This window comes from Arthrobacter sp. APC 3897 (assembly GCF_030407495.1).
Taxonomy (GTDB): Bacteria; Actinomycetota; Actinomycetes; order Actinomycetales; family Micrococcaceae; genus Arthrobacter_B.
The window spans coordinates 1-81073 of the sequence record NZ_JASDDG010000021.1 but is presented as its reverse complement, the minus strand read 5'-3'; the positions used below and the strand labels follow the sequence as shown (position 1 = coordinate 81073).

The window sequence follows — 81073 nt, the reverse complement described above, 5'->3', positions numbered from 1 at the left end:
GATCTCCGGCTGCAGGCAGCGCGGGCCGCGCTGGACGAGGCCGCCGCCCGGGTTGACGCCGGCGACGCTGAAGGTCGCGCGGGTGCCATCCTGGCGCAGCGGGTAAGAGGCATCGTCGCCGACGCCGCGGAAGAGGTCCTCGCGCTGGCGGACCACGGGCTGGGTCCCGGGCCGCTGGCACTGGATGAGGAGCATGCCCGCCGGACGGCCGACCTGCGCATCTATCTGCGCCAGCACCACGCGGAGCGTGACCATGCAGCACTGGGCCGGTCGCTGCTGCAGGGCGGAGTGTGCCCGTGGTGAGCTTCAATCATCTGGATGACTCCGTTCCCGAGGCTAACTGGGCTCCGGCGCTCCAGGGGCGCAGCCGGCTGGAGCTGGACCGGCTGATTCCACCGGGCAGCGGCCGCCTGGTGGTGCTGTCCGCACACCCCGACGATGAAACCCTGGGCGCCGGCGGCCTCATCGCCCTGCTCGCCGCCCGGGGCACCGCCGTCGACGTGGTGGTGGCAACGGCCGGGGAGGCCTCCCATCCGGAGTCGCCCACCCGTACCCCGGAGCAGCTGGCACATGTGCGTCGGGCGGAACTGCGCGACGCCGTCGCGCACCTTGCGCCCGAGGCCGCCGTGCATTTCCTGGAGCTGCCCGACGGCGGACTGGCCGGGCACCGGACCGAACTGGACGCCGCACTGGCCGCCATTGTGGGGCCCAACCCCAGGGACACCGTCCTGGTTGCTCCCTGGCGCAGCGACGGACACACCGACCATGACACCGCGGGGCAGGCAGCGGCCGCCCTTGCCCGGACCATGGGCCTTCCGCTGCTGGAATATCCGATTTGGCTGTGGCACTGGGGCCGGCCTGAAGACGTTCCGGACAACCTGCTGCTGCTGCCCCTCGGTGACGCTGCCGCCGCCAAGAAACGGGCGATGGAAACGCACGTCACCCAGGTGCGGCCCCTCTCACCGGCGCCGGGAGACGAAGCGCTGCTCAGCGCCGGAGTGCTGGCCCACTTCGAACGCAGCTTTGAGTCATTTGTGCTGTCCAGCCCGCGTCCGCCCCGCGAAGTCTTTGAGGACCTGTATCGCAGCAACTCCGATCCCTGGCACTTTGAAGACAGTTTCTATGAGCACCGCAAACGCGCGCTCTGCCTGGCCATGCTTCCGCGGCCGCATTTCTCCTCGGTCTTTGAGCCCGGATGTTCCATCGGGGTTTTCACCCGGGAACTGGCGGACCGCGCCGATGCCGTGCTGGCGACGGACATCAGCAACCGCGCACTCGAACTGGCCCGGCAGCGGCTGACCTCCGCCGCTCATGTGCGTCTGGAGCAGGGAGCCGTGCCGCAGGACTGGCCCCGGGGCCGCTATGACCTGGTGGTTGTCTCGGAGATCGGGTATTTCCTTCAGCACAGTGAACTGCAGGAACTGGCCGGGCACAGCGAAGCGTCCCTGACGGACGACGGCGTGATCCTGCTGTGCCACTGGCGTCATCCGAACGAGGGCTGGGAGCTGACCGGAGACCAGGTCCATGAGGCCTTCCGGGCACGGAACGGGCTGCGCGTGCTGGCAGAACACCGGGAGAAGGACTTCCGCATTGACGTGCTGGTCCGCACGGAGACGCAGTAGTCCATGCCTGCACCTGAACACCTCGCCGTCGTCATCCCTGCCCGCAACGAAGAGAAGCTGCTTCCGGCGTCCCTGGCCTCAGTGGCCACCGCAGCGCAGACGCTCCGGGAACAATACGGTATCCCCGCCACCGTCACGGTGGTGCTGGACTCCTGCACGGACGGATCGCTGAACGTGGTGACGGGCCTGCAGCCGGCCTGGGCCCCGGAGCTGGAGCTGAGCACCGTTGAAGGATCCTTCGGTCTGGTGGGCGCGGCGCGGGCCGCCGGCATCGACGCCCAGCCGCAGCGGCCCGGGCTCTGGATTGCCACCACCGACGCGGACACCGTGGTTCCCCGGGACTGGCTCGTCCGGCAGTGCCGACTTGCCGGCGCCGGCTACGGCTTGATCCTGGGCACCGTGGTGCCGGACGCAGCCGACCTCTCCGCACGGGAACTGGCCGTCTGGGAGCTCCAGCATGTCCTTGAGGAAGGCCACCCCTATATCCACGGGGCGAATCTGGGGTTTTCCGCGGCCGCCTACCGCCGGGCCGGAGGATTTGCACCACTGGAAGCCCACGAAGACGTGGACCTGGTGGCACGGATCAAAGCGACGGGCACCGCCTGGATTGCCACCGATGAAACCCGGGTCATTACGTCCGGGCGCCGGGACGGGCGGGCTCCGGAAGGCTTCTCCCGGTTTCTGAGCCAGCTCCTGGCGCGCTGAGGCACCTCAACGTCGCGGAGGAACTGGTCACCGGACGGAGGGATGGCTAGCGTTGGTCACATGGACGCTAACGAGATTCAGCACCGAATTTCCGAACTCGTGGAAAAGGAACAGGAGCTGCGGGATTCCCCTGCCGCGGACCATCCCGAAGACCGTCTGGAACAGCTGCGCCGGGTGGAGGAACAGCTGGACCAGTGCTGGGATCTGCTCCGTCAGCGCCGGGCCCGGCTGGACGCCGGCGAAAACCCCGACGATGCGGCAGTGCGGCCGGTAGGGGAAGTGGAAGGCTACCGCCAGTAGCTAGCTGGTGCGGGGCAGGACCTCGCGGGCAAGGGTTGCCATGCCCATGGTCCGGCGGAACGGACTGTTGCCCCGCACCGCCTCCAGCAGGGCCCAAAACGTCAGCGACCCCTTGCTGAGCGTGCCCATGAGTTCCCGGTACTTCGGTGTCAGAGCCATCATGGATGCGGCTCCGAAACCGGCCCACGCGAGAATGGGCAGGTTGGGAACTTCAAAAATTCGGATGCGGCCGTTGCGGTCCCGGAAAAAATTGGTCAGCGCCATGGTCTAAGCACCCTTCCTGGTCTTGGCCGGAGCCTTGCGTGCGGGTTTCTTGTCCGCCGGTTTGTCATCGTCCTTCTGCGTGCGGGAGGAGGAGCGGGTCCCGGAAGCGGAGGATTTTGAGCCGGACCCGGATGCTTTCCTGCCGCGGTTCTTTTCCACGCTTCGCCGCAGGGCTTCCATCAGGTCCAGGACCTTTCCGCCCTCCTCTTCCGTTTCGGTCCCGAAGGTCTCCCCGGTATCCAGGGCCTCGCCCTTTTCCAGCTTTGCTTCGATCAGTGTTTTCAGCTGCTCCTGGTAATCGTCAGTGAACTCGGCCGGGTTGAAGTCCGAGCTGAAGGACTCCACCAGGGTTGACGACATCTCCAGTTCCTTGGCACTGATCCGGACTTTCTCATCCAGTGACGGGAAGGCGGCTTCCCGGACTTCGTCCTCCCACAGCAGGGTTTGCAGGGTCAGCACGTCACCGCGGACCCTCAGCGCACCCAGCCTGCTCTTCTGCCGGAGTGAAAACTGGACAATGGCCGTACGGTCAGTGTCCTCAAGGGTCCGGCGCAGCAGCACGTACGACTTGGTTGACTTCGAATCGGGCTCCAGATAATACGTCTTGTCGAAGAGGATGGGGTCCACCTGGTCGCTGGGCACAAATTCCACGACGTCGATTTCCCGGCTCTTCTCCACCGGCAGGGAGGCCAGTTCCTCATCACTGAGAACCACCGTTTGCTCGCCGTCGTCATACGCCTTGGCAATGTCCTTGTATTCCACTACTTCACCGCAGATTTCACAGCGGCGCTGGTAGCGGATGCGTCCGCCGTCCTTCTCATGGACCTGGTGCAGGCTGACGTCGTGGTTCTCGGTGGCGGCATAAACCTTGACCGGCACGTTGACCAGCCCAAACGCTATGGCACCCTTCCAGATGGCTCTCATGTCCTCCAGTGAACACCAAACCCGGGGGCCCCGGCCAGAGTGCCGCGGAGCGCTCAGCCCAGGTTTAACCGGGTACCGATGGCACGGAATACATCCGAGTTGGCGAAATAGGCACTGTGCGAACCGGGGAACGGCTCTCCGGACTGAACCTCCTGATCGATGATCCGGTCACCGCGTCCGGCAAAGACCCGTTCGCCGCAGAAGGACAGCAGATCACGTTCATCCCAAAAATTCAGCCAGGGTACAGGCAGCGTACCCGCTCCGTCCGGCGCCAAATGCGCAAGTCCGCCCAGCAGATAGAGCCACGGACTTTGGGAACCGGCCGTGACGAGCAGGTCCAGCCGTACGCCTTCAGCTTTCCACCCGGGATCGGAGACCAGATCCACGGCCGCCACCCCGCCGAGGCTGTGGCCGAAGAGGATCACGGGGGCGTCCTGGTTCGCCATCCGCAGGGCGTGCGTGACTGCGGTGCGGGCCTCGGCACCCCGGCGCAGGTAATAGATGATGCTGCGGGAAAAGTCCGATGCTGCATCCGTCAGCGGCACACGGCGCCGGATTGCGACGTCGGTGATCAGGTTCAGGGTCAGCCGCTCCAGGGTGCTGCCCAGCAGGCTTTCTTCCGCCGCGTCCACTGCGGCAACGCCGTTCTCTTCTGTTCCGGCCGGGCCTCCGGCTGCGGCGGTGTCCGGGAGGCGATGCAGCGGCGGAGCATTGAGAAGGTCAAGCCCGGCCAGCGCCAGCCCGCGCTCCGCCTCGGCGAGCTCCGCCGGGGTCTCGTCCGCTGCCGGCCGGTAGCGCGGCGGGAGTGCGGACACCACGCTGATGTCCGGGGCAGCCCCGGCAGCCCACGCCACATCAAGGACCGCGTAACCCTTCAGCGCCGGATCCCGGGCAAGCATCCAGCGAATGGTCTCGGCGGGGACAGGATCAGGGTTGCCCGTGCCCTGCAGGAAAACCAGGGTGCCTGCGGCATCGGGAGCTGCGGGGAACATAGGGGCCTCTCTGGGGCTGGCATTGGCGCATGGTCAGAGCGCCACTCTCACACCTCCGGGTGCGGACCGCCAGAGCCGGGCAAATGCACGGTCCGTCGAAGGGGGAGATCCGGGCCATTAGCTCCATCGAGCGGCGCCTTCATGCGGTCATTCCGGCAGCATTCCGAATGACATGGACACTCGGCGGGCGTGGGTGCACGCAGGTTTGCCAGGACGGATAATGGAACCGGCAACGGAGGGTGGAACTGTGGGCAGCGATGCATCGACCGGCGCGGAAGCACCGAAGCGGTCCGAACTGACGGTGGGCCAGCTGGCCGAGCGCAGCGGCGTGAGTGTTTCCGCGCTGCACTTTTACGAACGTCAGGGGCTGATCAGCAGCCGCCGCACCGCCGGAAACCAGCGTCGCTTCGACCGCTCTGTCCTTCGCCGGGTGGCCGTGATCCGCGCAGCTCAGCGGGCAGGAATTCCGCTGTCCGCCATCGCCCGGGCCCTGGATGAGCTGCCCAGGGACGCCGTGCCGGACCAGAACGACTGGCAGCGGCTTTCCTCTGCCTGGCGTCAGGATTTGGACGCACGGATCCATTCCCTGGAGGCACTGCGGGACCGCCTGGGCGGATGCATCGGATGCGGCTGCCTCTCACTGGCCGAATGCCGGTTCGTCAACCCCGACGACGCCTCTGCGGAGCAGGGAACCGGCGCCCGCGCCTTCGAATTTTAGGGCGGCACGACGGCGCGTGACGGATCCCAATTTGACCTCAACCAATGTTGAGGTTCTAGCGTTGACTCATGCTGACAGACCATTTCAAGGACGCCTTCCGCGCCCATCCGGCCGGAGTTGCCGTTATTACCGCGCGCGGCGAAGCCGGGCCGGTCGGATTGACCGCTTCGTCCGTATCCTCCGTCTCCGCCGATCCGCCGATACTGGTTTTCTCTCTGGCGTCAGCCCAGGGATCCGCCGGTGTCATCGCTGCCGCTGACACCGTGGTGGTACATCTCCTGGGCGCACGCAACGCACCGCTGGCGTCTCTGTTCTCCCGACCCGGAACGGACAGATTCACGCCGGAGCTGGCCTGGGAAAACCTGCCTACCGGAGAGCCGCTGCTCGTGGATGCGCCGCATGCCCTCCGCGCCCGCGTCCTGAGCCGCACCGCCGTCGGATCCTCGGTCCTGGTGACGGCTGAGGTCCTGAACATTCTTGCCTCCGGCGAACCTGATGCCCCGCTGGTCTATCACAACCGCACCTACCACCGTTTGGGGTCCCACTCCGCGCTCTGAGCGGAGAACCGGAACCGGACCGGCCGCAGGAGTGTGCTTCGGGCCGGGAATGGCTTAGAGTCGTGGCAGTGACACGGGGTGCCGGAAGGCTGAGATAACACCCGTTGAACCTGATCTAGTTAGAACTAGCGAAGGGATGTCGCGGATGACTATTCGCCTGACACCGTTAACCGTTTCCACCCATCTTGAGCGCCTGCGCGCCGATCCGCCCCTGGTGCAGTGCCTCACCAACGCTGTGGTCACCAACTTCACCGCCAACGTGCTGCTGGCGCTGGGAGCAGCACCGGCCATGACGGATATTCCCGGCGAGGCCGGTCCGTTTGCCCGGTCCGCCTCCGCCGTGCTCATCAATCTCGGCACCCCGCAGGCGGAACAGCGGACGGCCATGCTGGAAGCGGCCCGGGCAGCGAATGAGGCGGGAACACCCTGGGTCTTGGACCCCGTGGCCGTGGGCAGCCTCCCGGTGCGGACAGCCCTTGCATCGCAGCTGCTGGCCCTGCACCCCACCGCCATCCGCGCCAATGCGTCGGAGATCATCGCTCTCGCCGGTCTGGGCGCCGGTGGCCGCGGCGTCGACGCCACCGACAACCCCGAGGATGCGCTGCCCGCCGCGCTCCTGTTGGCGGAAAAGCATGGATCAGTGGTGGCCGTGTCAGGTCCCATTGACCTGGTGACCGATGGAACCGACACGGTTCGGATCAGTAACGGACATGCCCTGCTGACCAAGGTGACAGGAGGCGGCTGCGCACTGGGAGCCGTAACCGCGGCATTCTTGGCGGCAGCCGACGACGGCGGACCCCTGGCCGCCGTTGCTGCGGCAACCGCCGCCTATACGGTGGCCGCGGAACCTGCAGCCGAGACAGCTGCGGGGCCGGGTTCTTTCGCCGTCGGTTTCCTCGATTCGCTGGCCGCGCTTGGACATCCGGACCTGGAACAGCGGATGGCGGCGGCATGAGGGACTCAGTGACGGACGTGTCCTGTTCCCGGCAGCGCATCCGGACCAGCGGAATCTATCTGGTGACGGATACGGCGCTGTGCGCTCCCCGGGGCGTCGTGGACACCGTACGGGCGGCCGTGGCCGGCGGAGTGACCACCGTCCAGGTTCGTGAAAAGGACGCCTCTGCTGCAGACTTCTATGCCCTGGTACTGGCTGTTTCAGAAGCAGCAGCCAACCGGGCCACCGTGCTGGTGGATGACCGGGTGGACGTATTCCTGGCGGCGAAGTCGGCAGGGGCGGCAGTGCACGGGGTTCATGTGGGGCAGACGGACCTGCCGGCTGACTCGGTGCGCACCATCGTGGGTCCGGACGCCGTCGTCGGCCTGACCGCCAACACACCGGACCATCTGGATCTGCTGGCGGGGCTGCCGCCCGGAACCGTTGACTACCTGGGCGCCGGCGTCATCCGCCCCACCCGCACCAAACCCGACCACCCCGAGCCCCTGGGCATCAACGGATTTGCCGATTTTGCCGCCGGGTCTCCGCTGCCGGTGGTGGCCATCGGCGGGATCCTGCTGGAGGACATTGCTGCACTTCGGACCGCCGGAGCAAGCGGTGCGGCAGTGGTGTCGGCCATCTGCGGTGCCGCCGATCCGCTGCGGGCCGCAACGGACCTGATCCGCGCGTGGAACTCGGGAAGCCCGGCATGAGCGCCGGGGTTCCCCGGATTCTCAGCATCGCCGGCACCGATCCCAGCGGCGGTGCCGGCATCCAGGCAGATCTGAAATCCATCGCGGCAACCGGCGGCTACGGCATGGCAGCAGTTACCGCGCTGGTTGCCCAGAACACCCGCGGCGTGCGCTCGGTACATACGCCGCCGGCCCGTTTCCTGCGCGAGCAGTTGGACGCGGTGAGCGACGACGTCGAAATCGATGCCGTGAAGATTGGCATGCTCGGCAGTGCGGAGGCTACGCAGATGGTGGATGATTGGCTGGTCTCAGCCAGAGTGCCGGCAGTGGTGCTGGATCCGGTCATGATCGCCACCAGCGGGGACCGGCTGCTGGATGCCGGCGCCGAAGCAGCACTGCGGCAGCTGCTGCACCGTGTGGACCTGGTGACGCCGAATCTTCCGGAACTGGCGGTGCTGGTGCAGGAAACACCGGCTGATTCCTGGGACCAGGCGCTGGCTCAGGGCGAACGGCTCTCCGCTGCGTACGGCGTGAAAGTCTTGGTCAAGGGCGGGCATCTGACGGGGGACAGCTGTCCCGACGCGCTGGTGGATGCAGCCGCGGCCAACCCCCTGGTGCTCCAGGTGCGGGCGCTGCGGGCGAATACGGTCAACACGCACGGCACCGGTTGCTCGATGTCGGCGGCCATGGCAACGTTCTACGCCCTGACGGGCCGGTGGGACCACGCGCTAACGGCCACCAAAGAGTGGCTCCAGGAGGCGTTGGAGCACGCGGATGAGCTCGACGTCGGTGCGGGTCACGGACCGGTGCATCACTTCTACGGGGTCTGGAAACGCGGGCTGGTGCCCGCCGGACCGCATAAGCCGGTGGAGCCGGCTGAGGCGGCACCTGTGGTGGAAGCGGCCGGGCCGCACACAGCCGAGTTGTGGGATCTGACAGCTGCGGCACGGGCCGAAATCGATGAGCTGGACTTCGTGCGGAACCTCGGAAACGGGTGCTTGAAACGAAGTGCGTTCGATCTCTACCTCGGCCAGGATGCCCTCTACCTGCGCGGCTATGCCAGGGCACTGGCGCGGGCCAGTGAACTGGCCCCCGCGTTCGAGGAGCAGGTCTTTTGGGCGAAGGCGGCCCACGACGCCCTCGTAACAGAAATGGAGCTGCATGCCTCGTGGCTTCCGTCGGCGGGAGTACCCGGGAGCGAGATTTTACCGTCACCCGTTACCAGCGGGTATCTGACGCATCTGCTGGGGACGGACAAGGGTTCCGTCACCGGCGCAGACTCCCGGGACAGCGAATATGAGCGGCTGGTCGGCGCTGTTCTGCCATGCTTCTGGATCTATGCGGATGTAGGCGCACGGCTCCGGAAGGCCAGTCACCCCGGCCACCCCTACGCCGATTGGCTGGCCACCTACAGCGACCCGGCCTTCACGGAGGCCACGGTTGATGCTGTGCGGATTCTGGAAAACGTGCTCGAACGCAGCACCGACGATGTTCGGGCGGTCATTTTCAGAGCCTTCCGCGAATCGACACACCGGGAGTACGAGTTTTTCGCCGCGGGCACGGAAGAATCGTAATCACACCGGTGTCCGTGGCGGCAGTCTCTCTGCGCGGGCGCCACAAAACAGAAACGGGAGCATCATGGCTACGAAGAAATCCCTCAAGGACCTCACCAGCCGGCAGAAGAAGCTGGTGGGCGTCTCCGCGACCGTGCAGTTTGCCCTCGCCGGCCTGGCACTGGCGGACATCTGGCGCCGTCCGGCAGCTGAAGTCCGCGGTTCCCGGGCACTTTGGTCCGCAGCCTGCGCCGTGAACTTCATCGGCCCGCTCTCCTACTTCATCTTCGGCCGGCGCAAGTAAGCGTGGCTCAGGCAGGCCGGCGCCCGCCCGTCCGCACCTCAGGATCCGGGAAAACCAAGCAACCGGCCCTGGATTCCGTTTCGCTGCAGGGCCTCGAAGAAGCGCAGGCACCGGAAGGTGCCGGTACGTTTGAAGGCCGGCGGTTTGACCGCGCGTCCTTCGACGGCGCTGATCTGCAGGGCAGCACCTTTCTGGAGTGTGAGTTTCAGTCGGCGTCCATGACGGACACCTCGCTGCGCGGCGCCCGGTTCCTGGAGTGCCGGTCCTCCGGCCTGTATGCACCGGTGTTCCGTGCTCCGCGGGCCACCTTCCGCGACGTCGTCCTGGAGGGCAGCCGGCTGGGATCGGCGGAACTTTATGACAACGGCTGGAACTCAGTGCACGTGGACGGCGGCAAACTGGACTACGTAAACCTGCGAAACTCCAGACTCACCGACGTCCTGTTCACCGGCTGCACCATCGAGGAACTGGACCTGGACGGGGTCCACGCCACCCGGGTGGCCTTCCGCGACTGCCGGATCGGTGACCTGAGCCTCACCGGAGCGGTGCTGCAGGACGTGGATCTGCGCACCACTGAACTGCGGTCCATCACACACCTGTCCGGACTGCGCGGCGCCACGATCGATGACGGGCAGCTGATGATGCTGGCCCCGCTCCTGGCCGCCAACCTCGGGCTGCGCGTGGAGGGCTGACTCAGCTTTCCTGGGCGAGCCTGGAAGCGTTCTTGATGATGTTCTTGGCCATGGACGGAAAGATTAGGCCGTGGAACGGGGCGATCAGCCACCAGTACAGTTTCCCGCCGAGCCCCTTGGGGAAATAGATGGCACGCTGCCGGTAGAGGCTGCCGCCGCCGTCGGGATCCACCCGCAGCTCCAGCCAGGCCTTGCCCGGGACCCGCATTTCCGCCCGCAGCCGCAGCAGGCTGCCGCGTTCGAGCGCTTCCACCCGCCACCAGTCCACCACGTCACCGGTGAACAGCGTGGTGGGGTTGCGGCGGCCGCGGGTAAGCCCCGCCCCGCCCACGGTCTTGTCCAGCACGCCGCGGATAGCCCAGGCCATGGGCAGCGAATACCATCCGTTCTTGCCTCCGATGCCCTCAATCACCTTCCACACATGCTCCGGAGCAACGGCTGACCGGCGCTGCCGGGAGTCCACGTACACCGTTTGCCCGGCCCAGTCCGGGTCACTCGGCAGCGGCGACGATGCCTCATCCGCGGACGGCGACGCACCGGCCCATGTGGTTTCCACCTCTCCGCGCGCTTCCTTGCCGAGGGCCCGCTTGACCGCCGCGTGATACCCGGTGCGTCCGCCGTCGGGCTCCGGCACGTACTCGTCAATGTCGTGTTCCTTGGACACGGCGTCGTGCTGCAGCGATTCGACCAGCGGCAGCGACATGGACCGCGGAATCGGGGTCACCAGTGCCACCCACATGCCCGCGAGCCGGGGTGCAGGCAGCGGCAGGGCGTAAATTCGCCGCCGCGGCAGGCCTGCCTCCTCGGCATAGCCGTTCATGATCTCCGCGTAGGTAAGGACCTCCCGGGAACCGATATCGAAGGTGCGGTTCACATCGGCGGGGATATCGACGGCGCGGACCAGGTAGTGCAGCACGTCGCGGATGGCGATGGGCTCAATTTTCCGCCGCACCCAGCTCGGTGCGGGCATCACCGGAAGGGTTTCGGTCAGGTGCCGGATCATTTCAAACGACGCCGATCCGGAGCCGATCACCACGCCGGCCTGGTAAACCACTGCGGGGACCTTGCCCTCAAGCAAGATTCGGCCCACTTCGGTGCGGGAGCGCATGTGCGGGGAAAGTTCACCCTCCGGATGCAGGCCGCCCAGATACACGATCCGCTGCACTCCGGCCTCGGCAGCGGCGTCCGCCACAATGTGTGCAATCCGCTCTTCCTGGTCCGCGAATCCCTTGCCGGAGGCCATGGAATGGACCAGGAAGTAAACGGTGTCAATGCCCTGCATGGCTTTGGCGACGGAATCCTTGTCCGAGAGGTCACCCTGGACAATCTCCACTTCGTGGCTCCACGGAACGTCGTGCAGTTTCTCGGGGGAACGCACCAGGGCCCGCACCTTGTGGCCGTCCTGAAGGAGCAGGGGAACGAGCCGCCCGCCAATGTAGCCCGTGGCGCCTGTTACCAAAACCCGCTGCGAATCAGTCATTTTCCCAACGTACACAGTTCTTCCGCTGCAGTGCAGTGCCTGAGGAACGCCCTTGGCGTAATCTGCTCAGCAGGCTGACAAATACTGGAAATTGCCTGCCCGTCCCGGTAAAACTAGGGACCATGGCGAGCAGCGGAACGGGTCTGAAACAGCAGGAAACCGTGAACGTGGACGGCCACCGGCTCCGGCTGACCAACCTGGACAAGGTGCTGTATCCCGAAACGGGGACCACGAAAGCCGACGTGCTGTCCTATTACGCCGCCGTGGCCGAGGCGTTGCTGCCGCATTCCAGGGACCGTCCCGCCACCCGCAAGCGCTGGGTCCACGGAGTGGGGGTGCCCGGTGATCCGGGGCAGGTCTTCTTTCAGAAAAACATCGACACCTCCGCTCCCACATGGGTAAAGCGGTTTCCGATTGAGCATAAAAGCGGCACGAACATTTATCCGCTGGTCAATGACCTGGCGACACTCACCTGGCTGGCGCAAAGCGCTGCCCTGGAAATCCACGTGCCGCAGTGGCGGTTTGGTCCGCGCGGCAAGATTAACAATCCGGACCGGCTGGTGCTGGACCTGGATCCGGGGGAGGGCGCGGACCTGGCACAGTGCGCCGAAGCGGCCCGCCTGGCCCGGGACATCCTCGCCGACATGGGACTGGACGCACGGCCCGTCACCAGCGGTTCCAAGGGCATCCACCTATATGCAGCGCTGGACGGCAAGCAGACCTCGGACGAGGTAAGCGCCGTCGCGCACGAACTGGCCCGCGCACTGGAAGCGGACCACCCGGACCTGATCGTGTCCGACATGAAAAAGTCACTGCGCGCCGGCAAGGTTTTACTGGACTGGAGCCAGAACAACGGCAACAAAACCACTATCTGCCCCTACTCCCTGCGCGGCAGGTTCACGCCCACAGTGGCGGCGCCGCGCACCTGGGCGGAGCTCGAGGATCCGGATCTCGCCCAGCTGGACTACGAACAGGTGATGCAGCGGCTGGCCGAGGACGGGGATCCGCTGGCCGGCATGGACGCCGGGTCCGGGGAGATGGAAGCGGAGGCGCTGGAGGAGGCCCTGACCGACGGAACCGGCGCCGGACCTGCGGACCGATTGAGCAAATACCGCAGCATGCGCGACGCCGCCAAAACCCCGGAGCCCGTTCCGGCCGAACCCGCCGAGCCCTCCGAGGGCAACAGCTTTGTGATCCAGGAGCACCATGCCCGTCGGCTGCACTGGGATTTCCGGTTGGAGCACGACGGCGTCCTCGTCTCCTGGGCGCTGCCCAAGGGACCGCCGGATTCCCCGGATCAGAACCACCTGGCGGTGCAGACCGAGGACCATCCGCTGGATTACGGCAGCTTTGAGGGCACCATCCCCAAGGGCGAGTACGGTGCCGGCGAGGTCCGCATCTGGGACCACGGAACCTACGAGCCGGAAAAATGGCGCGAGGGCAAGGAAGTCATTGCCGTGCTGCACGGCCAGCCCGACGGCGGCCTGGCCTCCGAAGGCAGCGCGGACCGCCGCTTCGCCCTGATCCACACCGGCGGCAGGGGCGGGGCCAACAACTGGCTCATCCACCTGATGAAGCACCAGCCGGGCTCGAAGGCTGAATCGGAGGCCAAACCGAACGCCAAGCAGAAGACTGAACCGGCTGCCAAACCAAACGCCAAGGAGACAGTGAAGACCGGGCATGCGCCGGCCGGGTCGCCGCAGGAAGCCGTCTCCGCGGCGGCAGAGGCTCCCGCACCTGCCGCCAAAAATCTGCCGGACACCGCAGGGTTGGCCAAAGCCGTGGCCGCCGATGCGAAAGAGCACGGCATGCCGCAGGCGGAACCCATGCTGGCCACCCTGGGAACGCGCGCCGATGTCAATGAAGACGACGGCTGGGCCTTTGAAATGAAGTGGGACGGCGTCCGTGCGGTGGTGGAGGTGACTCCTGAAGGAACCCGTCTGATCAGCCGCAACGGCAATGACATGACGGCCGCCTATCCGGAACTGCAGGAACTGGGGCGGTACTTGAATGGTGAACGCGCAGTCCTTGACGGGGAAATCGTTGCGGTCAACAAGGCCGGCCGGCCGGACTTCGGGCTGCTCCAGCCCCGCATGCACCTGACCAAACGCCGCGACATTGAGGCCGCTGCCGCCCGCACCCCGGTGCACCTGATGCTCTTTGACCTGTTGTGGCTGGACGGAAACCCGCTGACGGACCTGCCGTACTCACAGCGGCGGGAGATCCTGGAATCTGCGGTGGAACCCGCCGGTGAGGATGGTCATGTCCAGGTACCGCCGGCACTGGAGATGTCCATGGACCAGGCCGTGGAGGCTAGCAGGGAACTCGGTTTGGAAGGAGTCATGGCCAAGCGGCTGTCCGCCGCATACTCGCCGGGCCGGCGGTCCAGGAGCTGGATCAAACTCAAGAACTCCTCCACTCAGGAAGTGGTGATTGTGGGATGGCGGCCGGGTAAGGGCAGCCGGGCATCCCGGATCGGTTCGCTGCTGGTGGCTGTGCCGGACGGCCACGAACTGTCGTACATCGGCCGGGTGGGCTCCGGGCTCAGCGAAAAAGACCTGGCACTGGTGGGCGGGAAACTGAAAAAACTCGCCCGCAAAACACCCCCGCTTGAGGGAGTTCCTGCCGCTGATGCCTCCGACGCCCAGTGGGTCCGCCCGGTTCTCGTGGGTGAAGTGACCTACTCGGAGCGCACCGCCACCGGCAAGCTGCGCCACCCCGCCTGGCGCGGACTGCGCCCGGACAAGAAACCCTCCGACGTCGTCGTCGAAACCCCCTGACCAGCCTGCCCTGACCTTCAGCCGTTCCCAACCCCAGGAGGCACACTGCATGACTGCCGCACCCGCCGCACCGGACCAACCGCTCAGCGACACCTTAAAGGATGTGGACACCTGGTGGCGCGCCGCCAACTACCTCTCCGCCGGGCAGATCTATCTGCGGGACAACCCGCTGCTGCGCCGTCCGCTGGAAAAGAAGGACGTGAAAGCCCGGCTGCTGGGCCACTGGGGCACCACGCCCGGACTGAACTTCTTTTACGCCCACCTGAACCGGCTGATCCGCGACCAGCAGCGCCGGGTCCTCTTCATCACCGGTCCCGGCCACGGAGGACCGGCCAACGTGGCCAACGCCTGGCTGGAAGGAACCTACTCGGAGATCTACAGCCATGTGGGACAGGACGAGGCCGGGCTGAAGACACTCTTCAAGCAGTTCTCCTACCCCGGCGGCGTGCCCAGCCACGCAGCGCCGGAGACTCCGGGGTCCATCCATGAGGGCGGAGAGCTCGGGTATTCGCTGGCGCACGCCTACGGTGCGGTGTTCGACAACCCGGACCTGATCGCTGCCACGGTGATCGGCGACGGTGAGGCGGAAACCGGGCCGCTGGCCGCCAGCTGGCACTCCAACAGCTTCCTGGACCCGGCTGTGGACGGTGCTGTGCTGCCCATCCTGCACCTGAACGGGTACAAGATCGCCAACCCCACCATCCTGTCGCGCATGCCGGAGGAACAGCTCGTGAAGCTGATGGAGGGCTACGGGTACCACCCCCACCTGGTCACAGTGGAAGATCCCTCGGCCACCGCGCAGGCACACGCGGATTTCGCCGCCGCGCTGGAAGCCTGCCTGACGGAAATCGATGAAATACAGGCTCCCTACCGCAGCGGGGAACGCATCGCCGTACCGGCTGACGCCCCGGATGCCGCCGCCTCCGAGAAGGCGCGGAATGAACACGCCCCGCGCTGGCCCATGATCATCTTCCGCTCACCCAAGGGCTGGACCGGTCCCGCGGTGGTGGACGGCCTGCAGGTGGAAGGCACCTGGCGCGCCCATCAGGTGCCGCTGTCCGGAATCCACGAGAATCCGGAGCACCTGGCGCAGCTTGAGGAGTGGCTGCGTTCCTACCGGCCGGAAGAACTGTTCGATGACGCCGGCCGGCTGCGGCCCGAAATTGCCGCCCTGTCCCCGGCGGGTGATGCCCGGATGAGCGCCACCCCGTACGCCAACGGCGGACGGCTGCTGCAGGACCTCAAACTTCCGGCCTATGCGGACCATGCCGTGGAGGTGGAACGCCCCGGAACCAAGCGGATCTCGCCGATGATTACCGCCGGTGAATACCTGCGCGACGTGATCTCCCTGAATCCGTCCAACTTCCGGGTTTTCGGCCCGGATGAGACGGCGTCCAACCGGCTGCAGGCCGTCTATGAGGTCACGGACAAGGCCTGGGAACAGCGCATTGCGGAAATCGACGAGCATTTGGCCCGCAGCGGGCGGGTGGCCGAAGTCCTCTCCGAGCACCTGTGCGAAGGATGGTTGGAGGGTTACCTGCTCACCGGCGGGCACGGGGTCTTCAACTGCTACGAGCCTTTGTCCACATTGTGGATTCCATGTTCAACCAGCACGCCAAATGGCTCAAAGTCAGCCGGAACCTGGCCTGGCGGCAGCCGATTGCCTCGCTGAACTATCTGCTGTCGAGCCATGTCTGGCAGCAGGACCACAACGGGTTTTCGCATCAGGATCCGGGCTTCATCGACCACGTGGTGAACAAGAAAGCCGAAGTCATCCGTGTGTACCTTCCCCCGGATGTGAACACGATGCTCGGCGTGACCGGGCACATCCTGACCACCCGGGACCGCGTGAACGTGGTGGTGTCCGGAAAACAGCCCACACCCGCGTGGCTGAATCCGCAGGACGCACTGCTGCATGTTGAACGCGGCGTGGGCATCTGGGACTTCGCCGGGAGCGAAACCGCAGGGCCCGGCGAAAAGACGGATCCCGACGTCGTCATGGCCTGCGCGGGGGACGTGCCCACCCTGGAAACGGTGGCCGCCGCCGCCCTGCTGAAGGAGCACCTGCCGGAGCTGAAAATCCGGGTGGTCAACGTGGTGGACCTGATGCGCCTCCAAGACCCCGGGGAGCACCCGCACGGGCTTTCTGACAGGGATTTTGACACCCTGTTCACCACGGACCGGCCCGTCATTTTCGCCTATCACGGCTACCCGTGGCTGATCCACCGGCTGACGTACCGGCGCACTAACCACGGCAATCTGCACGTGCGCGGATACAAGGAGGAAGGCACCACCACCACGCCGTTCGACATGGCCATGCTGAACCAGATTGACCGTTTCCAGTTGGCCATCGACGTGCTGGACCGGGTAGCGTCGCTGGGATCAACGCAGGCCGGTTTTCGGCAGTGGCTCCAGGACGAACGGGCCCGCTGCCGGCAGTACACCCGGGACGAAGGGCAGGATCCGCCGTACATTACCGGCTGGGAACTGCAGGAAGCCTCGGAACAAACCGCAGACTGAGCCTGCGGGTACGTACGATCCATCTATCGAAGGAGAGTTCATTGACCACTGATCAGACGAGCATTGTTGTCTCGCGAATCATTGACGCTTCCGCCGCAGACATCTTCAACCTGCTGTCCAATCCGGAGCGCCACCATGAGCTGGACGGTTCCGGCATGGTTGTTTCCGATGAGAAGACCGACCGCATCACCGCATCCGGCCAGGTTTTCACCATGAACATGAACAACGAAAAAATGGGCGACTACCAGACGGAAAACCACGTCACAGGGTATGACCACAACAAGCTCCTGGCCTGGCAGACGGCTCCGGCCGGCACCGAGCCCAAGGGCTGGCAGTGGGTTTGGGAGCTTGAGCCCCAGGGTGCGGACTCCACCGAGGTCACGCTGACCTACGACTGGTCCCACGTCACCGACAAGGACACGCTGAAGCAGGTGTCCTTCCCAATGGTGTCCAAGGACGAGCTGGAGCAGTCCCTGAACATGCTGGCCGCCGTCGTTAAATCCGCGTTAAACCCAGTCAGCCGACGTCAGTCGAACCGGACCACCACTTTGTCCGCGGCACCCGGGGTCTTTGCCAGTTCCAGGGCCTCGAGGGACTTCTCGAAGGGCAGCACATCGCTGATGATCAGCTGATACTTCTGCCAGTTCTCGATGATGTCATCGGTGACCTCGAAGATCTCCGTGGGGTAGCCCATCGCGAACACGATGGTGAGTTCCGTGGTGAGGATGGAACCGAAGTCCAGCTCAACCGGCTTCTTGTGTACCGCCACGACGCCCAGCACCGCCCCGGCTTTCGCCACGGCGCCGACCGTCTGGGGAATTACGGGAGCTCCGGCGGCATCGAGGAAGATATCGGTCCCGGAACGGGTTCCGCGCACCATCATGGTGGCCCCGTCCCCGTGCAGTTCGACCAGACGGGCTGCCACATCTTCTTCTGCGGAGTTGATGACGGCATCAGCGCCGATCTCCAGTGCCTTCTGGAGCCGGGAAGGAATGATGTCCACCACCACGATGTGCGAGACGCCGCGGCGGCGGTAGCCGAGCACCGCGCCGAGGCCGATGGGGCCGGCGCCGAAGACCACAACCTTGTCGCCGGGCTTCGGACCGGTGCGGTTCACCGCGTGGTAGGCCACGGCCATCGGCTCGTTGAGCGCGGCCACCTCCCAGGGGATCTCCCGGGGGATAACCCGGAGCTGGCGTCCCGGCTCGGCGTCCTTCACCAGGACATACTCCGAGAGTCCGCCCTGGGCGCCGCCGCTGCCCAGCAGCCCGTCGGTAAACGCCATGGTGTCGATGACCACGTGGTCACCGACGGCGAAGCCCTCAACTTCGGCGCCGACTTCGGCGACCTCGGCGGCCGGTTCATGGCCCAGCGGGGTGGCTCCCTGACGGGGCGGAATGCCGCCCACATGGGTGTACATCGCGTCGGAGCCGCAGATGCCGCAGGCCTTTATCTTCAGCAGGACATCGCGGGCTCCGGTGACAGGCTGCTCAACCTCCACCCACTCGTTGGTGTCCGGGCCGGTGACGTGGACAGACTTCATGTTTCTCCTCGGTTCTCGGTGACTGTTTCCGTGTTTTCCCGCAGCCGTTAGACCGCGGACCAGCCGCCGTCTGAGGGCAGGATGGCGCCGTTGATGTTCACGCCGTCGTCGCTCAGCAGGAAGGTGATGGACGCCGCCAGGTCCTCGGCGGAGGCCAGGCCGGGGATGTTGCCGCGGGCCGGGGAAAGGCGTGCCTCGCCGTACTCGCTGACCTTGCCCCCCATCGGGATGCCGGTGGCCACGCCTCCCGGAGCCACGGCATTAACACGTATTCCTTCACGGGCATACATGAAGGCGGTGCTGCGGGTGATGCCCACGACGGCGTGCTTGGAAGCGGTGTATGCCACGCCGGACGCGGAGCCGCGCAGGCCTGCTTCGGAGGTGATGTTGACGATGGATCCCTTGCCGGCCTCGAGCATGGTTGGCAGCACGGCGCGGGTCAGGCGCATCAGGCCCTCCACGTTCACGGCGAAGATCTTCTGCCACATGGCGTCAGTGACTTCATGCAGGGGAGAGAAGTCATCATTGATGCCGGCCACATTGGCCAGGCCGTCAATCCGTCCGCCGGCGGCGGTAATGATCCGCTCGACGGCGTCGGCGTCCGTCAGATCTGCGGCGACCGGAACAATGGCATCCCCCAGCTCTTCGGCGAGCTCCTTGATCTTCGTTTCAGCCATGTCCACGGCGATGACGCGGCCGCCTTCGCGGGCGATCCGTCCGGCCGTGGCACGGCCGATGCCGGAACCGGCGCCGGTGACAATGACGGTGCGGCCTTCAAAGCGGCCGGCAACCGTGGGCAGCGCGGCGGCTTCGGTTTCGGGCATGACGCCCCCGTTCGCAGCCTTGACGAGTTCATCCACGGCTGCCTGCGGGAACTTGCCCTGGCTCAGATCCACCAGCTGCTGCAGCTTCAGGGTCAGTGCCGGGCCCAGGGTGGACTCATCGCTCCCGGCCTGCGCGAGCATGCCCCGGATGGCGGGCCCGCCCGCCGGGTGGTCGAGCCACTGCTGGACGGTGTTCTGGGCGGTGATGGGCGAGTTGGCCATGAACCGATCCTTTCGTTGCGGAGGCGGCCGGGTTGTGGCGGCCGCGGTTTGCCAGGCGTTCCATGCGGGAAGACTGCTTACACGTGTAAGTTGCCTGTAATGTCAGAGTACCGGAGAAAACCGGCAGGCATAAGGTCGAGATTCTCGGAGGAAAGGACGGCCCGTGGAACGCAGGACCACCTCCAGTGACGTGGCCCGGGAGGCGGGCGTTTCCCGGGCAACAGTGAGCTATGTCCTCAACGGCCGCAGCGGGCAAAGCATCTCCGGCGCCACCCGGGACAGGGTGCTGGCCGCTGCCCGCGATCTTGGCTACATCCCGTCCGCTGCGGCCCGCACGCTGCGCAGCGGCCGCAGCAAACTGGTGCTGATGCTGCTGCCGCCCGAACCTCTGGGCCGCGCCCAGGCCATGGTGATTGATGCCGCCTCGGAATATCTGGAGCAGAATGGCCTGCGCCTGGTGGCCCACCGGCTGCCCCGGAGCGGCGGTGCGGTGTCCCTGGTGCATTCCCTGGTTCCTGCGGCGCTGATCCTCATTACTCCGCTGGACAACGCGGAGCTGGCTGCCCTGCAGGCGACCGGGATTCGGGTGGCCTCGCTGCAGCTGACCCTGAATGATCCCCTTGGTCCGGACCTGGGCATCGGCGAATTGCAGGTCCAATACCTGGCCGAGGCCGGGCACCGGCGGATCGGCGTGGCGGTGCCGGTGGGTTCCGGCTACGGCTGGCGGGTGCGGATGCGGCTGGCTGCCATTGAACAGGAGTGTGCCGTCCGCGGACTGCCGCGTCCCGCCGTCGCGCATCTGCGCCTGGACGCCGCTGACGCAGCGGCCGCCGTCGCGCGCTTGTTGGAGGGCCCGGAGCCGGTGAGTGCGGTGTGCGCATTCGACGACGACCATGCCTTCGCCCTTTTGGCAGGCCTCGCCGCTGCCGGCCTGTCGGCACCTCAGGACCTGGCGGTGATCGGAGCCGAAGACATCCCGCTGGCGTCCCTTGCCGTGCCTCCGCTGACGAGCGTCCGCCTTGATGCTGAACAGCTGGGGAAGCGGTTTGCGCAAATGGCGCTGGGGGAAGCCCACGCGGGCAACGGGCTGCCGCACATCAGCCTGGTGCAGCGGGCTTCAGCCTAACCGTGCGGCCAGGCGGCGGCCGCCTGAGCAATCGCCCGCCGCGCCGCCGCCGGAACCTGTTCCACCAGTTCCACCACCGGTTCCACTGCGGCACGGGAAGAGGTGCGCGGCAGCCTCCACGTGCCCACGGTGATTCCGTCCACCACCACTGTGGGACGGAAAATCCCGTTGCGGCCCGGCACCACGGCCTGGAACATGGCAGGACTGGTGGTCAGCGAGCGGTCCCCGTAGCCGAGGATCCACTCGTCAAACCCGGGCAGCAGCACCGCTCCCCTGGTCCTCGCCGGGCCCGGCTCACCGATCATCCAGTAGGCGGCGCCGCCCACCTCCACCGTGGTGAGGTCCTCCACCGCGGCAGCCGCCCGCCGCAGGACCGTCCGGGGCAGCTTGGTCCACCACGCGAGGTCCCCTTCGGTTACCGGGCCCCGGGCGAGGACAAATCCGCGCACTGTCTCCGCCAGTGCTGCCTCCGGATCGGCGGGCGCATAGACGGGAGAGAAAGTGAGGAGTTGTTCCGGGCGGTCCGGATCGAAGGCGCCCCAGTGCACATGGCCGCCGACCGCCAGATGCAGAAGCAGGTGATACCCGGGGCCGCCCGCCGTGGGGATGCCCGCAGCGTCCCATAGGGCAAGCACTTCCGCCCGGCGCAGCGGGCGCGTCCCGAGAGCTTCCAGCAGCAGGTCCCGGGCGCGGCCAACCGTATGGTCATCCAGCCCGAGCTCCTCCCTGCGTCTCATTGTTGCCCGGTGAATGCGTTCCGCCGTGAACCACAGCAGCGTCCCCAGGTGTTCCGGGGTCGTAGCGAACAGGGTGCCCCGCATGGGCCAGCTGCGGACCAGTGCGCCGCTGTTAAAGGCGGCACGGACATCAGCCGCGGATGTTCCCGGGCGGGAGCGCAGGGCGAGGGCGCGCAGCACAGCGGGCAGATTCTGTCCCTGCAGTGCGACGGCGCGGTTCACGACGTCGGCCGGCCCCAGATCCGAGCCGCCCAACAGCTGGGACTGCCACCGCATCCGCCGTGCGTCCCGGACACTGAGCTGGATCGTCATCCGCTCACCGTAGGCGGCGAAGGGACGTGCTGCAAGGATCAGCGCCGGCGACGGACAGGTCAGAAAACCTCTGTTTTGGGATTTCCCTGCAACTTTGGGAAAGTGCGGCCGGTCCGCCTTGGCAGCGATTTCCCAACCCGTGCGCGAAACCTCAAAGCGGCCGCAGAATCCTAGGCGTTCTCTTCCCGGGCCCGGAACAGCTGCATCTGCCGGTAGCGGCGGCCCAGGGACTCCCGCCGGGGCTTGACCGGGGCGTCCTCCGGCTCTGCGGTGAGGTCAATGTGTTCCTTGCCGAAGCGCCACAGCAGCAGGTCATCGAGCAGCCGGTCCGGTCCGGGGGAGTAGCGGTGGTCCAGGGCCCTGCGGACCTTGGTGATGATGTCCGCCTGCAGCAGTCCGGCCAGGTCCATGGTGGTCTTCATGCCGTGGGCGGCCAGCAGTTCGGCGGCCCACCCCCAGTCATCGCCGGCCTTGCGGTTGACGTGCGGCAGCAGGGTCATCCAGACGTCGCGGATCCGGTTGGGGGTCAGCGGCGCGCTTCCCTGTCCATCCTCGTCCCAGAAACCGGTGACGGTCTCATAGCGCTCGTGCAGTTCGGCAAACGCTGTTTCCACAGTCTCCAGCATGGCCGCCGTTGCGGTGAACTGGCGGTCGAAGTACGGGCTCCAGGCCCGCGGGTCACCGGCCTTGAACCGGATGTCATGCTCGATTTCGGACCAGGCGTGAGCCAGCACGGTGCGGATCTGCACTTCAAACTGGTAGCTGCCGTTGGGCCGCTGGTCCGGGTCCAGGAGCTTGTGGAATTCCCTAACGGTGTCATTCTGAATGGTCCGCAGGACCAGGTGCCGGCTGGAATAGCCGTAGGTTCCGGATTCGATGGATCCGATGTCCTTTTCCCGGTCCCCGCGGCAGTCAAACTCGGAACGCTGGCGCTTGATCAGGTTGGCGGCTTCATCCACCTCGTGCGGCAGGGTCACAATGACCCGCAGGCCCACGAGATCGATCAGGTTCCGCAGCGGATCCGGAAAGAGCAGGGTCGGCAGCTCCGCAGGATCCTCGGACGGCAGGGTCCGGGACGCCTTATCCCGGAAAGATTCCACCGTTTTGGTCCGTGAAGCCACGAACAGCGGGCGGACGGGGCTGTCCGTGAAGGTGGCCCGGAGGCTCTCCTCCATTTCGCGGGTAAGTTTCTCCAGAGCCGGCCGGACCCGTGCGTATTCATCGGTGCTCGCCTGGACCACCGGACGCAGCCGGTCATCGAGGCTGTCCCACGCGCCCATAGAAAAATCCCCGTTCCTTCACCCTTGGTTGTGTCGCCGGCCGTCCGGCGTACCGGACGCTAGGCTCAACTACCAGATTAGGCCAGATGAGGAGGTGGTTATGATGCCGTCGGACCCGCAGCGCCTTGCCTACGGTAAGCACCCGGATCAGTACGCGGAACTAACGCTGCCCGACGGCGGCGGCACTGCGCCTGCCCAGCTCCCCGCAGTGGTGGTCATCATCCACGGCGGGTACTGGCGCTCCCGGTACACGGCGGAGCTCGGCCGGCCGGCCGCGCAGGATCTCGCAGCACGGGGGTATGCCTGCTGGAACCTGGAGTACCGCCGGGCGGGAAGCGGCGGCGGCTGGCCTGAAACGTTCGAGGACATCAGTGCCGGAATCGATGCGCTCGCCCCGGCAGCCCCGGAGTACGGCCTGGACCTCTCGCGGGTTACCGTCCTGGGACACTCCGCCGGCGGACACCTGGCTGTGTGGGCTGCCGGCCGAACCGGAGCCGCCGTGCCCGTCACCGCCGTCGTGAGCCAGGCCGGGGTCCTGAACCTGGCGGAGGCAATGGAGCTGAACCTGAGCGACGGAGCGGTGCGCAATTTCCTGGGGTCCTCCCCGGAAGCAGATCCGGACCGCTACCGCAGCGCGGACCCCCTGCTGTGCCTGCCGCTGTCCGTTCCCGTGGTTGCCCTGCACGGGGATGCTGACCGGCATGTACCGCTGAGCCAATCGGCAGGATTCGTGGAGGCGGCCGTGCAGTCCGGCTCGCCCGCCGAACTGCGGATGGTCCCGGGAGACCACTTTGACCTGATCACCCCGGGAACCGAAGCCTGGGCCGCCGTCATCGAAGCGGTGGCCGCACTGTCTCAGGCGCGGCTAACATAAGGAAACCTGGCCGGCGCTCTGTTAGGTTGAGAAGCGTGCTTACAGTCATCGGCGAAGCCCTCGTGGACGAGGTTCTCAGCGACACCGCTCCCAAACGGTTCCATCCCGGCGGGAGCCCCCTCAACGTGGCTGTCGGCGTTGCCAGGCTCGGCCGGCCGGTGCAGTTCGTGGGCCGCTACGGCACCGATGCCTACGGGCAGCTGATCCATGAACATCTGCGGGGCAACTCCGTCCTGACCCCGCTGCCGCCGGATGACCTGCCCACCAGCGTCGCCACCGCACTGCTGGATCCGGCCGGCGGCGCCCGCTACACCTTTGACCTCGCCTGGCAGCTCCCGTCCCTGGCCGAGGCACTGCCCCGGCTGCTGGACGGCACCACCATGCTGCACACCGGGTCCATTGCCTCCATGCTGCAGCCCGGCGCAGACGCCGTGCTGCGGGCGGTGGAACGCGCCCGCCCCTCGGCAACCATTACCTATGATCCCAACTGCCGGCCCTCGATCATTACCGATGCGGCCTACGCCCGGGACCAGGCGGAGAAATTCGTCGCCCTGGCCGACGTCGTCAAGGCCTCGGACGAGGACCTCGCCTGGCTGTACCCGGAGGAAGACCCCCGCGACACCGCCCGGCGCTGGCTGGCCATGGGCCCCGCGCTCGTCGCCGTCACCGGCGGATCCAAGGGAGCCTGGGCCGTCACCGCCGCCGGGGAGGCCGAGGCCTCCGTTCCGCCGGTTGCCGTGGTGGACACTGTGGGTGCCGGAGACTCCTTCATGTCCGCGCTGCTGGTGTCACTCATGGATCTGGAGCTCGACGGCGGTGCCCGCCGTCCCGAGCTGGTCCGCATTGGCGCCGGGGACCTGAGCACCGTGCTGGGCTTTGCGGTCCGCGCCGCAGCCGTCACCGTCTCACGGGCGGGTGCCAACCCGCCCTCCCGCGAAGATCTTTCCAACCCCTGACGAGCAGTCACGCCAAGGAGAACATGATGCAAATCCATGATCCGTATGAAGCCCTTCCCTCCGTACCGTCCTTTGCCGTCACCAGCGGGGACATCGCCAACATGGAGCCCTTTGGCCCCGCACAGTACAGCGGAAAAATGGGGATTCCGGGCGGGAAGGACGCATCCCCGCAGTTGAGCTGGTCCGGAGCCCCGGAAGGCACCAGGAGTTTTGCGGTCACCATGTATGACCCCGACGCGCCCACTGCCAGCGGCTTCTGGCACTGGGCGGCCTTCAACATTCCCGTGTCCACCACCTCGCTGCCCGCCGATGCCGCCAACAGCGACAACATGCCGCAGGGTACGGTGCAGCTTCGAAACGACGCCGGGTTTGCCGGGTTTGTGGGAGCGGCACCGCCTCCCGGACACGGACCGCACCGCTACTTTGTTGTGGTTCACGCCGTAGACGTCGAAACCCTGGATGTTCCGGCTGATGCCACCCCGGCGTTCCTGGGGTTCAACCTGTTCAGCCACACCCTGGCCCGCGGCGTCCTGGTGGGTCTGGCTGAAGTTTCCGCCGACTGACCCGGGGCGCCTGAGCCCGCATCCGGCCGCATCGGGCTGCCCGGGCCGGATAGGCTGGAGGTCTGCGCAGATGTGCAGAACACAGCGAGTGAACGGGGTGCCCGGTGCGTTTGGTAGCAAGCGACCTGGACGGGACCATTGTGGGGCCCGACAACAGGATCAGCGACCGCACCGTCCGTGCGTTCCGGGACTGCGTGGACGCCGGTGTCGAGATTGTCTTTGTCACGGGCCGGCCCCCGCGCTGGCTGACCCCGCTCACCGATGCCCTGGGGCATACCGGCACCGTCATCTGTTCCAACGGTGCCGTAACCTACGATCTGGGTGCCGGACGGGTGCTCAAGGCGCAGGCCCTGGCGTTGTCGGATCTCTTCACGGCCGCTGAGATCATTCGGAAGCTCTACCCGGCGGTCCGGTTCGCTGCGGAAACCGTGGACGGCTTCCATCTGGCTCCGGGATTCCTCGAACCCGGTTCAAGGGAATTGCCGGGCGCGGCGGCTCCCGCCCCGCTGGAATCCAGCCTCTCCGAGGCGGACACGGTGGTGAAGTTCCTGGCACGCGTGGACGGCACGTCTCCGGATGAGTTCCTGCACCGGGTCCGCCCGGCGGTATCGCACCTGGTGTCCACCACGCACTCCGCGCCTGCGGTTCCGCTGCTGGAGATGTCCCTGCACGGCTTGAACAAGTCGGTCACGCTGGCCGACTACGCCGCATCCCGCGACATTGCTCCGGCGGATGTGGTGGCCTTCGGTGACATGCCCAATGATGTGCAGATGCTGCAGTGGGCCGGGCGCGGCTACGCCATGGCGTCCGGCCACGCCGATGCATTGGCGGCGGCTGACCGGGTAGCCCCGGCCTTCGCTGACGACGGCGTGGCCCAGGTGCTGGAATCCCTCCTGCGCAGGCTCTAACTTACGGTCCGGCGTGCTTACCCTCCGGCGTCGATACCCTGAGCTGCTGCCCGGCGTGAGTGCAGCAGCCGGTGGACGGTGATGACCACCGCCAGCCAGGCCAGTCCCAGCGTCCATGCCACCAGGACGTCGGTGAGCCAGTGGTGTCCCAGGTAGACACGGCTCAGTCCTACGGCAACGGCGAAAGCCGCGGCGGCCGCCGCCGTCAGGAGCTTGGCCCGCCGTGCCTGAAGCCGCAGGATGATCAGGTATGCCACCATGCCGGCAATGACCACCGAATTCAGGGAATGCCCGCTGGGAAACGACGCCGAGTATTCATACGGCGGAACGGCGTCCAACAGCGGAGGCCGGGTCCGGCCGATCAAATCCTTCCCCGCCACCGTCATCAGCAGTGACCCGGCCGCGGCGGACACCATAAGGAGTACCGGGGTCCAGGACTTCCAGCGCCAGGCCAGCACCAGCGTTGCCGTACCTGCCAGGATGGGCATGCCCACCGTGCCGGCCAGATTCGTGAACGCAGTTACAGCCGCATCCGTCCAGGGTGAACGCACCGCCAGTGCCGCATCCAGTGCGGGCTCATCCAGCAGGGCCACGCCCTCGGACTCCGCCACCGCTTCATAAACCTCGGCAGAACCCAGTGTCAGGAGCATCGCGGGAATCAGCCCCAGTGCCAGTGTGATCAGCAGGGCGGCGTGCGGAGATGTCCACTGCGCCAGGCGGTGCAGCAGCGAAGCCGCCCAGGCCCGCGTGCCGGGCCGGGGAGGGCGGCCGCCTTGGTCCCGGGGATCGGAGGGAGGGGTCCCTTCTGGGCTATCGGTCATGAACCCAGTATGCCCAATCGGCGGCAGAGCCAGTCCAGGTTGTTCGCCAGCCCCGCCTTCCACACCTGCCAGGAGTGGCCGCCGGGCAGCACCTGCAGGCTGACATCCATGCCCGCAGCTTTGGCGGCCGCGTAGACCCGGCGGCCTTCGGGTGTGTACACGGAGTCATCGGCGCCGACGGCAAAGATGCCCGCGGAATCCGGAAACGATTTCGCTGCCAGCAGGTCCAGTGCGTTTTGGCTCGTAAACCTCGACTTGTTTCCGCCAAAGTAGGTGTTGATGAGGAAATCCTGGCCCTGTGTCACGGTGGGCGCCGATTCGCCGGCGATGTCAATGAAAGTGGGGTAGGTGTCCGGAAAGTTCGTGGCCAGCTGCAGAGCACAGGTGCCGCCGTAGGAATAGCCGGCCACGGCCCACTGGCTGCCTCCGCTGAGGCCTGCGGCCAGATGCTGCCGCACCCAGGCCGGCAAATCCACGGCCAGATAGGTTGCCGAGGAGCTGATGTCCGAATCGAGGCAGAGGGGCCAGTTGGCGTTATCCGCGTTGGAGGCATCGGGCATGACCACTACCGGCGCCAGCCCGTGGTGTTTGGCCGCGAACGTGTCCACCATAGTCAGCAGCTGCCCGCCCACCAGCCAGTCGCTGGGGTTTCCGGGCTGGCCGTGGATGAGCACCAGAACTGGAAGGTTCACCGCGGCCGGCGAAGCCAGATAAGCGGGAGGAAGGTAAACCAGTGCGGAGTTGGAGGCGTAACCGGAAGTGCTGCCCGGGATCTCCGCCGAGTAGATCCTGCCCTCCGACGGCATGTCCGGGGGTGCAGTCCAGTTCGCCTCCGTTGTGGCCGGCAGGCCGGCGGCCGTTGCGGGATCCCGTTCCGGAAGAGCTTCATCCACCGGCCTTGGCGGGCTGACCAGGGACTCCAGCGTTGGATACTGGGCGTAGGCAGCATTGACGGTGACGGCCACGGCCAGCAGTGCCAGGGATGCAGCGGTCAACGCCAGGATCTTGGGCGGAGCGGACCTTCCGGTCCGCAAACGGACGCCGGCCAGGATCACAGCAAGTATTCCTAATCCGGCATATACGTACAATATCCGCGGAAATGAAGCATCCCACCAATGGAAGACGCCTTCAGCCAAGAGGAACAGGGAAAACGTCAGCGCCGCAGAGGCCAGGGCCGCCGCCGGAACCACCACGAGCAAATGCCGTGCCCCGCCGGAAGCGAGCCAGATCAGGGACATTCCGCCGAGGGCCAGCAGGACAACCGGCACCACCCCCGTCAGCAGGGAGACCGAGTTCATCGGACGCCGTCGACAATCCGACGCACCAAGGTGAGGCTCTGGCTAAGCGAGACGCCGGGCAAATAGGCCCGGGCAACCGCGTTGCCGATCATCGGCAGCGATGCGGGATCGAGGTACGTCATGTACAGCGGGACGTACTGCGGCTGGAACTTCGCCTTGAAGGCCAGCAGGGAACGGAAACCGTACACCGGTTCCAGTGTTGCTCCCAGCAGGTTCAGCACACGGTCCAGGAGCGGAGCTTCGCTTTTCCCGCCCTGCCGGGAACGGGCCAAAGGCGCCCCGGAAAGGCTGATCAGTTCATAGCCTTCATCCTGGAGCAGAGTTGCAGCGGAGGCGATCAAAAAATCCATGCTGGGCCGGAAACCTGAACTGCGCCGCCGCATGAAGTCCAGCGTCCATCCAATCACCCGGCCGTCCCGGTAGATGGGCAGCCAGGACGTCACTCCGTGGACGGTGCCGTCCCTGTCGAGCGCCAGCAGGCACCGCACTTCGGGATCATTGATCTCGTCCAGCCCACCGAGTGTGAACCCCATTTCCGGCATCTTCTTGTCCGCCACCCATTCTTCGGAGATCGCATGAAGCTGGTCAAGGAGTGCCAGCGGCGCCGAGGAATAGTCAATCCATTTGGCCTCAATGCCTGCTTTCCGGGCGTGGTTCATGGCCGTGCGGACATCCTGAAACTTCTTCCCTTTGAACTCCAGCTGCCCCAGCGGCAGGATGGTCTCCTCGGCAACCTGCAGCCGGGAAAAACCCAGGTTCCCGGTGATCTCTTCCACGTCCGCGGTCACCGAATAAAAGCAGGCGGCCAGGCCGTTGGCCGTGCAGTAGGCGGAAAACTCCTCAACGGTGCTGCGCAGTTCACTGCGGGGGCCCACGGGCTCTCCTACGGTCAGGGCAACACCGAGATCCCCGCGGAACGCGACATAGGAGTTCCCGCTCGCCGCAAACCAGTACCTGTTGCCGGGCCAGAGCGTCATCCAGGCCATGGTGCCGCCGCCGTGTGCCTTGAGAAGGCCCCGGGCGCGGTCGCCGTCCCGTGCCTGCCGGCCGTGGGCCGGCTGTACAAACGAGTAGAGCAGAACTATGCAGGTGAGGCCCCAAAACGCCACGCCGACGCCCTCGTACAGCAGCGAAGCGAAAGCCGAGGCGGGCAGCAGGACCGGTGCGGGCGTCGCCAGCACCAGGACAGGCAGGAAGCGTTCGGGGAGGTCCGCCAGCAGGGTGCCGAGGGAAGCCGCGGGGGTGAACCCCCCGGGCAGCAGCAGCCCCGCTGCCACGTACAGGGCGCTGAGGACGACGGCGGCACTGCCCACCCAGACGGCCAGCCTGCGGTAGGTACCCGGCGGAGCGGAAACGGTAAACAGGCTGCGCGTGGCCGCCAGGAGCACCAGCACCGCCAGCGGAACCAGCATCGGCAGCACCAGGGCCAGCGCATTCTGGGCCGTGCCCAGTTCATAGCGGCCGCCGCGGTCCGCGCCGGTAAGGTGACGCAGTATCCGGATGCCGGCCAGGACTGTCATGACTGCCTGCAGGACCAAAGCGGCCCCCCATGCAAAGCGCCGGCCCCGTCTAAGGCCGTCGGAGAAGACCACGAGCAGGATCTGGGGCAGGGTGGCCAAAAAGAAACCGGCCGGACCGGCACGCAGCTGAAGCTTGGCCGCGTGGCACTGTGCGGCCTCGCCGGTATCGGTGCACAGCTCGGCCAGGGCCTGCGGGTCCGTGATATCCACGTAGGTGAAGAGATAGCGGAGAACAGCCAGCGGGCCCACTGCCTGTGAGCTGAGAGCCGAGATTACCGGACCGGCGGCGGAGGCTGCCACGACAAGGGCCACGAGCACGCGTGCCTCCCGGCGGCTGGAGACAAGGCGGCCGGGCCAGCGCGGCAGCCGCCCGAAGAGCAGTGGTCCGCCCACTCCGCCCACGGCTGCGGCGGCCAGGACGGTCACGCTCTGCAGGGAACCTCCGTACAGTGCCAGCAGCATCAGCAGTGTGAACAGCCCGAGCCGAAGCCGGCGGCGCCAGAGAGTGGATAATGTGGCGCTCAGGGCGGCGGCGGCACCGCAGGTAAGGGCCACCGGTCCAACAAAGGATTCCGACTCCAGTGCCCGGGACCAGTCCCCGGCAATGGCTGCATGGGCGAATCCCAGGGCCAGCAGGGAACCCAGTACCTGGGATATCCCGGCAGCAGCGGCGAACCGCACTGATCCCATCCGGCGTTCGGACGGCAGCCCGACGGCCAGGACCAGCAGGGTGCCGGAGACGTATCCGGCCAGGCCTGTTGCCCAGAAGCCGGACAGCAGCAGCGCGGGCCAATGGGCGGGAAAAGACCCGGCGGACAAAACCACCCAGTCCTGGAGGGCACCTTCGGGGCCTGTTTCCAGGCTCCCGGTGAACGCGCCTGCCAGCCACAGAACAACAACAAAGCCAAGCGTCACGGGAGCACGGCGGACACTGCCGCCCAGCACTTCGGCGGGCCATCGAAGGGCTCGGTTAAATCCGGTGCGGCGGACGCGCACCGCATGTTCAGTGGGGGACGTTGTGGTCAAGCCATACCTCCGCAGTGCACGAACGCCCGGAACCGGAAAATGGTGCAGGGAGTCGGGGTGGTGCAAGTCTAGGACTCCGGGAACCCGTTTAGGGATGGCTTACGGCCCTGCAGTGCCGTAAGCCGGATAAAGTACGCGGGTGAGCTACCCCTACTTGAACACCCCCGGCCCGCTGGGCTTCGCCCACCGCGGTTTCTCCCGGGAAGGTCTGGAAAACTCCCTGCCGGCGTTCCGTGCCGCCGCCGCCCTGGGGTTCGGTTATCTGGAAACGGATGTCCGCACCACGAGTGACGGAGTACTTCTCGCCTTTCACGACGCCACGCTGGACCGGGTTGCCGGTGCCGGAGGCCCGGTGGGAAAGCTCAGCTACCGGCAGATCCAGTCAGCCAGAATCGGCGGACGCGCCGCGATTCCCACCTTTGAACAGCTGCTGACCGAACTGCCGGGCCTGCGCCTGAATGTGGACATCAAGGACGCCGCGGGATCGGCTGAACTGGCCCGGTTGCTGGAAAAGCATGATGCGCATGAGCGCGTGCTCGTCACCTCCTTCTCCGACCGGCGGCGGTTGGCGGCACTGCGGATTCTGCGGCGTGCCGGCCGCCGGTCCGCGAGTTCCGCGGGAGCCGTTTTTACCGCGCTCACGGTGCTGCTCGGTCCTTTCGGGCTGACCGGACTGCTGGCACGCGCCGGCCGGTACCAGTGCCTGCAGGTGCCTCCGCGCTACGGCCCCGTGAAGGTGGTGACGCCGTCGTTCCTGCGCCGCTGCCACCGGGCGGGGCTGCAGGTGCATGTCTGGACGGTCAACGAGCCGGCCGAGATGGAGCGGCTGCTGGACGAGGGTGTGGACGGACTGGTGTCGGACCGCGCCGATCTGCTGGCCGAAATCCTGGCGGAGCGTGCTGTCTGGCCGCAGCGGGATCCGAAGGGGATGGCAGGATAGGGGCATGCGCGTTCTCATAGCCCCGGACAAGTTCAAAGGTTCCCTTTCCGCTGTGGAGGCGGCCGCCGCCATGGCGGAAGGGGTACTCGCTGTGTACCCGGAAGCGGATGTGATGCTTGTTCCGGTGGCCGACGGCGGCGAGGGTACCCTCGAAGCGGCGCTGGCGGCGGGAGCGCAGGAACGCACTGCCACCGTCCGCGGACCGCTGGGCGGAAACGTCACCGCCCTGTGGGCTCTGACCGGCAGTGCGGCCGTGATTGAAACCGCCCGGGCCTCGGGCCTGATGCTGGTGGAACCTTCCGTGCAGTCCTCCCTGGCCGCGTCGAGTTACGGCAGCGGAGAACTGATCCGTGAAGCACTGGATGCAGGAGCGTCGGAAATTGTCCTGGGCATCGGCGGATCCGCCATGACCGACGGCGGTTCCGGTGCCCTGACCGCCCTCGGGCTGCGGATCCTCGATGTTTCCGGCAATCCGGTGCCGCCCGGCGGGGCAGGCCTGTCCCTCGCCGCCGCCGTCGACACCTCCGGACTGGATCCCCGGCTGGCCGGCGTACGGATCCGCATTGCAGCCGACGTCACCAATCCGCTGACCGGCAGCGAGGGGGCGGCGCATGTTTTTGCCGGCCAAAAGGGAGCGGACGCCACCGCGCGGCTGCTGCTGGATGAGGCGCTGGCCAAATGGGCGGCCCTGCTGCTGGAAACCACCGGCGTCGACGTTGATATTGCCGGTGCGGGTGCGGCCGGAGGCTTCCCGTCGGGGTTCCTGGCGGTCACCAACGCCACGCTGGAAAGCGGCTTCCACGTGATTTCCCTGCTCACCGGACTGGACACAGCACTGGAAAAGGCTGATCTGGTGCTGACGGGTGAGGGGTCACTGGACGAGCAGTCCCGTTACGGCAAGGCCCCGCTGGCTGTGGCCGAGCGTGCACGGGATGCGGGAATTCCCGTGGTGGCCGTCGCCGGCCGCATCACCCTGCCGCAGCACGTCCTGGCGGAATACGGTGTGGTGGCGGCCGTCAGCCTGCTGGACCTCGTGCAGGATCCGGCCGATGCAATGGTCCACGCGCAGCGGTGGCTGACCCGGGCCACCGTTCAGGCGCTGGAAGGGGCGTAGCCCGCCTAGCCCAGGCGGCTCGGCTTGGCGCCGAGATCCTCGCCGGGCTCATCGGGATCGGTGCCGCGCCACCGGGCAATCGACTGCATGCCGTGGAAGGCAACCAGGGTGGCGCCGGTGCCCAGGGCAATGCCGCCGAACTCCACCCCGGCAACAACCCAGGTGAAGTTGGCAATGGCGATGATCAGCCCCAAACCGGCGGTGGACAGATTGATCGGGTTGGAGAAGTTCACCCGGTTGTCCACCCAGATCCGCACGCCCAGGATGCCGATCATGCCGTAGAGGATGACGCCGGCGCCGCCCAGGACGCCGCCGGGGACGGTGGCGATCATGGCGCCGAACTTCGGAAACAGGCTCAGCAGGATGGCGACAATGCCGGCCACCCAGTAGGCAGCCGTGGAGTACACGCGGGACGCCGCCATGACGCCGATGTTCTCCGCGTAGGTGGTGGTTGCCGAGCCGCCGCCGGCGCCGGCCAGGACCGTCGCGAGGCCGTCGGCCATCAGCGCCCGTCCGGCGTAGGGGTCCAGGTCCCGTCCGGTCATGGCGGCAACCGACTTCACATGGCCGATGTTCTCCGCCACCAGTACCAGGACCACGGGCACAAACAGTCCGATGAGCGAGAAATGGAAGGTGGGGGACTGGAACTCGGGCAGCCCGAACCAGGCGGCATCATTGATGGCCTGGAAATCCACTTCGCCCTGGATGATGGCGGCAATGTAACCGGCAACAACCCCGATCAGGATTGAGAGGCGGCCCAGGAAACCCTTGAACAGGACGGTCGCCAGCAAAATGGCCACCACGGTGACGGTGGCCGTCAGCGGGCCCTTCTCGAAGTTGTCCCGCGCGGAACCGGCGAGGTTCAGGCCAATAAGCGCCACGATGGTGCCGGTGACCACGGGCGGCATCAGGATCTGGATCCATTTGGTGCCGGCCCGCTGGACAGCCAGGCCCACCAGGAACAGGACGGCGCCGGCCATGATGATTCCGCCCAGGGCGCCGCCGGGGCCGTGCTGGCTGGTGGCGGCCGTGATCGGGGCTATGAAGGCGAAGCTGGATCCCAGATAGCTGGGCACCCGCCCGGCGGTAATGATCAGGAAGAGAATGGTGCCGATTCCCGAGAACAGCAGGGTGGTGGCCGGCGGAAAGCCGGTAAGCAGGGGCACCAGGAAGGTTGCTCCGAACATGGCCACCACATGCTGGGATCCGATTCCGATGGTCCGCGGCCAGCTCAACCGTTCATCGGGAGCAACGTATTCTCCGGGCTTGATGGTCTTGCCGTCGCCGTGAATTGTCCAGGCCGTACCGAATTTACTCATAGGTGTGCCTTCCAAAGACCCGCGGTTGGTTCGTGCAGAATAGTACCGGGCTTTGACAGCCGGGGGTGCTTTGTTGCACCCGGATTATTTTACCGGAGAGCAACCGGGCGGAGATAGCGGTCCCGCCCGCCAACGGACGGAACAGCATGGGCATATCAGCAGCGGGCCGCACGGTCCTTGTAACCGGCGCGGCAATGGGCATGGGCAAACTCTATGCGGAGCGGGCAGTGCGCGACGGCGCCGCACGGGTGGTGCTTTGGGACCGCGACGCCGAGGCGCTGGAGGCCGCCGCTGCGGACCTGCGCGCCCTGGGCGGCAGCACCGTCCATCCCTGTGCCCTGGATGTGAGTTCGCTGGCTGACGTCACCGCCGCGGCCGGGCGGGTCCAGGCTGAGGCCGGGGTTCCGGACATCCTGATCAACAATGCCGGCATTGTGCGCGGAAAGTACTTCTGGGAGCACTCCCCTGCAGACATTGACGCTGTCATGCAGGTGAACACGCTTGCCCCCATGCACGTCACCCGTGCGTTCCTGCCGCAGATGATTGCCCGCCGCACCCCGGCCCGGATCCTGAACGTCGCCTCGGCGTCGGGCACTCTCTCCGTGCCGAAGATGAGCGTCTACACCGCCTCAAAATGGGCCGTTATTGGCTGGAGCGACTCGCTGCGGCTGGAACTGAATGAATCAGGCAACGGGCACATCCAGGTCACTACGCTGATCCCGAGCTACATCAAGACCGGAATGTTTGCCGGAGCGCGGGGTCCGCTGATGACACCGCTGATGGAACCGCAGTACGTGGTGGACCGGGCCTGGGCAGCCCTGCTGGAGGGCAGGGCCCGGCTCCAGCTGCCCTGGACGGTGCCGCTGGGCAGCGCACTGAGAGGGCTGCTGCCGCAGCCGCTCTGGGACGTGGTGGCCGGCCGGGTCTTCAAGGTGTACCAATCCATGGACCACTTCACCGGACGTCCCGCCGCTGCGGCAGGGGAGGAAAACCGATGAGCACCGAAACCTTGTCCGACGTCACGGGAGGCACCTTCGGCGCCTCCGTCAGCTCCGTGGTGGCGGGAGTGCGCCGCACCTACGATTCCGGTGTTACCCGCCCCTTGGAATGGCGCCGGACACAGCTGCAGGGCCTGATGAGGATGCTGAGGGAAAGGGAAGCCGAGTTCAGTGCCGCGCTGGCACAGGATCTGGGCAAAAACCCGCTGGAAGGCTATCTGACCGAAATCTCCATCACCATTTCGGAGACCGAATACGCCCTCAAGCACCTGGCGCAGTGGACCCGCAGCACCAAGGTCCCTGTGCCGCTGGGCCTGCAGCCCGGCTCCGCCAAGACCGAACCCCAGCCGCTGGGCGTGGTCCTGATTATTGCGCCGTGGAACTACCCGGTGCAGCTGCTGCTGGCTCCGCTCATTGGAGCGCTCGCCGCAGGCAACGCCGCGGTGCTGAAACCCTCCGAACTGGCGCCCGCCACGTCCCGGGCCATTGCCGGCCTGCTGCCCCTGTACCTGGACCCGGCCGCCGTCGCCGTAGTGGAGGGCGGGCAGGAAGCCAGTACGGCGCTGCTGGCAGAACGGTTCGATTCCATCTTCTTTACCGGCGGAGAACGGGTGGGCCGGGTGGTCCTGCAGGCCGCCGCACAGTACCTGACGCCGGTCACGCTGGAACTGGGCGGTAAATCACCGGCGGTGGTCCTGGACGGCAACTTCGCCGTCGTTGCCCGCCGTCTGGTGTACGGCAAAATGCTCAACGCCGGCCAAACCTGCGTGGCACCGGATTATGTGCTCGTCACCGAGGAAGCGGCACCCAAACTGCGCAGGCATCTGGTGCGGGCCGTGGCTGAGCTGTTCGGGAAGGATCCGGCACAGAGTGCGGACCTGGGGCGGATTATCAACGGGCGGCACTGGGACCGGCTGCACGGCCTGCTGGACAGCGGCACCGTGCTCACAGGCGGGCGCGGGGACCGCAATTCGCTGTACCTGGAACCGACCATCCTCACCGATGTGTCACCGGACTCGCCTGTGATGCAGGAGGAAATCTTCGGACCCATCCTGCCGGTGCTGACAGTGAAGGACCTGGATGAGGCCATCTCCTTCATCAATGACCGTCCCGTGCCGCTGGCGTCCTATCTTTATTCGCAGTCCGCGGCCGCCCGGAAAACCTTCGAGGCCCGGGTCCGGGCCGGAAGCGTGAACCACAACGTGAGCACCGTGCAGCTGGCCGTTCCCGGGCTGCCCTTTGGCGGCGCCGGGGCCAGCGGCACCGGCGCCTACCACGGCAAGTACACGTTCGACACGTTCAGCCAGCTGCGCCCGGTGTTCACCAAGGGCACGGCGCTGGACACGCTGAAGGTGGCCTATCCGCCGTATAACGGGCTCAAGCGGCGGCTGCTGCGCCGCCTGCTCTGACCGGCCGGAGCCATCCCTCCGGGTCCTGCGGAAGCTAGGAAATAACCCCGTCCACAATGGCCTTGGCCTCGGCCTGCACCTGGTGCAGGTGTTCCTCGCCCTTGAAGGATTCGGCGTAAATCTTGTACACGTCCTCCGTACCGGAGGGCCGTGCCGCAAACCAGGCGTTCTCCGTGGTGACCTTCAGGCCGCCGATGGGCGCGCCGTTGCCGGGCGCCTCGGTGAGCCGGGCTGTGATCTCCTCGCCGGCCAGGGTGGTGGCGGTGACGTCCGACGGCGAGAGCTTGGCCAGCGCTGCCTTCTGTTCCCGGCTGGCGGGCGCATCCACGCGGGCGTATTCCGGATCACCGAACTGCGCTGTGAGCTCCCGGTACCGCTGGGACGGGGTCTTTCCCGTCACGGCGGTGATTTCCGAGGCCAGCAGTGCCAGCAGGATCCCGTCCTTGTCAGTGGTCCAGGCCTTGCCGTCCAGGCGCAGGAAGGACGCGCCGGCGGATTCCTCGCCGCCGAAGGCCGCCTCGCCGGAGAGCAGTCCGGGCACGAACCACTTGAAGCCTACGGGGACCTCCATCAGGGTGCGGCCCAGATCGGCGGTCACCCTGTCGATCATGGAGGAGGAGACCAGGGTCTTGCCCACCATGGCATCCTTCGGCCAGCCCGAGCGGTTCCGGTACAGGTAGTCGATGGCCACGGCGAGGTAATGGTTCGGGTTCATCAGCCCGGCGTCGGGCGTGACAATGCCGTGGCGGTCGGCGTCGGCGTCGTTGCCCGTGGCGATGTCGTACTCTCCGGCCCGGGCAATCAGCGAGGCCATGGCATAGGGGGAGGAGCAGTCCATGCGGATCTTCTCGTCCCAGTCCAGGGTCATGAACGCCCACTGCGGATCCACGTTCGGGTTCACGACGGTCAGGTTGAGGTTGTGCCGTTCCGCAATGGCGCCCCAGTAGTCCACGGATGCCCCGCCCAGCGGATCAGCGCCGATGTGCAGCCCCGATGCGCGGATGGCGTCCAGGTTCAGGACCGAGGGCAGATCGTCCACGTAGTTCTGCAGGAAGTCATAGGATCCAACGCTGTCCGCCAGGCGGGCCTGGCCCAGCGGAATGCGCTTCACGCCGCGCAGTCCGTCCTCGAGCAGTTCATTGGCGCGGTTGGCAATCCAGTTGGTTGCCTCGGATCCGGCCGGGCCGCCGGTGGGCGGGTTGTATTTGAAACCGCCGTCGGCCGGGGGGTTGTGCGAGGGAGTGATGATGATGCCGTCGGCCTGCTCGGTGCGGCCGGCGTTGTACTTCAGGATGGCGTGGCTCAGTGCCGGAGTGGGGGTGAACCCGTTGCGCGCATCAATGAGTACGTTCACGTTGTTCCCGGCGAGCACTTCCAGCGCAGTGTTCTGGGCTGGTTCGGACAGTGCGTGGGTGTCCTTGCCCATGAACAGCGGGCCGGTGATGCCCTGGCCGCTGCGGTACTCAACGATTGCCTGGGTGATGGCGGCAATGTGCGGCTCATTGAAGGCGCCGTTCAGCGACGAACCGCGGTGCCCCGAGGTCCCGAAGACCACCCGCTGCGAGGGGTCATCCATATCCGGAGAACGGTCCTGGTAAGCGTCCAGGAGGGTCGTCAGATCAACGAGGTCGGAGGATTGGGCAACTGTGCCGGCGCGATTAGACATACCCCTAAGCATGCCAAACAAATGCCGCCTGCGGCAGAAATCCCCGCTCCCGGCGGCGTGAAAGGCCGCCGCTGAAGGTTAAACGCCGCCGTTAAACGCCGTTAAACACAGAACGACGACGGCGGGAGGCCGCCGTCGTCGTTCGCGGGCGTAAAGGCCGCAGCCGGGGAAGGTGCTTAGCGCACCCCGCCCATCAGCTTCTTGATGGACGGAGTGGCCGCGGCCAGGGCAACGCCCAGGACGATGGCCGTGATGCCGCTGAACAGGAAGTAGCTGACTTCGGTCTCCGGGTTGTAGAACTGTGCAAGCCACCCGGCCAGAGTGGTGCCCAGAGAAACGGAGAGGAAGAACAGTGCCACCATCTGGGTCCGGAAAATGGACGGTGCCAGCTTGGTTGCCACGGACAGGCCGATCGGGGACAGGAACAGCTCTGCGAAGGTGAAGAGCAGCAGGATGCCGGCCAGGGCCAGCAGCGGAGTGCTGTTGGGGGCGCCGCCGGAGAACGGAATGAAGGCCAGGAATGCCAGGCCCATAACGGCCAGGCCCAGGGCGAACTTCAGCGGAGAGGACGGCTGCTTGTCGCCCAGCTTGGTCCACACTCCGGCGAAGACTGCGGCGAAGATGATGATGAAAATCGGGTTGATGGACTGCACGAAGCTCGGCGGCATCTCCCAGCCGAACAGGTCGCGGTTCAGTGATGTGTCGGCGTAAATGGCTACAACGGTGAACTGCTGCTGGAACAGGGCCCAGAAGGCAGCGCTGGCAATGAACATCGGCATGAAGGAGTAGACGCGGCGGCGTTCGAGCTTGTTGACCTTCTTGCTCGTCAGGATCACCACGAAGTACCCGATGGAGGCCAGGATGGCCACCGCGGCCATGACCACTGCCAGGTTCTGCGCGGTCAGCAGGCCGAAGACCACGGCCAGGACAACCACGGCAATGCCGGCAAGGGTCCCGATAATGACCTTGGTGAACTGTGCACGGGGCAGCGGGTTGCTGACTTCGTGGGCGGATTCGGGCAGGTACTTCCGGGTCATTCCGTACTGGATAAGGCCGATGGCCATACCCAGGGCGGCCAGGCCGAAGCCGTAGTGGAAGCCGTATTCGCTCCAGGCCAGGCCGGTCAGGAGCGGTCCAAGCAGGCCGCCGATGTTGATGCCCATGTAGAAGATGGAGAAGCCGGCGTCGCGGCGCTCGTCCTTCTCTGCGTACAGGGTTCCAACGAGGGAGGTTGCGTTGGCCTTGACGCCGCCGGAACCGAGGGCGATCAGGATCAGGCCGGCAGTCAGTCCCGCGGCGCCCGGCAGGACGGCCAGCGAGATGTGGCCGAGCATGACAATCGCCGCGGAATAGAACAGCACCCGCTCGGATCCCAGCAGGCGGTCTGCAATCCAGGCACCAAGAATGGTGGAAAGGTACACGCCGCCGCCGTACGCGCCGACAAGGCCGGTGGCGACGGCAAGGTCAATGCCCAATCCGCCTTCCGTGGCCGAGTAGTACATGTAGTACAGCAGGATGCCCTGCATGCCGTAGAAGGAGAACCGTTCCCACAGCTCAACGCTGAAGAGGTTCGCCAACATGCGGGGATGGCCGAAGAAGGATTTGCGGGCCGGCGGAGCGGCTGAGGTGCTGGGATTAGAACTCACCTTTGCATGTTCGCACCGGAGCATGTGTGCCTTGAAGGGGTAAAGGGTGAATTCTCCCGTATCCAAGGGTCAGCATGGTTACTAAACGTGACAAGTCTCACCCGGATTTCGGCTCCGAGGTGCAGTGTTACAAGCCGGGGGGCGGAACATCCGCAACTGCTGCGATAGGATTCGCCGTCACTTTTCCAGCTGTGCGGCAACGGCGAGGAGGTCTGCCTCGGCTCCCGGCCGCCCGATCAGCTGGACTCCCATGGACAGTCCGCTCCCGGTCCGGTGGGTGGGAAAGGTGATGGCCGGCAGTCCGCACACATTCACCATTGACGTGAAGGGCGAGTATTGGCACTGCAGGTCATAATCCCGAAGTCCCTGCGCGTCACCATCAAGGGCACTGTCCCAGTACCAGCCCACCGGGCGCGGCGTCTGGCCCAGTGCCGGGGTCAGGATCATGTCGTAGCTGCTGTAGGCCTGGATGGTGTCCTGTTCGAAGCGGCGCAGGACATCGATTGCTGAGACAAGGTCCGCCGCGGACCGCTGCTGCGCGCGGCGGCGCACGGCAGCGGTCAGGGGCAGGAGCCGCTCCCCTCCGCCGGCCGGCAGGTTGAGGGTGGACAGGCCTGCGGTCCACACGGTCTGGAAAGCGTCCGGATAACGCTCGTCGTAGCTCAGGCGGGCCTCCGAGACCTCATGTCCGGCGCCGGTCAGGGCCCTGATGCCGGCTTCCAGTGCCTGCACCGCCTCCGGGTCCAGGATGATCTCCAGGCGGGAGGAGAAGGGTGAAACGGTGCTCACCCCAATCCGGAACCGGCCCTCCGCACGTTGGGCAGCGGCAAGAAAACTTTCCGTCGCCGGCGCTGCGGAAGTTGCATGAAAGTTCGGCTCAGCCACCATGGCGTCCAGCAGCAGTGCGGCATCCGCTGCTGTGCGTGCCAGTGGTCCGGCCACCACAAACTGGCCCAGATCCGATTGTCCGGATCCGGACGGGACGCGTCCCCGGTTCGGTTTGAGCCCCACCAGTCCGGTGGCGGCAGCCGGAATGCGGACCGAACCACCGCCGTCGGTCCCCGGCGCAAAGGGCAGCATGCCGGCAGCGACTGCCGCGGCGCTGCCTCCGCTGGAGCCTCCGGGGCTGAGTGCGGGGTCCAGGGGGTTGCGGGCCGGAGGGCCGATGCGGTTTTCGCTGTAACTGCTCAGGCCAAATTCGGGAACCTGCGTCTTGCCGAGGCTGATGGCACCGGCCCGGCGCAGCACGGCGGGAAGCGGGCCGTCTGCTTCCGGCACATAGGCGGGCAGTGCTGCCGTTCCCTGCGTGGTGGGAACCCCGGCGACGTCGGTGAGGTCCTTGTGCGCCAGCGGCATCCCGTGGAGCATCCCCAGCGGCTCGCCGCGGGCAAACCGTTCATCGGCGGCGGCTGCCTCGGCGAGAGCGGTTTCGGGAGTGGTGACAAGGAACGCGCCCAGGTCCGGGTTCAGCACTTCGATCCGGGCCAGGAAATGCTCCGTCACCTCGCGGGCGCTGAGTTCACCGGAGGCAAGGCTGTTCCGCAGCTGCAGGGCTGTGGCCTCCTGCAGGCCGGCGGACGGAGCGGACGGCGGCTGAACTGTCATGTGACCTCCGGGACGGGATTATTATTTTCCGGTCAGGGCTCCCACTATAGGCTGGGAACGAACAGACTCCCGGGGCCGCCGCCGGCACACGGCCCGAGCTCCCCACAATGCAAGGACAGGAACCGGAAAAATGGAAAACGTATCGGTTGACTCCATCAGCAAGGACGCCAAGATCCTGGACGTGCGCGAAGACTATGAATGGGAAGCCGGCCATGTTGACGGCGCCCTCCACATTCCGCTGGACTCCCTGCCGGACCGCCTCGATGACCTTGATCCGGACACGGACCTGGCCGTCATCTGCCGCAGCGGTGGACGCAGCGCACGGGCCACGGCCTGGCTGGAGTCCCACGGTTACTCGGCAGTGAATGTCACCGGCGGGATGGGTGCCTGGCTGGAAGCCGGAAAGCCGATGGTTTCCGACAATGGTCAGGATCCCACCGTCGTATGAGCCTTTCCCCAGGCGCCGGTTCCGCAGCGGCGGACCCGGTGATCTACACCTATCTGGGCCCGGAAGGCACCTTCACCGAAGCGGCTCTGCTGCAGGTTCCGGGTGCCGAAGCGTCTGAACGTATTCCGGCAACCAGCGTCAATTCCGCCCTGGAAATGGTACGCAGCGGGCGTGCCCATGCCGCCGTCGTGCCCATTGAAAACTCCGTCGAGGGCGGTGTGAGTGCAACCCTGGATGCGATCTCCTCCGGTGAGCCGCTGCGTATCCTGCGGGAAATCCTGGTGCCCATCACCTTTGTCCTGGCCGTCAGGCCGGGGCTGGGCCTGGCTGACATTGGCACTGTTTCCACCCATTCACACGCCTGGGCGCAGTGCCGGGACTGGGCTGAAGCCAATATTCCCCAGGCTGCATATTTGCCGGCTTCCTCCACGGCCGCCGCCGCCGTGGCGCTTCAGGATCCGGAGTCGGGCTTTGACGCGGCAATTTGCTCACCGCTGGTGGCGCAGCGGCTGGGACTGACCGTGCTGGTCTCCGGCATCGGAGATGTTGCCGATGCCGTGACCCGCTTTGTCCTGCTCAGCCTGCCCACGTCGCTGCCGGCCCCCACCGGAGCGGACAAGACCACACTGGTGGTGCCCCTCCCGGAGGATCATCCCGGCGCCCTGATGGAGATCCTGGACCAGTTCTCGGCCCGCGGAGTGAACCTGAGCAGGATTGAGTCCCGGCCCACCGGACTGTTCCTGGGCGACTACTTTTTCAGCATCGACGCAGACGGCCATATCCGCGACGCCAGGATGGCCGATGCGCTCCGGGGCCTGCACCGGATCAGTCCCAACCTGCGGTTCCTCGGTTCCTATCCCCGGGCGGACCACAAGGAGCCCGAGGTGCCCCGGCATAACAGTGACGAAGCGTTCCGGCGCGCGGACTTTTGGCTGGAAGGGCTCCTCAGAGGCTAACCGCACCGCAGGGCGGTACTGTGTCCATCGGCACTGCAAAACCGTGGAGGGAGGGCATCGTGCGGCTGAGGCGAAGCAACTGTGAGCATCCGGGATTTACCCGGCAGAAACGGGGCAGGGGCTTCAGCTACCGCGGGCCGCGAGGGGATCTGCTGACGGACCGGGAAACCCGGGACCGGATCCGGGCACTGGCCATTCCGCCGGCCTGGACCAACGTGTGGATCAGCCCGTACGCCAACGGCCACATCCAGGCCACCGGCACGGATGCGGCCGGACGGCGGCAGTACATCTACCATCCCCACTGGAGGGAACTGAAGGACCGGGAGAAGTTTGACCGGTCCCTGGAGTTTGCCCAGTCCCTGCCCGCAGCCCGGCGGCTGATCACCAAGCACCTCCGGCGAAAACAGCCCCCAGCGGGCCTTTGCAGCGGCGCTGCGGATTGTCGACGCCGGTGCGCTGCGGATCGGAGGCGAACGCTACGCCGAGGTCAACGGTTCCTACGGCACCACCACGCTGCGCGTCGAACATGTCACGGTGCAGGGGGATGAGGTGCGGTTCGATTTCCCCGGCAAGAGCGGACAGGAATGGCACACCCTGATCGAGGATGCGGACCTGGTGGCTGCCCTGACGCCAATGCTTGCCCGCCCGGGCGCTGATACGGCGCTGGCTTATGAGGGCGTCGACGGTAACTGGCACAGCATTTCAGCCTCGGCCCTGAACGGCTTCCTGCGTGAAGTCACCGGCGGGGACTTCACCGCGAAGGACTTCCGCACCTGGCAGGCCACCGTGGTGGCCGCGATGCACCTGGCCCGCGCCTTTCCGCTGGCGGCCACCAAGACTGACAAGCGCAAGGCCGTTGCCGCCACCGCCCGGAAAGTGGCTGATCATTTGGGCAATACGCCCTCCATCGCCCGCAAGTCCTATATCGATCCCCGCGTGGTGGACCGTTTCTTTGACGGCGAAGTCATTGAGGTGACGGGCTTTTCCGCTTCGGAGACAGCCGTCCGGCTGATGCTCACGGACTAGGATTTGCCGGTCTGTGATGCGGCGGCCGGTCCGGCTGCACTTTCCCGGTTCCGCTGTTCGTAAGTATGCTGATGTTGAAGGTGCGGTATTTTCCGCACCTGAGCTGCGGGGCCTGCCACTGGTCCTGCCTCACTAGCCAGGAAGGTAAGCGAATGTCTGAGTACCCCAATGAGGAAGAACAGCTGACCGACCCCAAGCCCAGCGGCCAGTCCACCGGCGACGACAACTATCGCGGAGACGCCGGCGACCAGGGCAATGACATCCGGTTTGCCGAGGAAGAAGCTTTGATCCGGGAACAGGCGTCACCGGCGTCGCTGGACAAGGACGGCGAGGGTGAATACACGGACCGCGACGAAACCGACGCTGCCCGGAACCCCAAGGATGAAGGCGGCTACACGGACGCCGAGGGCACGCAGGACTAGTTCCGGCGGCCCGCCCGCGCCGAGGACCGCGCCAAAGGGTACGAGCCCGGCAGCCGTGGATGCTGCTGGTCCGGTGACGGTGCCCGGACCAGCAGCGCCTGGGGATCCACCTCCACCCGGACGCTGGTTGCCGCTCCGGTCAGGTCACCGTCCAGCTGGGTTTCGGTGGGATGTGCCACCCGGATCTCCACGGTCCGGGCACGGCGGTAGTCAATAACCGGAATGTCCCGGGGATACCTGGTGACCACCTTGCCCGCCACCCACAGCCAGCCGGCCAGGCTGCGCGGACTCATAATCACCACGTCCAGCAGCCCGTCATCCATTTTTGCCTCGGGGATGAAGTCGATCCCGGCCGGAAGCCTGCCCAGATTGGCGAAGAGGATGCTGCGGACCTTGCGGACCTGGTGCGGCTCGCCGTCCAGCGAGATGCTCATCTTGGTACGGCGGCCGGGCAGCAGCCGCACGCCGGCCTCGCTGTAGGCCAGCCAGCCCACCCGTTTCTTCAGGTCGTCCCGGGTGGCGGCAATGACTTCGGCATCGAGTCCAATTCCGCCCATGACCAGAAACGTACTGCTGTGCCGCTCACCGGTGACGGCATCGAGAAGGTCAATATTGCCCATGTCAATGCGCCTCTGGTCCCCGTGAAGCGCCGTGCGGACCGAAGCTGCCAGGTCCGCCACCGGAATCCCCAGGTTCCGTGCCAGCAGGTTGCCTGTCCCCAGCGGCAGCAGCCCCAGTGCGGCTGGAGAGTTGGCCAGTGCGCGGGCCACCTCCCGCACTGTTCCGTCACCGCCGCCTGCAAGGACGACGTCGGCCCCCAGCTCCACGGCCCGGCGCGCCTGCTCGTATCCCGGGGACTGCCGGGTGGTTTCGAGGATCAAAGGGGGATCCCAGCCGGCCAGTTCGCACGCCTCCGCCAACAGGGTCCGTGCGGCCGGAGCCTGCGCCTTCACGGGGTTCAGCACCAGGGCAATCCGTTGGTCACCCGGGGCGAGGGTCTGGACGACAGCCCGCTTCGCAGCCTCCCGCCGCCGCCGTCTGGCCACCTGCCATGCTGCCAGGGCCGCCAGGGCAGCGGCCAGCAGCACAAGAAGGACGATCAGCGGTGCGGACATAGTGGTTCCCAGCCTAACCCGGTCCCGGGCGGAGACCGGCCGAAGCCCGTGCCGGTGCCCGTCCGCGTTTTCGGTACTCTTGAAACGTGATCGATGTTAATGAGCTCCGCGAAAACCCCGAAAAATTCCGAGCCTCCCAGCGCGCCCGCCAAGCGGACGAGTCCCTGGTGGACGCGATCATCGCTGCTGATGCCGCGCGCCGTGACTCGCGCACCCGCTTTGAGAGCCTGCGGGCCGAGCAGAATGCCTTCGGCAAGCGCGTTGCCAAGGCGAAGGGCGAGGAAAAGCAGGCCCTCCTGGCAGAGGTCAAGGAGCTGGCCGCTGCCGTTAAGGCGGCCGGTGCCGAGGCGGACGCCGCCCAGGCCGAATCCGATGCCCTGCTGCGCCGCATCCCGAACCTGGTGCAGGACGGCGTCCCCGCCGGCGGAGAGGATGACTTCGAGGTCCTCAAAACGGTCGGCACCCCCCGTGACTTCGAAGCCGAAGGCTTCACGCCCCGCGACCACCTGGAGATCGGTGAACTGCTGGGCGCCATTGACATGGAGCGCGGCGCCAAGGTGTCCGGCTCCCGGTTCTATTTCCTGCGCGGCGTTGGTGCCCGCCTGGAACTGGCCCTGCTGAACATGGCCATGGACCAGGCCGTCCAGGCCGGCTTTGTCCCCATGATCACGCCCACGCTGGTGCGCCCGGAAACCATGCAGGGCACCGGCTTTGACGTGGCGCACGACGCCGAGATCTACCGCCTCGCCGAGGATGACCTGTACCTGGTAGGCACGTCCGAGGTGCCGCTGGCCGGCTACCACGCCGACGAAATCCTGGACCTCAACGGCGGACCGGTCCGATACGCCGGCTGGTCCTCCTGCTACCGCCGCGAGGCAGGCTCGCACGGCAAGGACACCCGCGGAATCATCCGCGTCCACCAGTTCAACAAAGTGGAAATGTTCATCTACACCAAGCCGGAAGACGCTGCGGCGGAACATCAGCGGCTGCTGGCCTGGGAAGAAGAAATGCTTGCCAAGGTGGAGCTGCCCTACCGGGTGATCGATACCGCCGCCGGCGATCTGGGCATGTCAGCTGCCCGCAAGTTCGACTGTGAAGCCTGGGTTCCCACCCAGAACGCCTACCGCGAGCTGACCTCAACTTCCAACTGCACCACGTTCCAGGCCCGGCGCCTGAACATCCGCGAACGCCAGGACGGCGACGGCAAGGGCACCCGTGCGGTGGCCACGCTGAACGGCACCCTGGCCACCACCCGGTGGATTGTAGCCATCCTGGAGCACCACCAGAACCCGGACGGGTCCGTCACGGTTCCGGCTGCCCTGCGCCCGTACCTGGGCGGACTCGAGGTCCTGCCGGTCCTGTAATACGACCCGCAGTTACCGGGTTCAACCCTGCGGCAGTTCCTGTTCCGGATACCCGGGACAGGAACTGTTTTCCGCACCCCACCTGCGCACATATGTGAGCCGCGTCCTTTCGGGATCTGCGGCTATCTGTTTAAATGAGGCGATGACAACTATGACAAGTACCGGCATCGAAGACCGGCAGAACCCTGATCACAACACCCATCTGGTGGCACTGGACGTGGACGGCACCCTGGTGGACCACGACGGGCACATGTCCGCGGGAGTCCGCGAAGCTGCGGCGGCTGCAATTGCCGCCGGCCATCAACTGGTCATCGCCACCGGACGGTCCTACGGGGCAGCCCTGCCCATCCTGGAGCGTCTTGGCATCACCAAGGGCTACTGCGTAGCCTCCAACGGCGGCGTGACCCTGCGGGTCGATACCGCTCTTCCGGACGGCTACGAAGTAATGGACCGGGTTGTATTCGATCCCCGGACCGCCCTGGACGCCCTGCGCAGCAAGCTGCCCACCGCCAAGTTTGCCCTCGAAGATTCACACGGCAACTTTCTTTCCACCGAGCGGTTCCAGGATGCCAGCTTTGGCGTGGAGGCCCAGGCGGTGGACTTTGAGCGCCTGCGCAGTGCCGAAGCAGTCCGCGTGGTGGTCTTCAGCGTCGATTCCACGGCCGAGGAATTCGGCGAGGCAGTGCGGGCCATCGGCCTGCACGGCGTGACGTACTCAGTGGGCTGGACCGCCTGGCTGGACATCGCCGCCGAAGGCGTCACCAAGGCCAGCGCACTGGAAAAGGTCCGCAGCAGGCTGGACATTGACCGGAAGTACACGCTCGCCATGGGCGACGGCCGCAATGACATCGAAATGCTGGGCTGGGCGGCCCGCGGAGTGGCCATGGGCCAGGCTCCGGCCGAAGTGCTCCAGGCGGCAACCGAGGTCACCGGCACCGTGTATGAAGACGGCGCTGCCACCATCCTGCGCGGGCTGGCAAACAGCTAACCGGCAGGGGCAGGCGGGTTGCCTGCTCAGCGGGCCCGGCCCGCCGGTTCCAGGGCTGCGGCGGAGGACGGAAGGGCCGCAGGTCCGGCGCACAGCGTCAGGAGCCGTGCAGCGGCGGGCCGGGTGGCCCACTCCTCCTGCCAGTGGGAGCGCACCACGGCTTTGCTGACGGCCTGCGTGGTGATGCCAAGGATTTCCGCCACATATTTTTGCTGCCCGCGGGCGCCGGGAGTCATCAGGTCCAGCACCTTCCACTCGGCGTCGGTGCGGCTGGCCGCAATCTGGCCCAGCAGCCGCAGCACCGCCTGGGCTTCCGCGGCAAGATCAGCGTCCGGTCCGTCCACGGCGAGCGGAATCCGTTCGCCGGTTTTCTGCGCCCTGACCACGGCGCGGCGTGCGTAGACCAGCCCAAACCCGTCATTGTCCAGGATGTTCTGCCGAAGCGGCGGATGGACTTCGCCGACGCCGATGCCCACGTTCCAGCGGCGCTGCCGGATGGCGGCCAGCGCGGCATCGACGGCCGCGGCGGCATCCGCGAGTACGCCCTGCGCCTCATCACCCACCGAGCGCTGGAAGGGAACGACGGCCGGTAAATGGCGCAGTGAACGGATGAGCTCAGGAACCAGGTCCCCCGATTCGCGGGAGTCCCGCTGGTTGATCGTCAGCACATAATGCATGGGTTCAGCATGCCAGAGGACCGCAAAGACAACCGGTATCGGTTGCGGCGCGCCCTGCGGGTGTTGGCCTAACGCCGGAAGGCTGAGCTTCCGGGGGCCATCATCAGCGCACCCGGCAGAGGGAAACCACAACAACGACGACGGCGGCCGTCCCCGTGAGGGAACAGCCGCCGTCGGGCGCGGATCCGAACCCGGAACGGGTCCGGGACGCGCTAGTCGTTCTGAGGGTCGGCGTCGACGTCGCGGCCCTGGGGCTCGTCCTCTTCGCTGCCTTCGCCGAGAGCGGCGAAGCGGGCCAGGGAAGCTTCCACCTCGGCCTCGGCTTCCTCACGGCCGGCCCAGTCAGCGGCTTCAACCCACTTGCCCGGCTCCAGATCCTTGTACTTGGTGAAGAAGTGCTTGATCTCATCGAGCAGGAAGTCGGAAACGTCCGAGATGTCCTTGATGTGGTCAAAACGGGGATCAACCGGAACGCACAGGACCTTGGCGTCTCCGCCGCCGTCGTCCACCATGTTGAAGACGCCGATGGGACGGGATTCCACCAGCACGCCGGGCATCAGGTCGAAGTCCTGGAGCATGACCAGGGCGTCCAGCGGATCGCCGTCTTCGCCGAGGGTGTTCTCGAAGTAGCCGTAGTGGGTGGGGTAGGCCATGGACGTGAACAGGATGCGGTCCAGGCGCAGGCGGTGGGTTTCATGGTCAATTTCGTACTTGACCCGGGATCCCTTGGGGATCTCGATGGTGACGTCGAGCTTCATGGATACTCCTCTGGCGTGGCGCCGGCATGGCACCACAAACGGAACAGGCCGCGGCGGGTCAAGAATAAGCACTGCCGTGAACCTAGGCTGATAAATGCTCCAACGGCCGCATGTTTGTCCGCGTCAAAGCGGGCGGCGGCGCCGGTCTAGTCTTAAAGATATATGTCTTGGTCCGTTATCACTGCCCGGCGCAGTGCGGGACCTGTCGAGGGAAAGCGGCGGTGAGGTGATGGGAAGGGTTTCTTCCGGCCTCCTGCTGACACTGGTTTTGGCCCTCCTGGTGGTTCCGCTGTGTTTCTACGCCGGCCCGCCGGTACTGGCAGCGCTGGACCGGGAGCAGCCCCGGCGGCAGCTGGTGGTACCGGCGTACCAGCAGGCTCCTGCGGTTTTATCTGCCGGCCGGGACGATTCTCCGGCGCCGGCGGACCCGGGTGCGCCCCTGCCGGACACCAAGGTTCTGGGCGGTCTCCTCGACGCTGAACTGGCGGTCCCCGGCAGCGGACAGTTCCACGGCACAGTCGTTGATGTCCTGTCGGGTGAAATCCTCTATGACCTCAACGGCGCCGCCCCGGCAACCCCCGCCTCCAGCCTCAAACTCCTGACCGCCGCCGCAGCCCTTTCGGTTCTCGGATCCGACACCCGGTTTGAAACCTCCGTTTATGCCGGCGGCACACCCGAAACAGTTGTCCTCGCAGGCGGCGGCGATGTGCTGCTGGGGACGGGAGCATCGGATGAGAACGCCGTCGTCGGGCATGCGGGACTGCAGACACTGGCTGAGGAAACAGCCGCCGCCCTGTCCGGACGCGGGGTATCCGGAACGGTCAGCGTCCAGCTGGATGACTCACTGTTCACCGGGGACGTGCTCTCGCCTGCCTGGAACCGGGAAGACATCCAGGCAGGGGAGGCCGCCGCGCTCTATCCGCTGGCCGTCAATTCCGCGTGGGCGGTGGAGGGACGGCAGTACGGCGCCCGCGTCGACGACGCCGCGCTCGCTGCCGCTGACGCTTTTACTGCCGCACTGAAGACCGCTGCCGCCGGCTACGGTTTTGAGGTGGACGCCCGGGTCACACGCGGAACAGCCGGCGACGGCGCTGAGCGGCTGGCAACCGTGGCGTCGGCGCCGGTGGCAGAACAGGTAACGCAGATGCTGCTGGCGTCGGACAACTACCTGGCCGAAGCACTGGGCCGCATGGCAGCGCTGAAAACCGGCCGTGAAGGCTCCTTCGACGGAGCAGCAGCGGCCGTGGAAGCCGCAGTGTCAGGGCTGGGGGTCAACACCGCCGGCATGGTGCTGGCTGATGTCTCCGGGCTGGGCAGCGGAACGGAGATCTCGGCCCTGCAGCTTGCCTCTGCCGTCCGGGCCGCCCTGACATCGCCGGACAGCAGCGTCCGGGACCTGCCCTACGCCCTTCCGGTAGCCGGATTGAGTGGAACCCTGGCCTCCCGGTTCGCCGGGGACACCCCGGCGGCCGGACTCGTCCGCGCCAAAACCGGCACCCTGTTCGCGGTGACATCACTGACCGGATTCGTGACTGACGCTGACGGACGGCTCCTGTCCTTCGCAATTGTTGCCAACGGACTGGAGAACAACACTGCGCAGGCCCGTGCGGCCGTGGACGCGGCTGCTGCCGTCCTCGCCGGCTGCGGATGCCGCTGAACAGGGTTCGGCGGACAGCGAACCATCCTGTCAACGGAGTACCCGTGTGTTCTGATGGACGGATGGAGAGCTATCAGCAGCACCCCGTCCCTGCCGCCGCCGACCTCGTGAACTGGGACCTGGCCGCAGGAACGGCTGCCACCCTGGTGTCCGCCGGACCAAAGATGACCGCCGGAGAAATCCGCGCTGCGGTAGCGGACCTCCGGTCGAGGGCAGATGCTGCGGTCACCCACGTACACCGCATCACCGGCCTGGAAGCCGCGCGCGACCTGCGCGATTCCGAAGTCCTTGTGGTTGACCGCGCTTCCTGGGCCAAAGCAAACTCCCGCAGTTTTGCCGCGCTCCTGAATCCTGCGCTGGAGAATCTGGCCCGGACGCATCCGGAGCAGCTCAAGGGAGCCAACACCGCGCTCAGCGGAACCCTGACCGGTGCCCAAATGGGCGCCGTCCTGGCCTTCCTCGCCTCCAAGGTCCTGGGACAGTATGATCCCTTCGCAGCGCAGACCCCCGGAGGCCCCGCCGGAGGAAGGCTGCTGCTCGTGGCGCCCAACATCATCTCGCTGGAACGCGAATTGAACGTGGACCCGGCGGACTTTCGGCTCTGGGTGTGCCTGCATGAGCAGACCCACCGGGTGCAGTTCGCGGCCGCACCCTGGCTCCGCGGGCACATGGTGGAACAGATCGGCCTGCTGACCAACGGCCTGATGGACAAGGCCCAAACCCTGTCCGAGCGGCTGAACCAGGCCGCCAGGACGCTTGCGTCCGCCGACGGCCGCGCGGCCCTCACCGGCGGCAGCGGCGACGGTGTTCCCAACCGCCCCGTGGACCTCATGTCCCTCCTTCAGGATCCCGAGGACAAGGAACGGATGTCCCACCTGACCGCAGTGATGTCCTTGCTGGAGGGGCACGCCAACGTGGTCATGGACGCCGTGGACGCCTCGATCGTGCCCAGCGTGAAGACCATCCGCCAGCGGTTCAACGCCCGCGGAAAGAGCCATGGCTGGCTGGACCGCTTTTTCCGCCAGATCATGGGCCTGGACGCCAAGATGCGCCAGTACAGGGACGGATCGAAATTTGTCCGTTCGGTTGTTGACCGGGCGGGAATGGAAGGGTTCAACCGGGTCTGGGAAGGGCCCGGGAATTTACCCACCGAAGCCGAAATTCACAACCCCTCCCTCTGGATGACCCGGATGGGGCTCTAACAGAACGTGCAGATGTTTCCTGATTCGAATTCCCCCGCCCCCGCAGCCGGCAACACGCCGGAGCGCAGGCCGCGCAAACGGCTGAACCCGACCCTGGGCAAAGCCCGCAATATGCTTCGTGACGCCCTCCGGGACGCGGGCCTTGAACCCCGCGGCAGCGCGGAAGGGCAGCCGCCCCTGCTGCTGGTCGCCTGCAGTGGCGGACCTGACTCGCTGGCACTGGCCGAAGCCGCCTCCTTCTTCGCCCGCCGCGGCGATTACCGGGTGGGCGCCGTTGTCGTCGATCACGCCCTGCAGGCCGGATCGGCGGAAGTTGCCGCCGCAGCAGCGGCGAAACTTACCGCCATGGGGCTGGATCCCGTCCAGGTCCGCACTGTTTCGGTCCCGGTCTCCGGCATGGGTCCTGAGGCAGCCGCACGGACTGTCCGCTATGCGGCGCTGGACGCCGCCGTTGAAGAGACGGGCGCTGACGCCGTCCTGCTGGGCCACACGCTCGATGACCAGGCGGAGCAGGTGCTTTTGGGTCTGGCCCGCGGATCAGGCACCCGGTCCCTTGCCGGGATGCGCCCGATCCGCGGAAAGTATCTGCGTCCGCTGCTGGGGCTGCGGAGGAGCGAAACCGAGGAAATCTGCGCCAGCGAGGGCCTGGACCCCTGGCTGGACCCCAGCAATGCGGATCCGGCGTTTGCCCGGTCGCGGGTCCGTGCCGAGGTGCTGCCCTTCCTGGAAGAGAAACTTGGCCCCGGCATCGCCGAGGCTTTGTTCCGTTCCTCACGTATCCTCGCCGGTGACGCCGACTACCTGGACACCGTGAGTGCTGACACCTATGCCCGGCTGCGCGGACGGCAGGACCCGTCCGCGGCGTCCGCGGCACCCGCTGAGGACACCATCCTGTTGCCCGAGGCACCGCTGCGTGAGCTGGCTCCCGCCGTACGGCAGCGCGTTCTGGCCCTCGCCGCCGTCGAACTCGGAGGCGCCCAGCCGAGCTGGGAACGGCTGCGGTCGGTGGAAGCGCTGCTGCGCCGCACGGGCTCGGCCGGACCCGTTGAACTGGTCGGCAAAGTCAGCGTGTACCGGCAGGTGCGCACTAATCCGGTTCCCCAAGGCACCTCCGGCTATGGCAATCTTGTCTTTAGGAAAAAGAGCAGCACCTAAAATCCAGCTGCAACATCTCTTACCCGGGAGCCATTCGTGGATTCACACGACGTCCAGACAGACCTCAAGCACGTTCTCTACACCAAAGAGCAGATCCAAACACGGGTTAACGAACTCGCGGCAGAGATCGACCGCGACTACGCCGGACGCGACGTCCTGCTGGTTGGCGTGCTCAAGGGCGCCGTCATGGTGATGGCAGACCTGTCCCGTGCCCTGCACAGCCACGTCACCATGGACTGGATGGCCGTCTCCTCCTACGGGTCCGGCACGCAGTCCTCCGGCGTGGTCCGCATCCTCAAGGACCTTGAAACGGACCTCCTGGGTAAGCATGTGCTGATTGTCGAAGACATCATCGACTCCGGCCTGACCCTCTCCTGGCTGCGCACCAACCTGCAGTCCCGCGGCCCGGCCAGTGTCGAGATCTGCACCCTGCTGCGCAAGCCCACCGCAGCGAAGGTTGAAATCGACGTCAAATATGTCGGTTATGACATCCCCAATGAGTTTGTGGTGGGTTACGGCCTGGACTTCGCCGAAAAGTACCGCAACCTCGACTTCATCGGCACCCTGGCTCCGCACGTCTACGAGTAAGCTCCAGCGCGCTTCCGCGGCACCGGGCGGCGGGCCTTCGGGCCACTGCCTCCGGTGCCGCTTCCGCGATCAGCATCACGCCGGCCCGCTACGCCCTGAGGGAACTTTCCCGTCATTCCGGACGTGTTCCATCAGGTAACGGTGTATAGCTTGTTCGAGTATATTTCCGCGCATTATCAGCGTTGTTGATCAGGAGGGACGGGGCGTACGCCCTGACGACGAATGAAATCTAAGAACTTCTTCAAGGGACCGGGCATTTGGATCATCCTGGCACTGGCCCTTTTGGTGCTCATTCTTCCCACCCTTTCCCCCAACGGGGCAACCCAGGTGGACACGAGCGTGGGCCTGCAGCTGCTCAAGGACCAGAAGGTTGAGCAGGCCAAGATTTATGACGGTGAACAGCGCGTTGACCTGACTCTGCGCGGCGACGACCCCGAACCCGCCAAGAACGTCCAGTTCTACTTCGGCACGGCCCGCGGCGATGACATTGTCGAGGCCGTCAACGATTCCGGTGCCGCCGGCTTCACCGACCAGCCGGTGCAGACCAACTGGTTCACCAGCTTCCTCGGACTGTTCCTGCCCTTCATCATCATCGGTGTCATCTTCTGGTTCCTGCTCTCCCGCATGCAGGGCGGCGGTTCGCAGGTCATGAAATTCGGCAAGTCCAAGGCCAAGCTGACCAATAAGGACATGCCGCAGGTCACCTTCGCCGACGTCGCCGGAGCTGACGAAGCCGTGGAGGAACTGCACGAAATCAAGGAGTTCCTGCAGGACCCGGCCAAGTTCCAGGCCGTGGGCGCCAAGATCCCCAAGGGCGTGCTGCTGTACGGCCCTCCCGGTACCGGTAAGACCCTGCTGGCCCGCGCGGTGGCAGGCGAAGCCGGAGTGCCGTTCTACTCCATCTCCGGTTCCGACTTCGTGGAAATGTTCGTGGGTGTGGGTGCCTCCCGCGTCCGGGACCTCTTTGAGCAGGCCAAGTCCAACGCCCCGGCCATCATCTTTGTGGACGAGATCGACGCCGTCGGCCGTCACCGCGGCGCCGGCGTGGGCGGCGGCAACGACGAGCGCGAGCAGACCCTGAACCAGCTGCTGGTCGAGATGGACGGCTTTGACGGCAATACGAACGTCATCCTGATTGCCGCGACCAACCGTCCCGACGTGCTGGACCCCGCACTGCTGCGGCCGGGCCGCTTCGACCGCCAGATCGGCGTCGAGGCACCGGACATGCAGGGCCGCCTGCACATCCTGCAGGTCCATGCCAAGGGCAAGCCGATGGCCGAGGGCATAGACCTGGAAACCGTGGCCCGCAAGACTCCGGGCTTCACCGGTGCGGACCTCGCCAACGTGCTCAACGAAGCGGCGCTGCTGACGGCACGCTCCAATGCGCAGCTGATCGATGACCGCGCACTGGATGAAGCCATTGACCGCGTCATTGCCGGCCCGCAGAAGCGCAGCCGCGTGATGAAGGAACTCGAGCGCAAGATCACCGCGTACCACGAGGGTGGACACGCCCTGGTGGCGGCCGCTCTGCGGAACACGGACCCGGTCACCAAGGTGACCATCCTGCCGCGCGGCCGTGCCCTCGGCTACACCATGGTGCTGCCGCAGGATGACAAGTACTCGGTGACCCGCAACGAACTGCTGGACCAGCTGGCCTATGCCATGGGCGGCCGCGTTGCTGAGGAGATTGTCTTCCACGACCCCTCCACCGGCGCTTCCAACGACATCGAGAAGGCCACTGCCACGGCCCGGAAGATGGTCACCCAGTATGGGATGAGCGAGCGGATCGGTTCCGTGAAGCTCGGCTCCGGCGGGGGAGAGCCCTTCCTGGGCCGGGACATGGGCCAGGAACGGAACTACTCCGACCAGGTTGCCTACGTGGTGGATGAAGAAGTCCGGCGCCTGCTGGACAACGCCCACGATGAGGCGTACCAGATCCTGACCGAGAACCGGGACGTCCTGGACCGGCTGGCCCTGGAACTGCTGGAGCGCGAGACGCTGAACCAGGCTGAAATTGCCGAGGTCTTCTCCGACGTGCGCAAGCGCGGCGTCCGCGAAGTGTGGCTGTCCAAGCCCACCCGCCAGGTCCACAGCCTGCCGCCGGTGGTCTCCGCCAGGGAACGCCGTGAAGCGGCGGCCAACGGGCAGCCGGATCCGGGCACCGTCTCCCCGCAGGACCAGATTGCGGACGCTGACCTGCCCCAGGACTTTGATGTGTCCGGCAACGGGCTCCCGCAGCCCGGGGGCACCGGATCCGGGCACCCCGGCCAGGGCGGCACGGGCGGGACAGCCGGGCGCACTGACGATACCGGCGCCCCGGACCAGAACACCCGATAGCAGCGAACGGCGGCCCGGCACTGAGGTGCCGGGCCGCCGTCGTTCCGAACAGTCACGGTAGGATCAAGCAGTGACGGATTTCGACGATGAACTGACAATGGAGAACCTCTCCGTTCCCCCGGCCCCCGTGGACCAGCCCCGCATCGAGAAGGCGATCCGCGAGATCCTTTTGGCGATCGGCGAGGATCCCGACCGCGACGGGCTGCAGGACACCCCCAAGCGCGTGGCGAAATCCTACGCAGAGATCTTTGCCGGGCTGCACCAGGACCCCGCTGACCTGCTCGCCACCACCTTTGCGATCGAGCACGAGGAGATGGTGCTGGTCAAGGACATTTCCTTCTTCTCCACCTGCGAACACCACCTGGTGCCCTTCCACGGCACTGCCCACATTGGCTACATCCCGTCGCAGGAAGGCCTGGTGACCGGGCTCAGCAAACTGGCCCGGCTGGTGGAGGTCTATGCCCGCCGCCCCCAGGTCCAGGAACGGCTGACCACGCAGATCGTGGAAGCTTTGATGGACAACCTCAACCCGCGCGGCGCCATAGTCGTCATTGAATGCGAACACCTGTGCATGTCCATGCGCGGGGTCCGCAAGCCCGGCGCCAAGACCGTTACCTCCGCCGTGCGCGGCCAGCTGCGTGAAACGGCTACCCGCGCCGAGGCCATGAGCCTCATCCTCGGACGTTAGGAAGTCTGCCCATGGATTCACTCGCAGCTTCACCTGGAACCGGACCGGCCACTTCTCCGCTGAAGATCCTGCGTCCGGCCGGGACAACGCGGCGGTTCCGGGACCTTCCCGCCGGCCGCACACTGGTGATGGGAATCCTGAACGTCACCCCGGATTCCTTCAGCGACGGCGGCCGGTTCAGCGAGACCGGCGCAGCAGTCGATGCCGGATTGAAAATGTATTACGGCGGCGCCGACATTATTGACGTGGGCGGGGAGTCCACCCGCCCCGACTCCGTGCGGGTAAGCCCCGAAGAGGAACAGGAGCGCGTCCTCCCAGTGGTGGCTGCCCTGGCCGGTGCCGGCGTCCCGGTCAGCGTTGACACCATGAACGTCTCCACGGCGGAAAAAGCCATTGCCGCCGGCGCCTGCCTCATCAACGACGTGTCCGGCACGGAAGTCGATCCGGAAATGCCGGCACTGGTGGCCCGCACCGGCGTCCACTACGTCCTGATGCACAGCCGGGGCGCGGTCCGCAGCGCCGATCCGCGTGCGGCCTACCACTCGGTGGTTGACGAGGTTATTTCCGAACTCGAACAGATCCGGGAAATGTTCTACGCGGCCGGAGTTGCCCCGGAGCAGATCATCATTGATCCCGGATTGGGCTTCTCCAAAGACGGTTCCGCCAACTGGGAACTGCTGCGCGCTGCCGACCGCCTGAACGCCATGGGTCACAGAGTGCTGATCGGTGCCTCCCGGAAACGTTTCCTGGGTTCGCTGCTGACCCGTGACGGCGAGCCGGTGCCGCCGGTGGAGCGTGACAGCGCCACGGCGGCCGTCACCGCGCTGGCTGCCTTCTCCAACGCCTGGTGCGTGCGCGTGCACAACGTCGGCCCCAGCATCGACGCCGTCAAGACCGCTGCCGCCTGGAAAGGCTGACCCCATGAACACCCCCAATACTGACGACGTACAGGCCGCTGTGCGCGGCGTCCGCGACACCATCACCCTGACCGGGATCACCGCGCAGGGTTTCCACGGTGTCTTCGAAGAGGAACGCCGCAACGGACAGCCGTTTGTGGTGGACCTCGTGCTGCATGCGGACCTGCAGCCGGCCGGACTCAGCGATGATCTCACCAGGACCGCCCACTACGGCATCCTTGCCGAGCAGGTGGCGGCCATCATCAGCGGTGAGCCCCTGAACCTGATCGAAGCACTGGCCGAACGTATTGCCGCGGCCGTCCTGGACGGCTTCGCGGGCGTAGAGGCCGTGGAAGTAACAGTGCACAAGCCGCAGGCACCCATCACGGTTCCGTTTGGTGATGTATCGGTGACCATCCGCCGGAGCCGGTCATGAGCGCCGCTCCCGTGACCGCCGTCCTGGCACTGGGCAGCAACCTCGGTGAGAGCCGAGATACACTCTCCGACGCCGTCGCCCAGCTGGCTGACCATCCCGGTGTGCGCCTGCAGGCGGTGTCCCCGGTGGTCCGCACCCGTCCCGTGGGGGGCCCGGACCAGCCGGATTACCTCAATCTCGTCATATCCGTGGAGACGGACCTCGCCCCGCATGACCTGCTGGCGCACTGCCAGGCGGTGGAAAACGCCCACCACCGCGTCCGCGAGGTGCGCTGGGGTCCGCGGACGCTCGACGTCGACATCATCACCTACGGCGACACGGTGCTTGACGACGAAACCCTGACCCTGCCCCATCCCCGCGCCTCGACCCGGGCCTTTGTGCTCCAGCCCTGGGCCTGGATGGACCCGGACGCCGTGCTTTCGGGTACCCGCGTGGCTGAACTGGCGGCCAGGGCCGAAGACCTGCCCGGCCTGGAAATCTTCGAAGGGGACTGATCCTCACCGTGGGAAGCATCCGATACCGCTGGCTGGCTGTCTTTGCCCTCGCATCCGGCGTTGCCGGCTGGCTGATCAACGACTGGGCAACCCGCAACTCCCTGCCCCCGGCAGTCCTGAGCATCTTCGGGCTGCTGACCGTCGTGCTGATATCGGGAGCCACGCTCGTCCTCGGGCTGCGGGTGCGGCGCTGGCAGCAGGGCCGGCGCGACCGCGAGCTGAACCCGATCGCCGCCGCCCGGACGCTCGTCCTGGCCCAGGCCACTGCCTACGCCGGTTCGCTGCTTCTGGGCTGGCACGCAGGGGTTTTCATCCAGCAGCTTCCGCTGTGGTCGCTGCGTCCGGGACATCCGGCCACCTGGGGATCATTGGCTATGATCGCCGGAGGGATCCTCATGATCTCCGTCGGGCTCCTGGTGGAACGCTTCTGCCGGCTTCCGCCGGATGATTCCCACGGGCGCGGCACCGCTGCCCGCCCGGATGACGCAGATGAACGGGAAGACGGAGAATATGCCTAGCGAAGCCATTGACCCGGACGGCCTGTCCTGGGAGCACATCTCGCCCAGGTACCTTACGGTCCGCCTCACCGGCTGGGCGGTGGAAGCCGTCCTCACAGTGGCCGCGGCCTGCCTTCCCCTCATCCTGCGAAGCATCGGGGCCTGGACCTGGGTTCCGGACTGGCTCGCCTGGGGGCTTCCCGCTGTGGTCGCGGCCGCGTATCTCTGGCGCGGGATTCTGCTGCCGCGGCAGGTCCGTGCGGTCTGCTACGCGGAACGCAACGAGGACTTCCTGCTGCGGCGCGGCATCTTTTTCCAGCGCACCCTCGTGGTTCCGTACGGCCGGATGCAGTATGTGGACGTCACCGTGGGCCCGCTTGAGCGGGCTTTCGGGTTGTGCTCCGTCAAACTGCACACTGCCGCACCGGGCACCAACGCCGTGCTGCCAGGCCTTCCCGCCGCCGAAGGCGCACGGCTGCGGGAGCACCTGTCCGAACGCGGCGAAACGCAGTTGGCCGGACTGTGAGCATCCCGCACAACGGGGAATGGTCCCGCGTCCATCCGGTGTCACCGCTGGTGCGCGGATGGATTGCACTGGCCGCGATCGCCTTCGTCATTGGCCGGAACTGGTTCGAGGAGACCGCCGGCTTCCGCGGCGACAACAACTCAGCACCGGGAAACCCGCTTGACGGTACCGCCCTGCTCATTGCTGCGGGCATCCTCGCCGGGGTCCTGCTGATCCTGGCCGGCATCTTTTTCCTGTCCTGGTGGTTCACCCGCTACCAGGTCACCGATGACCACGTCCGGGTCCATTCCGGCGTGGTGTTCCGCAAACAGCGCCAGGCCCGCCTGGACCGGGTGCAGGCCATCGACATTGTCCAGCCGCTTTTGGCGCGGCTGTTCGGCCTGGCTGAACTGCGCTTTGAGGTTGCCGACGCCGGAGAATCCGCGGTCCAGCTGGCCTACCTGAAACTCAACGATGCGCAGCGGCTGCGGGCCCTGCTCCTGGGCCGTGCCTCCGGTGCCGGCAGCGATACCGGGGCCGGTGCTGTCCCCCCAACAGGCGGCACGGAAGCCGGTTCCGACGACGCCGGCGCCGAGGACAGTCCCGGCGGGACCGGAACCGGCCCCGCCGGCGGTACCTTTGTTCCCGGTCACCTCGAGGCACCCGAGCAGCCCGTCCTGGAACTGCGGCCGGGACGGGTCATTGCAGCCACCCTGCTCTCCGGCACCACCCTGTTCCTGCTCTTCGGCATTGCCGTGGTCCTGGCGATCACCGTTGCCACCTCAGAGGCGATTAGCCTGGCCATCATGCTGCCCATCCTCTTCGGCACTGCGGGCGGATACTGGACCGAATTCTCCACGTCCTTCAATTTCCGCGCCTCGGTCTCCCGGGACGGCATCCGGCTGCGCTACGGCCTGCTGGACACCCGCACCCAGACCGTACCTCCCGGCCGGATCCAGGCAGTGTCCGTCACACAGTCACCGCTGTGGCGGCTCACCGGGTGGTACCGCGTGTCGGTCAATGTGGCAGGCTACGGTGCCGGCACCACCTCCGACACCCAGGCCCGGACAAAGCTCCTGCCCGCAGGGACGCTGGCCGAAGTGTTTGCCGTCCTCGCCCTCGTCCTGCCCGAGCCTGGCACCGACCGCCCCGTGGATGTCTTTACGGCCGGCATCACCGGACGGGACGGTGCCGGCGGATTCATCACGACGCCGCGCCGGGCCCGCTGGATTGCTCCGCTGGCCTGGCGCCGCAACGGCTACGCCCTGACGGACACTGCACTGCTCATCCGCAGCGGAGCGCTCTGGCGGGTCCTTTCGGTGGTGCCGCATGAACGCACGCAGTCCATCGCCCTGGAGCAGGGCCCGCTCCGCCGGCGCTTTGGCACCACTGACCTGATCCTGCATTCCACCCCCGGCCCGGTCCGTCCGCACGTGCGGAAAATCGACGACGGCGACGCGCGCACACTGTTCCTCGAACAGGCAGTCCGGGCACGCGACGCCCGGCGCAGGGACCGCACCGGCCGGTGGAACAGCTCCGGCGGCGCCCCGGCACCCGGGCCCTCACCACACCTTTCCCCTGAACCGGTTTCCAAGGAGTACCCCCATGAACAGCTCTGAGATGAGCACCGCCGACAAACGGCGGCGAGGCCGGCTCGGTATCGGCGTGATCGGCGCCGGCCGGGTTGGAGCCGTCCTGGGTGCGGCCCTGCGCGCGGCCGAGCACGCCGTCGTCGGGGTTTCCGCAGTGAGCGAGGAGAGCCGTGAGCGCGCGGCCAACCTGCTGCCCGGCGTACCGGTCATGGACATCCCGGACATTGTGGAACGTTCCGAACTGGTGCTCCTTGCCGTTCCGGATGACGCCCTGGGTCCGCTGGTTTCCGGACTCGCGGCCACCAATGCCTGGCAGGCCGGTCAGCTGGTTGCCCACACATCGGGGCGCTTCGGCACGGAGATCCTGGAACCTGCCCGCCGGGCCGGTGCCATTGGGCTGGCCCTGCATCCGGCCATGACATTTACCGGCATGAGCCTTGACCTGACCCGGCTGGCTGACTGCTCCTTCGGCGTGACCGCCCCTGCTGCCGTACTGCCCATCGCCCAGGCCCTGGTAGTGGAGATGGGTGCCGAACCCGTGGTCATCGATGAAGCGGACCGGGTCAACTATCACCTGGCACTGGCGCATGCCTCCAACCACCTGGTCACCATTACAGCCCAGTCCACCCAGCTGCTGAAGGACATCGGGGTGGAGAATCCGGACCGGCTGCTGGGTCCGCTCATGCGTGCTTCGCTGGAAAACGCCCTGGCCTCCGGAGAACATTCCCTGACCGGACCCGTAGCCCGCGGCGACGCCGGAACCGTGACCGCGCACCTGGCGGAAATGTCCGCCGGGGACAGCGCCGACATGCGGGATACCTACCGGGCCCTGTCCCTGGCCACGGCCCTGCGGGCCATGGACCGCGGCCTGCTGAGCGAAGCCCGCGGCAAGGCCGTCATTGACGCCCTGACCCGGGATGCGGACGAACAGTGAGCACGCCGCGGCTGCTGCGCACCGCAGCGGAACTGAAATCTGCCATCGCTGAGGCGCTCGCGTCAAAGGGCGGGGCCGGGGCCGACGCCGGAAACGCCACCGGGCAGCGTCCCTTGAGTTTGGGTCTGGTCCCCACCATGGGTGCCCTGCACCAGGGCCACCGCTCCATGATGGACGCGGCGCGGGCCGAGAACGACGTCGTCGTTGCCACGGTGTTCGTCAATCCGCTGCAGTTCAACGATCCCGAGGACCTGCGCCGGTATCCGCGCACCCTCGAAGCGGATCTAAAACTGCTGGGCGACGCCGGCGTGGACCTGGTCTTCGCACCCGCCGAGGAGGAGGTGTATCCGGGGGGACCGCCGCTCGTGCGGGTGAGCTCCGGAGAACTAGGGGCACGCTACGAGGGTGCCTCGCGGCCCGGGCATTTTGACGGCGTGCTGACCGTGGTGGCCAAGCTCCTGCACTATGCGTCCCCCACCGCGTCCCCCGCCGCGGCAGGCGGGACCCCGGTCCGCTACCGGGCCTACTTCGGACAAAAGGATGCCCAGCAGCTGGCGCTGATCCGCCGGATGGCGGCGGACCTGAGCTTCGACGCGGACATCAAAGCCGTTCCCGTTGTCCGGGCGCCGGACGGACTGGCTGAATCCAGCCGCAATGTGTTCCTGGACCCGGAGCACCGCCGCGCCGCAACGGTGCTTTCCCGCGCCCTGTTTGCCCTGCGGGACCGGGTCTCGGCCGGCGCGCCCCCGGACCTGGCTGCCGCCGTCGCCCTGGTGGAAGCGGAGCCGCTGGTGAAACTGGATTACTTCGACATTGTGGATCCGCAGACACTGCAGCCGCTCGCGTCCCTGGACCGTCCGCTGGACAGACCGGCGCTGGCGCTCCTGGCGGCGCAGGTTGGCTCCGTGCGCCTGATCGACAACCTTCCGCTGGAGCTCTCTGGAAACAGCTAAACCATCCTGCTGTGCGCCCGCCGCGAACAAGCTGGGTGCCGGCCGTAAACCCAAGCTGTGCGGCTCTGTAAACTTAAGGGTGTGACCACATCTAACTCCGTTCCCGGATCCACTCCCGTTCCCGAAGCAGCCGACACGTCCGAGCAGATGCGCATCCGTGCAGAGAAGCGGGCGCGTCTCATTGCCGGCGGCGCCGAGGCCTACCCGGTGGGTGTGGAACGCACGCACTCCCTGAAGGAGATTCGGGAAAAGTTCGGACACCTGCAGGCGGATGAGACCAGCGGTGAAATTGTCGGTGTCACCGGCCGCGTCGTCTTCATCCGCAACACGGGCAAGCTGTGCTTCGCTACCCTTCAGGAGGGGAACGGCACCCGCGTCCAGGCCATGCTGAGCCTGGCCGTCGTCGGAGAAGAGTCACTTGCCGGCTGGAAGGCGCTCGTGGATCTTGGTGACCACGTATTCATCCGCGGCGAAGTCATCTCCTCGCGCCGCGGCGAGCTCTCCGTCATGGCCGAGTCCTGGTCCATGGCCTCCAAGGCCCTGCGCCCCCTGCCGGTGCTGCACGCCGGACTGAACGAGGAGACCAGGGTCCGGCAGCGCTACGTGGACCTGATGGTCCGTGAGGAAGCCCGGGACATGGTGTACAAGCGCGCAGCCATCATCCGCGGGGTCCGGGACACCCTCCACAACCACGGGTACGTGGAAGTGGAAACTCCCATGCTGCAGCTGATCCACGGAGGTGCGGCGGCGCGCCCGTTCGAAACACACCTCAATGCCTTTGACCAGAAAATGACCCTGCGCATTGCCACCGAGCTGTACCTTAAGCGGGCGGTTGTCGGCGGCATTGAACGGGTCTTTGAACTGGGACGTATTTTCCGCAATGAGGGTGTGGACTCGACGCACAGCCCCGAATTCACCACGCTGGAATGCTACGAGGCATACGCGGATCAGTACGTGATGGCAGACCGCATCAAGGAGATTATCCTGCACTGCGCTGATCTTGTGGGCAGCCGTCAGATCGAGACCGAAGCCGGGACGATTGATTTGGACGGTGAGTGGAAGTGGCTGTCCGTTTACCCGGGCCTTTCCGAGGCCGTCGGCGAGGAAATCACGCCCGACACCAGCGCCGAGACGCTACGTGCAATTGCCGAAAAGCATGAAGTCAAGGTGGATCCGAGCTGGGATGCGGAAAAGCTCGTGGTTGAGCTCTTTGGCGAGATTGTCGAACCGAAGCTGATTCAGCCGACTTTCGTGTATGACTACCCGCCGTCCGCTCAGCCGCTGGCCCGGCCTAACCGGAATGACCCCCGCCTTATCGAAGCCTGGGACCTGATCATCGGCGGCATGGAGCGCGGCACCGCATTCTCGGAGCTCATTGACCCCGTGATTCAGCGCGAGCGTCTCACCGCCCAGTCCCTTAAGGCTGCGGGGGGCGACGATGAAGCGATGGCCCTTGACGAGGACTTCCTCCGTGCCCTTGAATACGGTGCACCGCCCATGGGCGGCATCGGGCTGGGAATTGACCGGCTCGTGATGCTTTTCACGAACACAGGTATCCGGGAAACAATTTTGTTCCCCCTCTTAAAGCCGGAAATGGGTTAGACCATGGAATATATCGAAGTTCTGCTGCCCTCAGTTTGTGTCGGAGCTCTCTTTTATTTTGTGATGAAGGCCCTTCTGAACGTTGATCGCTCAGAGCGGAAAGCACTGGCTGAAGCGGAACGGGAAGCCGATCTTGCTGCCGAACGGGATGGAAATAGCCATGCTCAGGAAAAAGAAAGTAATTAAGATCCTGACTAAGCTTTGACGGGGCATTCAAAATTGCGTCATACTCTAAGTGGTCTCATTCTGTTTTTCCGATTTAACACTGCTTAGGAGCCTGTCATGGCGCAAAAGGTAAAAATCATTCTGGTCGATGACCTCGATGCCGGAAGTGCGGATGAGACCGTACGGTTCGGCTTGGACGGAACCCAGTACGAGATCGACCTGTCCACGGACAATGCAAAGAATCTCCGTGCAGCCCTGAAGCCGTACCTGGACGCAGGCCGCAAGGTGGGCGGCCGCACCGGCCGTCCCCGCGCTGCAGGTTCTGCACGCAGCAACGAAGCGGCGCAGATCCGTGAATGGGCCCGCAATAACGGATACACCGTTTCAGAGCGCGGACGCGTAAACAGCGAAATCATCGAAGCGTACCGAGCCGCGCAGGGCTAAGGCCCGGCAGGGGGCTCCCGGGGAACCATATCCGGCGCCGGGGTCACGCCTACGGCGAACATGCTCCTTAAGCACGCGCAGGACACGTAGCATCGAAATACGCGTTAGCTAGGAGTGTGCCTCATGTTTGAAAGATTTACCGACCGTGCCCGTCGCGTTGTCGTGCTTGCCCAAGAAGAGGCTCGCATGCTCAACCACAACTACATCGGCACCGAGCACATCCTGCTCGGGCTCATTCATGAGGGTGAAGGTGTCGCAGCTAAGGCCCTTGAATCCCTGAGTATCTCGCTCGGTGCCGTGCGTGAGCAGGTGCAGGAGATTATCGGTCAGGGCCAGCAGGCCCCGTCCGGCCACATCCCCTTCACCCCGCGCGCCAAGAAGGTCCTTGAGCTCTCCCTCCGGGAAGCCCTCCAGCTTGGCCATAACTACATCGGCACCGAGCACATCCTGCTCGGACTGATCCGTGAAGGCGAAGGTGTGGCCGCGCAGGTGCTGGTTAAGCTTGGTGCTGACCTGAACCGGGTGCGCCAGCAGGTCATCCAGCTGCTCTCGGGATACCAGGGGAAAGAGCCTGTCACCTCCGGCGGACAGCAGCAGGAAGGCCAGCCGGCAGGTTCGGTTGTCCTGGACCAGTTCGGCCGCAACCTCACCCAGGCTGCGCGCGAGTCCAAGCTTGATCCGGTGATCGGCCGCGAGCACGAGATGGAACGGGTCATGCAGGTCCTGTCCCGCCGCACCAAGAACAACCCTGTTCTTATTGGTGAGCCCGGCGTCGGCAAGACGGCAGTCGTTGAGGGACTGGCCCAGGCCATTGTCCGCGGCGACGTTCCGGAAACCATCAAGGACAAGCAGCTGTACACGCTTGACCTGGGATCCCTCGTGGCCGGCTCCCGCTACCGCGGTGACTTTGAGGAACGCCTGAAGAAGGTCCTCAAGGAAATCCGCACCCGCGGCGACATCATCCTGTTCATTGATGAGATCCATACCCTCGTGGGCGCCGGTGCCGCTGAAGGCGCCATTGATGCGGCTTCCATCCTGAAGCCGATGCTGGCCCGCGGAGAACTGCAGACCATCGGTGCCACCACCTTGGATGAGTACCGCAAGCACATCGAGAAGGATGCGGCTCTGGAGCGGCGTTTCCAGCCGATCCAGGTCAATGAGCCTTCCGTAGCGCACTCCATCGAAATCCTGAAGGGGCTGCGGGACCGCTACGAAGCGCACCACCGCGTGTCCATCACGGATGCCGCGCTGACTTCCGCCGCAACCCTGGCGGAGCGCTACATCAGCGACCGGTTCCTTCCGGACAAGGCCATTGACCTGATCGATGAAGCCGGTGCCCGGCTGCGGATCCGCCGCATGACGGCTCCGCCGGAGCTCAAGGAGATCGATGAGCGCATCTCTGCGCTGAAGCTGGAAAAGGAATCAGCCATCGATTCCCAGGACTTCGAAGGTGCTGCCAACCTGCGGGACAAGGAGCAGAAGCTCCATGACCAGCGGGCTGAAAAGGAGCGCCAGTGGAAGTCCGGCGGCCTGGATGACATTGCCGAGGTGGATGAGGAACTCATCGCCGAGGTGCTGGCCAATTCCACCGGTATCCCCGTGGTCAAGCTCAACGAAGAAGAATCCACGCGCCTGCTCAAGATGGAAGACGAGCTGCACAAGCGCGTCATCGGTCAGGATCAGGCGATCAAGTCCATCTCGCAGGCCATGCGCCGTACGCGGGCTGGACTCAAGGATCCCAAGCGCCCGGGCGGTTCCTTCATCTTCGCCGGTCCCACCGGTGTGGGTAAGACCGAACTTGCCAAGGCGCTGGCGGAATTCCTCTTTGGTGATGAAGATGCACTCATCACGCTGGACATGTCCGAATACTCCGAGAAGCACACCGTTTCCCGGCTCTTCGGTGCCCCTCCGGGCTATGTCGGCTACGAAGAAGGCGGGCAGCTGACCGAAAAGGTTCGCCGCCGTCCGTTCTCCGTGGTGCTGTTCGACGAGGTGGAAAAGGCCCACGCGGACCTCTTCAACTCGCTGCTTCAGATCCTCGAAGACGGCCGCCTGACAGACAGCCAGGGCCGCGTGGTGGACTTCAAGAACACCATCATCATCATGACCACCAACCTGGGTACCCGGGACATCTCCAAGAGTGTCTCCACCGGTTTCCAGTCCGGCACCGACACGAAGACCGGTTACGACCGGATGCGGGCACGGGTCACGGAGGAACTGCGTCAGCACTTCCGTCCCGAGTTCCTGAACCGTGTTGATGACACGGTGGTCTTCCCGCAGCTCACGCAGGAGGAGATTGTTCAGATCGTGGATCTGTTCCTGGAACGCCTGGGCAAGCGCCTGGCGGACAAGGGCATGACCATCGAGCTGACTCCTGCTGCCAAGGTCCTGCTAGCCACCCGCGGCTACGATCCCGCCATGGGTGCCCGGCCGCTGCGCCGGACCATCCAGCGCGAGATCGAGGACCAGCTTTCCGAAAAGATCCTGTTCGGGGATCTGAAGCCCGGTGAACTGGTGTCCGTGGACGTGGAGGGCGAAGGAGACGACGCCACCTTCACGTTCGTGGGACACGGCGTTCCCAAGGCCCTCGAAGAGGCACCGTCTGCCATCGAGGCGGGCGTCGGCGACTAGCCGACTGAGCAGTGTGAACAGTTGAAAGGACCCGGCGGGCATTGAGCCCGCCGGGTCCTTTCACGTTTCGGGATCTTTCCATTGCGCGCGTTGACAGCCGTTTTGCGGGTGGGCGTGCGTGCAGTCCTAGACTGGACCGGTGACTTCCACCGCCATCACTGTCCGCCGGGCCCGCACCTCCGATGTTCACCGCATTCGTTCCCTCGTGGCACCCCTGGCCGAGGAGCGGATCCTGGTGGCGAAAGAAGCCGTTGCCTACTACGAGGGGCTGCAGGAGTTCCGGATCGCGGAAGCGCCCGACGGTGAGGTGGTTGGCTGCGGTGCGCTGCACGTTATGTGGGAGGACCTCGCCGAGGTGCGGACCCTGGCCGCAGACCACCGCTGGCGCGGACGCGGAGTAGGGCATGTCCTGCTGGATTCCCTGCTGGCGGATGCCGTGGAGATTGGCGTGGAACGTGTCTTCTGCCTGACCTTTGAGGTGGACTTCTTCCGCCGCCACGGATTCGAGGTCATGGCCAACCAGTCGGCCGTGGATCCGGAGGTTTACTCCGAACTGCTGCGCTCCCACGACGAGGGAGTGGCCGAGTTCCTGGACCTTGCGCGGGTCAAGCCCAACACTCTGGGGAACACCCGGATGATCCGCACCCTGTAGCGACGCCGCTGCGGCGGGTGTTCGCAGTCAGGGGAACTGATCTTCATGAGCTGGCCTTTTCCTCCTGCAGGTGGATAAGCTCAGGGTACTTAGCATCATTCACGGTTCGGCAAGACGGCAGATGCCGGGCGAACCACGATCAGAAAGCGGGTTCCAGTTATGGGCGCAGATGACAAGGTGCAGAATTCAGCCGAGAAGCTTGGCGGCAAGATCAAGGAAGGCCTCGGCAAGGCCACCGGCAACGAGAGCATGGAAGCTGAAGGACACGGGGACCAGGCCAAGGGCAGTGCCAAGCAGGCCGGCGAAAACGTCAAGGATGCCTTCAAGGGCAAGTAAGACTTCTTAGGACGTAACACGTCCGAGAAGCAGCGGGAGGGGCATGGTGCCCCTCCCGCTGCTGTTTAAACGGTCCCCATGATCGCCTGTCCAACGCTCAGTCCCGGGGGTAGGGTCGAAGATGTCCTGACCCCGTCCACCCCGGTGCCGCCGCGTCGTCTGTACGGGCCGTTGCGTTGAAGGAGCTGCTCAAAGATGAAGAAGCTAATCAATGACCCGCGCAGGGTTGTCTCCGAGTCCCTCGCCGGATTTGGGCTGGCCCACCATAACTTGGTTCGCGTCCGCACGGACCCTGATCTTGTGCTGCGGCGGGAGCCCTCACGGGACAAGGTGTCCCTGGTTTCCGGCGGCGGCAGCGGACACGAACCGCTGCACAGCGGCTACGTGGGCACCGGCATGCTGGACGCGGCAGTCCCCGGAGCGGTGTTTACGTCCCCCACCCCGGATCAGATCCTCCCTGCCATCACTGAAACTGACACCGGCGCCGGAGTCCTGCTGATCGTCAAGAACTACACGGGCGACATCCTGAACTTTGAGACCGCCGCTGAACTGGCGCAGGCGGAGGGCATCACGGTAGCCACTGTGGTGGTGAACGACGACGTCGCAGTGGAGGATTCGCTCTACACGGCGGGCCGCCGCGGAGTAGCCGGAACGGTCCTGGTGGAACGGATCGCGGGCGGGGCGGCGGAACGGGGAGACACCCTGGAGCAGGTGGCCGCGGTGGCGGAACGGGTCAATGCCAATGTCCGGTCCATGGGCGTGGCCCTCGCCTCCTGCACCGTTCCCCACGCCGGGGAACCAAGCTTCACCCTGGCGGAGAATGAAATAGAGCTGGGGGTGGGCATCCACGGCGAGCCGGGCCGGCGTCGGATGCCCATGGCGGATGCCAACACCATCACGGACCAGCTGCTGGAGCCGGTTCTGCAGGATCTGGGAGCCTCGTCCGGGGATCCAGTGCTCCTGTTCGTGAACGGGATGGGCGGAACCCCTCTCAGTGAGCTGTACATTGTCTACCGCCGGGCAGCGCAAGTGCTGGCCGAGCGCGGCATCCGGGTTGAACGTTCCCTGGTGGGAAACTACATCACGGCCCTGGATATGCAGGGCGCCTCGGTGACGGTGCTGCGGCTGGACAATGAAATGACGGAACTTTGGGATTCGCCGGTCAACACACCGGCCCTGCGATGGGGGATGTAACCATGTCACTGGACGCAGCATGGGCAGACCGGTGGATGCGCACGGCAGCCGCAGCCATGGCCGAGAACCGGCAGCATCTGATCGATCTGGACCGGGACATCGGTGATGCGGACCATGGCGAGAACATGGACCGCGGTTTCTCTGCGGTGGTGGAGAAGCTGGACGCGGAGGGGACGCCGGCCACGCCGGGCGAAGTGATGAAGCTTGCCGCGATGACCCTGATGTCCAAGGTTGGCGGGGCAGCGGGACCGTTGTACGGCACGGCTTTCCTGCGGGCCGCCACGGCGGCCGGGCAGGCACTGGACCTGGAACCGGAAACCCTGGTGACGGTCCTTGCTGCTGCAAGGGACGGGATTGTTGCCCGCGGGAAAGCCGAAGTGGGGGACAAAACCATGGTGGATGCCTGGACGCCCGCAGTAGAGGCCGCCCAGACAGCAGCCGGCGCCTCGGCTTCACCGGCCGAAGTGCTTGCTGCCGCGGCAAACGGCGCCCGGGCGGGGCTAGCCGGTACTGAACCGCTGATAGCCCGCAAAGGCCGGGCCAGCTATCTTGGAGAGCGCAGCGCGGGCCACCTTGATCCCGGTGCGGCTTCAACAGTCCTTATCCTGCAGGCTGCGGCCCAAACGGCGGAAGAGGGCTCATGAGTGTTGGACTGGTGATCGTTTCACACAGCGCCAAACTCGCTGACGGTGTCCGGGAACTGGCGGCCCAGATGGCGCGGGACGTCACGATCGAAACGGCCGGAGGTACGGACGACGGCGGAATCGGCACCAGCCTGGAGAAAATCTCCGCTGCCATTGCCGCGGCGGACTCCGGTGACGGGGCACTGCTGCTTGCCGATTTGGGATCAGCGGTTATGACCGCGGAAACGGCAGTGGAATTCCTCGAAGACGAGCAGCGGGCACGTGTACGCCTGGCAGATGCGCCGCTGGTTGAAGGAACCGTGGCAGCGGCAGTGGCAGCCCAAACGGGGAGGAGCCTGCAGGCAGTGCTGCAGGAGGCCGAGTCGGCGGGAAGAATTCCGGGGCCGGGCAGCACCGGCGACCCGGGCACCGGGAATTCCGGAACCGCCCCCGCAACCGGAACCGAACCTGAAACCGGTACCGGGGAAACCGACGATGCCGGTGCAGGGGATTTTGGTCCCGGTGATCCCGGGGTTCACTCCGGTTCGTGGGAACTCATAAACCCTGCGGGACTCCACGCCCGCCCGGCTGCGGCCGTGGCCCAGGCTATGTCCGACCTGGATGCGGAGGTGCGCATCAACGGAGTGGACGCCAAGTCAGTGATGATGCTGATGACGCTCGGATTGGGACAGGGAAAAACCCTGACCGTGACGGCACGCGGGCCTGACGCTGCCCGGGCGGTGGACATGATGGCACTCGAAGTCCGCAACGGTTTCGGCGAGATCTAGTCCGGCGGGCCCGGCGGCTGCCGCGGTCAGGCGGGAAGCTGCAGTCCGGCGTCGTTTTCTTCGGCCAGCTTGTCTGCCAGCAGGCCTGCCAGTGCGCGCTCCAGCTGTTCGGCGGGTGCCTGCAGGGCGCGCAGTTTGGCCAGTGCGGCTGCTTCCGTCCCTGCGGCGGCATCCGCAGCGTCCCTTGCGGAGTTGCCGGGCGCGGCTGTCACCAAATCCGCCGGGCCAAGGAGCGTCTTCCGGGGCACCGGCCCCCGGGCGTACCGCAGAACGGCCATGAGGGCGCCGCGGACCTGCCGGTCGGTGCCGGCCCAGGCCTGTCCTTTCGGGACGTACTCGGGGGCGGGTTCTCCTGCCGCCAGCCAGGCGCACCGCTCCCGCACCGGACACGCTGCGCACTTGGGGGATCGGGCAGTGCACACGAGGGCCCCCAGCTCCATGACGGACGCGTTCCAGGCGACGGAGGCGGCGTCATCCCCGGGCAGCAGTGCCGCGGCCAGGCGCATTTCGGCGGCATTCAGCGCCGGCGCAGGCAGCGCTTTGCCGGAAAGTGCCCGGGCATGGACCCGGCGGATGTTGGTGTCCACTACGGTTTCCCTGCGGCCGAAAGCAAAGGAAGCCACCGCCGCAGCGGTGTAGGTGCCCACTCCGGGCAGGGTCAGGAGTTCCTCCCGGGTGGCGGGTACAGAACCGCCGAAGCGGTCCGTCATGGCGGTGGCAGCGGCATGCAGCCGAAGTGCTCGCCGGGGGTACCCCAGCCGGCCCCATGCGCGAACCGCTTCCCCGCTCGGCTCCGCAGCCAGCGCGGACGGTTCAGGCCAGCGCTTCATCCACTGCTCCCACACCGGCAATACCCGCACCACGGGGGTCTGCTGAAGCATGATTTCACTGACGAACACACCCCACGGGCTGCACTCGGGACGCCGCCACGGCAAATCGCGTGCATTAGCCGTAAACCAGCTGATGATTTCCGTATGCAGCTGCGGCGCCTGCTGCAGGCCCGGTTCCATGCATTCTCCCTCGGTTATGACCAGCAATACTCTACTAACCGGCGTGGTGCGGCAGGTAATCCGGGGCCGGTTACCTAGCCTTAAGTCATGGTTGGGAACGAAACATCTAACAGGGCTCCAGAGCGGCCCAGCGCGGCGGTCTACCGGAGGCGCAGGATTGTCGCAGGAATCCTGGTGCTCCTGGTCCTGACAGGCCTGATCGCAGGCATCACCGCCGCGGTCAAGATGCTCCAGGGAGACAACAGTGCTTCCGCCTCGGAAACAACAGAGGAAGCCACTCTTCCCGGCCCGGACAACCAGCAGCCCGGAGCGGCGCCGGCCACCGGTACGGCTGCTCCGACCTCTCCTGCTCCCAGCCCGGCAGCTACGGCCAGCGCAACCGCCGCACCGGAGCCGTGTCCGCCGGCCTCCGTGGGAGTCAGCGCCACTACCGACGCCTTGAGCTATGCAGCCGGCGTTTCGCCGGTGCTGACCATGACGGTCACCAACACCGGGACGGAAGCCTGCGCCGTCAATGTGGGGACCAGCCAAATGGAGTTCATCATCACCAGCGGGCCGGACCGGATCTTCTCCTCTGTTGACTGCCAGCAGGCCGGGGAGGACCTGTTCAAGACCATCAAGCCCAACAGCGTGGAAACGGCAAAGTTCAACTGGGAACGCCAGCGCTCGGCCCCCGGATGCGCGGATGTTCCCAGCAACCCCAACCCGGGAACCTACTCGTTCACCGCGCGCCTGGGGGACATCAGCAGCGAACGGACCACCTTCGAGCTGGAGTAACCGGGCTTCGAGCGGGAGGGACCGGCCCGCCGGATGGTAGACCCGGTGCCCGGCCGCTGCATGAACGGCCCGTTACATGAACCGCCCGTTACATGAACCGGTCGAGCAGGCTGGTCTCGGCAATGCGTGAGAGCCCCTCGCGCACGGTGCGGGCGCGCTGCTCGCCGATGCCGTCCACCGTCATCAGGTCATCAATATTGGCGGCCATGAGGTTCTGCAGGCCGCCGAAGTGGTCCACCAGCCGGTTGGAGACCGCCGGCGGCACTGACTTGATGTTGCTGAGCAGCCGGTAGCCGCGCGGCTGCACCACGGCTTCCAATGAATCCTGGCCGGGCTGGAACCCCACTACTGCGGCGATTTTGGCCAGGTCAACTATGTCGGAGGAGCTGAGGTTCTGCAGCGTGGCCACCTGGTCATCCGGCCGCTGGGTGCCGTCCTGCAGGTCAGCGTAGTCCCGGACAATCATCTCGCTGCCCGGACCCAGGCCGGCGGTGAGTTCCTCGAGCTGCAGCGACAACAGGCGGCCGTCCACCCCGAGCTCGAGGACATACTGGGAGATTTCCTCGGAAATGCGGCGCACCATTTCCTGGCGCTGCAGGGTGACAGCCACATCCCGGACCGTGACCATGGCTTCGATTTCCAGGGCGGACAGGGAATTGGTGACCTGGTCCAGACGCGCCCGGTAGCGCTCAAGCGTGGCCAGAGCCTGGTTGGCGCGGGCCAGCATCGGCTCGGAACCTTCCAGCACATGGCGCAGTCCGCCCACGTAGAGCTGGATGATCTGCATGGACTGGCTGACTGAGATGACCGGAAAACCGGTCTCGATGGCTACGCGTTCCGCGGTGCGGTGCCGGGTTCCGGATTCGTGCGTTTCGATGGTGTGGTCCGGCACCAGCTGCACTGCTGCACGCAGAATGGTCTTGGCGTCCTTGTCACAGACAATGGCACCGTCCATTTTGGCCAGTTCCCGCAGACGGGTAGGTGAAAAATCGATGCCGATATCGAATCCGCCGGAGCAGATGGAATCAACGGTCCGGTCAAAGCCCATGACGATCAGGGCACCGGTGCGGCCGCGCAGAATGCGCTCCAGACCATCGCGGAGCTCGGTTCCGGGTGCTACCCGGGCCAGGGTGGCCTTCAATGAATCTTCGGGACTTCGTGCCACGGTCACTTCCTTCCGGCCGTCGGGCCCACTGACGTTCTGGGCGGACAATGCACAGACACTTTCCCTATAGTAGTGGTCCCGCACGGGACAATGATCACCTTTGTGCCGTCCGCCGCAGGTGTGCTCCGTCCTAGAACAAGAGCTTGAGTGCCTCCGTCAGGGTGGAGACCTCCCGGACGTGGAAACCCGCCGGAACCGCACCGGGGCCGTTGGGGGAAGCCGGTACCACCGCGTGCGTGAAACCGAGGCGTTCCGCTTCCTGGATCCGCCGTGCAATGCCGGGGACGGGCCGCACCTCTCCGGCCAGGCCAACCTCTCCGAAGGCAATCAGCTGGGCAGGAAGGGGTTTGTTCATCTTTGCGGATGCGACGGCAAGGGCCACTGCCAGATCGGTGGCCGGCTCGCTGAGCTTGACCCCGCCCACTGTGGCCACGTAGCTGTCATCCTTGGCCAGATTCATGGACGCCCGCTGCTGCAGCACCGCCAGGAGCATGGCGACCCGAGAAGAATCCAGTCCGCTGGTGGCGCGCCGGGCCTGAGCGTTGCTGGTTTCGGCCAGCAATGACTGGACCTCGGCCACCAGCGGCCGCTTCCCTTCCAGCGTGACGGTAATGCAGGTGCCGGACACGGGTTCCTTGGTCCGGGACACAAACAGTCCGGAGGGGTCCGCGAGGCCCACAATGCCCTCTTCCGTCAGGTCGAAGCAGCCCACTTCATCGGTGGGGCCGTAGCGGTTTTTCACGGCCCGCAGCAGGCGCAGGCGGGAGTGCCGGTCGCCGTCGAACTGGCAGACCACATCCACAAGGTGTTCCAGCAGCCGGGGGCCGGCGATGGAACCGTCCTTGGTCACGTGCCCCACGAGCAGGGTGGTCATGTTCCGTTCCTTGGCCGCCGCAATCAGGGAGGCTGCCACTTCGCGGACCTGGCTGACCCCGCCGGCGCTGCCGTCCACGGCGGAGCTGCTCAGGGTCTGCACGGAGTCGACGATCAACAGGGCGGGCTTGACCTGTTCCACCTGGCCCAGGGCCTGGCCCAGATCGGTTTCAGCGCTCAGGTACAGAAAATCCGACACCGCACCGATACGCTCGGCACGCAGTTTTACCTGCGCCGTGGATTCTTCACCGGTGACGTACAGGACATCCCGTCCGAGGTTCCCCACCTTGGCCGCCACATCCAGCAGAAGCGTGGATTTTCCGACCCCGGGTTCACCGGCCAGGAGGATAACGGCACCCGGGACCAGTCCGCCGCCCAGAACGCGGTCCAGCTCATCCACTCCCGTGGCCTGATAGGCGGCGGTGGTGGAGTCCACGTCCGCAATGCGCTGCGCCGGGCGGGTAACGGTGGCAGCAGCAGTGGTTCGGGCAATGACTTCCCCGGCTTCCTCCACGGTGCCCCACGCCTGGCATTCACCGCAGCGGCCCACCCACTTGGCGGTGGTCCAGCCGCACTCGGCACAGCGGTAGTTGGCGGTTTTTGCGCGGGTTGTCTTTGTGGCCATAAAAACAGGCTATCCCGCCGCACTGACACGTCCGCGCCGCAGCCCGGGCCCGGTGATCACACTTCGGACAGGCAGCTCACTGCTTCCTCGTGGGTGAGTCCCGTGGACTCGAGCAGATCCACCACAAGCGGCCGGAAAAGCATGATCAGCGCGTCCCCCTGAATGTTGGTGATGCCCAGGGAGCCGGGGTTCAGCTGCGAACCGACGGCGGTAAGTTCATTGCGTGCCTGGCGAAGGTGCCTTTCCCTCGTCCCCGCGGACTCACCGCCGGCCAGTGCGCGGGCGAGGATGTCGACGGCGTCGGCCGTATCGTTCACCACCTCGGTAACCCGTTCGATGGCCTCGTCATCGAGTGCTGCGTGATTGATGACCGACGTGGTGCGGCGGGCAAAGACGCGGCTGTTGCGCACTGCCAGGTCCAGGTAACCGATGGACCCCCGCAGGTCCCCCAGTTCCGCCAAATGCCGCCGGTAGGCCGGGGATATCCGGGCAATCTCGCGGGCATCGCGCACGCTGCGGGTGAGCAGGTCCAGCTGGGGCTGCGTGTTGCGGGCGCGCACCAGGGCGTGCCAGGCAATGGTGGAGTCACTTTTCGCCACGGCGTCGGCGCATTGGCGCAGCACCGCGGAGAGCTCGTGCAGCAGGTCGCGGACGTTCGCCTTCGGTTCCCGCCGGGGATCGCGCGGAGCCAGCATGGTGACCAGGAGGGCAAACAGCCCGCCCACCACGGCATCGGCGCTGCGCGTGAACACGCCGCCGTCCGGGGCGGGCAGCAGGACCACCAGCAGCGACTGCAGGCCCAGCTGGGTGGTAAAGATGACGCCGCGGTCCAGGAAGCGGGCCAGCATGACAGAGAAGAAGAGTACGACGGCGGCCTGCCACAGTCCCGTGCCCAGCACATGCAGCAGGAGTTCACCGATGGTGATGCCCAGGGTGCAGCCAATGCCAACCTCCAGCACCCTGCGGGTACGCGGCTCCCGGGAAAAGCCCAGCGAAATGAGTGCGGCAGTGGCCGCGAAGAGCGGGCCCTCATGGCCGAGCACATACTCGGCAAAGCCGTAGGCTCCCACGGCGCAGATGGTCATCTGCAGGGCGGGAATGATCGAGTCGCGGCTTCGGCGCAGCCCAACGTTGACCCGGTTGCGCAGGAACCCCCGGCTTTGGGCAAGGCGGTCGCGTGGGGGCATGCCAACAGTCTAGGGGGCACGCGGTGCGGCCTCCATCCCGGAAGCGTCTGTGACGCGCTTCGGAGCCGGGCAGATCCGGCGGGGCAACACCCGCAGCACGTTGATACAGGTATGCCGGACAGAGTTTCCTGCGCCGCTTGTCCCCGTTCACCTTTCGTTAACCTTCTCCGTCCACCATCGGTGGAGGGACGGCAAGACGTCCCGGTGTGCCGGCACGTGCCGGGGCGCCTGCTCTACGGAAAACGAGCCCTTGAAAGGGGCAGACGTGTCGGTAATTCGCATTGTTCGTTCCGCAGCCCTGCTGTCAGCCGCCGCTCTCGCCTTGTCGGCGTGCGGCAGTGACAGCGCCATCACCCCCGCCGGCGGCAGCACGCCGTCGTCCTCATCGGAAAGCGCCCTCTCCGGGACGCTTTCCGGCTCCGGTGCCTCCTCCCAGGACTCCGCGATGCAGGCCTGGATAGCGGGCTTTACCGCAGCAAACCCGGACGCCGCCGTGCAGTACTCTCCGGACGGATCGGGTGCAGGACGCAAGGCACTGCTCGCCGGTGGAGTGCAGTTTGCCGGTTCGGATGCCCATTTGAAGGACGAGGAGGTGGGAGCCTCCATCGAGGCGTGCGGGCCGGACGGAGCGCTGCACATTCCCGCCTACATCTCGCCCATCGCCATCGCCTTCAACCTGGACGGCGTGGATGAACTCAACCTGGATGCCGAGACGGTTGCAGGCATTTTCCGCGGCGACATCAGCACGTGGAATGACCCCGCGATCGCCGGCCAGAATGAGGGCACCGAGCTGCCTGACACTCCCATCACCGTGGTCCACCGCTCCGACGAGTCGGGAACCACCGAGAATTTCACAGAGTACCTCGCGGCTGCAGCGCCGGCCGTCTGGACAAGTGAGGCCAGCGGTGAATGGCCGGCGGAGCTGGACGGCCAGGAGAATGCACAGGGCACCAGCGGCGTTGTCTCCGCTGCCGGCGCCACTGACGGAGCCGTCACCTACGCGGATGCCTCAGCAGTCGAGGGCATGGGCACTGTCGCCGTAAAGGTTGGCGAAGAGTACGTCCCCTACAGCTCAGAGGCCGCGGCGAAGGCCGTGGAAGCCTCCACGCCGGTGACCGGCGAGGGCCGCCCCGAGGCTGACATGGCCATGGATTTGGTCCGTGACACCACGGAATCCGGCGCCTACCCCGTGGTCCTGGTCTCCTACCACATCTACTGCACAACCTACCCGGATGCTGACACCGTTGATTTGGTGAAGGCCTTCGGCTCCTACGTGGTCAGTGAAGAGGGGCAGGCAGCTGCAGCGGACGCGGCAGGCAACGCGGAACTGTCAGGGCCGCTGCGCGAGAAGGCAGAAGCCGCACTGGCGACCATCAGCGTCACCAAGTAGTCCGTGTGCAGGTTCCGGCGGCGGAGCTTCCGGGTGCCGCCGCCGGGCGGGCCTGCCCCGTCCTGTTCGCAGCCCCTCCTGTTCGCAGCCTTCGCCGGGCCGTGGGACAGTAAATGGGGGGGGATTGCAGCGGCAGACTGAAGCACCGTGTCAAAGGGATCAGCGCAGGGTCAGTAGAGTTTAAGAAGTTGCCAGTGAAGAACCGAAGGGTTGTGCAGTGTCCAGCAAGTCCATAGAAGGCACCGGTGGTGCCGGCCGTGCCGGAGACAAGGTGTTCTCCGGAATCACGCTCCTGGCCGGCTGCCTCATCCTTCTTGTCCTGTTTTCCGTGGCTGTCTTCCTGCTCTGGCAGGCGCTGCCCACGTTTACCGCAGATTCAGCGGACATCAGCGGCGGCGAGGGGTTCTTCACCTACATCTGGCCGCTGGTCATCGGTACCGTCATCGCAGCCGCCATTGCGCTGCTGATTGCGACGCCGGTGGGCATCGGGGTTGCGCTGTTCATCTCGCACTACGCGCCGCGCCGCATGGCCCAGGGGCTGGGATACCTCATTGACCTGCTGGCAGCCATCCCGTCAGTGGTCTACGGAGCCTGGGGGATGATGGTGCTCGCACCGGCCCTTGTGGGTCCGTACACGTGGCTGGCGGACAATGCCGGCTGGATCCCGATCTTCTCCGGCCCGGCCAGCCAGACCGGAAAGACCATGCTGACCGCGGGGATTGTGCTGTCAGTCATGGTGCTGCCGATCATTACCTCGCTGACCCGCGAGATCTTTCTGCAAACTCCGAAACTCCATGAGGAGGCAGCCCTGGCCATGGGCGCCACCCGCTGGGAAATGATCCGCATGGCAGTGTTCCCGTTCGCCCGCCCGGGCGTCATCAGCGCCGTCATGCTGGGTCTGGGACGCGCCCTGGGTGAAACCATGGCCGTGGCCCTTGTTCTCTCTTCCGGCGGCCTGATTGCCAGCCTGATCCGTCCGGGCAACCAGACAATCGCTGCGGAAATTGCCCTGAACTTCCCCGAGGCATACGGCCTGCGCCTGTCCGAGCTGATCGCCGCCGGCCTGGTGCTGTTCCTCATCACCCTGGCCGTGAACGTGATTGCGCGCTGGATCATCAGCCGCCATAAAGAATTCTCCGGAGCCAACTGATGCAGACTCAAACACTCAGCCGCCGCCCGGCGACACTGACCAAGAACCAGCTCCCGCCGTACGCAGTGTGGGTGGTGCTGGGAGCCGCGGTCATCCTGGGCGCAGCCCTGTCCGCGCTGATCGGCTTCGGCATTACGAGCTTCACCATCTTCACCGCGGTGATCTTTGTGCTCGGCGCCACCGCCATGACCGGGATCGTCGAAGGACGCCGGCGCGCGGTTGACCGCTTCGCCACCTACCTGATCTGCGGCTCCTTCCTCCTGGCGCTGGTTCCCCTGGTCTCCGTGATCTTCACCGTCCTGTCCAAGGGCCTGGCGGGCCTGAGCCCGGACTTCCTGTTCACCTCCATGGGCGGCATGACCGGCGCCGTGGACAACAACAGTGCCCAGACAGGCGGCCCGGTGCTGGGCGGGGCGTACCACGGCATTGTGGGCACGCTCCTGATTACCCTGTGGGCCACGCTCATTTCGGTGCCGATTGGTCTGTTGACCGCCGTCTACCTGGTGGAGTACAGCAACGGCGGACCGCTGTCCCGGGCCATCACCTTCTTCGTGGACGTCATGACCGGAATCCCGTCGATTGTTGCCGGCCTGTTCGCGGCAGCCTTCTTCGCCCTCGTCTTCGGACCGGGCATGCGCACCGGCTTTGTGGCCGCCGTCGCGCTTTCCGTCCTGATGATTCCCGTGGTGGTGCGTTCCACCGAAGAAATGCTCAAGATCGTACCGAACGAGCTGCGCGAGGCCGCGTATGCCCTGGGGGTGCGCAAGTGGCGCACCATCCTCAAAGTGGTGGTGCCGACGGCGATTTCCGGCATCGCTTCGGGCGTCACCCTGGCCATTGCCCGCGTCATCGGAGAGACCGCCCCGCTGCTGGTCACCGCAGGCTTCGTGAACACCATCAACATGAACGTCTTCGCGGGCTGGATGAGCACCCTGCCCACCTACATTTACCGTCAGCTGATGAGTCCCACCTCGCCCACCAACACCGATCCCAGCACGCAGCGCGCCTGGGCGGCGGCGCTGCTGCTGA

77 protein-coding genes, 2 pseudogenes and 1 riboswitch are annotated in these 81073 nt (G+C 66.0%); of the genes and pseudogenes, 57 read left to right on the top strand and 22 right to left on the bottom strand.

Annotated features, from left to right (window positions below; all coding sequences use genetic code 11):
* From QMA10_RS11545 to QMA10_RS11530, 4 genes and pseudogenes are all read left to right on the top strand, one after another.
* Positions 1 to 303, top strand: a pseudogene (locus tag QMA10_RS11545) (acyl-CoA dehydrogenase); the annotation flags it as partial.
* A complete protein-coding gene (locus QMA10_RS11540) occupies positions 300 to 1622 on the top strand; it encodes a bifunctional PIG-L family deacetylase/class I SAM-dependent methyltransferase (RefSeq protein WP_290168511.1) in 1323 nt (440 codons plus the stop codon). The pseudogene QMA10_RS11545 and the gene QMA10_RS11540, both read left to right, overlap by 4 nt.
* A 3-nt stretch (positions 1623 to 1625) precedes the next feature.
* A complete protein-coding gene (locus tag QMA10_RS11535; RefSeq protein WP_290168509.1) occupies positions 1626 to 2327 on the top strand; it encodes a glycosyltransferase in 702 nt (233 codons plus the stop codon).
* Between the two features lie 60 nt (positions 2328 to 2387).
* A complete protein-coding gene (locus QMA10_RS11530) occupies positions 2388 to 2627 on the top strand; it encodes a DUF2630 family protein (RefSeq protein WP_290168508.1) in 240 nt (79 codons plus the stop codon).
* On the opposite strand, the gene QMA10_RS11525 is transcribed toward QMA10_RS11530, so the two are convergent.
* Genes QMA10_RS11525 through QMA10_RS11515 form a run of 3 tightly spaced genes read right to left on the bottom strand, consistent with a single transcriptional unit; the run spans position 2628 to position 4807 of the window.
* Positions 2628 to 2891 (bottom strand): hypothetical protein, encoded by a 264-nt coding sequence (locus QMA10_RS11525; protein WP_290168506.1) that lies wholly within the window; start codon positions 2889 to 2891, stop codon positions 2628 to 2630.
* 3 nt (positions 2892 to 2894) lie between these two features.
* Positions 2895 to 3815: a Ku protein gene (locus tag QMA10_RS11520; protein ID WP_290168505.1), complete on the bottom strand. Its 921-nt coding sequence runs from the start codon at positions 3813 to 3815 to the stop codon at positions 2895 to 2897.
* Positions 3816 to 3868: 53 nt separating this feature from the next.
* A complete protein-coding gene (locus QMA10_RS11515) occupies positions 3869 to 4807 on the bottom strand; it encodes a hypothetical protein (RefSeq protein ID WP_290168504.1) in 939 nt (312 codons plus the stop codon).
* 220 nt (positions 4808 to 5027) lie between these two features.
* Between QMA10_RS11515 and soxR the strand changes: the two genes are divergently transcribed.
* From soxR to QMA10_RS11480, 7 genes are all read left to right on the top strand, one after another.
* Entirely contained in the window at positions 5028 to 5525 is a 498-nt protein-coding gene (gene soxR, locus QMA10_RS11510; protein WP_290168502.1) for a redox-sensitive transcriptional activator SoxR, read from the top strand.
* A gap of 68 nt (positions 5526 to 5593) precedes the next feature.
* Entirely contained in the window at positions 5594 to 6082 is a 489-nt protein-coding gene (locus QMA10_RS11505) for a flavin reductase family protein (protein ID WP_290168499.1), read from the top strand.
* 64 nt (positions 6083 to 6146) lie between these two features.
* A riboswitch (TPP riboswitch) is annotated at positions 6147 to 6236 on the top strand.
* Complete coding sequence (gene thiM, locus QMA10_RS11500) at positions 6219 to 7037, top strand: hydroxyethylthiazole kinase (RefSeq protein WP_290168498.1); 819 nt, start codon at positions 6219 to 6221, stop codon at positions 7035 to 7037. (Overlaps the previous riboswitch by 18 nt.)
* Positions 7034 to 7729 carry a thiamine phosphate synthase gene (gene thiE, locus QMA10_RS11495; RefSeq protein WP_290168497.1) on the top strand — a complete coding sequence of 232 codons (696 nt, stop codon included), beginning with the start codon at positions 7034 to 7036 and terminating at the stop codon, positions 7727 to 7729. The genes thiM and thiE overlap by 4 nt, the downstream gene beginning before the upstream one ends.
* Positions 7726 to 9282 carry a bifunctional hydroxymethylpyrimidine kinase/phosphomethylpyrimidine kinase gene (locus QMA10_RS11490; RefSeq protein WP_290168495.1) on the top strand — a complete coding sequence of 519 codons (1557 nt, stop codon included), beginning with the start codon at positions 7726 to 7728 and terminating at the stop codon, positions 9280 to 9282. The genes thiE and QMA10_RS11490 overlap by 4 nt, the downstream gene beginning before the upstream one ends.
* 64 nt (positions 9283 to 9346) lie before the next feature.
* Complete coding sequence (locus QMA10_RS11485; RefSeq protein ID WP_290168492.1) at positions 9347 to 9565, top strand: PLDc N-terminal domain-containing protein; 219 nt, start codon at positions 9347 to 9349, stop codon at positions 9563 to 9565.
* A gap of 2 nt (positions 9566 to 9567) precedes the next feature.
* On the top strand, positions 9568 to 10257 hold the full coding sequence (locus QMA10_RS11480; protein WP_290168490.1) for a pentapeptide repeat-containing protein: 690 nt from the start codon (positions 9568 to 9570) through the stop codon (positions 10255 to 10257).
* A 1-nt stretch (position 10258) separates the two neighbouring features.
* On the opposite strand, the gene QMA10_RS11475 is transcribed toward QMA10_RS11480, so the two are convergent.
* Positions 10259 to 11737, bottom strand: coding sequence for an SDR family oxidoreductase (locus QMA10_RS11475; protein ID WP_290168488.1), 1479 nt, complete (start codon positions 11735 to 11737; stop codon positions 10259 to 10261).
* 122 nt (positions 11738 to 11859) lie between these two features.
* Here QMA10_RS11475 and QMA10_RS11470 point away from each other — a divergent pair, with 122 nt between their 5' ends.
* The 3 genes and pseudogenes from QMA10_RS11470 (at position 11860) to QMA10_RS11460 (ending at position 17669) form a co-directional block, all read left to right on the top strand.
* Positions 11860 to 14517, top strand: coding sequence for an ATP-dependent DNA ligase (locus tag QMA10_RS11470; protein WP_290168486.1), 2658 nt, complete (start codon positions 11860 to 11862; stop codon positions 14515 to 14517).
* 49 nt (positions 14518 to 14566) lie between these two features.
* Positions 14567 to 17037: pseudogene (locus QMA10_RS11465) on the top strand (phosphoketolase family protein).
* Between the two features lie 41 nt (positions 17038 to 17078).
* Positions 17079 to 17669 (top strand): SRPBCC family protein, encoded by a 591-nt coding sequence (locus QMA10_RS11460; protein WP_356834743.1) that lies wholly within the window; start codon positions 17079 to 17081, stop codon positions 17667 to 17669.
* Here the strand turns inward: QMA10_RS11460 and QMA10_RS11455 are convergent.
* Both QMA10_RS11455 and QMA10_RS11450 read right to left on the bottom strand, forming a co-directional pair.
* Positions 17564 to 18580: a zinc-binding dehydrogenase gene (locus QMA10_RS11455; RefSeq protein ID WP_290168485.1), complete on the bottom strand. Its 1017-nt coding sequence runs from the start codon at positions 18578 to 18580 to the stop codon at positions 17564 to 17566. The genes QMA10_RS11460 and QMA10_RS11455 overlap by 106 nt on opposite strands.
* A gap of 47 nt (positions 18581 to 18627) precedes the next feature.
* Complete coding sequence (locus QMA10_RS11450; RefSeq protein ID WP_290168483.1) at positions 18628 to 19626, bottom strand: SDR family NAD(P)-dependent oxidoreductase; 999 nt, start codon at positions 19624 to 19626, stop codon at positions 18628 to 18630.
* 163 nt (positions 19627 to 19789) lie between these two features.
* Between QMA10_RS11450 and QMA10_RS11445 the strand changes: the two genes are divergently transcribed.
* Entirely contained in the window at positions 19790 to 20752 is a 963-nt protein-coding gene (locus QMA10_RS11445; protein ID WP_290168481.1) for a LacI family DNA-binding transcriptional regulator, read from the top strand.
* On the opposite strand, the gene QMA10_RS11440 is transcribed toward QMA10_RS11445, so the two are convergent.
* Positions 20749 to 21801, bottom strand: coding sequence for a winged helix DNA-binding domain-containing protein (locus QMA10_RS11440; RefSeq protein ID WP_290168478.1), 1053 nt, complete (start codon positions 21799 to 21801; stop codon positions 20749 to 20751). The genes QMA10_RS11445 and QMA10_RS11440 overlap by 4 nt on opposite strands.
* Before the next feature lie 170 nt (positions 21802 to 21971).
* Positions 21972 to 23081: a (p)ppGpp synthetase gene (locus QMA10_RS11435; protein ID WP_290168476.1), complete on the bottom strand. Its 1110-nt coding sequence runs from the start codon at positions 23079 to 23081 to the stop codon at positions 21972 to 21974.
* Positions 23082 to 23181: 100 nt separating this feature from the next.
* Between QMA10_RS11435 and QMA10_RS11430 the strand changes: the two genes are divergently transcribed.
* The 4 genes from QMA10_RS11430 (at position 23182) to QMA10_RS11415 (ending at position 26382) form a co-directional block, all read left to right on the top strand.
* Positions 23182 to 23955, top strand: coding sequence for an alpha/beta hydrolase (locus tag QMA10_RS11430; RefSeq protein ID WP_290168475.1), 774 nt, complete (start codon positions 23182 to 23184; stop codon positions 23953 to 23955).
* A 35-nt stretch (positions 23956 to 23990) separates the two neighbouring features.
* Positions 23991 to 24911 (top strand): carbohydrate kinase, encoded by a 921-nt coding sequence (locus tag QMA10_RS11425; RefSeq protein ID WP_290168473.1) that lies wholly within the window; start codon positions 23991 to 23993, stop codon positions 24909 to 24911.
* 23 nt (positions 24912 to 24934) lie between these two features.
* A complete protein-coding gene (locus tag QMA10_RS11420) occupies positions 24935 to 25474 on the top strand; it encodes a YbhB/YbcL family Raf kinase inhibitor-like protein (RefSeq protein ID WP_356834735.1) in 540 nt (179 codons plus the stop codon).
* A gap of 104 nt (positions 25475 to 25578) precedes the next feature.
* On the top strand, positions 25579 to 26382 hold the full coding sequence (locus tag QMA10_RS11415; protein ID WP_290168471.1) for an HAD family hydrolase: 804 nt from the start codon (positions 25579 to 25581) through the stop codon (positions 26380 to 26382).
* A gap of 17 nt (positions 26383 to 26399) precedes the next feature.
* On the opposite strand, the gene QMA10_RS11410 is transcribed toward QMA10_RS11415, so the two are convergent.
* Genes QMA10_RS11410 through QMA10_RS11400 form a run of 3 tightly spaced genes read right to left on the bottom strand, consistent with a single transcriptional unit; the run spans position 26400 to position 31047 of the window.
* Positions 26400 to 27203, bottom strand: coding sequence for a phosphatase PAP2 family protein (locus QMA10_RS11410; protein ID WP_290168468.1), 804 nt, complete (start codon positions 27201 to 27203; stop codon positions 26400 to 26402).
* Positions 27200 to 28501, bottom strand: coding sequence for an alpha/beta hydrolase-fold protein (locus QMA10_RS11405; protein WP_290168466.1), 1302 nt, complete (start codon positions 28499 to 28501; stop codon positions 27200 to 27202). Before QMA10_RS11405 ends, QMA10_RS11410 begins: the two co-directional genes overlap by 4 nt.
* Positions 28498 to 31047 carry a DUF2156 domain-containing protein gene (locus QMA10_RS11400; protein ID WP_290168464.1) on the bottom strand — a complete coding sequence of 850 codons (2550 nt, stop codon included), beginning with the start codon at positions 31045 to 31047 and terminating at the stop codon, positions 28498 to 28500. Before QMA10_RS11400 ends, QMA10_RS11405 begins: the two co-directional genes overlap by 4 nt.
* 139 nt (positions 31048 to 31186) lie before the next feature.
* Here QMA10_RS11400 and QMA10_RS11395 point away from each other — a divergent pair, with 139 nt between their 5' ends.
* Both QMA10_RS11395 and QMA10_RS11390 read left to right on the top strand, forming a co-directional pair.
* A complete protein-coding gene (locus QMA10_RS11395; protein ID WP_290168462.1) occupies positions 31187 to 31987 on the top strand; it encodes a glycerophosphodiester phosphodiesterase in 801 nt (266 codons plus the stop codon).
* A gap of 4 nt (positions 31988 to 31991) precedes the next feature.
* Positions 31992 to 33101 carry a glycerate kinase gene (locus QMA10_RS11390; protein ID WP_290168460.1) on the top strand — a complete coding sequence of 370 codons (1110 nt, stop codon included), beginning with the start codon at positions 31992 to 31994 and terminating at the stop codon, positions 33099 to 33101.
* A 5-nt stretch (positions 33102 to 33106) separates the two neighbouring features.
* Here the strand turns inward: QMA10_RS11390 and QMA10_RS11385 are convergent, their stop codons facing one another.
* Complete coding sequence (locus tag QMA10_RS11385) at positions 33107 to 34420, bottom strand: solute carrier family 23 protein (RefSeq protein WP_290168459.1); 1314 nt, start codon at positions 34418 to 34420, stop codon at positions 33107 to 33109.
* A 146-nt stretch (positions 34421 to 34566) separates the two neighbouring features.
* Here QMA10_RS11385 and QMA10_RS11380 point away from each other — a divergent pair, with 146 nt between their 5' ends.
* Both QMA10_RS11380 and QMA10_RS11375 read left to right on the top strand, forming a co-directional pair.
* Positions 34567 to 35418 carry an SDR family NAD(P)-dependent oxidoreductase gene (locus QMA10_RS11380; RefSeq protein ID WP_290168457.1) on the top strand — a complete coding sequence of 284 codons (852 nt, stop codon included), beginning with the start codon at positions 34567 to 34569 and terminating at the stop codon, positions 35416 to 35418.
* Entirely contained in the window at positions 35415 to 36827 is a 1413-nt protein-coding gene (locus tag QMA10_RS11375) for an aldehyde dehydrogenase family protein (RefSeq protein WP_290168456.1), read from the top strand. The genes QMA10_RS11380 and QMA10_RS11375 overlap by 4 nt, the downstream gene beginning before the upstream one ends.
* 34 nt (positions 36828 to 36861) lie before the next feature.
* Here QMA10_RS11375 and pgm read toward each other — a convergent pair whose 3' ends face one another.
* From pgm to QMA10_RS11360, 3 genes are all read right to left on the bottom strand, one after another.
* Entirely contained in the window at positions 36862 to 38493 is a 1632-nt protein-coding gene (gene pgm, locus QMA10_RS11370; protein WP_290168454.1) for a phosphoglucomutase (alpha-D-glucose-1,6-bisphosphate-dependent), read from the bottom strand.
* A gap of 176 nt (positions 38494 to 38669) precedes the next feature.
* Positions 38670 to 40139: a peptide MFS transporter gene (locus QMA10_RS11365; RefSeq protein WP_290168452.1), complete on the bottom strand. Its 1470-nt coding sequence runs from the start codon at positions 40137 to 40139 to the stop codon at positions 38670 to 38672.
* 177 nt (positions 40140 to 40316) lie between these two features.
* Positions 40317 to 41744 (bottom strand): amidase, encoded by a 1428-nt coding sequence (locus QMA10_RS11360; protein WP_290168450.1) that lies wholly within the window; start codon positions 41742 to 41744, stop codon positions 40317 to 40319.
* 130 nt (positions 41745 to 41874) lie between these two features.
* On the opposite strand from QMA10_RS11360, the gene QMA10_RS11355 reads away from it, so the two are divergent.
* The 5 genes from QMA10_RS11355 to QMA10_RS11340 all read left to right on the top strand — a co-directional run bounded on the left by QMA10_RS11355 (position 41875) and on the right by QMA10_RS11340 (position 44596).
* Positions 41875 to 42192: a rhodanese-like domain-containing protein gene (locus QMA10_RS11355; RefSeq protein ID WP_290168448.1), complete on the top strand. Its 318-nt coding sequence runs from the start codon at positions 41875 to 41877 to the stop codon at positions 42190 to 42192.
* Positions 42189 to 43148, top strand: coding sequence for a prephenate dehydratase (gene pheA, locus QMA10_RS11350; protein ID WP_290168446.1), 960 nt, complete (start codon positions 42189 to 42191; stop codon positions 43146 to 43148). The genes QMA10_RS11355 and pheA overlap by 4 nt, the downstream gene beginning before the upstream one ends.
* Positions 43149 to 43168: 20 nt before the next feature.
* A complete protein-coding gene (locus QMA10_RS17695) occupies positions 43169 to 43696 on the top strand; it encodes a hypothetical protein (RefSeq protein WP_356834723.1) in 528 nt (175 codons plus the stop codon).
* The gene (locus QMA10_RS17690; RefSeq protein ID WP_356834760.1) at positions 43581 to 44174 is read left to right on the top strand and encodes a hypothetical protein; all 594 of its coding nucleotides are present in this window, start codon (positions 43581 to 43583) and stop codon (positions 44172 to 44174) included. The genes QMA10_RS17695 and QMA10_RS17690 overlap by 116 nt, the downstream gene beginning before the upstream one ends.
* A gap of 152 nt (positions 44175 to 44326) precedes the next feature.
* Entirely contained in the window at positions 44327 to 44596 is a 270-nt protein-coding gene (locus QMA10_RS11340; protein ID WP_290168444.1) for a hypothetical protein, read from the top strand.
* Here the strand turns inward: QMA10_RS11340 and QMA10_RS11335 are convergent.
* On the bottom strand, positions 44593 to 45711 hold the full coding sequence (locus tag QMA10_RS11335; RefSeq protein ID WP_290168443.1) for a YegS/Rv2252/BmrU family lipid kinase: 1119 nt from the start codon (positions 45709 to 45711) through the stop codon (positions 44593 to 44595). The two genes, QMA10_RS11340 and QMA10_RS11335, sit on opposite strands and share 4 nt — an antisense overlap.
* Before the next feature lie 86 nt (positions 45712 to 45797).
* Between QMA10_RS11335 and serS the strand changes: the two genes are divergently transcribed.
* Both serS and QMA10_RS11325 read left to right on the top strand, forming a co-directional pair.
* Positions 45798 to 47075 carry a serine--tRNA ligase gene (gene serS, locus QMA10_RS11330; protein WP_290168441.1) on the top strand — a complete coding sequence of 426 codons (1278 nt, stop codon included), beginning with the start codon at positions 45798 to 45800 and terminating at the stop codon, positions 47073 to 47075.
* A gap of 142 nt (positions 47076 to 47217) precedes the next feature.
* Positions 47218 to 48063 (top strand): HAD family hydrolase, encoded by an 846-nt coding sequence (locus QMA10_RS11325; RefSeq protein WP_290168439.1) that lies wholly within the window; start codon positions 47218 to 47220, stop codon positions 48061 to 48063.
* A gap of 26 nt (positions 48064 to 48089) precedes the next feature.
* Here the strand turns inward: QMA10_RS11325 and QMA10_RS11320 are convergent, their stop codons facing one another.
* A complete protein-coding gene (locus tag QMA10_RS11320; RefSeq protein ID WP_290168438.1) occupies positions 48090 to 48740 on the bottom strand; it encodes a hypothetical protein in 651 nt (216 codons plus the stop codon).
* A gap of 212 nt (positions 48741 to 48952) precedes the next feature.
* Positions 48953 to 49498 (bottom strand): inorganic diphosphatase, encoded by a 546-nt coding sequence (locus tag QMA10_RS11315; RefSeq protein ID WP_290168437.1) that lies wholly within the window; start codon positions 49496 to 49498, stop codon positions 48953 to 48955.
* A gap of 229 nt (positions 49499 to 49727) precedes the next feature.
* Here QMA10_RS11315 and dacB point away from each other — a divergent pair, with 229 nt between their 5' ends.
* From dacB to dhaM, 23 genes are all read left to right on the top strand, one after another.
* Positions 49728 to 51155, top strand: a complete 1428-nt coding sequence (dacB, locus tag QMA10_RS11310) for a D-alanyl-D-alanine carboxypeptidase/D-alanyl-D-alanine-endopeptidase (protein WP_290168435.1) — start codon at positions 49728 to 49730, stop codon at positions 51153 to 51155.
* Positions 51156 to 51217: 62 nt separating this feature from the next.
* Entirely contained in the window at positions 51218 to 52357 is a 1140-nt protein-coding gene (locus tag QMA10_RS11305) for a zinc-dependent metalloprotease (protein ID WP_290168514.1), read from the top strand.
* A gap of 12 nt (positions 52358 to 52369) precedes the next feature.
* A complete protein-coding gene (tilS, locus tag QMA10_RS11300) occupies positions 52370 to 53512 on the top strand; it encodes a tRNA lysidine(34) synthetase TilS (RefSeq protein ID WP_290168434.1) in 1143 nt (380 codons plus the stop codon).
* Between the two features lie 36 nt (positions 53513 to 53548).
* On the top strand, positions 53549 to 54100 hold the full coding sequence (hpt, locus tag QMA10_RS11295) for a hypoxanthine phosphoribosyltransferase (RefSeq protein ID WP_290168432.1): 552 nt from the start codon (positions 53549 to 53551) through the stop codon (positions 54098 to 54100).
* A 222-nt stretch (positions 54101 to 54322) separates the two neighbouring features.
* Positions 54323 to 56437, top strand: coding sequence for an ATP-dependent zinc metalloprotease FtsH (gene ftsH / locus QMA10_RS11290; protein ID WP_290168430.1), 2115 nt, complete (start codon positions 54323 to 54325; stop codon positions 56435 to 56437).
* 97 nt (positions 56438 to 56534) lie between these two features.
* Positions 56535 to 57125, top strand: coding sequence for a GTP cyclohydrolase I FolE (folE, locus tag QMA10_RS11285; protein WP_290168513.1), 591 nt, complete (start codon positions 56535 to 56537; stop codon positions 57123 to 57125).
* 11 nt (positions 57126 to 57136) lie between these two features.
* Positions 57137 to 58042, top strand: coding sequence for a dihydropteroate synthase (gene folP, locus QMA10_RS11280; protein ID WP_290168428.1), 906 nt, complete (start codon positions 57137 to 57139; stop codon positions 58040 to 58042).
* 4 nt (positions 58043 to 58046) lie between these two features.
* Positions 58047 to 58457: a dihydroneopterin aldolase gene (folB, locus tag QMA10_RS11275; RefSeq protein ID WP_290168425.1), complete on the top strand. Its 411-nt coding sequence runs from the start codon at positions 58047 to 58049 to the stop codon at positions 58455 to 58457.
* Positions 58454 to 58951 (top strand): 2-amino-4-hydroxy-6-hydroxymethyldihydropteridine diphosphokinase, encoded by a 498-nt coding sequence (gene folK / locus QMA10_RS11270; RefSeq protein ID WP_290168423.1) that lies wholly within the window; start codon positions 58454 to 58456, stop codon positions 58949 to 58951. The genes folB and folK overlap by 4 nt, the downstream gene beginning before the upstream one ends.
* An 8-nt stretch (positions 58952 to 58959) precedes the next feature.
* A complete protein-coding gene (locus QMA10_RS11265; protein WP_290168421.1) occupies positions 58960 to 59469 on the top strand; it encodes a DUF3180 domain-containing protein in 510 nt (169 codons plus the stop codon).
* Positions 59462 to 59974: a PH domain-containing protein gene (locus QMA10_RS11260; RefSeq protein WP_290168419.1), complete on the top strand. Its 513-nt coding sequence runs from the start codon at positions 59462 to 59464 to the stop codon at positions 59972 to 59974. The genes QMA10_RS11265 and QMA10_RS11260 overlap by 8 nt, the downstream gene beginning before the upstream one ends.
* On the top strand, positions 59971 to 61572 hold the full coding sequence (locus QMA10_RS11255; RefSeq protein ID WP_290168417.1) for a PH domain-containing protein: 1602 nt from the start codon (positions 59971 to 59973) through the stop codon (positions 61570 to 61572). The genes QMA10_RS11260 and QMA10_RS11255 overlap by 4 nt, the downstream gene beginning before the upstream one ends.
* Positions 61559 to 62479 (top strand): DUF2520 domain-containing protein, encoded by a 921-nt coding sequence (locus QMA10_RS11250; RefSeq protein ID WP_290168415.1) that lies wholly within the window; start codon positions 61559 to 61561, stop codon positions 62477 to 62479. Before QMA10_RS11255 ends, QMA10_RS11250 begins: the two co-directional genes overlap by 14 nt.
* Positions 62476 to 63432 carry a pantoate--beta-alanine ligase gene (gene panC, locus QMA10_RS11245; RefSeq protein ID WP_290168414.1) on the top strand — a complete coding sequence of 319 codons (957 nt, stop codon included), beginning with the start codon at positions 62476 to 62478 and terminating at the stop codon, positions 63430 to 63432. The genes QMA10_RS11250 and panC overlap by 4 nt, the downstream gene beginning before the upstream one ends.
* A 147-nt stretch (positions 63433 to 63579) precedes the next feature.
* The gene (lysS, locus tag QMA10_RS11240) at positions 63580 to 65034 is read left to right on the top strand and encodes a lysine--tRNA ligase (RefSeq protein ID WP_290168512.1); all 1455 of its coding nucleotides are present in this window, start codon (positions 63580 to 63582) and stop codon (positions 65032 to 65034) included.
* Between the two features lie 3 nt (positions 65035 to 65037).
* Complete coding sequence (locus QMA10_RS11235) at positions 65038 to 65220, top strand: hypothetical protein (protein ID WP_290168412.1); 183 nt, start codon at positions 65038 to 65040, stop codon at positions 65218 to 65220.
* 96 nt (positions 65221 to 65316) lie between these two features.
* Positions 65317 to 65643 (top strand): Lsr2 family protein, encoded by a 327-nt coding sequence (locus tag QMA10_RS11230; protein WP_290168409.1) that lies wholly within the window; start codon positions 65317 to 65319, stop codon positions 65641 to 65643.
* A 123-nt stretch (positions 65644 to 65766) separates the two neighbouring features.
* Positions 65767 to 68274, top strand: coding sequence for an ATP-dependent Clp protease ATP-binding subunit (locus tag QMA10_RS11225; RefSeq protein WP_290168406.1), 2508 nt, complete (start codon positions 65767 to 65769; stop codon positions 68272 to 68274).
* Between the two features lie 139 nt (positions 68275 to 68413).
* Positions 68414 to 68926 carry an amino-acid N-acetyltransferase gene (locus QMA10_RS11220; RefSeq protein WP_290168404.1) on the top strand — a complete coding sequence of 171 codons (513 nt, stop codon included), beginning with the start codon at positions 68414 to 68416 and terminating at the stop codon, positions 68924 to 68926.
* A gap of 159 nt (positions 68927 to 69085) precedes the next feature.
* Positions 69086 to 69262 carry a CsbD family protein gene (locus QMA10_RS11215; RefSeq protein ID WP_290168402.1) on the top strand — a complete coding sequence of 59 codons (177 nt, stop codon included), beginning with the start codon at positions 69086 to 69088 and terminating at the stop codon, positions 69260 to 69262.
* A 195-nt stretch (positions 69263 to 69457) separates the two neighbouring features.
* Entirely contained in the window at positions 69458 to 70456 is a 999-nt protein-coding gene (dhaK, locus tag QMA10_RS11210; protein ID WP_290168400.1) for a dihydroxyacetone kinase subunit DhaK, read from the top strand.
* Between the two features lie 2 nt (positions 70457 to 70458).
* Complete coding sequence (dhaL, locus tag QMA10_RS11205) at positions 70459 to 71100, top strand: dihydroxyacetone kinase subunit DhaL (protein WP_290168399.1); 642 nt, start codon at positions 70459 to 70461, stop codon at positions 71098 to 71100.
* Positions 71097 to 71867 (top strand): dihydroxyacetone kinase phosphoryl donor subunit DhaM, encoded by a 771-nt coding sequence (gene dhaM / locus QMA10_RS11200; protein WP_290168398.1) that lies wholly within the window; start codon positions 71097 to 71099, stop codon positions 71865 to 71867. Before dhaL ends, dhaM begins: the two co-directional genes overlap by 4 nt.
* Positions 71868 to 71893: 26 nt before the next feature.
* Here the strand turns inward: dhaM and QMA10_RS11195 are convergent, their stop codons facing one another.
* Positions 71894 to 72877: an A/G-specific adenine glycosylase gene (locus QMA10_RS11195; protein WP_290168395.1), complete on the bottom strand. Its 984-nt coding sequence runs from the start codon at positions 72875 to 72877 to the stop codon at positions 71894 to 71896.
* An 87-nt stretch (positions 72878 to 72964) separates the two neighbouring features.
* Between QMA10_RS11195 and QMA10_RS11190 the strand changes: the two genes are divergently transcribed.
* A complete protein-coding gene (locus QMA10_RS11190; RefSeq protein WP_290168393.1) occupies positions 72965 to 73654 on the top strand; it encodes a hypothetical protein in 690 nt (229 codons plus the stop codon).
* 88 nt (positions 73655 to 73742) lie between these two features.
* On the opposite strand, the gene disA is transcribed toward QMA10_RS11190, so the two are convergent.
* From disA to QMA10_RS11175, 3 genes are all read right to left on the bottom strand, one after another.
* Positions 73743 to 74819 carry a DNA integrity scanning diadenylate cyclase DisA gene (gene disA, locus QMA10_RS11185; protein WP_290168392.1) on the bottom strand — a complete coding sequence of 359 codons (1077 nt, stop codon included), beginning with the start codon at positions 74817 to 74819 and terminating at the stop codon, positions 73743 to 73745.
* Between the two features lie 130 nt (positions 74820 to 74949).
* Positions 74950 to 76317 (bottom strand): DNA repair protein RadA, encoded by a 1368-nt coding sequence (gene radA, locus QMA10_RS11180; protein WP_290168391.1) that lies wholly within the window; start codon positions 76315 to 76317, stop codon positions 74950 to 74952.
* A gap of 56 nt (positions 76318 to 76373) precedes the next feature.
* The gene (locus QMA10_RS11175; protein ID WP_290168390.1) at positions 76374 to 77504 is read right to left on the bottom strand and encodes an FUSC family protein; all 1131 of its coding nucleotides are present in this window, start codon (positions 77502 to 77504) and stop codon (positions 76374 to 76376) included.
* A 265-nt stretch (positions 77505 to 77769) separates the two neighbouring features.
* Here QMA10_RS11175 and pstS point away from each other — a divergent pair, with 265 nt between their 5' ends.
* The 3 genes from pstS to pstA all read left to right on the top strand — a co-directional run.
* The gene (pstS, locus tag QMA10_RS11170) at positions 77770 to 78894 is read left to right on the top strand and encodes a phosphate ABC transporter substrate-binding protein PstS (RefSeq protein WP_290168388.1); all 1125 of its coding nucleotides are present in this window, start codon (positions 77770 to 77772) and stop codon (positions 78892 to 78894) included.
* A 217-nt stretch (positions 78895 to 79111) separates the two neighbouring features.
* Entirely contained in the window at positions 79112 to 80044 is a 933-nt protein-coding gene (pstC, locus tag QMA10_RS11165) for a phosphate ABC transporter permease subunit PstC (RefSeq protein WP_104053572.1), read from the top strand.
* On the top strand, positions 80044 to 81073 hold a 1030-nt coding region (pstA, locus tag QMA10_RS11160), incomplete at its 3' end, for a phosphate ABC transporter permease PstA (RefSeq protein WP_290168385.1). The genes pstC and pstA, both read left to right, overlap by 1 nt.

Bases quoted from the DNA above. Each gene is read 5' to 3' on its own strand.
- pheA (WP_290168446.1), top strand. From the start codon at position 42,189: ATGAGCCTTTCCCCAGGCGCCGGTTCCGCAGCGGCGGACCCGGTGATC.
- QMA10_RS11475 (WP_290168488.1), bottom strand. From the start codon at position 11,737: ATGACTGATTCGCAGCGGGTTTTGGTAACAGGCGCCACGGGCTACATT.
- QMA10_RS11335 (WP_290168443.1), bottom strand. From the start codon at position 45,711: ATGTCCGCACCGCTGATCGTCCTTCTTGTGCTGCTGGCCGCTGCCCTG.
- QMA10_RS11380 (WP_290168457.1), top strand. From the start codon at position 34,567: ATGGGCATATCAGCAGCGGGCCGCACGGTCCTTGTAACCGGCGCGGCA.
- QMA10_RS11505 (WP_290168499.1), top strand. From the start codon at position 5,594: ATGCTGACAGACCATTTCAAGGACGCCTTCCGCGCCCATCCGGCCGGA.
- QMA10_RS11235 (WP_290168412.1), top strand. From the start codon at position 65,038: ATGGAATATATCGAAGTTCTGCTGCCCTCAGTTTGTGTCGGAGCTCTC.
- QMA10_RS11320 (WP_290168438.1), bottom strand. From the start codon at position 48,740: ATGCATTATGTGCTGACGATCAACCAGCGGGACTCCCGCGAATCGGGG.
- QMA10_RS11325 (WP_290168439.1), top strand. From the start codon at position 47,218: ATGACAACTATGACAAGTACCGGCATCGAAGACCGGCAGAACCCTGAT.
- QMA10_RS11470 (WP_290168486.1), top strand. From the start codon at position 11,860: ATGGCGAGCAGCGGAACGGGTCTGAAACAGCAGGAAACCGTGAACGTG.
- thiM (WP_290168498.1), top strand. From the start codon at position 6,219: ATGTCGCGGATGACTATTCGCCTGACACCGTTAACCGTTTCCACCCAT.
- dhaK (WP_290168400.1), top strand. From the start codon at position 69,458: ATGAAGAAGCTAATCAATGACCCGCGCAGGGTTGTCTCCGAGTCCCTC.
- ftsH (WP_290168430.1), top strand. From the start codon at position 54,323: ATGAAATCTAAGAACTTCTTCAAGGGACCGGGCATTTGGATCATCCTG.
- folK (WP_290168423.1), top strand. From the start codon at position 58,454: ATGAGCGCCGCTCCCGTGACCGCCGTCCTGGCACTGGGCAGCAACCTC.
- QMA10_RS11390 (WP_290168460.1), top strand. From the start codon at position 31,992: ATGCGCGTTCTCATAGCCCCGGACAAGTTCAAAGGTTCCCTTTCCGCT.
- tilS (WP_290168434.1), top strand. From the start codon at position 52,370: ATGTTTCCTGATTCGAATTCCCCCGCCCCCGCAGCCGGCAACACGCCG.
- pgm (WP_290168454.1), bottom strand. From the start codon at position 38,493: ATGTCTAATCGCGCCGGCACAGTTGCCCAATCCTCCGACCTCGTTGAT.
- folE (WP_290168513.1), top strand. From the start codon at position 56,535: ATGGAGAACCTCTCCGTTCCCCCGGCCCCCGTGGACCAGCCCCGCATC.
- QMA10_RS11195 (WP_290168395.1), bottom strand. From the start codon at position 72,877: ATGGAACCGGGCCTGCAGCAGGCGCCGCAGCTGCATACGGAAATCATC.
- QMA10_RS11215 (WP_290168402.1), top strand. From the start codon at position 69,086: ATGGGCGCAGATGACAAGGTGCAGAATTCAGCCGAGAAGCTTGGCGGC.
- QMA10_RS11175 (WP_290168390.1), bottom strand. From the start codon at position 77,504: ATGCCCCCACGCGACCGCCTTGCCCAAAGCCGGGGGTTCCTGCGCAAC.
- lysS (WP_290168512.1), top strand. From the start codon at position 63,580: ATGCGCATCCGTGCAGAGAAGCGGGCGCGTCTCATTGCCGGCGGCGCC.
- QMA10_RS11360 (WP_290168450.1), bottom strand. From the start codon at position 41,744: ATGACAGTTCAGCCGCCGTCCGCTCCGTCCGCCGGCCTGCAGGAGGCC.
- QMA10_RS11535 (WP_290168509.1), top strand. From the start codon at position 1,626: ATGCCTGCACCTGAACACCTCGCCGTCGTCATCCCTGCCCGCAACGAA.
- QMA10_RS11375 (WP_290168456.1), top strand. From the start codon at position 35,415: ATGAGCACCGAAACCTTGTCCGACGTCACGGGAGGCACCTTCGGCGCC.
- QMA10_RS11520 (WP_290168505.1), bottom strand. From the start codon at position 3,815: ATGAGAGCCATCTGGAAGGGTGCCATAGCGTTTGGGCTGGTCAACGTG.
- QMA10_RS11530 (WP_290168508.1), top strand. From the start codon at position 2,388: ATGGACGCTAACGAGATTCAGCACCGAATTTCCGAACTCGTGGAAAAG.
- thiE (WP_290168497.1), top strand. From the start codon at position 7,034: ATGAGGGACTCAGTGACGGACGTGTCCTGTTCCCGGCAGCGCATCCGG.
- QMA10_RS11305 (WP_290168514.1), top strand. From the start codon at position 51,218: ATGGAGAGCTATCAGCAGCACCCCGTCCCTGCCGCCGCCGACCTCGTG.
- QMA10_RS11405 (WP_290168466.1), bottom strand. From the start codon at position 28,501: ATGAACTCGGTCTCCCTGCTGACGGGGGTGGTGCCGGTTGTCCTGCTG.
- soxR (WP_290168502.1), top strand. From the start codon at position 5,028: ATGGAACCGGCAACGGAGGGTGGAACTGTGGGCAGCGATGCATCGACC.
- QMA10_RS11410 (WP_290168468.1), bottom strand. From the start codon at position 27,203: ATGACCGATAGCCCAGAAGGGACCCCTCCCTCCGATCCCCGGGACCAA.
- radA (WP_290168391.1), bottom strand. From the start codon at position 76,317: ATGGCCACAAAGACAACCCGCGCAAAAACCGCCAACTACCGCTGTGCC.
- QMA10_RS11260 (WP_290168419.1), top strand. From the start codon at position 59,462: ATGCCTAGCGAAGCCATTGACCCGGACGGCCTGTCCTGGGAGCACATC.
- QMA10_RS11435 (WP_290168476.1), bottom strand. From the start codon at position 23,081: ATGGGCGCGTGGGACAGCCTCGATGACCGGCTGCGTCCGGTGGTCCAG.
- QMA10_RS11190 (WP_290168393.1), top strand. From the start codon at position 72,965: ATGGTTGGGAACGAAACATCTAACAGGGCTCCAGAGCGGCCCAGCGCG.
- dhaL (WP_290168399.1), top strand. From the start codon at position 70,459: ATGTCACTGGACGCAGCATGGGCAGACCGGTGGATGCGCACGGCAGCC.
- QMA10_RS11315 (WP_290168437.1), bottom strand. From the start codon at position 49,498: ATGAAGCTCGACGTCACCATCGAGATCCCCAAGGGATCCCGGGTCAAG.
- QMA10_RS11455 (WP_290168485.1), bottom strand. From the start codon at position 18,580: ATGAAGTCTGTCCACGTCACCGGCCCGGACACCAACGAGTGGGTGGAG.
- dacB (WP_290168435.1), top strand. From the start codon at position 49,728: ATGGGAAGGGTTTCTTCCGGCCTCCTGCTGACACTGGTTTTGGCCCTC.
- QMA10_RS11450 (WP_290168483.1), bottom strand. From the start codon at position 19,626: ATGGCCAACTCGCCCATCACCGCCCAGAACACCGTCCAGCAGTGGCTC.
- QMA10_RS11420 (WP_356834735.1), top strand. From the start codon at position 24,935: ATGATGCAAATCCATGATCCGTATGAAGCCCTTCCCTCCGTACCGTCC.
- folP (WP_290168428.1), top strand. From the start codon at position 57,137: ATGGATTCACTCGCAGCTTCACCTGGAACCGGACCGGCCACTTCTCCG.
- QMA10_RS11230 (WP_290168409.1), top strand. From the start codon at position 65,317: ATGGCGCAAAAGGTAAAAATCATTCTGGTCGATGACCTCGATGCCGGA.
- QMA10_RS11440 (WP_290168478.1), bottom strand. From the start codon at position 21,801: ATGACGATCCAGCTCAGTGTCCGGGACGCACGGCGGATGCGGTGGCAG.
- QMA10_RS11225 (WP_290168406.1), top strand. From the start codon at position 65,767: ATGTTTGAAAGATTTACCGACCGTGCCCGTCGCGTTGTCGTGCTTGCC.
- QMA10_RS11250 (WP_290168415.1), top strand. From the start codon at position 61,559: ATGAACAGCTCTGAGATGAGCACCGCCGACAAACGGCGGCGAGGCCGG.
- QMA10_RS11485 (WP_290168492.1), top strand. From the start codon at position 9,347: ATGGCTACGAAGAAATCCCTCAAGGACCTCACCAGCCGGCAGAAGAAG.
- QMA10_RS11515 (WP_290168504.1), bottom strand. From the start codon at position 4,807: ATGTTCCCCGCAGCTCCCGATGCCGCAGGCACCCTGGTTTTCCTGCAG.
- QMA10_RS11385 (WP_290168459.1), bottom strand. From the start codon at position 34,420: ATGAGTAAATTCGGTACGGCCTGGACAATTCACGGCGACGGCAAGACC.
- folB (WP_290168425.1), top strand. From the start codon at position 58,047: ATGAACACCCCCAATACTGACGACGTACAGGCCGCTGTGCGCGGCGTC.
- QMA10_RS11430 (WP_290168475.1), top strand. From the start codon at position 23,182: ATGATGCCGTCGGACCCGCAGCGCCTTGCCTACGGTAAGCACCCGGAT.
- dhaM (WP_290168398.1), top strand. From the start codon at position 71,097: ATGAGTGTTGGACTGGTGATCGTTTCACACAGCGCCAAACTCGCTGAC.
- QMA10_RS11355 (WP_290168448.1), top strand. From the start codon at position 41,875: ATGGAAAACGTATCGGTTGACTCCATCAGCAAGGACGCCAAGATCCTG.
- QMA10_RS11490 (WP_290168495.1), top strand. From the start codon at position 7,726: ATGAGCGCCGGGGTTCCCCGGATTCTCAGCATCGCCGGCACCGATCCC.
- QMA10_RS11340 (WP_290168444.1), top strand. From the start codon at position 44,327: ATGTCTGAGTACCCCAATGAGGAAGAACAGCTGACCGACCCCAAGCCC.
- QMA10_RS11525 (WP_290168506.1), bottom strand. From the start codon at position 2,891: ATGGCGCTGACCAATTTTTTCCGGGACCGCAACGGCCGCATCCGAATT.